This is a genomic window from Paracoccus sp. NBH48 (assembly GCF_015390265.1).
Classification (GTDB): domain Bacteria; phylum Pseudomonadota; class Alphaproteobacteria; order Rhodobacterales; family Rhodobacteraceae; genus Paracoccus; species Paracoccus marcusii.
Genome location: NZ_VUOJ01000002.1, coordinates 282,309 through 393,169 on the forward strand (window position 1 = coordinate 282,309; position 110,861 = coordinate 393,169).

121 protein-coding genes, 2 tRNA genes and 6 pseudogenes (2 of these 129 cut by a window edge) are annotated in these 110,861 nt (G+C 64.3%); 48 read left to right on the forward strand and 81 right to left on the reverse strand.

Annotated elements, in window-relative coordinates; all coding sequences use genetic code 11:
* The 7 genes from F1642_RS04865 to F1642_RS04890 all read right to left on the reverse strand — a co-directional run.
* Nucleotides 1-702: the 5' portion of an ABC transporter permease gene (locus tag F1642_RS04865; protein ID WP_045981665.1), read on the reverse strand. The gene continues 180 nt to the left of window position 1, outside the view; the window shows 702 of its 882 coding nt (coding positions 1-702); the start codon lies at nt 700-702; its stop codon lies beyond the left edge, outside the window.
* Entirely contained in the window at nt 695-1,759 is a 1,065-nt protein-coding gene (locus F1642_RS04870) for an ABC transporter ATP-binding protein (protein ID WP_127898758.1), read from the reverse strand. The genes F1642_RS04865 and F1642_RS04870 overlap by 8 nt, the downstream gene beginning before the upstream one ends.
* Nucleotides 1,760-1,809: 50 nt before the next feature.
* Nucleotides 1,810-2,400 carry an extracellular solute-binding protein gene (locus F1642_RS14960; protein WP_206692667.1) on the reverse strand — a complete coding sequence of 197 codons (591 nt, stop codon included), beginning with the start codon at nt 2,398-2,400 and terminating at the stop codon, nt 1,810-1,812.
* Complete coding sequence (locus F1642_RS14965) at nt 2,379-2,927, reverse strand: extracellular solute-binding protein (RefSeq protein WP_206692668.1); 549 nt, start codon at nt 2,925-2,927, stop codon at nt 2,379-2,381. Before F1642_RS14965 ends, F1642_RS14960 begins: the two co-directional genes overlap by 22 nt.
* Before the next feature lie 210 nt (nt 2,928-3,137).
* A complete protein-coding gene (locus tag F1642_RS04880) occupies nt 3,138-3,326 on the reverse strand; it encodes a hypothetical protein (protein WP_167550363.1) in 189 nt (62 codons plus the stop codon).
* A gap of 145 nt (nt 3,327-3,471) precedes the next feature.
* Entirely contained in the window at nt 3,472-3,930 is a 459-nt protein-coding gene (locus tag F1642_RS04885; RefSeq protein WP_194885618.1) for a hypothetical protein, read from the reverse strand.
* Nucleotides 3,915-4,139 (reverse strand): hypothetical protein, encoded by a 225-nt coding sequence (locus F1642_RS04890; protein WP_194885619.1) that lies wholly within the window; start codon nt 4,137-4,139, stop codon nt 3,915-3,917. Before F1642_RS04890 ends, F1642_RS04885 begins: the two co-directional genes overlap by 16 nt.
* Nucleotides 4,140-4,271: 132 nt before the next feature.
* Here F1642_RS04890 and F1642_RS04895 point away from each other — a divergent pair, with 132 nt between their 5' ends.
* The 7 genes and pseudogenes from F1642_RS04895 to preA all read left to right on the forward strand — a co-directional run bounded on the left by F1642_RS04895 (nt 4,272) and on the right by preA (nt 9,369).
* Nucleotides 4,272-4,640: a PepSY domain-containing protein gene (locus tag F1642_RS04895; RefSeq protein WP_194885620.1), complete on the forward strand. Its 369-nt coding sequence runs from the start codon at nt 4,272-4,274 to the stop codon at nt 4,638-4,640.
* Nucleotides 4,641-4,650: 10 nt separating this feature from the next.
* Nucleotides 4,651-5,310 carry a response regulator transcription factor gene (locus F1642_RS04900; protein WP_194885621.1) on the forward strand — a complete coding sequence of 220 codons (660 nt, stop codon included), beginning with the start codon at nt 4,651-4,653 and terminating at the stop codon, nt 5,308-5,310.
* Between the two features lie 999 nt (nt 5,311-6,309).
* A complete protein-coding gene (locus F1642_RS15425; protein WP_255522136.1) occupies nt 6,310-6,453 on the forward strand; it encodes an ATP-binding protein in 144 nt (47 codons plus the stop codon).
* Nucleotides 6,453-6,605, forward strand: a complete 153-nt coding sequence (locus F1642_RS15430; protein WP_255522180.1) for a hypothetical protein — start codon at nt 6,453-6,455, stop codon at nt 6,603-6,605. The genes F1642_RS15425 and F1642_RS15430 overlap by 1 nt, the downstream gene beginning before the upstream one ends.
* Nucleotides 6,606-6,702: 97 nt before the next feature.
* Entirely contained in the window at nt 6,703-7,551 is an 849-nt protein-coding gene (locus tag F1642_RS16105; RefSeq protein WP_194885622.1) for an FAD-dependent oxidoreductase, read from the forward strand.
* 277 nt (nt 7,552-7,828) lie between these two features.
* Nucleotides 7,829-8,062: an FAD-dependent oxidoreductase gene (locus F1642_RS04915; protein WP_194885623.1), complete on the forward strand. Its 234-nt coding sequence runs from the start codon at nt 7,829-7,831 to the stop codon at nt 8,060-8,062.
* 10 nt (nt 8,063-8,072) lie between these two features.
* A pseudogene (gene preA, locus F1642_RS04920) lies at nt 8,073-9,369 on the forward strand (NAD-dependent dihydropyrimidine dehydrogenase subunit PreA).
* Nucleotides 9,370-9,473: 104 nt separating this feature from the next.
* On the opposite strand, the pseudogene F1642_RS04925 reads toward preA, so the two are convergent.
* From F1642_RS04925 to F1642_RS04935, 3 genes and pseudogenes are all read right to left on the reverse strand, one after another.
* Nucleotides 9,474-10,944: pseudogene (locus tag F1642_RS04925) on the reverse strand (carboxypeptidase M32).
* A pseudogene (ctaA, locus tag F1642_RS04930) lies at nt 10,941-12,087 on the reverse strand (heme A synthase). Before ctaA ends, F1642_RS04925 begins: the two co-directional pseudogenes overlap by 4 nt.
* Before the next feature lie 35 nt (nt 12,088-12,122).
* Nucleotides 12,123-12,851, reverse strand: a complete 729-nt coding sequence (locus F1642_RS04935) for an RNA methyltransferase (RefSeq protein WP_045998933.1) — start codon at nt 12,849-12,851, stop codon at nt 12,123-12,125.
* A 68-nt stretch (nt 12,852-12,919) separates the two neighbouring features.
* Between F1642_RS04935 and F1642_RS04940 the strand changes: the two genes are divergently transcribed.
* Nucleotides 12,920-13,522: a thiamine phosphate synthase gene (locus F1642_RS04940; protein ID WP_194885624.1), complete on the forward strand. Its 603-nt coding sequence runs from the start codon at nt 12,920-12,922 to the stop codon at nt 13,520-13,522.
* Here F1642_RS04940 and purN read toward each other — a convergent pair.
* Together purN and purM are read right to left on the reverse strand one after the other, a co-directional pair.
* On the reverse strand, nt 13,519-14,106 hold the full coding sequence (gene purN, locus F1642_RS04945) for a phosphoribosylglycinamide formyltransferase (protein WP_194885625.1): 588 nt from the start codon (nt 14,104-14,106) through the stop codon (nt 13,519-13,521). The genes F1642_RS04940 and purN overlap by 4 nt on opposite strands.
* Nucleotides 14,103-15,144: pseudogene (purM, locus tag F1642_RS04950) on the reverse strand (phosphoribosylformylglycinamidine cyclo-ligase). Before purM ends, purN begins: the two are co-directional and overlap by 4 nt.
* A 106-nt stretch (nt 15,145-15,250) precedes the next feature.
* Here purM and F1642_RS04955 point away from each other — a divergent pair.
* From F1642_RS04955 to F1642_RS04965, 3 genes are all read left to right on the forward strand, one after another.
* Nucleotides 15,251-15,327 (forward strand) — tRNA-Ile (locus F1642_RS04955).
* 251 nt (nt 15,328-15,578) lie between these two features.
* Nucleotides 15,579-15,767: a type II toxin-antitoxin system HicA family toxin gene (locus F1642_RS04960; RefSeq protein WP_194885626.1), complete on the forward strand. Its 189-nt coding sequence runs from the start codon at nt 15,579-15,581 to the stop codon at nt 15,765-15,767.
* 106 nt (nt 15,768-15,873) lie between these two features.
* The gene (locus F1642_RS04965) at nt 15,874-16,269 is read left to right on the forward strand and encodes a type II toxin-antitoxin system HicB family antitoxin (RefSeq protein WP_194885627.1); all 396 of its coding nucleotides are present in this window, start codon (nt 15,874-15,876) and stop codon (nt 16,267-16,269) included.
* Between the two features lie 15 nt (nt 16,270-16,284).
* Here the strand turns inward: F1642_RS04965 and F1642_RS04970 are convergent, their stop codons facing one another.
* The 5 genes from F1642_RS04970 to F1642_RS04990 all read right to left on the reverse strand — a co-directional run bounded on the left by F1642_RS04970 (nt 16,285) and on the right by F1642_RS04990 (nt 18,401).
* Complete coding sequence (locus tag F1642_RS04970) at nt 16,285-16,554, reverse strand: hypothetical protein (protein ID WP_194885628.1); 270 nt, start codon at nt 16,552-16,554, stop codon at nt 16,285-16,287.
* Nucleotides 16,551-16,766 carry a hypothetical protein gene (locus F1642_RS04975; RefSeq protein ID WP_194885629.1) on the reverse strand — a complete coding sequence of 72 codons (216 nt, stop codon included), beginning with the start codon at nt 16,764-16,766 and terminating at the stop codon, nt 16,551-16,553. The genes F1642_RS04970 and F1642_RS04975 overlap by 4 nt, the downstream gene beginning before the upstream one ends.
* A 344-nt stretch (nt 16,767-17,110) precedes the next feature.
* Nucleotides 17,111-17,479, reverse strand: a complete 369-nt coding sequence (locus tag F1642_RS04980) for a hypothetical protein (protein ID WP_194885630.1) — start codon at nt 17,477-17,479, stop codon at nt 17,111-17,113.
* An 8-nt stretch (nt 17,480-17,487) separates the two neighbouring features.
* Entirely contained in the window at nt 17,488-17,832 is a 345-nt protein-coding gene (locus F1642_RS04985; protein WP_370582786.1) for a DUF6527 family protein, read from the reverse strand.
* A 2-nt stretch (nt 17,833-17,834) separates the two neighbouring features.
* Nucleotides 17,835-18,401 (reverse strand): N-acetylmuramoyl-L-alanine amidase, encoded by a 567-nt coding sequence (locus F1642_RS04990; protein WP_194885632.1) that lies wholly within the window; start codon nt 18,399-18,401, stop codon nt 17,835-17,837.
* 205 nt (nt 18,402-18,606) lie between these two features.
* Here F1642_RS04990 and F1642_RS04995 point away from each other — a divergent pair, with 205 nt between their 5' ends.
* On the forward strand, nt 18,607-19,398 hold the full coding sequence (locus F1642_RS04995; protein WP_194885633.1) for a hypothetical protein: 792 nt from the start codon (nt 18,607-18,609) through the stop codon (nt 19,396-19,398).
* A gap of 110 nt (nt 19,399-19,508) precedes the next feature.
* On the opposite strand, the gene F1642_RS05000 is transcribed toward F1642_RS04995, so the two are convergent.
* The 11 genes from F1642_RS05000 to F1642_RS05050 all read right to left on the reverse strand — a co-directional run bounded on the left by F1642_RS05000 (nt 19,509) and on the right by F1642_RS05050 (nt 32,894).
* Nucleotides 19,509-22,118 (reverse strand): hypothetical protein, encoded by a 2,610-nt coding sequence (locus tag F1642_RS05000; RefSeq protein ID WP_194885634.1) that lies wholly within the window; start codon nt 22,116-22,118, stop codon nt 19,509-19,511.
* Nucleotides 22,119-22,202: 84 nt separating this feature from the next.
* Nucleotides 22,203-22,685, reverse strand: a complete 483-nt coding sequence (locus F1642_RS05005) for a hypothetical protein (RefSeq protein ID WP_194885635.1) — start codon at nt 22,683-22,685, stop codon at nt 22,203-22,205.
* Complete coding sequence (locus tag F1642_RS14970) at nt 22,685-23,647, reverse strand: hypothetical protein (protein WP_206692669.1); 963 nt, start codon at nt 23,645-23,647, stop codon at nt 22,685-22,687. The genes F1642_RS05005 and F1642_RS14970 overlap by 1 nt, the downstream gene beginning before the upstream one ends.
* Nucleotides 23,647-23,958, reverse strand: coding sequence for a hypothetical protein (locus F1642_RS05015; RefSeq protein ID WP_194885636.1), 312 nt, complete (start codon nt 23,956-23,958; stop codon nt 23,647-23,649). The genes F1642_RS14970 and F1642_RS05015 overlap by 1 nt, the downstream gene beginning before the upstream one ends.
* A gap of 66 nt (nt 23,959-24,024) precedes the next feature.
* A complete protein-coding gene (locus F1642_RS05020; RefSeq protein ID WP_194885637.1) occupies nt 24,025-24,399 on the reverse strand; it encodes a hypothetical protein in 375 nt (124 codons plus the stop codon).
* A 79-nt stretch (nt 24,400-24,478) separates the two neighbouring features.
* Nucleotides 24,479-25,216 (reverse strand): hypothetical protein, encoded by a 738-nt coding sequence (locus F1642_RS05025; RefSeq protein ID WP_194885638.1) that lies wholly within the window; start codon nt 25,214-25,216, stop codon nt 24,479-24,481.
* A 9-nt stretch (nt 25,217-25,225) separates the two neighbouring features.
* Nucleotides 25,226-27,763, reverse strand: coding sequence for a hypothetical protein (locus F1642_RS05030; RefSeq protein ID WP_194885639.1), 2,538 nt, complete (start codon nt 27,761-27,763; stop codon nt 25,226-25,228).
* Nucleotides 27,764-27,853: 90 nt separating this feature from the next.
* Nucleotides 27,854-28,312 (reverse strand): tail fiber assembly protein, encoded by a 459-nt coding sequence (locus F1642_RS05035; protein ID WP_194885640.1) that lies wholly within the window; start codon nt 28,310-28,312, stop codon nt 27,854-27,856.
* The gene (locus F1642_RS05040) at nt 28,309-31,848 is read right to left on the reverse strand and encodes a phage tail protein (RefSeq protein WP_194885641.1); all 3,540 of its coding nucleotides are present in this window, start codon (nt 31,846-31,848) and stop codon (nt 28,309-28,311) included. The genes F1642_RS05035 and F1642_RS05040 overlap by 4 nt, the downstream gene beginning before the upstream one ends.
* A gap of 4 nt (nt 31,849-31,852) precedes the next feature.
* Nucleotides 31,853-32,278, reverse strand: a complete 426-nt coding sequence (locus F1642_RS05045) for a hypothetical protein (RefSeq protein WP_194885642.1) — start codon at nt 32,276-32,278, stop codon at nt 31,853-31,855.
* 1 nt (nt 32,279) lies between these two features.
* Nucleotides 32,280-32,894, reverse strand: a complete 615-nt coding sequence (locus F1642_RS05050; protein ID WP_194885643.1) for a hypothetical protein — start codon at nt 32,892-32,894, stop codon at nt 32,280-32,282.
* A gap of 89 nt (nt 32,895-32,983) precedes the next feature.
* Between F1642_RS05050 and F1642_RS05055 the strand changes: the two genes are divergently transcribed.
* Nucleotides 32,984-33,415, forward strand: a complete 432-nt coding sequence (locus tag F1642_RS05055; RefSeq protein ID WP_194885644.1) for a hypothetical protein — start codon at nt 32,984-32,986, stop codon at nt 33,413-33,415.
* Between the two features lie 37 nt (nt 33,416-33,452).
* Here the strand turns inward: F1642_RS05055 and F1642_RS05060 are convergent, their stop codons facing one another.
* From F1642_RS05060 to F1642_RS16355, 23 genes and pseudogenes are all read right to left on the reverse strand, one after another.
* Complete coding sequence (locus tag F1642_RS05060) at nt 33,453-34,103, reverse strand: hypothetical protein (protein ID WP_194885645.1); 651 nt, start codon at nt 34,101-34,103, stop codon at nt 33,453-33,455.
* On the reverse strand, nt 34,103-35,953 hold the full coding sequence (locus F1642_RS05065) for a hypothetical protein (protein WP_194885646.1): 1,851 nt from the start codon (nt 35,951-35,953) through the stop codon (nt 34,103-34,105). The genes F1642_RS05060 and F1642_RS05065 overlap by 1 nt, the downstream gene beginning before the upstream one ends.
* Before the next feature lie 25 nt (nt 35,954-35,978).
* Nucleotides 35,979-36,395 carry a hypothetical protein gene (locus tag F1642_RS05070; RefSeq protein WP_194885647.1) on the reverse strand — a complete coding sequence of 139 codons (417 nt, stop codon included), beginning with the start codon at nt 36,393-36,395 and terminating at the stop codon, nt 35,979-35,981.
* Between the two features lie 7 nt (nt 36,396-36,402).
* The gene (locus tag F1642_RS05075; protein ID WP_194885648.1) at nt 36,403-36,573 is read right to left on the reverse strand and encodes a hypothetical protein; all 171 of its coding nucleotides are present in this window, start codon (nt 36,571-36,573) and stop codon (nt 36,403-36,405) included.
* Between the two features lie 158 nt (nt 36,574-36,731).
* Complete coding sequence (locus F1642_RS05080; protein WP_194885649.1) at nt 36,732-37,142, reverse strand: hypothetical protein; 411 nt, start codon at nt 37,140-37,142, stop codon at nt 36,732-36,734.
* 3 nt (nt 37,143-37,145) lie between these two features.
* Nucleotides 37,146-37,574: a phage tail tube protein gene (locus tag F1642_RS05085; RefSeq protein WP_194885650.1), complete on the reverse strand. Its 429-nt coding sequence runs from the start codon at nt 37,572-37,574 to the stop codon at nt 37,146-37,148.
* Between the two features lie 21 nt (nt 37,575-37,595).
* The gene (locus F1642_RS05090) at nt 37,596-38,018 is read right to left on the reverse strand and encodes a hypothetical protein (RefSeq protein WP_194885651.1); all 423 of its coding nucleotides are present in this window, start codon (nt 38,016-38,018) and stop codon (nt 37,596-37,598) included.
* A gap of 3 nt (nt 38,019-38,021) precedes the next feature.
* On the reverse strand, nt 38,022-38,345 hold the full coding sequence (locus F1642_RS05095; protein WP_194885652.1) for a hypothetical protein: 324 nt from the start codon (nt 38,343-38,345) through the stop codon (nt 38,022-38,024).
* Nucleotides 38,345-38,695, reverse strand: a complete 351-nt coding sequence (locus F1642_RS05100; RefSeq protein WP_194885653.1) for a DUF2190 family protein — start codon at nt 38,693-38,695, stop codon at nt 38,345-38,347. Before F1642_RS05100 ends, F1642_RS05095 begins: the two co-directional genes overlap by 1 nt.
* 79 nt (nt 38,696-38,774) lie before the next feature.
* The gene (locus tag F1642_RS05105) at nt 38,775-40,895 is read right to left on the reverse strand and encodes a head maturation protease, ClpP-related (protein WP_194885654.1); all 2,121 of its coding nucleotides are present in this window, start codon (nt 40,893-40,895) and stop codon (nt 38,775-38,777) included.
* On the reverse strand, nt 40,888-42,381 hold the full coding sequence (locus tag F1642_RS05110; protein ID WP_194885655.1) for a phage portal protein: 1,494 nt from the start codon (nt 42,379-42,381) through the stop codon (nt 40,888-40,890). Before F1642_RS05110 ends, F1642_RS05105 begins: the two co-directional genes overlap by 8 nt.
* 1 nt (nt 42,382) lies before the next feature.
* The gene (locus F1642_RS05115; protein WP_194885656.1) at nt 42,383-42,577 is read right to left on the reverse strand and encodes a phage head-tail joining protein; all 195 of its coding nucleotides are present in this window, start codon (nt 42,575-42,577) and stop codon (nt 42,383-42,385) included.
* Nucleotides 42,577-43,617, reverse strand: coding sequence for a terminase gpA endonuclease subunit (locus F1642_RS15445; RefSeq protein ID WP_255522137.1), 1,041 nt, complete (start codon nt 43,615-43,617; stop codon nt 42,577-42,579). Before F1642_RS15445 ends, F1642_RS05115 begins: the two co-directional genes overlap by 1 nt.
* A 268-nt stretch (nt 43,618-43,885) precedes the next feature.
* Nucleotides 43,886-44,758, reverse strand: a pseudogene (locus F1642_RS15450) (phage terminase large subunit family protein); the annotation flags it as partial.
* A gap of 1 nt (nt 44,759) precedes the next feature.
* Entirely contained in the window at nt 44,760-45,434 is a 675-nt protein-coding gene (locus F1642_RS05125; protein ID WP_255522138.1) for a terminase small subunit, read from the reverse strand.
* Nucleotides 45,435-45,553: 119 nt separating this feature from the next.
* On the reverse strand, nt 45,554-46,276 hold the full coding sequence (locus F1642_RS05130) for a hypothetical protein (RefSeq protein ID WP_194885658.1): 723 nt from the start codon (nt 46,274-46,276) through the stop codon (nt 45,554-45,556).
* Between the two features lie 279 nt (nt 46,277-46,555).
* Nucleotides 46,556-47,308 (reverse strand): hypothetical protein, encoded by a 753-nt coding sequence (locus tag F1642_RS05135; protein WP_194885659.1) that lies wholly within the window; start codon nt 47,306-47,308, stop codon nt 46,556-46,558.
* Nucleotides 47,305-47,850 carry a hypothetical protein gene (locus F1642_RS05140; RefSeq protein ID WP_194885660.1) on the reverse strand — a complete coding sequence of 182 codons (546 nt, stop codon included), beginning with the start codon at nt 47,848-47,850 and terminating at the stop codon, nt 47,305-47,307. Before F1642_RS05140 ends, F1642_RS05135 begins: the two co-directional genes overlap by 4 nt.
* Before the next feature lie 254 nt (nt 47,851-48,104).
* Nucleotides 48,105-48,737: a DUF1376 domain-containing protein gene (locus F1642_RS05145; RefSeq protein ID WP_194885661.1), complete on the reverse strand. Its 633-nt coding sequence runs from the start codon at nt 48,735-48,737 to the stop codon at nt 48,105-48,107.
* On the reverse strand, nt 48,734-49,255 hold the full coding sequence (locus F1642_RS05150; RefSeq protein WP_194885662.1) for an NUMOD1 domain-containing DNA-binding protein: 522 nt from the start codon (nt 49,253-49,255) through the stop codon (nt 48,734-48,736). Before F1642_RS05150 ends, F1642_RS05145 begins: the two co-directional genes overlap by 4 nt.
* Complete coding sequence (locus F1642_RS05155) at nt 49,252-49,398, reverse strand: hypothetical protein (protein WP_157001411.1); 147 nt, start codon at nt 49,396-49,398, stop codon at nt 49,252-49,254. Before F1642_RS05155 ends, F1642_RS05150 begins: the two co-directional genes overlap by 4 nt.
* A gap of 11 nt (nt 49,399-49,409) precedes the next feature.
* The gene (locus F1642_RS05160; protein ID WP_045982194.1) at nt 49,410-49,658 is read right to left on the reverse strand and encodes a hypothetical protein; all 249 of its coding nucleotides are present in this window, start codon (nt 49,656-49,658) and stop codon (nt 49,410-49,412) included.
* Nucleotides 49,659-49,729: 71 nt separating this feature from the next.
* Entirely contained in the window at nt 49,730-49,957 is a 228-nt protein-coding gene (locus F1642_RS16355; RefSeq protein WP_194885663.1) for a helix-turn-helix transcriptional regulator, read from the reverse strand.
* Between the two features lie 95 nt (nt 49,958-50,052).
* Between F1642_RS16355 and F1642_RS05170 the strand changes: the two genes are divergently transcribed.
* The 15 genes from F1642_RS05170 (at nt 50,053) to F1642_RS05240 (ending at nt 58,758) form a co-directional block, all read left to right on the forward strand.
* Nucleotides 50,053-50,367 (forward strand): helix-turn-helix domain-containing protein, encoded by a 315-nt coding sequence (locus F1642_RS05170; RefSeq protein WP_045982196.1) that lies wholly within the window; start codon nt 50,053-50,055, stop codon nt 50,365-50,367.
* A gap of 329 nt (nt 50,368-50,696) precedes the next feature.
* Entirely contained in the window at nt 50,697-50,834 is a 138-nt protein-coding gene (locus tag F1642_RS05175) for a hypothetical protein (RefSeq protein WP_157001413.1), read from the forward strand.
* Nucleotides 50,835-50,960: 126 nt separating this feature from the next.
* Nucleotides 50,961-51,320: a hypothetical protein gene (locus F1642_RS05180; protein ID WP_194885664.1), complete on the forward strand. Its 360-nt coding sequence runs from the start codon at nt 50,961-50,963 to the stop codon at nt 51,318-51,320.
* 12 nt (nt 51,321-51,332) lie between these two features.
* On the forward strand, nt 51,333-52,316 hold the full coding sequence (locus F1642_RS05185; RefSeq protein WP_052714716.1) for a DUF2303 family protein: 984 nt from the start codon (nt 51,333-51,335) through the stop codon (nt 52,314-52,316).
* Between the two features lie 261 nt (nt 52,317-52,577).
* Nucleotides 52,578-52,763, forward strand: a complete 186-nt coding sequence (locus F1642_RS05190; protein WP_194885665.1) for a hypothetical protein — start codon at nt 52,578-52,580, stop codon at nt 52,761-52,763.
* A gap of 182 nt (nt 52,764-52,945) precedes the next feature.
* Nucleotides 52,946-53,779, forward strand: coding sequence for a ParB N-terminal domain-containing protein (locus F1642_RS05195; RefSeq protein ID WP_194885666.1), 834 nt, complete (start codon nt 52,946-52,948; stop codon nt 53,777-53,779).
* Nucleotides 53,780-54,029: 250 nt separating this feature from the next.
* On the forward strand, nt 54,030-54,674 hold the full coding sequence (locus F1642_RS05200; protein ID WP_255522169.1) for a hypothetical protein: 645 nt from the start codon (nt 54,030-54,032) through the stop codon (nt 54,672-54,674).
* Nucleotides 54,671-55,204 carry a hypothetical protein gene (locus F1642_RS05205; protein ID WP_194885668.1) on the forward strand — a complete coding sequence of 178 codons (534 nt, stop codon included), beginning with the start codon at nt 54,671-54,673 and terminating at the stop codon, nt 55,202-55,204. The genes F1642_RS05200 and F1642_RS05205 overlap by 4 nt, the downstream gene beginning before the upstream one ends.
* Before the next feature lie 193 nt (nt 55,205-55,397).
* A complete protein-coding gene (locus tag F1642_RS05210) occupies nt 55,398-55,589 on the forward strand; it encodes a hypothetical protein (RefSeq protein WP_194885669.1) in 192 nt (63 codons plus the stop codon).
* Nucleotides 55,590-55,645: 56 nt separating this feature from the next.
* Nucleotides 55,646-55,930, forward strand: a complete 285-nt coding sequence (locus tag F1642_RS05215; RefSeq protein ID WP_194885670.1) for a helix-turn-helix domain-containing protein — start codon at nt 55,646-55,648, stop codon at nt 55,928-55,930.
* Nucleotides 55,927-56,652 carry a hypothetical protein gene (locus F1642_RS05220; protein ID WP_194885671.1) on the forward strand — a complete coding sequence of 242 codons (726 nt, stop codon included), beginning with the start codon at nt 55,927-55,929 and terminating at the stop codon, nt 56,650-56,652. The genes F1642_RS05215 and F1642_RS05220 overlap by 4 nt, the downstream gene beginning before the upstream one ends.
* A gap of 32 nt (nt 56,653-56,684) precedes the next feature.
* Entirely contained in the window at nt 56,685-56,837 is a 153-nt protein-coding gene (locus tag F1642_RS05225; RefSeq protein ID WP_194885672.1) for a hypothetical protein, read from the forward strand.
* On the forward strand, nt 56,830-57,168 hold the full coding sequence (locus F1642_RS05230; protein WP_194885673.1) for a hypothetical protein: 339 nt from the start codon (nt 56,830-56,832) through the stop codon (nt 57,166-57,168). The genes F1642_RS05225 and F1642_RS05230 overlap by 8 nt, the downstream gene beginning before the upstream one ends.
* A 17-nt stretch (nt 57,169-57,185) precedes the next feature.
* The gene (gene xerC / locus F1642_RS05235; protein WP_194885674.1) at nt 57,186-57,899 is read left to right on the forward strand and encodes a tyrosine recombinase XerC; all 714 of its coding nucleotides are present in this window, start codon (nt 57,186-57,188) and stop codon (nt 57,897-57,899) included.
* 307 nt (nt 57,900-58,206) lie between these two features.
* Nucleotides 58,207-58,758 (forward strand): DNA topology modulation protein FlaR, encoded by a 552-nt coding sequence (locus F1642_RS05240; RefSeq protein ID WP_194885675.1) that lies wholly within the window; start codon nt 58,207-58,209, stop codon nt 58,756-58,758.
* Nucleotides 58,759-58,775: 17 nt separating this feature from the next.
* Here the strand turns inward: F1642_RS05240 and arsJ are convergent, their stop codons facing one another.
* From arsJ to F1642_RS05265, 5 genes are read right to left on the reverse strand one after another with little or no spacing between them, the layout of a single operon-like run.
* Entirely contained in the window at nt 58,776-60,041 is a 1,266-nt protein-coding gene (gene arsJ, locus F1642_RS05245; RefSeq protein WP_194885676.1) for an organoarsenical effux MFS transporter ArsJ, read from the reverse strand.
* On the reverse strand, nt 60,038-61,048 hold the full coding sequence (locus F1642_RS05250; protein WP_194885677.1) for an ArsJ-associated glyceraldehyde-3-phosphate dehydrogenase: 1,011 nt from the start codon (nt 61,046-61,048) through the stop codon (nt 60,038-60,040). The genes arsJ and F1642_RS05250 overlap by 4 nt, the downstream gene beginning before the upstream one ends.
* Nucleotides 61,049-61,052: 4 nt before the next feature.
* Nucleotides 61,053-61,889 carry a helix-turn-helix domain-containing protein gene (locus F1642_RS05255; RefSeq protein WP_194885678.1) on the reverse strand — a complete coding sequence of 279 codons (837 nt, stop codon included), beginning with the start codon at nt 61,887-61,889 and terminating at the stop codon, nt 61,053-61,055.
* Between the two features lie 60 nt (nt 61,890-61,949).
* Nucleotides 61,950-62,636: a response regulator transcription factor gene (locus tag F1642_RS05260; RefSeq protein ID WP_194885679.1), complete on the reverse strand. Its 687-nt coding sequence runs from the start codon at nt 62,634-62,636 to the stop codon at nt 61,950-61,952.
* Nucleotides 62,633-64,213 carry an ATP-binding protein gene (locus tag F1642_RS05265; protein WP_176695105.1) on the reverse strand — a complete coding sequence of 527 codons (1,581 nt, stop codon included), beginning with the start codon at nt 64,211-64,213 and terminating at the stop codon, nt 62,633-62,635. The genes F1642_RS05260 and F1642_RS05265 overlap by 4 nt, the downstream gene beginning before the upstream one ends.
* 216 nt (nt 64,214-64,429) lie before the next feature.
* Here F1642_RS05265 and F1642_RS05270 point away from each other — a divergent pair, with 216 nt between their 5' ends.
* The 8 genes and pseudogenes from F1642_RS05270 (at nt 64,430) to F1642_RS05305 (ending at nt 73,701) form a co-directional block, all read left to right on the forward strand.
* Nucleotides 64,430-65,683: a glycosyltransferase family protein gene (locus F1642_RS05270; protein WP_194885680.1), complete on the forward strand. Its 1,254-nt coding sequence runs from the start codon at nt 64,430-64,432 to the stop codon at nt 65,681-65,683.
* Between the two features lie 27 nt (nt 65,684-65,710).
* On the forward strand, nt 65,711-66,943 hold the full coding sequence (locus tag F1642_RS05275; RefSeq protein WP_194885681.1) for a glycosyltransferase family 4 protein: 1,233 nt from the start codon (nt 65,711-65,713) through the stop codon (nt 66,941-66,943).
* Between the two features lie 465 nt (nt 66,944-67,408).
* Nucleotides 67,409-68,104: a glycosyltransferase gene (locus F1642_RS05285; RefSeq protein WP_370582805.1), complete on the forward strand. Its 696-nt coding sequence runs from the start codon at nt 67,409-67,411 to the stop codon at nt 68,102-68,104.
* Nucleotides 68,104-69,051 (forward strand): annotated as a pseudogene (locus tag F1642_RS05290) (ABC transporter ATP-binding protein); the annotation flags it as partial. The gene F1642_RS05285 and the pseudogene F1642_RS05290, both read left to right, overlap by 1 nt.
* A gap of 124 nt (nt 69,052-69,175) precedes the next feature.
* Nucleotides 69,176-69,958, forward strand: coding sequence for an ABC transporter ATP-binding protein (locus tag F1642_RS14975; protein ID WP_370582787.1), 783 nt, complete (start codon nt 69,176-69,178; stop codon nt 69,956-69,958).
* A complete protein-coding gene (locus F1642_RS05295) occupies nt 69,942-72,098 on the forward strand; it encodes a phosphotransferase (protein ID WP_194885683.1) in 2,157 nt (718 codons plus the stop codon). The genes F1642_RS14975 and F1642_RS05295 overlap by 17 nt, the downstream gene beginning before the upstream one ends.
* A gap of 21 nt (nt 72,099-72,119) precedes the next feature.
* Nucleotides 72,120-73,304 (forward strand): alginate export family protein, encoded by a 1,185-nt coding sequence (locus F1642_RS05300; protein ID WP_194885684.1) that lies wholly within the window; start codon nt 72,120-72,122, stop codon nt 73,302-73,304.
* 148 nt (nt 73,305-73,452) lie between these two features.
* The gene (locus F1642_RS05305) at nt 73,453-73,701 is read left to right on the forward strand and encodes a DUF2188 domain-containing protein (protein ID WP_194885685.1); all 249 of its coding nucleotides are present in this window, start codon (nt 73,453-73,455) and stop codon (nt 73,699-73,701) included.
* Nucleotides 73,702-73,865: 164 nt separating this feature from the next.
* Here the strand turns inward: F1642_RS05305 and F1642_RS16360 are convergent, their stop codons facing one another.
* Nucleotides 73,866-74,510: a hypothetical protein gene (locus tag F1642_RS16360; RefSeq protein ID WP_370582788.1), complete on the reverse strand. Its 645-nt coding sequence runs from the start codon at nt 74,508-74,510 to the stop codon at nt 73,866-73,868.
* On the opposite strand from F1642_RS16360, the gene F1642_RS15465 reads away from it, so the two are divergent.
* From F1642_RS15465 to F1642_RS05330, 5 genes are all read left to right on the forward strand, one after another.
* Nucleotides 74,482-74,901 carry an ABC transporter substrate-binding protein gene (locus tag F1642_RS15465; RefSeq protein WP_370582789.1) on the forward strand — a complete coding sequence of 140 codons (420 nt, stop codon included), beginning with the start codon at nt 74,482-74,484 and terminating at the stop codon, nt 74,899-74,901. The two genes, F1642_RS16360 and F1642_RS15465, sit on opposite strands and share 29 nt — an antisense overlap.
* Nucleotides 74,898-75,932, forward strand: a complete 1,035-nt coding sequence (locus tag F1642_RS05315) for an iron ABC transporter permease (protein WP_194885686.1) — start codon at nt 74,898-74,900, stop codon at nt 75,930-75,932. The genes F1642_RS15465 and F1642_RS05315 overlap by 4 nt, the downstream gene beginning before the upstream one ends.
* Nucleotides 75,933-76,068: 136 nt before the next feature.
* Nucleotides 76,069-76,683 (forward strand): ABC transporter ATP-binding protein, encoded by a 615-nt coding sequence (locus F1642_RS05320; RefSeq protein WP_255522140.1) that lies wholly within the window; start codon nt 76,069-76,071, stop codon nt 76,681-76,683.
* Nucleotides 76,684-77,380: 697 nt separating this feature from the next.
* Nucleotides 77,381-77,647 carry a hypothetical protein gene (locus F1642_RS05325; protein WP_139598747.1) on the forward strand — a complete coding sequence of 89 codons (267 nt, stop codon included), beginning with the start codon at nt 77,381-77,383 and terminating at the stop codon, nt 77,645-77,647.
* Between the two features lie 904 nt (nt 77,648-78,551).
* Entirely contained in the window at nt 78,552-80,258 is a 1,707-nt protein-coding gene (locus F1642_RS05330; RefSeq protein WP_194885687.1) for an AAA family ATPase, read from the forward strand.
* Here the strand turns inward: F1642_RS05330 and F1642_RS05335 are convergent, their stop codons facing one another.
* The 4 genes from F1642_RS05335 to F1642_RS05350 all read right to left on the reverse strand — a co-directional run bounded on the left by F1642_RS05335 (nt 80,259) and on the right by F1642_RS05350 (nt 85,595).
* Entirely contained in the window at nt 80,259-81,311 is a 1,053-nt protein-coding gene (locus F1642_RS05335; RefSeq protein ID WP_194885688.1) for a TAXI family TRAP transporter solute-binding subunit, read from the reverse strand. It lies immediately after the preceding gene.
* Between the two features lie 26 nt (nt 81,312-81,337).
* A complete protein-coding gene (locus tag F1642_RS05340; protein WP_194885689.1) occupies nt 81,338-82,855 on the reverse strand; it encodes a hypothetical protein in 1,518 nt (505 codons plus the stop codon).
* Nucleotides 82,856-83,662: 807 nt separating this feature from the next.
* Nucleotides 83,663-84,454 carry a DNA repair protein RadC gene (radC, locus tag F1642_RS05345; protein WP_045999578.1) on the reverse strand — a complete coding sequence of 264 codons (792 nt, stop codon included), beginning with the start codon at nt 84,452-84,454 and terminating at the stop codon, nt 83,663-83,665.
* Between the two features lie 391 nt (nt 84,455-84,845).
* Nucleotides 84,846-85,595, reverse strand: a complete 750-nt coding sequence (locus tag F1642_RS05350) for an SDR family oxidoreductase (RefSeq protein ID WP_194885690.1) — start codon at nt 85,593-85,595, stop codon at nt 84,846-84,848.
* 589 nt (nt 85,596-86,184) lie between these two features.
* Between F1642_RS05350 and F1642_RS05355 the strand changes: the two genes are divergently transcribed.
* On the forward strand, nt 86,185-86,493 hold the full coding sequence (locus tag F1642_RS05355) for a DUF1153 domain-containing protein (protein ID WP_194885691.1): 309 nt from the start codon (nt 86,185-86,187) through the stop codon (nt 86,491-86,493).
* 828 nt (nt 86,494-87,321) lie between these two features.
* On the opposite strand, the gene F1642_RS05360 is transcribed toward F1642_RS05355, so the two are convergent.
* Nucleotides 87,322-88,647 carry a hypothetical protein gene (locus F1642_RS05360; RefSeq protein WP_194885692.1) on the reverse strand — a complete coding sequence of 442 codons (1,326 nt, stop codon included), beginning with the start codon at nt 88,645-88,647 and terminating at the stop codon, nt 87,322-87,324.
* A gap of 37 nt (nt 88,648-88,684) precedes the next feature.
* A complete protein-coding gene (locus F1642_RS05365) occupies nt 88,685-89,683 on the reverse strand; it encodes a hypothetical protein (RefSeq protein WP_194885693.1) in 999 nt (332 codons plus the stop codon).
* A 1,469-nt stretch (nt 89,684-91,152) separates the two neighbouring features.
* Between F1642_RS05365 and F1642_RS05370 the strand changes: the two genes are divergently transcribed.
* The 5 genes from F1642_RS05370 to F1642_RS05390 all read left to right on the forward strand — a co-directional run bounded on the left by F1642_RS05370 (nt 91,153) and on the right by F1642_RS05390 (nt 97,200).
* On the forward strand, nt 91,153-91,368 hold the full coding sequence (locus F1642_RS05370) for a hypothetical protein (RefSeq protein ID WP_194885694.1): 216 nt from the start codon (nt 91,153-91,155) through the stop codon (nt 91,366-91,368).
* Complete coding sequence (locus tag F1642_RS05375; protein ID WP_194885695.1) at nt 91,365-93,032, forward strand: N-6 DNA methylase; 1,668 nt, start codon at nt 91,365-91,367, stop codon at nt 93,030-93,032. The genes F1642_RS05370 and F1642_RS05375 overlap by 4 nt, the downstream gene beginning before the upstream one ends.
* A complete protein-coding gene (locus F1642_RS05380) occupies nt 93,029-94,018 on the forward strand; it encodes a hypothetical protein (RefSeq protein ID WP_194885696.1) in 990 nt (329 codons plus the stop codon). The genes F1642_RS05375 and F1642_RS05380 overlap by 4 nt, the downstream gene beginning before the upstream one ends.
* A gap of 1,566 nt (nt 94,019-95,584) precedes the next feature.
* Nucleotides 95,585-96,199, forward strand: a complete 615-nt coding sequence (locus F1642_RS05385) for a hypothetical protein (RefSeq protein WP_194885697.1) — start codon at nt 95,585-95,587, stop codon at nt 96,197-96,199.
* A gap of 68 nt (nt 96,200-96,267) precedes the next feature.
* Nucleotides 96,268-97,200 carry an IS5 family transposase gene (locus tag F1642_RS05390; RefSeq protein ID WP_045984280.1) on the forward strand — a complete coding sequence of 311 codons (933 nt, stop codon included), beginning with the start codon at nt 96,268-96,270 and terminating at the stop codon, nt 97,198-97,200.
* A gap of 265 nt (nt 97,201-97,465) precedes the next feature.
* Here the strand turns inward: F1642_RS05390 and F1642_RS05395 are convergent, their stop codons facing one another.
* From F1642_RS05395 to F1642_RS15470, 18 genes are all read right to left on the reverse strand, one after another.
* Entirely contained in the window at nt 97,466-98,020 is a 555-nt protein-coding gene (locus F1642_RS05395) for a tyrosine-type recombinase/integrase (protein ID WP_255522141.1), read from the reverse strand.
* A 147-nt stretch (nt 98,021-98,167) separates the two neighbouring features.
* A protein-coding gene (locus tag F1642_RS05400) for an IS3 family transposase (RefSeq protein WP_139599857.1) occupies nt 98,168-99,255 on the reverse strand; the annotation gives its coding sequence in 2 pieces (ribosomal slippage) (nt 98,168-99,006 and nt 99,006-99,255; 1,089 coding nt in all).
* A 65-nt stretch (nt 99,256-99,320) separates the two neighbouring features.
* Complete coding sequence (locus tag F1642_RS05405; RefSeq protein ID WP_139598322.1) at nt 99,321-99,845, reverse strand: DUF6538 domain-containing protein; 525 nt, start codon at nt 99,843-99,845, stop codon at nt 99,321-99,323.
* A gap of 61 nt (nt 99,846-99,906) precedes the next feature.
* A tRNA-Phe gene (locus tag F1642_RS05410) sits at nt 99,907-99,982 on the reverse strand.
* A 112-nt stretch (nt 99,983-100,094) separates the two neighbouring features.
* Entirely contained in the window at nt 100,095-100,256 is a 162-nt protein-coding gene (locus tag F1642_RS05415) for a DNA gyrase inhibitor YacG (RefSeq protein ID WP_045998908.1), read from the reverse strand.
* Nucleotides 100,256-101,311, reverse strand: a complete 1,056-nt coding sequence (locus tag F1642_RS05420; protein WP_045998907.1) for a ribonuclease E/G — start codon at nt 101,309-101,311, stop codon at nt 100,256-100,258. Before F1642_RS05420 ends, F1642_RS05415 begins: the two co-directional genes overlap by 1 nt.
* Nucleotides 101,308-101,907 carry a nucleoside triphosphate pyrophosphatase gene (locus tag F1642_RS05425; protein ID WP_194885698.1) on the reverse strand — a complete coding sequence of 200 codons (600 nt, stop codon included), beginning with the start codon at nt 101,905-101,907 and terminating at the stop codon, nt 101,308-101,310. The genes F1642_RS05420 and F1642_RS05425 overlap by 4 nt, the downstream gene beginning before the upstream one ends.
* 40 nt (nt 101,908-101,947) lie before the next feature.
* Complete coding sequence (infA, locus tag F1642_RS05430) at nt 101,948-102,166, reverse strand: translation initiation factor IF-1 (protein ID WP_010397442.1); 219 nt, start codon at nt 102,164-102,166, stop codon at nt 101,948-101,950.
* An 87-nt stretch (nt 102,167-102,253) separates the two neighbouring features.
* Nucleotides 102,254-103,363: a FliM/FliN family flagellar motor switch protein gene (locus F1642_RS05435; protein WP_194885699.1), complete on the reverse strand. Its 1,110-nt coding sequence runs from the start codon at nt 103,361-103,363 to the stop codon at nt 102,254-102,256.
* A 61-nt stretch (nt 103,364-103,424) separates the two neighbouring features.
* The gene (locus tag F1642_RS05440) at nt 103,425-106,070 is read right to left on the reverse strand and encodes a sensor histidine kinase (RefSeq protein WP_194885700.1); all 2,646 of its coding nucleotides are present in this window, start codon (nt 106,068-106,070) and stop codon (nt 103,425-103,427) included.
* Entirely contained in the window at nt 106,060-106,335 is a 276-nt protein-coding gene (locus tag F1642_RS05445; protein WP_194885701.1) for a hypothetical protein, read from the reverse strand. The genes F1642_RS05440 and F1642_RS05445 overlap by 11 nt, the downstream gene beginning before the upstream one ends.
* Nucleotides 106,335-106,694, reverse strand: a complete 360-nt coding sequence (locus F1642_RS05450; RefSeq protein WP_194885702.1) for a response regulator transcription factor — start codon at nt 106,692-106,694, stop codon at nt 106,335-106,337. Before F1642_RS05450 ends, F1642_RS05445 begins: the two co-directional genes overlap by 1 nt.
* Before the next feature lie 63 nt (nt 106,695-106,757).
* Complete coding sequence (locus tag F1642_RS05455) at nt 106,758-107,786, reverse strand: short-chain fatty acyl-CoA regulator family protein (RefSeq protein WP_370582791.1); 1,029 nt, start codon at nt 107,784-107,786, stop codon at nt 106,758-106,760.
* On the reverse strand, nt 107,708-107,986 hold the full coding sequence (locus F1642_RS16365; protein WP_370582806.1) for a helix-turn-helix domain-containing protein: 279 nt from the start codon (nt 107,984-107,986) through the stop codon (nt 107,708-107,710). The genes F1642_RS05455 and F1642_RS16365 overlap by 79 nt, the downstream gene beginning before the upstream one ends.
* 63 nt (nt 107,987-108,049) lie before the next feature.
* Nucleotides 108,050-108,889 carry an ATP-binding protein gene (locus F1642_RS05460; protein WP_194885703.1) on the reverse strand — a complete coding sequence of 280 codons (840 nt, stop codon included), beginning with the start codon at nt 108,887-108,889 and terminating at the stop codon, nt 108,050-108,052.
* Nucleotides 108,886-109,746, reverse strand: a complete 861-nt coding sequence (gene tatC, locus F1642_RS05465; protein WP_045998902.1) for a twin-arginine translocase subunit TatC — start codon at nt 109,744-109,746, stop codon at nt 108,886-108,888. Before tatC ends, F1642_RS05460 begins: the two co-directional genes overlap by 4 nt.
* Complete coding sequence (gene tatB / locus F1642_RS05470; RefSeq protein ID WP_045998901.1) at nt 109,747-110,238, reverse strand: Sec-independent protein translocase protein TatB; 492 nt, start codon at nt 110,236-110,238, stop codon at nt 109,747-109,749.
* 28 nt (nt 110,239-110,266) lie between these two features.
* The gene (locus F1642_RS15470; RefSeq protein WP_045998900.1) at nt 110,267-110,533 is read right to left on the reverse strand and encodes a twin-arginine translocase TatA/TatE family subunit; all 267 of its coding nucleotides are present in this window, start codon (nt 110,531-110,533) and stop codon (nt 110,267-110,269) included.
* Between the two features lie 195 nt (nt 110,534-110,728).
* Between F1642_RS15470 and F1642_RS05480 the strand changes: the two genes are divergently transcribed.
* A protein-coding gene (locus F1642_RS05480) for a MarC family protein (RefSeq protein ID WP_194885704.1) crosses the window boundary here: on the forward strand, nt 110,729-110,861 show its 5' end (the start). 488 nt of this gene lie beyond the right edge of the window; 133 of the gene's 621 nt are visible here — the first part of the coding sequence; the start codon lies at nt 110,729-110,731; its stop codon lies beyond the right edge, outside the window.

Genomic DNA, 110,861 nt, shown 5'->3' on the forward strand with positions numbered 1-110,861 from the left:
GGGCGCGACATAGCTGCCGGCGGCCAGCATGAAGGTGAACACGAAACCCGTCGCGATCCCGGCCTTGGCATGGGGGATCACCACGCGGGTATGGATGCGCCAGGGCGACGCGCCCAGGTCGCGGGCGGCCTCGATCTGGGCTTTGTCCAGCGATTCGATGGCGTTGTAGATCGGCAGCAGCATGAACAGGATATAGGCATAGACCATCGCTGCCAGCACGCCGCCGTCGCCCTGCCAGCGGATCGGTGCGTCGATCAGGCCGATATTCGTCAGCACCGCGTTCAGCGGCCCGCGATAGGCCAGGATGATGAACCAGGCCAGCGTCCGCAGCACCTCGTTGATGAAGAAGGGGATGATGATCAGCATCATCGCGATGGCCAACTGCCCCGTCGTGGCCCGCTGCGCCATCCAGAAGGCGATGGGATAGCAGACGGCAAAGGTCACCGCCGCCACCAGGCCGCTGGCCCAGATCGTCTTGAGGAAGATTGCGCGGTGCGTGGGCTCTCCGGCAAGATACAGGATGTTCGACAGCGTATAGGTGTCGTCCGGCCCCCCAAGCGCCGCGGGCGGCAGGTTCGGCCGCAGGGCATAGTCGATCATCATCAGGTTCGGGGCCAGGACCATCACGGCCAGCCAGAACAGGACCAGGATCAGGAAGATCGTCGAAAGCCCCGGCCCGAAACGGTTTTTCAGATCACCCATCGCCCAGCACCACCGCATGTCCCGCGTCGAACCCGAACCCCGCCCGGCTGCCCGGAACCGGCGCATCGGCCAGCCGCGTCGAGGGCACCGATGCCGTCAGCGCCGTCCCGCCGTCGAACCGGCCGTGGACCAGCGCAAAAGATCCTTCGAAATCGACGCGCTCGATCTGCGCCTGCAGGGGGTTTTGGCCGATACCGGGCACCAGCGCCTCGGGGCGGACATAGATCGTGCCCTGCACACCCGGCGCGGCACCCTGTCCCGCGCGACCGGTCAGCGGCCCCAGGTCGGTCTCGATCCGGGCGGTGCCGGCCTGCACGTCGGTGATGCGGCCGGGAATGGCGTTCGTCTCGCCCACGAAGCGGGCCACGAAGGGCGTGGCGGGGTTGTCGTACAGCTCTCGGGGCGTGGCGACCTGCTGCAAGAGACCCGCCGACATCACGGCGACGCGGTCGGACATGGCCAGCGCCTCGGACTGGTCGTGGGTAATATAAATGAAGGTGACGCCCGTGCGCTTCTGGAGCGCGCGCAGTTCGGCGCGCATGTGCTGGCGCAGCTTCAGGTCAAGGGCGGAAAGCGGTTCGTCCAGCAGCAGGACGCCCGGTTCCACGGCCAGGGCGCGGGCGATGGCAACGCGCTGACGCTGGCCGCCGGACAGTTCGCCCGGCATGCGGTCGCCGTATCCCTCCAGCGCGATCAGGCGCAGCAGGTCGTCGGCCTTGGCCCGGCGTTCGGCGCGGCCGACCCCGCGGGCCTCCAGGCCGAAGGCGATGTTGTCGCGCACCGACATCAGCGGGAACAGGGCCAGCGACTGAAAGATCATCGCGGTCGGGCGCTGGTTGGGGCCCAGCCCCTTCATGTCCCGGTCGCCGATCAGCACGCGCCCCTCGGTCGGCTCTATGAAGCCCGCGATCATGCGCAGTATCGTGGTCTTGCCGCAGCCCGACGGCCCCAGGATGGAGAAGAACTCTCCGGCCTCGACCTTGAAGCTGACATCGCTGACGGCGCGGGTGGTGCCAAAAGTCATGCCGATGCCGGCAAGTTCGACCGAATGGGACATTGTGTCTCCTGCAGGAATTGGGGGGCGGCGGAAACCGCCCCCGGTTGGGTTCAGGCCGACAGGAAGCGGTCCTGATACTCGTTGCGCTTGGTGATGTACCAGCTTTCCTGGATCGGCCACCACCACAGCTTCTCCAGCGCGTCGCCCGGATAGGCGGCGGCGAAGAAGGCCTTGGCCTCGTCCGAGGTCAGCTGATCGGAGCCCACCGCGGTCGAGTTGATCTTGGTCGCGTTGGTGTACATCGCGCCCGCCTCGGGGGTCAGGAACCAGTTGATGAAGGCATAGGCGCCGTCCAGGTTCGCGGCCCCCGTCGGGATCGACAGACCCTCCATCCAGGCCAGCGCGCCCTCCTTGGGCGCGATGAAGCCCACGGGCAGACCTTCGGACGCCAGGGCGGCCGCGGTCGAATCCCAGGTCTGGCCCACGGTGGCGCCGTTGACGCGGAACGCGCCCTGGGCCTCGTTCTCGTTGGTCCAGAACTGGATGATGTTGCCCTTGCGCGCGATGGCCTCGGCCAGGATCACGTCGAAGATCTCGACCTGCGCATCGGGATCGGTGAACGCATCCAGCAGCGGCCGCGGCAGCTTGCCCTCGGCCTCCAGCCACAGCCCCAGGCCGATCAGCGAGGAATGCCCGCGCACGGTCGCCTGCGCGCCGTCCTTCCACAGGTCGCCATAGGACGCGGTGCCGTATTCCAGCGGTTCTGTTCGGTGTCGAAGGCGATCGCCTCGGTGCCCCAGTCGGTCGGCACCTGGTAGCGCTTGCCGTCCACGACCGCGCCCAGGTTGACCGAATTCTCCCAGGCACTGGGCAGGACCTTGGCGACCTCGATGCGCGATTCGTCCAGCGGCTGGATCAGGCCGAACTCGACATAGTTCGGGACGCGGTCGACGGTCGGCCAGATCAGGTCGAACCCGGCGCCGTTGTTGGCACGCAGCTGGTTCAGCAGTTCGTCGTTGGTGCCATAGGGGGTGAAATTCGGGGTGATGCCCGTGGCCTCCTGAAAGGCGCCCAGGATCTCGTCGTTCAGATAGCCGGCCCAGGCAAAGATGTTCACCTGCCCCGCACCCTGTGCCATGGCGCCGCGCGCCAGGTAGGGAGAGGCCAGCGCCACGCCAGCCGTGGCCGCAGCCCCGCGCAGAAGGCCGCGTCGGTCGATCCGTGTCATAGAAAGATCCTCCATGTCGTTGTCACTCAGCCGTTTCCCGTTATCGGGCATGCGTGTCGATAAAATGACACGACGCCAAGGGCTTTGGCTTGGCCCGCAGCCTAGACCGGGGCCGCGCCAAGGCAAAGTGTCTTCTTGGTCAGCCCGCCGCGGCATGGAAAAAGGGCCGCCCCGGACGGGACGGCCCTTGCGGCGCAGCCGACGCCGCGATCAGCGGGCGGTTTCGCGCACCAGCTGGCCCTGCGGGTCCAGTTCCAGGGTGACGGTCTCCCCGTCGGGATTGGTCGCGTCCAGCAGGACGCGCGGCCCCTCCTGGCGCATCAGGCCGAACGCGCTGTAGCCCGCCTGCGTCAGGCGCTGGTTCGCCGCGACGGTGTCGAACTGCGGCGCGGGGGGCATGTCGCCACGCGGACCGTCACCCCGGGGGCCTTCGGCACGCGGGCCATCACCCCGGGGGCCTTCGGCGCGCGGACCGTCGCCGCGGGGACCATCGCCGTGGGGGCCGTCACCCCGCGGGCCGTGTCCGCGCGGGCCGCGATCATGGTCACGCCCGCCGCGGCGGTCGTCGTCGCGGGCCGAACCGCAAGACGGCCCCCGCCTCGTCAAAAGCCGCGCGCATGTCCTGGCCCCCGGTATCCTCGCCCTTGACCTCAAAGCGGCCGTATTCAGCCTTGATCTCCTCGATCATGCCGAACTGGGCCATGACCTCGTTGCCGCGCACGGCCTGCGGCAGGATCGCGTCGATGATCGGCCGCGGCAGGGCGGTGTCGTCGGTCTCGATCTCGATCAGGGTATTGTCGGGGGCGAACTTGACCTCGACCTCGGCGCCGTTCTCCTGCCAACCCTTGACCTCCAGGTGGCGCGGGGTCTGCTTGATCTCCTCGAAGCGGGCGAACAGCGCCATCGCGGGCGTGCCGCGCACGGCACCGGGCAATGCGGCATCGATCAGCGGCGCGGGCAGGCTGCCGTCGTCGGCCTCGATCTTGATCAGATTGCCGGCCATGTCGAACTCGGCCTCGATCTGGGTGCCGTCCGCAGATAGCCCTCATATTCGCGCTGGCCGTCGCGCTTGGTCTCGAAGCTGATGCGGTCCAGGTCCAGCCCCTGCAGCATGGAGGGCAGCTCGACGCCGGGGGTCTGGGCGATGGCGGGGACGGTCCCGGCCATGACGGCGATCAGGGCGGCGGTGGATGCAAGATGCTTGCGGGTCATGTGACACTCCTTTGGGTCGATGTCGGCCGGCGGGTCCGGCCTTCTGCGAATCGCTTCTAGCCCAACGCACCCGAACGGATCGCCAATGCGCCGTTTGGTTTCCATTTCCCCCGGACAGGGCATAGTGGCCCCATGACACGTGCCCCGAATCCTCTGATCCTGGTCCTGGCCCTGATGGCGCCGTTGGCGGCCCTGCCCCAGCCTGCGCCCCCGGCGCCCCCCCCGCCCGACCCCTGGGCCACCAGCTTTCAGCCGCAACCGTTCCACCGCATGGCCGAGGCGGTCACCGCGCGCTATGACGGCCGCCTGGTCGCGGCCGAGACGCGCCCGCCCCGCCCCGCCGAACGCGCCGCGGGGATCGAGCTGGTCTATGAGTTCCGCCTGCTGACCACGCAGCGCAACATCCTCAATATCCGCGTGGACGCCCGCACCGGGCGTTTTTTGGAAGTGGCCGGACGCGGCCAGCTGGAGGCGCGCCGCGCGCCCCGCACCCAAGACTGAAGGACCTGACATGCGCGCCCTGATCGTCGAGGACGACCCCCTGCTGGCCGACCAGCTGTCCCAGGCCATGATCCAGGCCGGCTTCGTGACCGATATCGCCTCTGACGGCACCCAGGGAGAGTTCCTGGGTGCCACGGAAAGCTATGACGTGGCCGTGCTGGACCTGGGCCTGCCCGGCCTGCCCGGCATCGAGGTCCTGACCCGCTGGCGCGACCAGGGCATCGCCATGCCGGTCCTGATCCTGACCGCGCGCGGCGACTGGACCGACAAGGTGGCGGGCTTTCGCGCGGGCGCCGACGATTACGCCGTCAAGCCCTTTCGCCTGGAGGAGGTCGTGCTGCGCGCCCAGACCCTGATCCGCCGTGCCGCGGGTCATGCGCGCCCGCAGATCGCGGCCGGGCGGCTGCAGCTGGACGGCCAGCTGGGCATCATCACCCTGGACGGGATGGCGCTGCGGCTGACGGCGTTTGAACAACGCATCATGACCTATCTGATCACCCATCAGGACCGCGTCATCAGCCGGACCGAACTGTCCGAACACCTCTACGAAGCCGAGACGGACCGCGACTTCAAGTCGATCGAGGTCGTCATCGGCCGCCTGCGCAAGAAGGTCGGCGACGGGATCATCGAGACCCGCCGCGGCGAGGGCTATGTCCTGAGGTCGGCGTGACGCGGTCGATCCGTGGCCGGCTACTGCTGCTGGCGGCGGTCTGGCTGACGGCGGCGCTGCTGGGGGCATTCCTGCTGATCGCGCAGCTGCTGGAGGATTTCGTCACCGACCGGTTCGACGCCGAGACGCTGGCCATCGCCGACAGCCTGATCGGCCAGCTGGAGGTCGACGACGACCGGGTCGAACTGGACGACACGCCGCTGGACGTGCGCTTCACCCTGCCGCTGTCGGGCTGGTACTGGCAGGTCATGGCGGGGGATGCGACGGTGGCGCGCTCTCCGTCGCTGCTGGACGGGCAGCTGACCGGGCCCGCCGGCGATCTGACCGGCGCGACGGGCCGCGACGCCGATGCGGCGGGCCTGCGCATCCTGCGCCGAGAGCTGACCATTCCCGACAGCGACGCCCTGATCGCGGTCACCGTGACCGCCCCCCTGGCCGAGATCGAGGGAAGCCTGGCGCAGATCGTGCGCCCGCTGGCGGTCGCGCTGGTGGTGCTGGGGCTGGGCCTGGCCGCCGCCAGCGTGATCCAGGTGACGCTCGGCCTGCGCAGCCTGGACCGCCTGCGGGCCGATCTGGCCCGCGTGCGCGCGGGCGACAGCGACCGGCTGGCCCGCCCCGATGTGTCCGAACTGCGCCCCTTGGCGTCGGAGATCAACGCCGCGCTGGACCAGAACGCGGCCCTTCTGACCCGGTCGCGCCAGCATCTGGGGAACCTGGCCCATTCGCTGAAGACGCCGCTGGCGGCTCTGTCGAACGAGCTGCCGCCCGATCATCAGGGCCAGGCCCTGATCACGCGGATGGATCGCCTAATCGGCTGGCACCTGCGCCGCGCGCGTCAGGCCGGGCCGCGCCTGCTGGGGCAACGGACCCCGGTTGCGCCGGTCGTCCGACGACATCCTGCTGGTGCTGCGCTGGCCCCTGGCCGACCGCGGCATGACCGCCGATGTCGATTGCCCCCCGGACGCGGCCTTTCCCGGCGAACGCCAGGACCTGGAGGAGATGATCGGCAACCTGTCCGAGAATGCCGCCAAATGGGGGCGCACGCGCCTGCGGATCACCGTGCGCACCCCGCCGGACCGCCTGGTCCTGCGGATCGAGGATGACGGTCCCGGCCTGTCCCCCGACCAGGCCCCCTGGCCCTGATGCGCGGCGCGCGGCTAGACGAACTGGGCGCCCCCGGCGCGGGGCTGGGCTTGGCCATCGTGGCCGATCTGGCGGCGCTGCATGGCGGCGAATTGCGGCTGGAACGGTCCGATCTGGGCGGTCTGGCCGCCGTCCTGGACCTGCCTGCCTGAAATTTCCGCAAAGCTTTACGGCCCATATTTTACCATTTGATAAAAAAATGGACCTGTGTCAGCCTGATTTCACCAACAGGTGAGCCAGGAGACGAAAATGTCCCAAGCGAGATTAAGCCCCGGCGTGGTGCCGGGACGACTGACCCCCAACCAGCTGGCGGCGAACTTCGTCGATGTCGCCCCGCGCTGGACCGCCACGAGGCGCATGTGGCCGCCGACCGCTGCTATTTCCTGCCATGACGCGCCCTGCATCACGGCCTGCCCGACCAGCATCGACATCCCGCTGTTCATCCGCCAGATCGCGACCGACACCCCGGACGCGGCGGCAATGACGATCTTTCACGCCAACATCCTGGGCGGCATGGTGCGCCCGTGTCTGTCCCACGGAACAGCTGTGCGAGGCGCCTGCGTGCGCATGGAGGCCGAGGGCAAGCCGGTCGAGATCGGTGCGCTGCAGCGTTACGCGACCGATGGGCTGATGGCCCAAGGCTCGCACCCTTTCAGGCGCGCCGCCCCCACGGGCAAGCGCGTGGCCGTGGTCGGCGCGGGCCCCGCGGGCCTGGCCTGCGCGCACCGCCTGGCCGCCAAGGGCCATGACGTGGTGATCTTCGAGGCGCGGCCCAAGCCCGGCGGGCTGAACGAATACGGCATCGCCAGCTACAAGGCCGTGGACGGTTTCGCGCAGGCCGAGGTCGATTGGCTGATGGGCATCGGCGGGATTGAGCTGCGCCACGATCAAGGCGATTGGCCGCGACATCACCATGGCCGCGCTGCAGTCCGAATACGACTGCGGTGTTTCCTGGGCATGGGCCTGGGCGGCGTGAACGCGCTGCGCGCAAGACGGCGAGGACCGCACGCATGTGCTGGACGCCGTCAGCTTCATCCGCGACCTGCGCCAGGCCAGCGATCTGGGTACCCTGCCCGTCGGCCCGCGACGTGGTGGTGATCGGCGGCGGCATGACCGCAGTGGATGCTGCCGTGCAGGCCCGCCTGCTGGGCGCCGAGAACTCAGCATCGTCTATCGCCGCGGTCAGGACCGCATGGGCGCCAGCCGCCATGAACAGGACCACGCGACCGCCAGCGGCGTGCGGATCATCTGCAATGCGGCGCCCCTGGCGTCCATGGCAACGGCGCGGTGACCGAGGTCGAGTTCGCCTATACCCAGGATGGCCCCGACGGGCTGCACGTGACCGAGGACCGGTTCCCGCCTCCGGGCCGACCAGGTGTTCCGCGCCATCGGCCAGCGCCTGGACGGTGCGCCCGAGGGGCTGGAGCTGGCCGGCGGCAAGATCCTGGTGACCGGGCCGGGCCGCACGACGCTGGACGGGGTCTGGGCCGGGGGCGATTGCGCATCCGGCGGCGACGACCTGACCGTGACCGCGGTGGCCGAAGGCCGCGACGCGGCAGAAGACATCGACGCCCGGCTGACCGGACGTCCCGTCGAAATCCCCGGCTGAGGACGAACCCATGGCAGACCTGCGCAGCAATTTCATCGGGATCAAGTCCCCGAACCCCTTCTGGCTGGCCTCGGCTCCGCCGACCGACAAGGAATACAACGTCCGCCGCGCCTTCCAGGCCGGTTGGGGCGGCGTGGTGTGGAAGACGCTCGGGTCCGAAGGCCCGCCCGTCGCCAACGTGAACGGCCCGCGATACGGCGTGATCCACGGTGCCGACCGCCGCGTCCTGGGCATCAACAACATCGAGCTGATCACCGACCGACCCCTTGAGGTGAACCTGCGCGAGATCAAGTCGGTCAGCGCGACTATCCCGACCGGGCGCTGATCATCAGCCTGATGGTGCCCTGCGACGAGGACAGCTGGCGCGACATCCTGGCCAGATCGAGGATACCGGCGCCGACGGGGTCGAGCTGAACTTCGGCTGCCCGCACGGCATGGCCGAGCGCGGCATGGGATCGGCCGTGGGCCAGGTGCCGGAATACATCGAGATGGTGACCCGGTGGGTCAAGCAGTATTCCCGCATGCCCTGCATCGTGAAGCTGACGCCCAACATCACCGATGTCACCAAGCCCGCCGAGGCCGCCAGGCGCGGCGGCGCCGATGCGGTCAGCCTGATCAACACGATCAACTCGATCACCTCGGTCGATCTGGACCTGTTCGCGCCCCAGCCCACCATCGACGGCAAGGGCAGCCATGGCGGCTATTGCGGCCCGGCGGTCAGCCCATCGCCCTGAACATGGTGGCCGAGATCGCGCGCAATCCGGCAACCGCGGGCCTGCCCATCAGCGGCATCGGCGGCGTCACCACTTGGCGCGACGCGGCCGAGTTCATGGCGCTTGGCGCGGGCAATGTGCAGGTCTGCACGGCGGCGATGACCTATGGCTTCAAGGTGGTCCAGGAGATGATTACCGGCCTGCACGATTATCTGGACCGCCATGAGATGGGCCCTGTCTGACCTGATCGGCCGCGCGGTGCCCAACGTGCGCGACTGGCAGCAGCTGAACCTGAACTATGTCACCAAGGCGGTGATCGACCAAGATGCCTGCATCAGCTGCGGCCGCTGCTATGCCGCGTGCGAGGATACCAGCCACCAGGCCATTGCCATGAAGCCGGGCCGCGTGTTCGAGGTGATCGAGGAGGAATGCGTCGCCTGCAACCTGTGTGTTGATGTCTGCCCGGTTGAGGACTGCATCACCATGCGTGAGCTGGAGATCGGCGAGATCGACAAGCGCACCGGCATTCCGCGCGGCGAATACGCGAACTGGACCAGCCATCCGAACAACCCGATGGCCCGCGCCGCCGAGTGATCCGATGGTCCAGGGGGCCTCGCGCCCCCCGGGCCATCCGCAGGGTATATGGCCAACGAAAAAGCCCCGCGGCGCCGGCCGCGGGGCTTTGTCATGCGGGACGATCAGAGACCGTAGATGCGGCCGAACTTCTGTTCCAGATAGTCCAGCAGCGGGTCGGGGCCGATGGGCCGGCCCGCGGCGGTCTCGATCACCTCGGTCGGGGTCATCAAGCCGCCGTGGCGCTGAACGTTCTCGCGCAGCCATTCGGTGGCGGGGGTTGCGTCGCCCTGGGCCAGGGACGCGTCCAGATCGGGCACCGCGCCGCGCAAGGCCTGGTTCAGGCAGCCCGCATAGACATTGCCCAAGGCGTAGGTCGGGAAATAGCCGAAAAGGCCCACCGACCAATGGACGTCCTGAAGGACGCCATTCGCGGGACGATCGACCGCGACGCCGAAATCCTTGAGGAAGCGCGCGTTCCACGCCGCCTCCAGGTCCTGCGTATCCAGCCGCCCCGAGATCAGGTCACGCTCCAGATCAAAGCGCAGCATGACGTGCAGGTTGTACTGCACCTCGTCCGATTCGGTGCGGATATAGCCGGGCGTCACGCGGTTGACCGTCGCGTAGAAGGCGTCGGGATCGGTGATGTTCAACCCGTCGAAGGCCTCGGACATGCGTTCGAACAGCCATCCGGTGAAGGCGCGACCGCGGCCCAGCTGGTTCTCATAGATGCGGCTCTGGCTTTCGTGGACGCCCATGGACACGCCGCGCCCCAGGGGGGTGAAGGCGTAATCGGGGTCTATACCCAGCTCATAGCTGGAATGGCCGACCTCGTGGATGGTGGAGTAGAGACAGTTGAACGGATCCGTCTCGACCACCCGGGTGGTGATGCGGCTGTCCTGCCAGCGCCCAGAGCTGAAGGGATGCACGGCCAGATCCATCCGCCCCCGCGTCCAGTCGTAACCGAAGGCCGTGGCGCAGGCGCGGGCCAGGCGCAGCTGGGTCTCCTGCGGGAAATGGCCCTTCAGCGCCTGCGGTTGATCGGCACCTAGGACGTCGTCGCGCAGCGCGACCAGGCGCGGGCGCATCGCGTCGAACAGCGTCGCCAGACGCGCCCCGCTCATGCCGGGTTCGTAATCCTCCAGCAGGGCGTCATAAAGATCGCCGCCATCGGCCAGGCAGGCGGCCTCCTCGCGCTTCAGCATCAGGACCTGATCCAGGGTCGGCAGGAAATCCGCGGGCGCGTCCTTGGCGCGGGCCCTCGGCCCAGATGCCCTGGGCCAGCGAGGTCAGACGCGCCAACTCGGAGGCCAGCCGCGCGGGAATGCGGCTGCTGCGGGCATAGTCCCGCGCGATCAGGGCGACGGCGCGGCGGTCGGCGGGGCTTTGCGGATCGGCCGCGTCCAGCCATTCGCCGATGCGCGGATCGGTGCGGCGGTCATGCAGCACCTCCTCCATCGCGCCCATCTCCTCGGCGCGTTGTTCGGCGGCGCCGCGGGGCATCACGGTCTCCTGGTCCCAGCCCAACCGTTCGGCGACGGAGGACAGGGCTTCGGTCTGGCGCTGGAAGGCCAGCAGGTCGGTCAGCGCGGTCATCGGATCGCCCCCCGGATCGAGGTTTCAAAGGGATAGCGCGCATGGTGGCGCGCCCGCAGGATCATCGCGAACAGCACGACGGCGCCGAACTGGTGCGTCAGGGCCAGGTGCAGGGGCGATGCGTGGATCACGTTCAGGATGCCCAGCCCGATCTGCGCGGCCATCGCCACGATCATGACGCTGAAGGCGCCGCGCGTCACCGGATGGGGCGAGCGGCGCGCCCGCAGCCACACGACGACGGCGAAGATCGCCAGCAGATAGCCGGTCATGCGGTGAATGAACTGGACCAGGGCCGGGTTCTCGAAGAAGTTCCGCCAGCCCAGGGTGCCGTCCCAGATCGCCGCCGGGATCCATTCGCCGCCCATGGTGGGCCAGCCGGTATAGGTGCGGCCGGCATCGATGCCCGCGACCAGCGCGCCCAGCAGGATCTGCACGAAGGTCAGGTGCATCAGCCCCGTGGACATGCGGAACAGCTTGGCCTCTCCGGCGCGGCGCGCGCGCATCAGCTCGGCCTCGGACCGCGACAATTGCAGGACGTACCAGGTGATCAGGCCCAGGATCAGGAAGGCGATGCCCAGATGCGTGGCCAGGCGATAGGACGCGACACGCAGCATCCCCTCGTTCAGGCCCGAGCTGACCATCCACCAGCCGATCGCGCCCTGCAGGCCGCCAAGCGCCCCCAGGGACAGCAGGCGGGGCGTCCAGCCCGTGGGAATGCGCGATGTGGCCCAGAAGAAGACGAAGCCCAAAGCCCAGACCAGACCGACCACGCGGCCCAGCAGGCGGTGCCCCCATTCCCACCAGTAGATGTACTGGAACTCCCGACAGCGACATGCCGCGGTTCAGCTCCTGGTACTGCGGGATCTGGCGATAAAGGTCGAATTCGCTCTGCCAGTCGGCGGCGTTCATGGGCGGGATGGCCCCGGTCACGGGTTTCCATTCGGTGATCGACAGGCCCGACCCGGTCAGGCGCGTGGCGCCACCCACGACGATCATCGCCAGGACCAGCACGAACAGCACGGCAAGCCAGGCGCGGATCGCGCGCCGCGCGCCGCGGGGGCGGGCGTCGATCATGCCGGTGGTCTGGACGGGTCGGGCTGCGGTCGGGTCCGAGACTTCCTGGAAGACAGGTCGCTTGGCCATCGCAAGGCTCCTTTCGGGCGGAGGTTAGGGGCGGGTCAGCGCCGGGTCAACTGACGCAGGACGCCGTGCAGGATCCGCACGTCGCCCTTGGTCAGGGTCAGACGCGACCACATGTTGCGCATGTTCAGACGCATCGACGCGGCCTTGGTTTCCGGGAAGAAGAACCCGGCCTGGGTCAGCTGGTCGTCGTAATGGTCGCCCAACCGCTCGATCTCGATGCGGTCGGCGGGGGCTTCGGCCTCGGACCGGCGCAGATGGGGCGCGGGTTCGGGCGGCAGGATGTCGCGGCCGAATTCGTATCCCATCAGCAGGACGGCCTGGGCCAGGTTCAGCGACGGGAAATCGGGGTTGACCGGGACCGTCACGATGGCGTTGGCCCGCGCGATGTCGTCATTCTCCAGCCCCGTGCGTTCGGGGCCGAAGATGATTGCGGAGCGGCCATCATGGGCGCGGGCCTGGGCCATCGCGGTGGCGGGCGTGAAGACGGGCTTGGTCAGTTCGCGCCCGCGCGCGGTGGTGGCATAGGCATAGTCGATGCCCTCCATCGCCAGGGCCAGCGTGGGATAGACGCGGGCCGTGTCCAGCACGCGGCCCGCCGCCCCCGAGGCCATGGCGACGGCCTTGGGGTTGGGCCAGCCGTCGCGCGGATCGACGATGCGCATGTCGGTCAGGCCGAAATTCAGCATGGCGCGGGCGGCCGCGCCGATGTTCTCGCCCATCTGCGGGCGCACGAGGATGATGACGGGTTGGCGTTCGATCTGCATGGTCCGGCAGATAGTCCGTCTGGCGGCGGCGGGCAAGCTGCGCTATCTGCGACACAAAGGAGATCGCCATGACCGACGCCCCTCAACTGTACCTGATGACCCCTGCCGGCGCCCAGGCATCCAGCCTGGCGCCGATGCTGGCCGAGGTGATGGACCGCGTGGCCCCCGCCTGCCTGCGCATCCGCGGCGGCGCCGAGGAGGACGAGCTGGGCCGCCTGGCCGACATGGCACGCGAGATCGCCCATGCCCGCGACGTGGCCGTGGTGATCGACGATCACGTCAAGCTGGCGCTGCGCCACGGGCTGGACGGGGTGCACCTGAACGACGGGGCCAAGGCCGTGCGCTATGCCCGCAAGGAGTTGGGCGACGACGCGATCGTCGGCGCGTTCTGCGGCGCGTCGCGCCACGAGGGCATGAACGCGGCCGAGGCGGGTGCGGATTACGTGGCCTTTGGTCCGGTCAGCGACAGCGCGCTCTATCGTGGCGATCCGGTCGAGCTGGAGCTGTTCCAGTGGTGGTCCGAGATGATCGAGGTGCCGGTCGTGGCCGAAGGCGCCATCACGCGAGAGCTGATCACCCAACTGACGCCGATCACCGACTTCATCGCCCTGGGCCCCGAGATATGGACCCAGGAAGACCCGGCCGCGACGCTGGCCCTGCTGTGGGGCTAAAGGATCAGGGCCGTTCGGTCGCCTGACGCGAACCGCCGCAGCACCGCCGGATAAAGGCGGTGTTCCTGCACCAGCACACGCGTGGCCAGGGTCGCGGCGTCATCGCCCGGCATGATCGGCACGCGCGCCTGACCCAGGGCAGGCCCTGCATCCAGTTCCGGCGTGACCAGGTGCACGGTGCAGCCGGCCTCGGCGTCACCGGCGGCGATGGCGCGGGCATGGGTGTCGAGACCGGGGTATTTGGGCAAAAGAGAAGGATGGATGTTCAGCATCCGCCCCTGAAACCGCTGCACGAAATCGGGCGTCAGGATGCGCATGAAGCCGGCTAGGCAGATGATGTCGGGCCGGGCCGCCAGCAGCGGCTGCAGCAGTGCCTGTTCGAACCCCGCCCGGTCGCGCGGAAAGTCGCGGTGATCGACGGACGCGGTCGGCACGCCCAGTTCGGCGGCACGGGCCAGTCCGCCCGCCTGCGGATCGTTCGACGCGACCAGTACGGGACGCGCCGGGTGATCGCCGGTCATGTCCTGCAGCAGGCGGATCATGTTCGACCCGCCCCCCGAGATCAGGATCGCGACCCGTTTCACGCAAGCGTGCCGGAATAGCGTACGCCCGCGCCCGCCGTGACGGTGCCAAGGCGGTGCACCGTCTCTCCCTGCTGGGACAGCAGGTCGGTCAGCGCATCGGCGCGGTCGGCGGCCACGACCAGGATCATGCCGATGCCGCTGTTGAAGGTCTTGAGCATTTCGGACGTCTCGATCCCTCCGGCCTGGGCCAGCCAGGCGAAGACGGGGGGCAGCGGCCAGCTGCCCAGGTCGATGTCCGCGCCCAAGTCCTTGGGCAGGACGCGGGGCAGGTTCTCGGTCAGTCCGCCGCCGGTGATATGGGCCAGCGCATGCACGCCGCTTGCGCGGATCGCGGCCAGGGCGGGCTTGACGTAGAGCCGCGTGGGCGTCAGCAGCGCCTCTCCCAGGGTGGTGTCGGCAAAAGGGGGCGGCGTCGGACCACGCCAGACCCGCGCGTTCCGCGACCTTGCGGACCAGCGAATAGCCGTTGGAATGCACGCCGTCCGAGGCCAGGCCCAGCAGCACGTCCCCCTGCCCCACGCCCGCGGGAAGCGCCGCGCCGCGGTTCATCGCGCCCACCGCAAAGCCCGCAAGGTCGAAATCGCCGTCGTGATACATGCCGGGCATCTCGGCGGTCTCTCCGCCGATCAGGGCGCAGCCGGCGGCCTTGCAGCCGCGCGCGATCCCCTCGACCACGCGGGCACCCTCGTCGACGGACAGCTTGCCGGTGGCGAAATAGTCAAGGAAGAACAGCGGCTCGGCACCCTGGCAGACGAGGTCGTTCACGCACATCGCGACCAGGTCCTGACCCAGACCGTCCAGATGCCCGGTGTCGATACCGATGCGCAGCTTGGTGCCCACGCCATCGGTGGCGGCGACTAGGATCGGGTCGTCATAGCCCGCAGCCTTGAGGTCGAACAGCGCGCCGAACCCGCCAAGCGCATCCATGACGCCCGGCCGCTGTGTGGCGGCGGCGGCGGGCTTGATCCGTTCGACCAGCGCGTTCCCCGCGTCGATGTCGACGCCTGCGTCGCGATAGCTGATCCCGTTCTGTGTCATGTCGGCCCCCGGCTGATGTCGGCCCCCCGATAGCGGAACCGCACCCATTGGGCAACGCCCAAGCTTGACCTGACCGCCATGCGGCACTAGGCAATGCGTGCTGCGGGGGCCTGTAGCTCAATTGGTTAGAGCAGGGCGCTCATAACGCCTTGGTTGCGGGTTCAAGTCCTGCCGGGCCTACCAGCAGCATGAAATTCTCCCATAAAATCAGAATAGGTGTCCCACGCGTGAAGAGCGCGTGGGACACTTTCGTTGAGGCATACGCTTCAGAAAGAGCATCCACTTCCCCAATTGTACCGCGTCACTCCGTGCGCATTGGGGCCAACAGTTCTGTAGTCCTCAAAATGATTCCACTGTAAAAGTGTATTTATATGCTCATTGGCAGTTGACGCCGCTGCTTTATGGTGTATATTTATACACAGAGAGGAGGGGCAATGGAGCTAGAGACGAACTCAAGAAAGCTCCTGAAATTGTTGAAAGCGGCGGGCTTCGAAGAGATCCAGAAACGAGGATCCCACTTAAAACTTCGAAAGGGCGAAAGGACTGTAATCCTACCTCACCCGAAGAAAGACCTACCGCTAGGAACTGTCAGGAGCATCTACGAACAGGCCGGGCTCATATAGCCCGGTCTACCCACCACGGCCCCTGCTTACCAAGTCGCTCTACCGAACCGTAACTAACTGCACCGCACCATCTTACCGCGTTGCCTATAACGTATAGGAGCCACAAATGCGTTACTATATCGCCATCGTTCACCAGGACGGTGATAGTGCCTTTGGCTTAACTTTTCCTGATCTACCGGGATGCTTCGCAGCAGCCGATAGTTGGGACGCCATTCCAGCCGCAGCTACCGAGGCTCTTGATCTATGGTTTGAGGATCAGCCGGATGTTACCCCGTCGTCACTCGATACAGTTAAAAAACATCTCGCTGTAATCAATGCGGCCGCTACAGGAGGGGTCCTCCTACCGGTGCCCTACATTCCGGCTGATACTGCGGTTGAACGCGTCAACATCACAATGGAGCGCAGTCTTCTGCGAGCAATTGATGAGACTGCGAAGGCACGAAAGATGACTAGATCATCGTTCCTGGCATCTGCTGCTAGACATGAGCTGATAGGCGCTTAAGGCAAGGACAACCGCCTAATGGCGGTCGTCCGGCCAACCATGGGGCTTGTGACCCCACTTGTCAGAAGCGCGCGCACGGACCTCCTCCAGCGCCTCAGGCATCGAATCCGAATAGCCATTCTTTGAGGGCATCGTGATGACCGACCACGCCCATTGATCGCAACCGAGGCGGCTGCTCTGCTGGTCGTCCAGCATGACACGGCCGACCACTAGGCCATCCCGCAGAACAACCCAATCGTTGGCATCGGCCTCGAAGGTGATCTTGCGGGTCCAGTGGGCAGTCATTCCGGTTCTCTCGATCGAAGCACCCGGCTGCCGAACTGGAGGAAAAGCCTGTCCCGCGGTGAGTAGTCAGCCATCGCGTCCCAAGCCGCCAGCATGGCAGTCAGGTGCCCTGCCGCCAGTGAGTACCGATCACCCTGCCACTCCTCGCACCAGATGATGTAGAGGGCCCGGTTCTCCGGGAAGATCGGCTCGTGGATTCGATGGCGGGGCATGGCTGTCTCCTTCCGCCTAATTAGAACGGAAGAAGAACATAGGGCAAGCCAATCACTTAATCTCAGTTCAGCCGGTGAGCCGACCTGTCGTAAAACCTGAGGACACGATCAGCGTGATCGACCTTCTTATCGATCATCTCGTCCAGAAAGCTCTCTCGCATGTAGGGGTAATTCAGCCCGCTCACTTTTGGTTCTCTGCTCCTTTTCATCAAAACAGCAGCAGATGTCGGCTGTAGCTTTTTCGGTGTCACGCGTTTGGCCACAATGCTCCCCTCTCTCAGCAGTACACGACCTCAGTGTAACACTAAACTGACGGGTTTGTTTCTGACGCTCCGACCAATCGGTCAGCGTCGTGGCATCTCTGCCTGCAGGCCGGGCACCCTGTTTAAGGCGCCAGTTAGCGCGTCGGCCTCGATCATAGCCTCAACGGCCTGCTTCTTGTTCCAGACCGCCCGCGTCTTGCCGAGCATGCGTTCAATGCCGGCCCACAGCAGGCCTGCGACGGTGATCACAGCATAGACCGTCTCCGCCGTCACATCGATCGGCACAGGGAACGGCAGGCCGATCATTAGAGCGGCCGCGGCGACGAAGGCCACACAGGCGACGATGAACGAACGGTTAGTAAAGGCGAGCGACCAGCGCTTGTCCGGACCTGCCAGGCGGTTCGCCTGCTCGATCAGTGCCGACAAGTCACGCAGGGTCTTGAAGATCATAAGCGGGTTCATTCGGAAACTCCAAAATCGGGCAGCGGCACCGTTTGGCCGGCCAGTTGATGTGAGCAGTCGGTAAGAAATTGGATCTGCCCGTCGCTTACGAAGCTGTGGCAGGTGCGCGGTTCTGGCTCGATGGTTTCGCCAGCCATGATACGGGTACGCTCATCGTCAGTTATGCGACGGTAACCGCGCACGAGAACTGACGGACTAAATGTCGGGGCATCGGCATCGCCGTTCCATGTCCATCTGGGCGAGCCCTCGACAGTAACGGCGTGCATTTCGTTGCAGCCTGGACACATGAAGGCCATGCGGCCCCCCTCCAAGCTTCGGAGCTTATTTCCGATCTGGGCCACGATCATTTCACTCCGAGATAGGCCAGCGCGGCAGCAGCCAGCGCAGCAAGGATGTAGATGGCGCCCTTGGCGGGGCCGGTTGCAACGGGGGTGGATGGAGACGGCAGTGGCTTCACAGGGATGCTGTCGATGACAGGCGGCCGGGCATTGGCCGCGGCCCACCAGCTTCGCACGTCGAAACCGGGGCACTGGGTGGCGCCCAGATCCCGGTGGCCGACGACCTGGGCGCCGGGATGCTTGGCCAGCAGCTCTTGGACCAGCTTCACCGTCGCGGCCTTCTGCGCCTCGGTCCGGTTGTCGACACCGACGTTGGGGCCAGTGGCCCGCTCGATGCCGCCGATGCAGCAGATGCCCAGGCTGCCGGTATTGTGGCCTGAGACGTGCGCGCCGACGGTGGTGTCCACCCTGCCCTTCTCGACAGCACCGTTGCGCCGGATCACATAGTGATAGCCGACGTCGTTGAAGCCGCGGGCGAGGTGCATCTTGCGGATGTCGGCCACGCCGTAATCCTGGTCGGGATAGGTCGCGCTGTAGTGCAGCACGATGTACTTGATGGGGAAGTGCGGCATGGCTGCCTCCTCGTGGGTATGGACATGAAAAAGCCCCGCACGGTGGCGGGGCGGGGTAGCGAGCAAATAGGTGTCAAAATTCAGAAGGAATGGAACGATGATTTGAGCTAGACAAAGCTGATTTGTAAAATATATCGCCCTACTCTATCGAATAATCCCTAATGCTTGGAAACGATTAATCTGCGCTTAGAAGGCACATTAAAAAATGGCATCAAAAACCGATTGCAGGCTAACCATTGACGTCAATAGTGTACCTAGGAAACTAATTACCATACTTGAGACGAAAGAGCGCGGCGTAATAATCAGACTTTGGAACGCAAATCATATCACCCATCTTGAGTATGAACGCGATAATACTGAAAAGATAAAGTATCAACGCTACAACATCCATTCCAGCCCCAACTCTCCAGACAAGAACGTCATAAAGCATATCCTAGAGCTTGAGAGTGGAAGGCAAGTAATCACGTATCACCATACGAAAGCGCTTAAGCGGACAAAAAGGTTTGCCCCGCTTTTTTTTAGAATGTGCCCGGACCTCGCGGATATACGATACACCGATACAAAAATCCGTAAGCGCATTTCGATCGGCCAATACAGACCGGACGCATTCACTTTACTATACGGTGTCTTTGTCGGGCCGAGGGACTTAAAGATTTCTCTTAAAGAACCGCATTCTGACATGGGGAAGGTTACTAATATTGTTGTAGGTGATTTTTGCGTTTCAATAATTTACACTTTCATAAACTTGTTTTCTACAAATGAAGGTGAGTTGACACATGTTACTTCTTCACCTCCAAACACTATGGGTTTTGCGGAGACAAATATCTTTACGACAATATTAGAAGATGGCTCAGATCCAGACGATTGCGCCGCAATAGCGTTTAATCACTTTTTAAAAATTTGCCCTTGGAAGACACCAAGGGGCGATAAATCACAGCGAGGCAACCGAGGAAATCAGAAACGCTTTGAGAAACTGGCCTATTGCGTTTTTTCCTGACGGCGTAACGTTTAGCCCTCAATACTTAAGCTTTCTTCTAAATCGTCGCTAATAAGGAACCCCGTGATTGAAACGGGGCGCCTCGCATTACGCGGTCCAAGTAGATCCTTCTATGGCATCGAGGGCAGCAGGAAGCTGTGGACGGTCATCCGGCTTTCGCGTGCATAGTCAGCCGCGCTCCAGCCCGCCCAAGCCGCGTGGCGCTCGATCGTGGCGAAAGTCGCCATGCCGGTGGTCACGTCCCAGATGAAGCCAGCGGCCATGTCGACCGGGCGGACCGTCTCGAAGATCTTGCCATCGATCGAGAATTCGCAGCGATCGGCGAACAGCTCGAACTCCAGGCGCTGCCGAACGCCCGGCTTGAACGCGCCCAGGGCCAGCTTGCGACGGTCCGAGGAGGCCCGGCCGCCACCCGTGCGCGGCATGTGCACCGCCGGGGCCCAACCGACCACGCCGTCACGCTTGACCAGCTCGAAGTCCAGCTCCTTGCCGTTGGCCGCGTGGCCATAGAACGCTTTGACCGCGGTCTGGGTATGGCTGGTGACAATGGCACCGCACTTGCCGCGCGCGACGGTCGGCCGGTTCAGCTGCAGCGCACCATTCACCCACTTGCCAGCTTCCATGCCAGCGCTGATCGTGACGGCCTTATCGCCTTCGTAGCGGACGCGGGCAGGCGTGCCGAGACTGCCGCCCACACCGTTGCCCCGGTCACCACCGGCCCAGTTCGGCAGGAAGATGTTGATGCCGCCTTTGCTCGACCAGTCGTAGGAGAGGCTGCGGTCGATCTTGAAGTCCTGCACGGCGCGATAGCCGGCCGGGACCGTGGGTGCAGGTTCGGGCGTCGGCTGCGGCGCAGGGACAGGCTCCGGTTCGGGTTCGGGCGCAGGAGCAGGGGCCGGTTCCGGATCGGGCGTCGGGGCCGGTGTTGCCGGTCCGGCGGACAGGTGGGCTTCCAGCAGGCTCACGCCCTCCTTCAGCAGGCTTAGAAGGGCAATCAGCAGTTGGCGTTCGGCCATGTCAAGTTCCTCGGGGGTAGGTTCCGGAGCGGGGTCCGGGGTGGGTGTCGGGGTCGGAGTGGGTTCCGGCTCGGGGTCCGGCGTAGGCGTCGGCACCGGAACAGGCTGCGGGACCGGCACAGGCGTCGGCTCAGGCACCGTGACGGGTGCATCCTCGATCATTGCCCGCACCGCGGCCCATGCCGGGTTATGGTCACCCAGCCAGCGCTGCAGTCCGTGGCAGATGTTCTGGTCGGGCATCCGGCATTCGACCGACATGGCCAGCGGCCCGTCGAAGCCCGCGGCATCGAGGGCGGCGAAGGTCGCGGCATAGACCTCGCCCATCTGCGGACTGACCGAGAAGGCATGGATGAACGATCGCAGGGCCGTGCTGCCGCCGACGCCGTTCATGTGGTTGCCGACCTCGTAGGCGCCCAGCTCCATGCCGTACTTCGACGCCTCGGTGCGGTAGTGCCGCCACTTGGGCACCAAGCTGCGGACCGTGCGGTCTGCGCCCCATGCGCTCCCTGTCAGCAGCTGGTCGCGGATCCGGTCGAAGGCCGCGCCCTGCGACAGGGAGTTGCGCCAGCCCTCCAGCTGCGAGGCCCGGCCGCCATAGGCCATGCCGCCGTCGATCTGCGCATGCACGGTCAGCATGTCGATCACCGAGTGCGGTGCGACGTAGACCGGAAGACCCCGCGTCCCGCTGCGGTCCCGCCACAGCGGCGCCAGCAGGATGTCGTCCTCGCCGCCGACCCAGTCCGCCTGGTGCTGGACCACGGTGTGCAGCCGCTCGTCCCCGCCCCAGACACGGCGCCAGATCTGCGCCATCTGCACCGACCGCATGCCGTACCAGTTCCGGAACTCGGACCCGGTGCTGGTGCCGAAGGCCTCGCGGCCGCGGGCGGCGCAGTAGTGGGCCTGCGGGGTGCCTGAGAAGTCCCAGGTCTTGGTGCTGTACTCGACATAGACCTGCCGCGGCGCGGGCATCAGGTCGTGGATCAGGGCCGCGCACTGGCGCATGTGATCGTCGGTGGCCGCAGTCGGCAGGCACAGCCACATCGCGGCATCGACCTCACGGCACAGCGCCGCCATCCATTCGTAGGGCACGAAGCGGTGGAAGATCTCGTCGGTCGGCAGCGCCCGGCTGGCCCAGTCCGTGATCCGCAGCCCGCCCTGGTTCTCCGAGGTCAGGATGCCGATCCATTCGTCGAACCGCAGGGCGTGATAGGGCGCGACCTCGGTCAGGTACTGCCGGCGGAAGATCTTGCCCTGATCGGCGTCGGCCCAGTCATCCCGATGCACCAGCGCGATGTTCTCGATCGGGCCACCTGCAGGATCGATCGTCCGGACGATCAGGTCGATCCAGGACGAACCGTTGGCGGTGAAGTCGAACTGGATCTCGTTCGGCGACACGCGCGTGATATTGCGGGCCCCGTGCAGATCGATGGTGCAGGTCCCGTCCCACCGCAGACGCTGGCGACCGGAGCCGCCCGCCTCCGCCGGCATGTTGTGGAACAGGCGGGTGCGGAACCCGCCCGACCCCGGCGGGATCGAGATCAGCTGGCCGCCGGGGGTCATGTGACCGGCCGCGACCAGCTGGTCCCATTGCGCGCCGCCCCGGTCGGCCTGCCAGGACCACGCCTGCTTGAAGGCGTTGATGAAGGGGCGCGCGGACTCGCCATTGATGACGCCGAGGCGCGCCGCGATTTCAGCGGTGGGCATGAAGTGTCCTTTCTGGACGAATAATGGGAGGGTACTGCTCGATCTGGCGGCGGTGCTGATGCCGCCAAATGGGGTGTTTGGACCTTAAGGTAGGTTCACAATGAGCTGGTCGATCGTGTAGGTCGTGAGGTCAGCAGGTTGAGTGCTGGCCGTTAAAAAGCCCCAGTACGGGCGCGTATTCAAAACAACGTCGACGCTTGTCGGGTTTGACTGGTTAAAGATTTCCCGAGCGACGTTCAGGCCAGATGTGTCTGTCGTGGTTCTTGCCCAAAGCAGCGCCGGACCGGTCTTGCTGTATCGGAACCGCAGGCGAGTTCCGGTCGGCATGCCCCAATCGAAAATAAGGTGACTTCTTGAAGTTGTTGCTCGGCTGAAGACGATAGTGTCTGCGGTACGACTGTTGATGGTGTAATCCGAAAGCCCCGCAATATTGTTCAGGAACGACCATGAAGCTGCGGGGGCAGACGACGGCTTGGCCCAGACCTTTGCCCCATCTTGCCAAAGCCCGGTCTGCTCCACGCCGGCAAGAAAGCTCTTTTGTTGCTCTCTTAGGTTGATGACCGGCATCAGGTCACCTGCCGCGAGAACACAACCACCCCAGGGTTGGCGGTAGAGTAGGCCAGTGCCTCGGCATCGGTGGCAAAGGACTGCGCGGTGACGATGTTTCCAGTCCCGGTCACGGCCTGCCCGTTCACGGTCTTGAACGTGGTCGTAGGCTGCTTTCCGTCCAGCGCCGCTTGCAGGCCCGAAACGTCGGCAACGGCATGCCCGTGTCCGGTGCCAGACTTGCCGTCCAGCGCGGCCTGCAGGCCGGACACTGACGCAATCGGCTGTGTGCCGGTGTGGGTCGACCGCTCGCGCAGCTGCGCGTCTGTGGCGTTTGCTGTGGCCCCTGCTGCAATGGCTGCCAGCTTGTTCCTTTCGGCCGTGGTGAAGCTCTCGCCGGCAAGCGCAATGGTCAGCACGTTCCCGGCGTCGTCATAGACAACCGAAATGCCCGTGCCTTCCGTGACCAGTCCGCCGACGAAGTCTTCAATCTCCTCCTGTCCCAGCACTGGGCCGGTGGAGCCGCTGGCCGTGATGCTGAGGGCACCTGTTAACTCATCATAGGCCACCGAGGCGTTCGCGTGCGTGCCGCCTTGGAACATGGCAGCCACGAGGTCACGCATCTGCGCTGTCGACAGCACGGCGGCTGCATCGGCTTTCTCTGCAAGTGCGGTCGAAAGCCCAGCAACATCCGCGATCTGGTGGCCATGGTCGACCGGCTGGAACTGGATGGGCTTATCTCGGACCTGGTCCCATGTCGGCGCGGGCGTGCCCTCCAACGCGATAACGCGTGCTGTCAGCAGGGCGTCATCGTATGGCGATCCACCGGCTGGAGCATCGATCGCCACCAGCGCCCCGTTCACTCCATAGCCGATGAACTGTCCCTCTAATCCTTGCGGCAGGGACCCGGCATCATTTGGCACCAGGATCGGCCCGAGATCGGTTGTCTCGGGGTTCTGGCCTGTCAGATAGGTGACGCGCATCAGATGACCTCCGTCGCAGGCGGCAGGATGTTCACGCGGAAATAGCTGGCGGGAGGCAGGAAGAAGCCGTGCCCATCGCGCGCGATCAGCAGGTCGATGTCGACAATCCCCTCCGGCCAATCCGCGGAATCCCCCGACAGGAGGATTGTCCGGACATCAGGGTTCACCGTGACGGAAAGCGGTCTCGCGACGTCCATTTGGCGTGCCTCACAGCGCGCGCTGGTCCAAGGATGGATCGCGGACCATTCCTCATCGGTAAACTGATCAAGCAGGATCTGCACGACGGCGCCGCGCTTCCAGATAGGTGTCATGGGAGGCCCTATGAAAAAGCCCGCCGGTTAGGGCGGGTATGGGTCAGTTCGTGTCGAGAACAGGGTTCAGTTATTGCCAGCATCCCGCTGGCTGGTGATCTGTCTCAGCAGATCGTTCGTCTCACGCTGCGCCGCCTTCAGCTCATCCATTGATCGTGCCAGCGCCTCGTAGCGCTCACTGTTCCGAGCGTCAGAGATCTCCAGCTGCTGGATCGAGCGCCGGTGCGTCACCAGGTCAGCCCGGATGTCGGTCAATTGCTTTTCGTGGGTCAGGCGTAGCTCCGAGGTCGCCTGCGTGCCCTGAAGCTCAATGCGCTTCATCTCGCGCTGGCCTTCCAGCAGTCCGGCCTGCAGGGTCGTGAAAGACACTGTCACGGCGACGATCGTTGCGCCGATCGACCAGATATTGCCCCAGGTGATGCCACCTTCAATCTTCGCCATGAGGTATCCCTTCAGTACAGGCGGATATGAAAAAGCCCCGCACCGTGGCGGGGCTGTCGTCGTCAAAACGCGTTTCAGATCAGGCGACCCATTGCAGCAGCATGTTGCGCTCGGATTCAGTGACGGCACGGGTCCAGATGCCGAAGGGACCGAGGTATCCCCGCAGGTTGCCCGCTTGCGCCGCCACAGCGTTGCCAACAGAAAGGCCCTGCATGTTGAACGGCACCGTCAGCGCTCGCGTGTTGCTGCTGCCGTTGCTCAGATACATCGTCAACGTCAGCCCGGAGATCACAACCACCACGCCGATCGAGCCTGACCATTCCGCCGGAAGGGGAACGTCCATGCTGAACGAGTTATCGTTGGTCTGATAGCGCATGTACCGCGTGCCATTGGTGAAGCGGTACGCGATCCTCGACATGGCGCCGGCGACGGAGCTGCCCCAGAAATACTGGTTGTCCACGCCAAGCTGTTCAGCATGGATGCGAGCCTTTACTGCGATGGTGATCGCAGACCGTTCACCGATGGCCGCCCCCGTCAAATCCAGCTGTGCCGCGGCGGCCTGCACCGGGGACGAGAAGCGCAGCTGGCCACCTTCTGGAATTGGGCGACGGGCGGCGACGGTCTGCCCGAGAATGCGGTTATTGATCCGGCCCCGCCATTCCGCCACACGACCATCGACAAGCCCGTAGTTCTGGGCATTGTCCTCGGGCAGCCACACGTCGATTGGGTTGGGGAGTGCCAGCACCTGGTCTACCAGAGGCAGAACAACGCCGAATGCCTTGCTAGCCGGGGCCACAAATCCAAATTTCAGACGCATCGTGCTACCTCACAAAGCCATTTTGAAGCTGTTGACCCAACGATGCAGGGTCTGGCCCGGCAAGAGAAGCGACGGCTTGGTCAGCGACGTGCGTAGCAAGCCACGGTGCGCGTTGAAACGGTTCCCGGCGCCACGAACATCCTGAGACTGATAGGCATACCGAACGCTGGTGGGCGCACTGCTGCATGTCAGAACGACCTGACGGCCGCGAATGTCGATGCCGGTGATCGTGCCGCCGCCGATCTGCAAGCCCAGATAGGCATCGATCCCCACACCGCTGTACTTGGCCGGGTCGTGAGACATCAGATACTCGTCCTCACGCAGGCTGTCGAAGGTCAAGACCAGCGTGTTGCCGATGACTGAGGGGACAGGACGGCGGATGGTCCAGCGATTCCCGGCCTGCACTTCCGCTGCGCACCAGGCGCGCGTTTCAGAGTACAGGATCGTGGCGTGGGCATCCGGGTGGACGTTATCGTCGGCAATCTCGAAGGGGTACTGCGGGACGGCCAAAACGCCACCCCCTGCCTCGCAGAACTGAAGCTGCTCGTCGACGACCTCCCATGCCGGCGTCAGGGTATTCGAGTTGCCCCCTGCCTGATCGATCAGCATGACTGCGGCACCTTCGATGCCTTTGGCGCGAACCGCGGCCTGATAGTCGCGGCTGTATTTCCACATGAAGGCCAGGTAGCGGCCAGCCGCCCAGGACTGGGCATGCGTGCCGTGATCGATCGAGTGGAAAGGAACCCGCAGCAGCTTGTTCGCTGCCTGCGCCTGCAGCTTTGCCTGATCCAAGACGAACATGGCGTTGTTCCAGATCGTCAGGGATCCTGTTCCGGTGGCAGGATCATTATCCATGTCATCGGCCGAGACGCCGCTGATGCCATGGCACTGCGTGATGACCGGAACCATCTGCAGCCCCAGTGCGAGGCGATACTCATTGATCGCGGCGGCCATCGGCCAAGCCGAGGTGACGACCGTAGAACCCGGCATTGCCGGACCAAGGCCGGTCGCCTGGACGCCCGTGTTGTAACCCTGGGATCGCGGCATATCGACTGTCGAGATAGGGATGGGGTTGCCGTTTGCATCATTATCCCCCCGGGCCGTGCCTTGCAGCATCAGCGCAGCGCCAACCCGGGCACGAGCGATAAGCTGTGCCCGGTTCACAGCGGGCAGCGAGGTGGGGATGTCTCCCCCGACGGAGAGGGACTGACCGTTGACCGTGATCAGATCCAAGGCAGTCGTCGAGAGCAGGGCGCTGCCGGTACCGCCGCCGCCCCCGCTGCTCCCAAGGTACGGGGCACCGCGTTGCCAGAACGTCCTGGACATGTGAGCATCAAGCCCGCTATCGGCTTCATCGGCCTCCGTGCGCCAGACGATCAGCGCCTTATCTTCCCCATCAGTGGCAAGGGCGATGACGGATCCACCAGCCAAGGCTTGGAACGGTGCCGCGATTTCTGTCTGGACGTTGGCAACCGAACTGGCGACAGCGGCAAGGTTGGCCTGAAATGAGCCGATCAGGGAGTTGACCAGCGCGGTGGCATCAGCGCGACCGAAGGGCTCGGCAACCATCTGCCAGGCATTGATCGCGGCCATCCGTTCGAACTGATAGACCCGCCCGGGCATCAGCGCGCCTTCCGTCAGGACAACACCATTCATGTCGCGCAGCTGCACGCCGTTCAATGTTGCTGGGCCCGTGTTCGCCGCGATCGGGATGATCGAGAGACGAGTGCCAACCGAGTTCGTGAGGGCCGGCGGAAAGGTGGCGGTGATCGCGTTGGCTGTGCCGCCCACGGCAGAGACCGGAATGAACATGTCGTTCATGTTGAGGCGGAGCGTGGTGCCCCAGCCATCCCCGGTCGAGAACAGCGGGTCTGTTCCGGCCGTGTTCACATTGCGCTGTCGGACTTCGAGAGCCGTCATGTTCCGGATCATCAGGTTCGGAACGTTCGTGTTAAGCAGCGGCGCCCCATTGATGGCAGCCGCCCGGGTCGAGAAGACCTGGATACCGTCGACGCCTGCAGGGCCAACGATGGGCCCGGCATTCGTCCAGCCCGTGCCGTTGAAGATCTGGACCGACCCGTTGACCAGGTACGTGTCGCCAATGAGGCGGTTTTCGGTCGGCAGCTGGCCGATGTTCGAGAATGAGCCCAGGATGCGCAGTCCGACCGAGGTCAGCGACGACAGTCCAAGGATCGTTCGCATGGCCTGCGTTGTCGGCTGCGACAGCAGCTCGCGCGCCAAGGCCGTGATGGCAGTGGTCACTGCCGAGTTCGGGCCATTAAAATACGGCAGCTGGTCGCTTGCCGAATCCAAGTTGGCCAAGGCAGGCAGGTTGCCGCTTTCCAGTATCTGCTGCACTGTTCGGGCGGACGCCATGACCCTGACGGCATCTGACGTGAACCGGACCTCATACTGCGCCCCTGCAACGGGCAGTGGGCCCGCCCAGGGCCGCACCAGCGTCAGCTGGATGTTGCTGTCGACACTCTCGATCGAGGCCGTCAGCCCTCCCAGCTCAAAGACATCGCCGGGCCGGATCTGGCTGGACATGAACAAGGTGCCGATCCCTGCCACAATCCGGCTGCCAGGAGTGACGCTGACAGTCCCGGTTCTGTACGCAGTTGTCGGCATAGGTCCACCTTACTTTGAGGGCTCTTCGGGCCACGCAGGATTGGCAGGATCTGCCATGATGGTCTCAAGGTCACGGAGGGCCGCTCGATAGTCGGCCCACAGCTTTCGTCTTTCGGGAGTGATGGGGAAGTCCGCAACCATGTATTTGTCGGATTGATCAAGAAGTTCGTCCCGCTTAGCCCGGGCCAGCGCCCAGGCTATGATGTTCTCGGACTCCTCGATGGCTTCCCATTCTTCAACGGTGGGGTCGTCCCACCTCTCAAGGTCCAGGTTCCACGATGCCCCATCCCAAGGCCGAGGCCCCGGGAAAGGTTTGATCTGCCCGTCCTTGACGTAGGCTTCTCCGGGGTCGGCCATTCCCTCGACCGCCCCCTCAGTGAGATAAAGGATCTGATCCTTCGGATCCGAACAGACGCCTGACCGAAGAACCTCTCCTGTAGTCTTGTCGTAAACAGCGAAATGTTTCATCGCATAACCCCCAGGATGGACATGGACCCCCGGGCGCCAAGTTCGGTAGCGCCCCAGCCTTGCCAATCGAGCGTCACGACGTTGGTCCCTTCCACCCCCAGACCGAAAGCGTTGCCGCTTGGGAAGTCGGCAGGAAGTCCGTTGGTGTCCTTGTCCTCGATGTTGACCCCGTTTAGCTGAACGCGCAGGCCGTAGGCACCAAATCCACCTGGGCTGTAGTAGTGCTTGATAGCCCAGTTGACGGCAAGACGCCCGACTTGGTTGAGGGGGACGTTCAAGGTCAAAAGGTTCCTCCAGACCCCTTCACCCGCCTGCTGCACGATCGGTCCCCGCCCCCCCACCGGCACCACTACCTGGTCAGGCCCGATCGACAGCGTCCGGACCAGTAGGTTCGACGCGTAGACGTTGTCGCCATCGACCACGAAAGGAACCTTTCGTGCGTTCGCAGGACCACTTCCAGTCGCAATCGCGAAACGGTTCGCTGTTGCGATGATCTGGTTGGTCCCGTCCCCCCGAGCTTCGAGAAAGAACGCCGCCAGGGACTCGTTGACCCCATCCGAGGCTTCGGCTGCCAGCGCAATGCGAGAGATGATCCCATCAGGCGCCGTGACCGCAGTGGCGCGAAGTAGGCCAGAGGCAGTCCCGCGATTGGTTCTCGCCCTCACCTGCGTGATGGCGTCGGACGTCACCGCCTGTTCGATGATCAGACGCGGCACGCTCGATGCTGCAATCGCGACCCAAGCGCCATTGACGCGCTCGAACCAGTTCTGGTTGCCGGTGTTTTGCCAATAGTCTCCATTGGCCACCTGCGCGCCTGTCGGCCCTGGAAACGGCTGACGCCACACCTGGTTGGTGGAACCCGCCACCCGCTCGATCTGCGTCACCCTGACGTTCAGGGCATCAGTTGCCCCACCCACAGCACCGTCGATCGAGGCGGCCACTTGGTCGATCCGATCGCTCAGGATCTCGGTCGACAACAGCAACGGGGGAATGGTACTGGCTGCCACCGCGACCCAAGCCCCGGAATTGCGCGAGTACCACTGCCGTGGCGAAGCATCGAGATCGAGCCAGTAGTCGCCGTTACGCACCGCGGCCCCGATTGGCGCAGCGTTCTGCCGCCAGACCCGGTTATCGGTCCCCGCAACGCGCTCAACCTGCGTGATCCGCGAGAGCAGAGAACTCGACCCGTCAGCTGCAGCCCCGTTCAGGACAGCCTCGACCTCATCGATCGACGCCGCCAGCGCCTGCGTCTGGCTTGCCAAGGCAATCTGCTGCTCACGCACCACGGCAGCACTGGTCAGGAACTCCGCCCGCATGGTCTGCGTCCGGATCGACGCCGACAGCTGCTCAGTGATGATGACGTCCATCTCCTCTCGGAAGCTGGACTTGGCTGTCTCTGTTTCGACCAGCAGATCTGTCCGGAGCTGCTGGCGGGCAAGGAGCTCCCCGAAGGCCCCGTCTGCGACGCCATCGCTGAGTTGCTGGATCAGGTCCTGTGCTTCTCGGATTCGGCCGTTCATACCTTCAAGAACGACGTCGGTGCCCTCGATATACTCGAAGAACTCGCCGAGATCCTCGCGGACCTCATCGATGATCTCATCGTAGCGCACGTCATTAGGGCCGAGGCGGACATCGGGCGTCGTTACCGTCAGCCACGAAGACCATGCCGACCGCGGGGTCAGGTCGGACAGCAGTCGCGCCCGGACCTCGTAGTCTGTCATTGGCAAGACGTTCTGCAGGTACCACGAGAATGGCGCAGAGAACCTCCGAAGAGTGTCGATTACCGCCACGGTAGTTCCTACGCGGCGGGCCTCGATCTGGATCTCGGTCACACCGACTTCATCACCGTTGCAGGCGACCAGGATCGCCGGGCGACGGGCAGCACCGCCTGCATCCTGTATGCTGGTACCTATAGCGGTCAGGCCCCTGATCGGCTGCACGAACGGACGCGGGTTCACCGGGGGTGTGATGATAATCGGACGCTCGAAATCGCTCGACCAGTCGTAGTCACCCGGATCGACCTCACGCAGGTTCACCAGCACGTTCATGCCCGGCGTCTTGTCGACGATCTCAGGGATGAAACGCTTGTTCACATATCCATTGCGGGCGCTGGTCCAGGTGACCATGTCCAGCTTCGGTTCCAGACCATAAGCATCCGGCGGCAAATAGAACTGGTGCCGACGCTGGCGGCGGAAATCCCGCATCTGCGATCGCAGCAGGCGCTGCACCTGGCGGCCATACGGCACGGCGCCATAGGTCATCGAGGTCGGCAGATGCCGCCCGTCATCCTCCTCTCTCGCGTCAGCATCGACATATTCCGGCGCGTCCTTGCTGGCCCATTTTTCCCCAGGTTCCGGATAGGTGGCGCTGACGGCGTTAAACGTATCGCTGGCGGGGTAGAAAGGATTGAAGCTCTGCCCTTCGGTGATGAGGATGTCGCCGTCAGTGAACGAAAACACCGAGGATCCTGGCAGGTCCACGATGACCTTCAAGCGGCCACCCGTTTCCACAAAGCTCATGTTCGCAGACTTGCTGATCTCGTCGAGGACAGAGGCGGGCTCCATGTCGACACCGATCTCGAACCCGCACCGATAGCGTGGCTCGGTACCGCCGCCAGCCACCGTGACAGGCTGATCGCAGGCATTGGCGGCGGCTGTCCACTCCGCAATCGGAAGGCGCCAGGCGGGAAGGTTCTTGCCGCCATAGACCCACTCGTCGCCGTAATAGATGCCGCGCACGATGTTGTATCCGATCACGGCGGGGTTCCGCGTCGGCTGATAGGTCGATCGGACGCCCCAACGCTGCGCACCGCTGCCGCCATTCGTGCTGTCGAACCGCCAGTCGTAGAGCGGCAGCGGCGATGGCTCCAACAGGAAGGTCGGATAGCTTGTCAGGATCTCGTCGTCGAACAGCGAGGTGATGATCGCGTATGACTTGCCGCGACCGATATGCTGCGCCGTCCAGGGATAGCTCGGATCGTTCCCGAACAAGTTGATCAGTGTCTGGTCAGCCGCGAGTTGGGTGCCATCAAGCCACCGCACCCAGATCCGGGTAGCACCGTCACGATTGAAGTTCGTCAGGCGATAGCCGACATTCGCGATCCCGCCGAGGGTTTCCTCACCCTGATCCAGCAGGATGTTGCCCCGCTCATCGTTGATCCAGATGCCCTCCAATCCCTGCGGAAGCGCCGAGTACTCGACCACCTCGGTGATGAAGCGAGTGTTGTCGCCCCAGCTGCCGATGTACTTACGTTTGCCAGCAGTCGCGAACCTGCCGGCCACGAAGGATAGGGGAAGGTTGTCCCCCATCTTGACGTCGAAGCTGACATCGGCGCCGGGCTGCTTCGGCTTGTAGAGTGCACTGGAGATAGCCGTGAGCGCTGTGCTGACCGCAAAGTTCACGATGAAGGTCGCAGTCGCTGCGGTAACTGCGAACGTCGACCCAGCCCATGCGACAGCCGCGCTGATCGGATCGGCATGCGCCGGACCAGCGAAAACGACCGCCAGGGCGGTGATAATCAGAAGCAGCTTTTTCATGCGTTCAGCCGACCTTGAATGCTCGGATCAGATCCGCCCGAGGGCGATGTCCGTGGCCTTGTTCCGTCATCACCACCAGGCTGGAGGCGTCGATCATGCACAGGGCCTCGCCCAGAGGGCCGTCAGAGGCCACAATGCCGATGTCGCCCACGTTCGCGAAGGCGGGGTGAACACTTGGCAGGCGCAGCGCCACGAAAGCGCTAAGGCCATCGGCACCGGCACTGCGCAGAAGCTTGAGCGCGCCGCGGGGGCTGGCGTACTTGCCGCGATAGCCCCGCGCCATATCCACCCCTGTCAGGGCTTCCACGATGCCTGCAGCAAAGCCGATGGCGCAGTCATGCTTTCCCCACGTGAACGGGTCGCGGCGCTGGCGGTCCATCTCAGCGGCCAGACGTGCGCGCCAGTCGTCAAGGCGGTGCAGTTCCTGCATGTCAGTCCTTTCTCCACTGGACTTTCCGGGCCTGCATGGTGCCGGAGTATTCGCTGAACCGATCACCGGCCTGGCGGCGCTTCTGGTGGCTGTCTGATGACTTGGCCGGGTTTGGGGCCAGCAGCTGCGTCATCAGCTCCGACCGAATGATCAGCCCGATGCTGCCCTGCCCGCCGACTTCGGGCGTGCCGATCTGAACGTCGTCCACGATGCCGATGAACTGCAGCTGCGGATCGCTCGAAAATTCGCCCCCGACCCAGCTGGTCGCGTGGATCTCGCAATAGGCAAGGCGCACGTCATAGCCGCGCACAAGCTGCTGCGTCGCCGCAGCGATCTGGCTCATGCTGACAGTTACCGGCTCATCCGTGAGATCGGCGACCAGTTTCAAGTTGGCGACTGAGAGGTTCGTGCCGCCGAGGTATTCCCGCGTGGTCAGGCCGCCGGTGGGGGTCTCGACGTTCCGGGTGATGTTCTCGTCGCCGGCCCACAAACCCAAGGTTTCGGGCGCGCCGGTATCCCGGTTCTTCGCTTCGATCCAGAAAAATAAGACAGGCGCGATGCCCCTGTCACGCGATGCCTGGAGGGATGCCACGAAGGCGGGGTCAAGGTTCTGCATCGGATGCCCTCGGATATTAAAACGCCGGGACTCGACATGAGACCCGGCGCGCCATCACCATCGGAGTGCGAAAACCAATGGAGAATCAAATGAACGAGCGAGTTGGTAGTAAAATCATTGCCATCCACGGAATTGGCACGGATCTGGATGATCAGAATGCATTCGTAGACGTGACCATTCAGGATGGCTCAAGGCATTCACTGGTCTTCGACGAAGATCTGGCCAATCAGCTTGCTATGAGCTTCCTCGCGGCAGGAAACCATCTACTGGGCAAGATTGCAGCACGTGAAGCTGGCCCAACGACAACAAGGATCCCAGGCCAGCCCATTCCCCTATCCAGCGGTAGCGCATCTATTGTGCAGTATGGCCCAGATAAGGTCGTGGCACTTAATCTTACAACAGATCAAGGGTTCACGATGACCTTCACGATGTCCCCTAGAGCCGCTGATATGTTTGCGAAGAGGCTGAGCAATAGGAGAATGGCAGAGCAACTGCAGGATAAAAAACGAACGTTGAACTAGGCAACGGCACGTATGCATTTTCACTTGTCATGTCATGTCACGGCTTCTGGATAATGCGAAGTTCGGCACCGCTGGCGATTTCACCTGCAGGCAGCTCGTAGTTGAAAGGCGTCCATCCGCCAGGCTCGATCGCGGCCTTGAAGTACGGGTCGACCAGCCTGATCGTGGCACCGACCGTCACACCGAACGGCAGATAGGGTCTGATCTCGCGCCCATCGGCGATGTTGCCCAGGCTGCCGGCGGTACCGCCCTCCAGGAAGGTCCCGTAGTACACCCGCCCTGAGGAATAGGTGATGCAGAACCTGTCCGTGGGCGTCAGAACGAACCCTTCCGGAAGACCCGAAAGGCTGATCGCGCCCCGATCGGTTCGAATCCCTGAGATGGTCACTGCCCCCAAGCCCGCGCGGATCGCTGATGCGGGCCCCTTGTAGGCGGGATCGGCAAACAGAAAGGTCCCCCTCGACCCGTCAAGGCCGTCAACCTTCGCTTCGAACGCACGCGCGACAACAGCGGGCATCGTCTGCAGCGTGATGGCTCCCGTCCACAGTGGCTGGGCAAGCTCGCTGGTCCAGTGACGTCCGTCGCCAGCGCCAGATGCCTCATCGAACCTCCGGGGTGTCACGGTAGAACGGAGAACGCGCATCGTGTTGGCGAAGTAGGCCAGGGAATAGGGGAAAACGAGAGCCATCAGCGCCGCCTCGGCTTTGCATTGGTGCGCTGGACTTGCGCAGGGATCGACTTGGAAATCTGGACACCCATGTTCGCTGCCGCGTCTGCAGACACTTCCCGCATCTGGACCTTGAACATTTCACTCGGCAGGACCTCAAGCTTGACCGTTCCACCAGACGGCGCGGCTTTGTCTGCCATGCGCTTTGACAGCTGATGCGGGATGATCTGGGTGCCGCGAGGGAGGTTGACGATCTCCGCGCCCCGCTCGTTCAGTTCCGTCCAGCCGCCCCGCCAGTTGTTCGTCCCGTTGGCATTCGAGCCGATACCCATTTTTGAGAACCAGCCCCCGACCTGCTTGCCGAGACCTCCACTCCAGAGCGCGTCAAAGCCTCGCGACCAAACCATGTCGGCAAGCTTCGACACGAGGCCGGACAGGACCTCACTGAAGGATGCACCACGCTTGGTCAGCTCCCGAAAGCCGTCTGAAAGGCTCGTCTTCCATTCCTCGGTCGCGGACTTAAGGTCCCTCATTCCCTCGGCTGCCCGGGTCAGGCTTTCGATCTCACGCCCCTCGGCAGAGTCCGCGCTGACCCCCGCCGCGGTCAGGTTCTCCCAGACCTTGGCATCGGTTGCCGACATCCACATCGTGGCCTTGAGTTTCGCGGCCTCCTCGCGCAGCGATTTCATCATCTTCTGCAGCTCGGACAGCTTCTCCTTGGCCTTGGAGGCCGAACCGCCAGCCTTGTCAGCCGCACCGGCAAGCCCCGCGCCACCGGATCCACCAGACCCCGCAAGCGCCGCCTCAGCCTCGGCCGAGCTTTGCGTGATCATGTCGTTCATGTTCTGCCAAGCCTGGGCGGCGGGCGCGAAGGCATCGGTGATAATCTGGCCAGCAGCCGCAGAGTTGATGGAATAGTCCTGGAACGCGTCGGCTGCCTTCAAGCGGACCTTGTCCATCTCGCCAAGCGTCTGTTCTGCAGCGGTGACCAGCGTAGAGGCCGCACCGTCCATCCCGGCGCTTGCGAAGCCCTGGCTCATGCCGACGAGGAAGCTCGCCCATCCGCTCTGAAGGTTAGCAACGAACAGGAAGAACTCCTGCTTGATCTTTGACCAGGTCGCGCTGAGGCCGATGGGGATCGCTTTCGAGCTGTCGACGATGCCCTGCCACACAAGCCCCGCGAGGTCGCCAAGCAGGTCGAGCGCATCGCCAAAGCCACCGGCGGCCTTCATGAGGTCCGCAAAGCCCGTGACCATGCGGTACATGAGGCCGATTGGCGAGTTGGCAATCATCATCCGCAGCGCGTCGCTGACGCCGGTGAACTCGTCGGCTGCGCGAAGCCCCGCCGCGCCCAGCTCCCATAGCGCCGAGACCGCGCCGGACAGGATGGTCACCAACGATGCGAAGAACCGGGCCAGCACGCCGACAACGGATGCCAGGCCGTCAAAGATCAGCCGCAGCCCACTGCCCCGCGTCATCAGCGATACGAAGGTCTCCGCCAGCGAGGTCAGCGCCGGCGCGAAGGCCGCGCCGATGGTATCGCGAACGCCGCGCATCACCGTGCCGACCTCGCCGAGCGTGAGCTTCATGGCCGCCAGCGAGCGGACGGTCTTGTCGCTCATGACCGCGCCTAGATCCTCGGCGCGCCGCGCCAGATCGCCCATGGCCTTGCCGCCATCGCGCAGGAGCGGCAGCAGCAACGTGCTGTCGGAGGCGATGGCCTCCATGTAGAAGGTCATGTCCTGCTGGTTCAGGTTCGCCTTCTGAAGGCTGTCCACATAGAGCTGCAGCGCCTGCGGGCCGGACAGCTTGCGGAACATGTCGGCGGTTACCCCGACCTTCGGCCCGATGACCTCAAAGAAGTCGGCCATCGGTCCCCCGCCGGTGGAGATGAAGTCACCGACCCCGATCGTTCATGTCCTTCAGGATGTCGGCCAGCTTGTCCTGCTCGATGCCGACTGTGCGCGCGCCCGCCGCCCAGCCCTGGAACTCCGAAGGCAAGGCGTTCGACATCCGCGACAGGTTCTGGATCTCGGTGGCCGCGTTGATGGTGGCGGTCGAGATGCCGCCAAGGGCCACGACCGCCGCGCCCGCGGCAGCCGCCACCGCGGTGCCGACATTCGTGCCGAGTGAGCCGAGGGCATTCTGGAGCGAGCTGACGCCGGGCAGGTTGCCGAGGGCACCGAGCCGGCGGTTCACCTCGCCGCTGAAGCGCTGCAGGCCGGTCCGGGCCTGCGCCATCCCGCGCTGGAACTGCGCCTGATCGACGGACAGCCCGACGCGCAGGCGGCCCACCATTTGCCCTGATGCCATCGGTCCCTCACTCTTCGATTGCGGCTTCTTCGGGTGGCGCCATGCGGCGGCGCCACTCCTCCATGGTGATGGCGGGCAACCCTGCCTTCAGGCCATCCAGGTACATCCGGACGTCCTTCTTCCCCCCGCGGGCCAACAGCTTGTCCAGCTTGGGGATCTTCTTCTGGCGGGACAGCACGGCGGTCAGCCAGGCGGTGGTGATCGACAGGTCCTCGCTGCGACGCTGCCGCTCGGTGGCAGCGTCGATCTCGATCAGAGCAAGGCGAGGCGTGATGTCCCAGAACCGTTCCGGGCACAGCCCCAGGATCAGCCAGCCCTTGTGCAGCCTGCCGAGGTCTAGCGCCTCGCCTTGCTCTTTCCCGCCGGTGCCGCCTTCCCGCGCCGGGGGGAGGTCCCGGAGGGGGCGGGATCTTCACTGGCCTGCGGGATGGCTGCGAAGATCAGTCGCGGCGCGAGACCGATGTCTGCCTGCAGGAGGTCGCCCGCCAGGTAGTCGTCGGCCTCGTCGGAGTGGAAGCGCGCCAGCGACACCTCGACCACCCGTATCAGCGCCTGCAGGTCCGGCAGCGAGGCAGCCTCTGCCTGGTCGCCATCTCCAGCGTCAGGCATCCCGCCAGCTGCTTCCATGATCGGCGCGAGGTCCTTGCCGAACTCCTGCTGCAGCTGGCCGATGCCGCGCATGCCGAGATAGAGCCGGTAGGTCTTGCCGCCCAGCTTTGCGGTGACCTCGCCCGTGATGTCCGACATGGATCATGCCCCCTCTTCAGGAAGGATGAAGCTGGACAGCCGGAACGTCGCCTCGGCAGTCATCTTGTCATCGATCGGGGCGGTCCGGCCATAGCCCTTCAGGAACCCGGTGAATCGCTCTTCCTCAGTGCCGCCCTCGGACAGGGTGATGCCGATGATCACCTCTTCGCCGCTGGCCTTCAGTTCCTTGCACAGCGTGTCGGTCGGAGATCCGGGGATCAGGTTCATCGGCACGGTGAGTTCGCCGCTGTCGATCAAGCCCGCGATGAACTGGCGGCGGCGGCCGGGAGATTTCTGGTGGGTCACCTCCACCTCGTCAACTGTCTCGTCGGGCATGTCGATGTCGCCGACCAGAGCAAGGGTCGTCCAGGTGGGGGTGGCGCCGCGTCCAATGCGGACGCCGGAGCCGTAGCCAATCATACCATCGGGCATGGGGTATTCCTTTCGGGGTTGTCAGGCGAGGGTCGGTTCCGATCGCCAGGATTGGATGCGGAAGCTCATCACCAGCGTGCCGACGTTCGCGCTGCCTCCGCCGTTGCTGGTGACGCTGGTGTCTTCGAGTGCGCAGCGGATCTCGCCGCTGCGCAGGGTGGCGAGAATGACGGCCTCGATCACCGCGCTGTCCTCATCGAGCTGGTCCTCGATCTCGTCGCCGCCGATCCGGCGCAGGGCGACCTGCATCAGCGTGCGCTTGGTACTGCTGGACTGGGTATCGCGCGCACTAGGTTCCTGTGGCGTCAGGACGCCCAGGACGGGCAGATCCTCGTCACTGACGCTGCCCGGCCAGACGGCGCGGACATCGACCCCGGCGAAGCGGGGATGCGCGGCCAGCGCGACGCGTGCCAGCCGGCGGTATTCACTGCGGTAATGGGGCATGGCTCAGGTCACCAGATGAAGTTCGCACAGCACGAAGGCATCGCCCGAGGGCGCGCCCGTGGTATGGGTCGTCTCGACCTTGAACGTCCGTCCATCGGGCACAACGATCCGGTCGCCGCGCGCGAGGTTTGGGACAAGGTGGCGCTCGACGCGCCAGGTCGGCGCGTCGATCAGGATCTCCTGTCCATCGGCGCCGGTGACCTCGATCGGGCTCTCACGGAACACGGACTGGAGGTCGCGGACCGGACCGGTGCGCGGGGCATAGGTGATCGTTGTCCCGAACGCCCCGGCGAGGATCCCCGAAAGGCCGTTGAACAGGCTGGTCATCAGGTGGCGGCGGCAGCCGGGGTGGCACCATTCAGGCGAACGGCACCCGTGGCCGACGGGTTGGCCGCGGCCTCGATCGAGACGCCGATCAGGATGGCGCCCGCCACGGGGACGTTGGTCACCAGGCGGCTGGTGGCGTTGACGTAGATCGGCTGACCCACGGTCCAGGCCTGCGCCGAGACCTTCGACAGGGCGTAGCAGCCCTGCAGGTGCGCCTCGACCAGCGCGCCTTGCGCGGCGTCGTGACCGGCCACGCCCGCCAGCAGGCCGGACACGACCATGCCGCCCGAGGCGACCGCGTGGGGGGCGGCGATCGTGACCGACTCGCCCTTCTGCAGATAGTTCTTCATCGGGATCTCTCCTCTGGGGGTTCAACGACAAAAGCCGCCTCGCGGGCAGCTCTTGTCAGGTCAGTCAGGCAGGCGGGGATCAGGCGGGAGCGGCGCCGGGGTTGCGCCAGCCGCCGCGGAAGTCGGCATTGCCGGTTCCGAAGTCGTGCTCGACGGTCATCGAGAAGCCCTGGGTGCCGAAAGGCTCCTCGGTGCGGACGCGCGGGGCCTCCTGGCCTTCCAAGAACCCATAGATCCAGCACGGCGCGCGGCTGGACAGCAGGTACCAGGAGTTGTCGGTGATCTCGGTGGTGACGATCACCTGCAGCTTGCCCGAGAACGGGTTGACCGAGCCGCTCTCGGTGGCGGTGATCTGGGCCACGATCATTTCGGCGGCGGTTTCCTGTTCCGGGCCGACCAGCAGGATGGCGGGGGCCAGGTTCAGCGGCGCACCGTCGATGCTCTTCTGCTTGCGGATCGCAGCGCGACCGGCCGAGAGGGCGGCGGCGGTGATCTGCGTCCCCGAGGCCGCGACGTTGTTGCGGCTGGTGTGGAACATCAGCTGGCCGTCGGCCATCCGTGCGCCCAGCAGGTTGCGGTAGAAGGTCTGTTCCTCGAAGAAGGCCACCGTCTCACCGTAGCTGGACAGCATGTCGTCGATCGCGCCCAGGTCGTCGTTGATCATCATCTGGCGGCTGATGGTCAGCCCGCGGCCATAGGGGACCAGCACAGCGGTCTCGCCGCTCTCGCCGAAGGTGCCCCACTTGATCTCGCCGGTCTCCTGGATCGGCAGCAGCATCGGGAAGTCGCCCGTGCGGATCAGCGGCGTGGGCCGGAAATCGCGGAAGTTGCGCTTCTTGGCGATGGCGCGATAGGTCGGCGTGAAGGCACTGTAGCGTTCCAGCAGGACCTTGCTCAGGGCGTTGTTGAAGATCGCCGGGAAGTCCGACGTCGAGTGCGACGCGGCCATGAAGACGCTGATCTTGTCACCCGCCGAGCGGATCTTGCCGCGGTGACCGCAGGAGGCGGCAGCCATCTCGACCAGCGACATGTCCATATATTGCCGCGCGGCGGCCATGGACGGCTCACGCCCGGCGATCTGGGCGTGCAACGCATGGGCCATCGCGGCGCGCGTGGTGCTGCGCTCGTCGCGCATGATCGAGGCACGCGGCAGGCCGTTGCGCGGGGCCGTGCCACCCTTGGCGTGGTTCATGGTGTACTCCTTGGTCGCCTGCTTGATCGTCAGGCCCTTCTTGATCCAGCTCATGGCCACATCGGCGCCGATCCTGCGCGAGGCCGCGAAGTTCATGATCGCCGTCGCGTGGGCGTTCGGCGTCCCCTGGGCGGTGGCCGGGTCGTCGCCCTCGGCCTCTGCATCGTCATCGTCCGAGGCCTCTGCATCGTCCTCGTCGGACATGTCGGTCTCGTCCTCGTCGGCCATCTGCGACGTGGTCTCGTCGTCCTGCGACGCGGCGGTCTCGTCGTCGGTCTCCATGTTCGGATCATCCTGATCGGACATGGTGGTCTGCGTGTTAGGAGGAGTGCGCTTGCCCATCTGGGTGCCTTTCTGCTTGGGTTTGCCCGATCCGGCCATCATGGCCGTGATCATGTTGCCGGTGGCCTGCCGCGCCAGCCCGTCGCCGATCTGGCGCAGGCCCTTGGGTGCCTTGGGATAGAGGCGATAGTCGAAGGTCGCCGCCGCGGCAGCGTCGGTCTCCTCGTCGGTCTCCGTAGCGAAGCCCGCCTCGACCGCGCCGGCGCCGTCGAAATAGGTCTCGGCCTTCATGATCTCGCGGGCCTCGTCCGCCGAGATGCCGGCGCGCGCGGCGTAGATCCCGGCATAGGCGTTGGCGAGGACCGCCAGGGACTTGGCGATGTGCAGGTGATCATCCTCGGTACCGCGCCCCTGGGTGTACCAGTTGGCCGGGTCGTGGATCATCATGATGGCGCCGAGAGGCATGACGATCTTGTCGCCCGCCATCGCGATCAGCGAGGCCGCCGAGGCGGCGATCCCCTCGATGATCACGGTGACCTCGCCGGGGTGGTTCTTCAGCACCGTGTAGATAGCCTGCCCCTCGGTGGCGATGCCGCCGCCGGAGTTGAGGCGGACGGTCAGCGGGCCGGTCATCCCGGCGATGGCCTCGCGGACGCTCTTGGCGGTGAAGCTGTCCTCGTCCCAGAACGAGGAGCCCACCGTGCCGGTCAGGAGAAGTTCATTCATCAGGCTTGTCCTTGTCGGGAAGGGTCAGGGTCTTGCGGGCCGGGTCGGCGCGCGGGTCGCTGTCGAAGAGGAGGCCCATCCTGTCGGCCTCGTCCTTGTCCTGCAGCTGTTCCTGCAGCAGGCGTTCGGGATCGACGCCCAGCTGGCGCACGACACCCTGGCGGGACTGGAAGCCGGACCGGACGGCGTCGCTCAGCGCGCCGAACTCGCGGGCAGGGTCGACCAGGATGCGATGCGGCGGCACCCAGGTCATCTTCACCGTCCTGGGGTTCTCCCAGATCAGGCGCTGGAACTCCTCGTCGCCCTCGGCCTCGGCCCAGGCCTCGACGAACCAGCCGCCGAAACGCTGCAGGAACATCGGCACCATCATCAGCCACTGCCAACGCGAGATGTTGCGGTCCATCTCCAGCCGCCCGATCCGGGCCGAACTGAAGTTGACCCCGGTCAGATCGCCGGTCAGCGCCTCGTACGTGATGCCGACGCCCATCGCGGATGACCGCAGGACGGACCGCCCGAACTCGTCGAAGCCGCCGACCTCGGGTGGATCGGCAAAGACCATATCCTCATCGGCGCCGATCTCCATGATCACGCCCGGCTGCAGCGTGCCGCCCAGCTCGCCCCGTGCTCTGCCATTCTCGCCCATCCGGTGGAACGCCGCGAAGCATGCGGCGATCTTCTGGCGCATCAGGTGCGCATCCTCCGAATCGTCGAGGTTCAGCAGCTTCTCGGCGATGGGCGTGTACCAGCTGATGCCGCGCGTCTGGCCGGGGCGGTCGACCCGGAACACGTGAATGATGTCCTCGGCGGGCACCCGTTCCGACGCGGACGGAAAGCTGCCCGGCCGCAACTCACCGCCGGGGTGCTGGGTGTAGAGCCAGTAGGCCACCCGGTCGCCGTTGCCGTCGTACTCGATGCCCTCGCGGATCTCGTTTCCGTCGAGCGACTGCCCCCACCGGCTGTCATCGATGTAGTCAGGCTCCAGCACCTCGATCTGCAACGGCATGTCCAGGCCCCGGTTCGCCGGGCGGTGGCGGCGGATCAGCACCTCGCCCGCGTCAATGATGGTGTTCATGGCCGTGGTCTGCAGGCCGTAGAAGTTCTGCAGCCCGGCGCGGTCGATGGCGGTGGTGTCGAGGTGATCCTCGATCAGCTCCAGCCCCCGGTCGCGCATGCGCTTCTGGACAGCCTCTGGCAGCCCCTTGGAGACCTGCACCTTGGGGATGATCCCGTCGCCCACCACGTTGCCGGAGATGACCTGCTGCACCCGTGCCGCGAAGGGCGAGTTGCGGATCATGTCGCGGGCATAGAAGGCCACCATGCGGCGGCTGCGGCCCGCCATGTCGGCGTCCGCGCTGGTGGCGCGGATGCCCTCGTTGCGATGGCCGAGGCGCGAGGCGCGGTAGTGCATGGCCACGGTGCGGGCCTTCTCGCGGGCAGCCCCCCGTGCTGGCGAGATCGCCATGATCACCCTGTCGATGATGTTCATGTCAGCCCCGCGAGAACGTCGGCAGCAGCAGGCGCGAGACCGGGAGCGGGTCCAGCTCGCGCTCGATCATGGCGACAATGCGCTGCATCTCGTCGAGGCTGCGGAAGGTCACCTTCTCGCCGTTCAGTTCGAGCGAGGTGACACCCCGGGCGATGTTCGCCTTCAGCTCTGCAAGATGCTGCGCGGTATAGGCCATCAGAGCCACTTCCCTCTTTGCTGGATCCATCCCCCGCGACCGGGGGCGGAGATCGGCGCGCGCGGCGGGGCCACGGGGCGCTTCGGTTCGTCTGTCGTGTGTTCCTCGGACACCTCCGCGGCTTCCCTGTCGGCATCTTCCTCTCGCTCGTCCGGAACCTCGGGCTGCAGAAGGTGCGGGTTCTCCGCGGACCAGCTGGCCCAGAAGGCAGGGGCGGACCAGTCGATCCGCTCCGCCCCCTTGATGATGTGCACGGCGCGGGCCTGGACAAGGTGGTCGAGGCTTTCGTTGCGCACGATGCCGGGCCGCTTCTCCCATCCACCCGGCGTGCGCCGTTCGGCGGTGAACTCGGCCAGCTCCTCCGGCGTCATCCATTCCGGGATCAGGCAGGCGTTGACCATGTCGTCCTCGGCCCTGAGCGAGGCCGCGACCGCATCCTTCAGCCGGTCGACCGCCATGAACAGGATCTGGATGTCCTTGGCGACGCGGCGGCGGCGGTTCTTCTGGCTGGCGGCCTCCGGGGCCTTAAGCCAGACGCGGTCGGCCTTCTTCAGCCCGCCTTCGCCGCGCGTCAGGTACCACAGGCCCGCCTGACCCTCGCGGCGGCGGCCCCGGTAGAAGCGATAGGCGTTGTCAGTAGTGGCGCCGCCGCCGTGGAGGTCGATGGCCAGCGCCACCGCGGTCAGCCGCGCGTCCGATCCGACGACCGGCCAGCTGCGCCCGGCCAGTGGCGCAAGTACCTCCCAATCCTCGGCGACCTCGAAGGGCTTCAAACGGCGACCTTCGCCCGCACCCGGCAGGGTGACGATGTCGAAGCGGTCGATCGGCATATGCCGGCCGTTCTCGCCCCAGGCCGTGACCCCGACCGAGAAGTAGGTGCCCTGGACGTCCACCGAGACGGTCAGGTAGCGCGCCCACCGGGGCGCGGTGCCCTTCGGCAGATCGAGGCCACGGGCCTTGTCGCGCAGACCCTGCACCGTCACCTCCAGGTCGGACACTGCAGAGCGCGGGAAGTAGGGCTGGGCCTGCCCGGTGTTCATCGCCGTCTTCAGCTTCTCCTCGTCGCCGGTGGCCTCGAAGGTTTTTTACTGCCTGGCAGTAGCTCGTGACGAGATCGCGCCACGAGGCGAAGGACGCTGCCGCCCCGTCCAGCCAGTAGCTGAGCATGTCGGTCTTGCGCACCGCGCCGCTGTCGATCGCCACTAGCTTCGGCTGGCCGTTGGCATCCATCTCGCGACCCTCGTGCAGCCACCGGCCCGCGCCGTTCAGTTCGCGCTTCAGCTGGTGGCCAAAGCCGTGGCCGCAATGCGGGCAAATCATCTGCGCCGCCTCTCCAGCCTCCATCGGGTCGGCGCTATCCGGGTAGCGCAGGCGTCTGAAGGTCGGCTCGAACTCGGCCTCGCAGTTCGGGCAGGGCCAGTACCAGCGGCCCCGCGTGCCGTGCGGATAGAGTGACAGCACCCCGTATTCCACTGGCGGGCAGTCATGCGGCGTGGACGGGCGCCAGGACTCGTCCTTCAGCGGCGCGCCGGGGCTGCTTTCGACCACGACCATGCCACGCGAGAGATAGGTCCGCGCCCGCGCCCGCATCAGCGAATAGGCATCGCCCTCGCCATCGATGCTTTCCGGGAAGTGATCGTAATCCGTGCCCAGGACCAGCCTCATGGTCGCCGAGCTGAGCTTGGTGATCGTCGGCCAGTCGATCGTCAGCTGCGTGCCGCCCGTGTAGAGCTTGTGGTAGATGTTGTCCGAGCCGCGCCCGCTGCCCTGCCGCGTCCGCAATTCCGGGCTGTTGCGCACCATCGGCGAGATCTTGTTGCGCTCGAACTCGGCTGCCGCCTCGCGGGTCATCTGGAACAGCGCCACCCGGCCCGGATCGGCGGTGATCGTGTAGGCGATGGCCGATTGCAGCATCTGCGTCTTGCCCGACTGCGACGGTCCGCAGAAGGACAGCCCGCGATAGCTCCGCGAGGCGATCATGTCGGTCGGCTCGACCATGTAGGGCGTCACGTCGCGCCGGAACGGCTGCCACTGCCCCGACACGTTCACGCGCATGTACCGCTCGGCGGCCTCGGTGACCGAGATCTTCTGCGCCGGCCGCCAAGCGGGCAGCGCCATCTTCAAGGCCACCCGCGGATCGGCGTAGGGTGGCAGGGGTTCGAATTGGTCCAGGCTGCGCATGTCAGATCAGGATCCTGGCGTTGTAATCGACATCGGGCACGTCGCGCTCGCGCAGCTCGGCCTCCTCGATCCGGTCCGCGATGGTGGTCAGGATGTCGGCCCCGATATTGCCGACCGTGGCCACCTGGACGGCGGTCAGGTCCAGTTCGCGCTCCAGCCGGTCGGGCATGGATTCAAGGCCGTCGCGGACGATCTTGCCGATGCTCTCCAGAAGTTCGAGGACATCGTCGAGCGGTACCAGCCGCCGGCGGTTCAGCTGCGCCGCCGACCACCGGATGTCGGCCTCAGCCAGCTCGCGCCGTTCCTTGCCCGACAGGGTCGCGGCCTGGCTGTCGACCTCCACACCCAGGAACTCGGCCCGAAGCATGCTGATCTGGTTCTCGTTGTGGCGGTTGCGGTGCGCGGCGTCCGCCTCGCGCCCCTTCCGCCACGACCAGCAGTGCGAAAGGCGCAGAACGTAGGCCCGACCATTGCCGCCGACCTGCGCCACCGGCATCCCGTCGCGGATCCACTTCGCCACGGTGTTGACCGTGGTCCCGAAGGCCTGCGCGATCTCCTCCTGGTTCATGTCCGCGTCGAGGATGGTGTCGGGGAGCGGGAACCGGTGCAGCAGCTGCGCCAGCTCGTCGTCGATCTCAACCGGCAGCAGCTTGGGCAGTTCATCCTGTTCCGACATGCCAAACCCCAACAACAACCCCATCCCGTGCGGCTGAAAACTCCAGAAAAAGTTGCGAATAGCGGGGTGCGAATTACCCCCGTGCGATCTGTGCCCAGGAAGGACCCGCGGGGGTCCGGTCAGGCCCGCGCGGCGGCCTTGCGGGCCATCCGCTCGAAAGTCCGGGCCAGATGGCCGGGCAGCTGCGCCCGATAGACCTCCTCGGCCCCATCCTGAAAGCCGAGCCGTTCGGTATAGGCAGGCGCGACGGCGCTGAAGTGCAGAATCTTGCTGATGGTCCCATCTGCCGCGCGCTTCCAGATCCCCGGCGACAGGCCCGACCCCTCGCGCGGCACGAAGAAGCCAGCCCGCTTGCGCTTGCGCTTCCGCGCATCTGCTGTCGTGTTCGTGCTGGCATCGCGCTGCGATTGGATTGCCGACAGCGCTTGGTTGCGTTCCGCGTTCGACCAGTTGCCATAAGCATCGAGGCGCGCGCCGCCCGCCGGCATTACCGACTGGATGATCCCTGCATAGGACAGACGCGACGACAGCAGCGCCTCCAGCCCGGTCTGCCCACGCCGCCCGCCCAGTTCCTGCGTCTTAAGGTAATGCCGCTTTCCGACCGATGGACGCTCAAGCACCGAGGCTTCCAAGTCGCTTGGCTTCGCACGCCAGACCATGAACGCGTTCTTGGTGAACCGCGTCGGGCGGTCGAAGACCTGATCCATGCGCTCCTGCACATGCTTCAGGACATCGTCAGCAGTATCATTCAGCGCCCAAACCACGGCCTGCTTTGCGTCCTTGTCACCCAGCTGGCGCAGGTTCCGCTGCAACGCCTCGTCGTCGATGCTGATCTTCAGCATGTCGCGTCAGTACCAGAAGCGAATGCCCCGGTACCGCATTGGGCGGAGACCGAGGCGCGCCCGTACGACGATCTGATTGCTCAGGCTCATGACAGGCTCCGTTGCTGAGGGATTAAGCCGTGCCTGATGGGTCGGTCACCATTGCCGATCGAACGGCTGGCACGGGAAGCTCACCCCTACGGATAACCGACAAGCACTCCGGAACGACGAACGCCCGCGAGGGGATGATCCCTGCGGGCGCACGTCTGGATAATAGTGAAATGTATGCCCGCGTGCGTCCTAAGAAATCAAGGAAGAATTTTTCCGCGATCCGCTTTTCTTGCCCAGCATCCGATCGAGGCTGAGCTTCAGAGCATCGACGAGAAGCGCTATGTTCCGAGACGTTCCGGTCCATCCGTGCCCGTCCAACACCTCTCGAAAGCTTTTCCCATGCAGACAGACGGCATCGATCAGGTCACGATCGCGGATGATCGACGCTGTAGCTTTCCCCCGCGCCGAGGGGCGAACCCGGCGAACCACCATCGCGGCCCCTGCCCCGACACGCTGGCGCAGCTGCTGGATCTCGATGCCCGTGGCGAGATACGCGTCAATGAACTCGCCCCCCGATGATCCGCCGCCACTGCCCCGTGCCTCCAGACTAGCGCACCGCATTCCTCCAGCATCATGCCGTTCGACCAGGTCGCGGTAATGCCGCGCGATGGTGACCTGCGCCTTGGAGAATGGTGGTACAGGATCACGGCCTTCCTTGCGTGCCCGGACCGCCTCGCGCTGGTCGAGAGTATCGAACACGTCAATCGCCCGCGCCGCCCGGAACCCACGCCAGCCGGTGGCTTCGACCTTGTATCCCGTTTCCGACTTTTCGTCCGGCATGACAACGTTCGGTGTTACGGCCACCGATGGCCCGCGGGCGGGGGCAATGGGAATGGCAGGCCCGCACCCTTCCGCAGGCATGGCGCGAGCGATGATCCCCGCCACCCGCTCGCGTTCTTGGGCTCGGCGCAATGCCCCCATCTCGCCGTTGTAGATCGTCATGCTGCTGTTCCCTCTTCCGTCACGGCGGTCTGGATGGCCTCGATCTCCGCAAGGTCCTCATGCCAGACCGACAGCCATTGCTTTTCGGCCAGGGTGGCGCGCCCGGCCTCGATGTTCTCGCGGATCACCTTGCGCTTGTGCCGATTGCTGTCCGCATCCTGCTTGAGCCGGGTGATGATGTACTTGCCCGGCGGGGGGCCAAGCTTCTTGGCGATCTGGAACAGTTCGACCGCCCAGCCCTCGGCCATTGCCTGTCGGCCCATCGCCGACTTGATCAGGCTTTGCGCATAGGCGCTGTCGCGCGGCGGCGGGCACTGGATGGTCATTGCCCAAGCGCGGATCAGACCCTCTTCCGGCCAGACGCCCTTGACCGCGTGCCGCGCGATCAGGTCGACCATAGCCCGCAGGTTGTCGTCCGACATGTAGGTCAGCCAGTCCCGCAGCCGGGCCAGCGCCTTGTCGTGTGCCTCACCACTTGTCCCGCGCCTCCGCGCCAGGCCCGCAAGGGGCTGCATCAACAGCATGTCGACGCGCGCCCTCATCTCTGCATTGCAACCCGACATCCGGACCTTCCCCTTTCACCAGCAATTCGACTTATCCACAGGCACGACCTCTCGGAGGCGCCCATAAGGTTTCATGTCCTTGTCTGTGTCCGTGTATTGTCCTGTAGGGCAGCTAACAGTTGCGGACCTGTTAAAGCGCTGCGATCCTAACTGTTGCTAACTGTTATGCGTAACAGCGACTAACAGTGAATTGCAGCGCGATAACAGCGGCCTGCAGGACGATCACACGATCATCAGACCTCCCGTCCCGCCATGTGCACGACCCGCAGGCTGCCCATGATTTCCTCTGCCGCAACGCGGACGTTGTCGGCGGTGATGTAGAGATCGTTTTCCCGCAGCCATTCGGCGATCTGATCGACCGCCTGGCTATTATCGGCCATCTTGGCGTGCTTGATCTCGCGCAGCTTGGCGCGGATGCGGGATTTTTGCATGCCTTGCTGGGCGACCTCGCGGCTGCGTTCGCGCCCGCGCTTGCGACGGAACTGTGCCTCGGCAATTTCCGAGAGCAGAGGGTGGCCTAACCGAGCAACCGCGCCGACAGGGGCCTCGTCGATATGCGTCGACCTCCAGCCGTACAGCGCAAGCCCGCCGCGGGCCTCAATCCAACCCTCAAGATCCGCGCCGAACCCGGCCAGACGCGCGAGCTCGACATCATCGTCGGGCAGCGTGCCGGCGGGATTCTGCTTCATGGCTGCGCACCACAAAAGCAGCGCAGTGCCGATGTCCTGTCGCCGGTTCGCTTGGATGGCCTTGGCGACGAAGCGGGACGACAGCAGCTGCTCTCCGTAGAGCGGCATCCAGTCAAAGTTGGGCAGGCGATCGCCGTGCTGCAGTGGATAAGCCCAGAACTCTACGACGTCCGTCATGCCGACCGCCCCGGCTGCAGCTTGTCAGCTTGCATCAGCTTGCTCAGCAGATATTGCCAGTAGTCCGCTGATGGGCCCGCCTTGAACTCCCGCGCCATGTGCGAATAGCTGACATTCAAGGCGCGGGCTGCCGCTGCGATCGACGGAAACTCGCGTCCGTGTATCAAGCAACGCTTGGCACCGGATTTACCCCTGGGACGCGGGGAGCGGCTGCCCAGCCCTGCACCATCCGCCGAGCCTCTCAGACGAAGCTGCCCAGTGATCGACGTCGGGCAGATCTTCAAGGTCGCGGCCGCCACGGAGATTGAGGGATAGATCACGCCACGGACACGCACTGGCACACAGTTAGGATGGTTGGGGCGATGTTTGACCAGCCCCGCCCGGTTCCGGGCGCGCCATTCCTTCTGTCGCCGCAACTCCGCCTGGCGGCAAACATCGCAACGGCACCGCAGGCGGTTGTATGCATAGGAATTCCCGTGATTGATCGGCCGCAGCTGATCTTGTGCGGCCTCCATCATGCTTCATCCTCCTCCGGCGCACCCTCGCGCGTCGTCCGCGGAACGCGACGGAAGAATTTTTCCGAAATGGATTTGAGACGCTGGTAGCGGCCGAGGGCGCGCATGGCGCGCGCCTCGTAGAACCGCCCCAGGACGTGGTTCATTAGCCGATGCATCATTGTCCCTCGATCCGGCTGAAGACGATTTCGGCGCCAGCGATGGCGAGGACCGCCATGATGTAGCGCAGCTTGGGGTCATGCTCCTCGCGCAGCCAGTTGATGACCTGCCGATGGCTGACATCCAGCACCGCTGAGGCCTTCTCGGCCAGCTCACGCTCGGACTGTGCGGGGAAGGCCCGCCACAGAAGGTCGCGGAACCAGCGCCGGTTGGCGCGGGGGTCTGTCGAATATGCAGGATTTTTCACGGGCAGCGCTCCATATTGGTCCTGTGAAGAGTGACCAGTCGAGCAATGAAAAGAGGACGCGGCATGTTGGTTCATGCTGCGTCCTCGGGCTTTCTAGCATTTGTGAACATCTGAGCGAGGTCGGGTCGGACGCTTGCGATGGGCAATCCAAGTGCAGCAGCAAAGGCTTCTGCCTTCTCAACACCTATGCGCCGATGACCACTTTCGATAAGGCTCAACATACCGCGGGATATGCCAGCGGCTGCGCAAATCTGCGCGCGAGACAGGCCTCTGGCCGTGATATGTTCTCTGATCTCCATGCCGGATTGTTTACACACAGAAAACAAAACCGCAAGTGGGCCTGTTTACTTAGTGTAAGTTTTGCAGGATCGCGGAAGCTGGCATTGTTTGCCGTATGAAATACCGCATCAAAGAGCATCGCCAAGCGCGAGGTTGGACCCAGGAACAGCTGGCCGAGATGGCCAATGCGTCTAAGGGCTACATCTCACTGCTCGAAAGCGGAAGGCGAGATCCTAGCGCGGAAACCCTTCGCTCACTGGCCGCAGCGTTTGGCGTAGACGTGACCGCATTGATCGAACCATCAACAGATGCCGCTCGGTCGATCATCGATCACCTGGAGATTTTTCAGAAGCTCTCCGAGGCAGATCAGGCAGTAGTTGCGAGGATTGCTTTGTCGATGGCGCCGAAGGACGAGACCGGATCGCAGTGAATAATTGAAGCCTATCAGCTTCAGAAATTGCCACCAACACCGCCGCAATATCAAACTCATCTGGCACATCTACCTCCAACAACGATGAGAACATTAGGCGAACAAAAGCAGCCACGACAACCATAAAGATTTGTTGCATCTGCCCTTACACGTCTGTTTTCACCCGAATCACCAATATTTATGCACTGCACGGTCTGGGCACCGCGCCACTTGTCGGCGGGCAACCGACTATCGCCAGTGTTTACACACAGAAACTTTTTTCTTGCTGTCTAAGTTTACTGTGTGTAAATCTCACAGCAACCGGCACTGTGCCGGGCTGGAGTGAAGCTATGCACCTCATCCCCATCATCACGCTGCGCCTGGCACAGGCTGCGCTGGTCGTAACCTTCTATCTGACCGCGCCGACTTTGGTCGCGGCAGCCATTGCCTACGGCGGAACAGCACTCGGCCAGGCAACGAACTGGTAGGCGCATCGCGCCACCAGACGAGGTGCAGCCCTCCCTGCTTCGCCGCACCTCGTACTCGCCCGCAGCCGCCTCTCCTCCCTCAGCGGCTGCGGGCATTTTTCCATCCACATCCACAAGGACCGATCCATGTCCAAGCCACCGGAACTGCGCAGCCTCGATCAGCTGCTGTCACTCGCCGACAATGGCGACTACCTGCCCGACCTGCTGTCGCGGATCGAGGCCAACAACGTCGAGATGCGCCAGTTCGCGCAGGACTTCGCATCCAGCGCAAAGGGCAAGATCACCCTGACGATCGACATGAAGACCGACCGCTTCGGCCAGGTCGAGCTGGTGATCGAGGACAAGATCGTCGGCCCCAAGCCACCCAAGCACAAGGCAGTCGGATGGCTGACCGGCGATGGTGCGCTGACCACCCACAACCCCGCCCAGTCCCGCATGGAGGTCCGCGACGTCGGCGGACACCGCGAACTGCGCACAGCCGAGTAAGGACACCGGCCCATGACACAAGAACCCGCCAAGAACTTCGCCGAGACAATCATCGAGGAGACGCGCCCGGTCTGCGATTTTCGGTATATCAGTTTCCCCACAAACGATGATCCGCAGCAGCCGACCATCATTGCCGCACCCTCGGACATGCGCCTGCACGATCTGACCGAACAGCACCGCAAGGCGATCGAGGCGCTTAAACCGATGCAGCGCACCGGCAAGGCCGTCGTGTCCGACCTGCCCAGCCTGATCGAGTGGACGAACCGCTTCAAGGGTGACGACACCGTCCTGTTTGCACAGATCCAGCCCAAGCCGCAGCTGCTGTCGATCATCGACTATCATGGCGCAGGTGCACCGACGATCGACCCTGCTGCGGGCGATCCCACCGCCAGCTATGGTCGCCACACCGCGCTCTACACGTTCCCGGTGTCCGAGGAATGGAAGCGTTGGACGGCGATCAGCGGGCAGGCGCTGACAAAGGACCAGTTCGGCGAGTTCATCGAAGAGAACGCCAATGATCTGCTAGACCCGACCCCCGCCCTCCTGGCCAACCGCGCCGATGGTGCCGAGGCTTGGGAACAGCGGATGGTCGAGGTTGCGCAGAAGCTGCAGGGCCGTTTTGGGCAGTACGCTACGCTAGTCCAGCTGTCGCGCAGCTTTGCTGTCCATGAGGTCGGCCACCTCCAGGTGACGACTAACCGCGATACCGGCGAGACGCAGGTTCAGTTCCTGGACGAGCATCGCGATCCGGACGGGCAGCCCCTCCGCCTGCCCAATCTGTTCATGATCGCCATCCCGGTCTTCGAGGAGGGTGCGCTGTACCGGCTGGCGGTCCGCTTCCGCTACCGGAAGGCAGGGTCGGAAGTAAAATTCTTCGCCACCCTCTACAACCCGGACGCCGCGCTGCGCGATGCTGCTCGCGAGGCTCTTGCATGGGCGCACGAACAGACCGCCGTGCCGCTGCTGATGGGCACCCCGGAGATCGGCGCCCGCTGATCAAGCGCCTGGCTGGCGCACAACAGCGCCAGTTCCCCCTTCCCAGCAATCGAATGGAGCCATGGCCATGCGCCCTGCACCAAGTGCCCCGTACCACCCCGCGAACACCGCCGACGCGGAGCGCATTGCCCACTTGCGTGCAACGCGCTTTGGCATTGAATCTACAGATGACCCACTGCCCTCGATGGCGATCGTTGCATACCTCGCTGTCGCTATGATCGGCGGGACCGTTGGCGGCGTTCTTGCCTGGTGGTTCTTTGCATGACCGCCCCCGCACCACCCGCCCGTAACTTGGTGATTTCGTGCCTGCGCGAAGGTCTGGGCGTCGAGGACATTGCAGTGATCTGCGAATGCCATGCTGACCAGGTCCGCGCCATTGCCGCCGAGCTGCGGAGCGCCGGCATCATGCAAGCCATCCGCTTCGACCCGCCAAGGTGCGCGGCCTGACCGTCAAGCGGTCAATCCGCCAGCGCAACCACGATAAATCCATCACCCCTTCAGACGGAGGCCTCGGCCATGACGATCATCGGAAACCTCCCCGTTCGCCCCGAAATCCTCGGCAAGCTGATCGAGGAACATCTGACGCTGGCGATGGCCGCTCAGGTCCAGCTCGGAAAGCGGGTGCTGAAATGAACGCCGCAACCCACTTTCGCACGATCGACATTTCAACCATGCAGCCCGCTGTGCTGGCACCCCAGCCCGCGCCGCAAATGCTGTGGGTTGAGTTGGAGCAGCTGGTGATCGATGACCGGTACCAGCGCCCAATAAATGATGGGAACCGCAGGGCGATCAAGCGGATCGCCAGTGGCTTCCGCTGGTCGCGGTTTTCGCCGGTTATCGTCGCCCCGATCGAGGGCGGACGTTATGCCCTGATCGACGGCCAGCACCGCGCTCATGCCGCGGCGCTGTGCGGGATCAAGAGCATTCCGGCTATGGTGGCTCTTGTCGCGCCTGAGGAACAGGCGCAGGCCTTCATCGACATCAACACACGGCAAATCCGGGTTGGCTCTGAACAGGTATATCGCGCCGCTTTGACCGCTAATGAGCCTTGGGCAATTGCCTGCCGCAATGCTGTCGAGGCCGCAGGTTGCCGCTTGATGACATCCAAGTACAGCACCGCCGCCAAGAAGCCTGGGCAGGTATTTTGCGTCGATCTGATCAGGCGGATGGTGGAGGCAGGGAAAGCCGACGCCGTGACGATTGGCCTGAAATCGATGCTGGAATACGACCCCAGTGCGACGGCCAACTTCTCTAATGCGATGCTGGTCCCTTGGCTTGGAGCAGTCGCAGAAACTGGCGCCAATGCCGTGCAGCTGGTCGCCAGCTTGAATGCCCGCCGGCCATGGCTGGTCATCGAAACTGCCGACCGCCTGGCCAAGGCAGAGGGCAAACCGCTGGCCGTGACGCGTCGGGGCTTTTTCGTGGCTGCGATCCACCAGGTTCAGCGGGAGAGCGAGGCATGAGCCAGCAGCTTTCCCTGTTTGCTCCCCCAGCACCCAAAGCGCCGCCATACCGCCTTGGCTGGCTCAGGGCACCTTGCGACATGGTATTTTGGGAGTGGAACGAGGCGGTGCCCAATCTTCAGCCTTTCCGGTACTGGACCTGCTGGCGCGGCATGAAGCGTGCGACCCCGACCCGCTTCAACGTCTTTGCCGGCGCATACAGTCAGTGTGCACTATGCGTGTCCTGATCGCCTGTGAGACATCCGGCGTGATGCGCCGCGCCTTTGCCACCCGCGGCCACGACGTATGGTCCTGCGACCTCCTTGCGGCCGAGGACGGCAGCAACCGCCACATCCGGGGCGACGTGCGCGACATCCTGGACGATGGCTGGGACCTGATGGCGGTCATGCACCCGCCCTGCACCCGCCTGTGCCGGTCCGGTCGCCGATGGATGTCTGGGCCGGGCAAGTGGACGCCGCCCAAGCAGCTGCCCAAAGGCCGCACCTGGTCGAGCATGCGCGAGGAGTTCGAGGCGGGCGTGGATCTGTTCACCGCGTGCTGGCGCGCGCCGATCGAGCGGGTCGCGATCGAGAACCCCGAGATGAACGACCTCGCCAAGGACCGAATGCCGGCTGACCTCCCTGCCCCGCAGATTGTCCAGCCGTTTTGGTTTGGCGAACCTGCCTACAAGGCCACGGGCTTCTACCTGCGCGGCCTGCCGCAGCTGGTGGCGACGAACATGTTGGCCGAGCCGGAACGCGGCAGCGCCGAGTGGAGGGCATGGAGCGCGATCCACCGTGCCCCGCCGGGACCGGACCGATGGAAGATCCGCAGCAGAACATTCGCGGGCGTGGCCGACGCCAGCGCTGATCAATGGGGCGGCTACGCCGTCCAAGCACAGGAGATGACGGGATGAACGCCCATAAGAAACTGACGATATTGGCGTCGTGCCCGTTCTGCGGGTGTGCGGCAGCCTACTATGGGGCGGCCGTCCGCTGCACCAGCTTCAAATGTAACGCTGGCCTCAGTCCAAACTGGGCCACCAAGGCGGTTAGATCTGTCCAGGGCAATCCTGATGAACGCCTGCGCCATGCGCAGGTAGAGACTGCCGAACGCTGGAACCGCCGCGCGCCGCAGGCTGCCCCCGCCCCGTATGATGGGACTATTGATCGAGCAGCGATCATGGCCGCCATCAAGGCCATACCGCGCCGAAAGGAGGCTTTGGGAGGGCAGACCCTTAGCTATGTGCAGCTATCAGAGGTTCTCGACACAATCGAGACTGCTGCCCCCGCCCCGTCTGATGCGCTGCGGGAGGAGAACGAGAGGCTGCGATACGTTCTAGATGGTGTGCGTGGTGCTATATCCACTGGTCGCAATGAGCCTCTGATGGTGTGGCTTGACCAGATCAACATAGCCCTGTCCACCCCCACGGAGGTAGAGGCATGAGCGCAGAACCCTGTCACTGGATCAAAGACGCCGATGTGCCGGGTGGGAAGTTCCTAGTCCCTGGTTGCGCAAACCGGGCGATCTATGGAGATGACGCGGAATGCCAATGCGAGACCATCAGCTACAATGACGACGCTGATGGCGTGGAACGCTGCCCTCACTGTGGGCAGATCGTCGGACAGGAGGGAGAGGCATGAGCCATACCCGAGCTGAATACCTCGCCAGCCAGATCGAAGCCTGCATGACCGGCGGCAAGCTGTTTACCCGCAAGATGATGGAGCAGACGCGCGACGAGCTGCGCCGCCTGGACGCCGAAAACGAGCCGCTCCGGCAGGCGCGAACGGCTGCGAAGGTGTCGAAGCCGCGCGCACGAGGAAGGGATTGACGCACATGGTCAGGGGAACAAGCCACTGCGTGCACAAGTCGGTCAGCGAGCCCTTCATGGACCAGGTCGACTTGGCAACGATCGGGACCCTGACCGCGCCCCGCGTGACAGTTCGTCAGATTGCCGTCGAGGTCTGCTCACACACCGGAAACAGCGTGCACGCCGTCTTCGGGCGCAGCCGGGCCGCGCATGTCTGCAGGGTTCGGGAACTGGTGTGTTACATCGCGCATCGGCGCGGGCTTACCCTGTCACAGATCGGCAGGGCACTGCGTCGCGATCACAGCACCATCAAGCATGCGATTGATAACGAGGTCCGGCGCCGGGCGCAGGAGAGTGCATGAGCAATACAACCCGACCGCCATCCGCCAAGCCACTTTTCAAGGCGATCTCCGGCAAGGGCCGCGCGAAGTCCTCACCGGCCATCGCCATGTTCAGCGACCTTCCCGATCAGGCAAAGCCATTGCCAGAGCATGAGCGCAGAGCCGAGGACTTCTATCCGACCGGACAGCCAGAGGCGATCCGCAGCCTGTTCGGCTATGATGGCCCACGGATTCGCGACAGCTGGTCGGTCTGGGAACCTGCCTGTGGCGATGGCGCACTGGTTCGCGAGATCCGCGCAATGGGCATGACTTGCATTGCGTCGGATCTGGTTGATCGGGGATGCCCGGACAGCACGATCGCGAATTTCTATTCTGCGACTAGAAGCCCCGCCCGAGCGATCATCACCAACCCGCCGTTCTGCGAGATCAGCTCGAAAGGCGGTGGTCGTTGGCTGCGCCATACGCTGGCCATGCCTGGATGGGATTATCTCGCTCTTCTGCTTTCGTGGGACTGGCCCGCCGGGCGCATCAATGGCCTTGGGCAGCTTCTGGACGAACAGCCGTGCAGCTGGTCCTATCTGATGAGGTGGAAGCTGGACTTCACCGGCGAAGGCAACCCTGCGCAGCGCAACGGCTGGTTTGTCTGGGACAGACGGGATCCCCGCGGGCCGACACACCCAAAGCTGTATGGCGATTTCAGAATGATGGATCGGATTGATCCGCGACAGGAGGTATTGATCTGATGGGAAGACCCCGTGCCGTATCGTCTGCAGACATGGCCCGCACGCTGGATTGCCTGACCCGCGCCGGCATCTCCGTAGGCGAGATCATCGTCGAACCTGGACGCGTGCGCATCCTTCCAAAGGCTCTTGCACCAGAGGCGCTGCCCGTTGATCTTGTGGCCCCGAAGGAATGGCCCAGTGAGTGATGAAATGCGCCTGCAATACCCCGGCCTGCTGCGCGAGGTTTTGCCGTCAGGCACCGTGCGCTGGCGCGTCCGGAAGGCAGGCGACAAAAAGGTTCGCGTCCTGCTGAATGCAGGGCCTGATCATCCGCGATTTGGCGAACACTACCACGCGGCGCGCGCGGGCATTCAGCTGCCGCCGGAGGATGACGCACCGAGCGCAATCAAAGGTTCGATTGGCTGGCTGGTTGACCTGTACCGCACCGCAATGAAAGACATGCAGGAGCAAGGCCACCTGCACAAGGCCACTGCCATCAGCGTGGCCAGTTCCTGCTATGGCTTGCCTCAGAGGTAGGAGAGTACAGCGCCGCCATGCCACAGTCGCAGCTAATCCTGCTGCGCGACAAGAAGTCCGCGACGCCAGGTGCTGCAGACAACTTCATCAAAGCTGTCCGCGCCATGTATGCATGGGGTACTGATCGAGGTCACTGTAAGGCGAACCCGGCCGCGGGCATCGGCAAAATAAACCGCGGCACCGGGGCGACGGCATGGACAACCGACGACCTGCTGAAATACCGGGAACGGCACCCAAAGGGCACCATGGCGCATCTGGCGCTGTCGCTGCTGATGTTCACGGCATGCCGCCTCGGAGACGTCTATCGCCTTGGCCGCACCCACGAGATGCAACGCAACGGCGTCACCTGGTTGGATTGGCAACCCGAAAAGCGGGGCAGTTCGCGCGTCCGGATACCGATGCTGCCGCCGCTCCAGGCCGCCATCCGGGCGCAAACCATCATCGGGCCGACGTATCTGCTCACAGAGCATGGCAAGCCTTTTGCCAGCAAGAACGCCTTTGGCAACAAGTTTGCAGACTGGACCCGCCAAGCCGGGCTTGCAGGATTATCCGCGCATGGCATCCGGAAATCCGCCGGCGAATTGTTGGCGATGAATGGGGCCAGCCAGTACGAGGTCATGAGCGTACACGGCCACTCGAATGCGAAGACGAGCGAGATCTACACCGCCGGCGCGGATCGCGATCGACTGGCGGATCTGGCCATGCAGCGCATGACCGGAATTGACTGGTAAAACGTGGGACACCGGCAACCCTAACCGATTGATTCTTATAGAGCGCCATGTCGGGCGGCGTGGGACACTGCCGCGTTGATTTAGCTCATTTTTCGGTGTTTTGGATAGTCCTGCCGGGCCTACCATCCCCACACCGCCGACCGGTCCCACGCATGGACGTCCTCCGCGCTGCGAGGTTGCGGAACCAGCGTCTCGCAAGGATCGGCGTGAATCGTCCCAAGCTGAAATTATCCTGCCAATTCCGAACCAATCCGCGTAGAGCGTGTTGATCGCGCGTTCGTGAGCGGTTGGGGGATGGATGAGTTTGGTGACACGGGTGATGGTTCTGGGCGGGTCAGGGACGGGAAAGTCCTGGCTGGCGATGCGGCTGGCCGCGTTGGCCGGCCTGCCCGCGTACCACATGGATCAGCTGAGCTGGATGCCGGGCTTTGTCCATCGCAGCACCGGCGAGCTTGATGCCCTGACGCGCGAGATCCATGCACAGGAGCACTGGATCATCGAGGGCGGTCATTACGAGACGATGCATGAGCGCGCCGCCCGCGCCCATCTTCTGATCTGGGTCGATCCGTCCAGGCCGGTGCAGGTCGCCCGCGTCGCGTGGCGGTCGCTGCGTTATCACAATCGCACGCGGCCGGGCATGGGAGAGGGGTGCCGCGAGACGTTCGGCTGGCACACGCTGGATGCCATCGCCTATGCCCGCACCTCGCGGCAGTTTCATCGCGACCGCGCGACCGAGGTCATCGCCGCCGCAGGACCCCGACTGGCGCTTGCGCATATCCGGTCAGGGTGGCAGGCACGGCGGTTCCTGCGCCACTGCGCGCCCGTGCCGCGCACACGGGGTTTTCTGCTGCAACGGTAAAGGATGCAGGACGGCCTTCAGCGGGCCGGCCCCGCGCTTTCCGGGATGTCGATCAGCAGGCGGCGTGCCGCCCACCAGCTGGCAGCCGCCATCGCGCCGGCTGTGGCCAGGCACAGCGGCAGCCCGCCGACCTGATAGGACAGGCCCGACAGCAGCGTCCCGATCAGGCGGCCCGCCGCGTTCGCCATGTAGTAGAACCCGACATCCCGCGTGATCCGCTGTGCCTGACCAAAGGCCAGGATCAAATATGAATGAACGGACGAATTGACCGCAAAGACGAAGCCGAAGACCAGCAGGCCCAGAACCAGCAGCATCGTCAGCCATGGCGCAGGATCGCCCGCGATCACGACCGCCGCCGCCATCACGAAGGGGATTGGCACCAGCCGACCTGCCCACCGGACCGCGTCCCGGGTGATCTGCGCCTCGGGTCGGCCGGCGCCGCCCAGGATGCGCGGGACGGCAGCCTGAACCGCGCCATAAAGGATGATCCACAGCGCCATGAAACCGCCGACCAGAAAGAAGGCCTCGCGCCGCCCTTCGGCGGTGCCATCGGACAGGACGGCCTGAAAATAGATCGGGATGCCCACCACGAACCACACGTCGCGCGCGCCGAACAGGAACATGCGCGCCAGGGACAGCCGGTTCACGCGGCTGTCCCGCGACCGCCAGCCTGACCATCCTTCGGCCGCCTTCACCCGACCGGGCAGGCCCGCGGGCAGGAACAGGACCACCGCCACAAGAATCGCGGCCAGCACCGCGGCCATGCCCCAGACCGCCGCCTGGAACCCAGCAAAGGCCAGCAGTGCGGCGCCAAGGAAAAAGCCCATGCCCTTGACGGCGTTCTTGGACCCGGTCAGCGCAGCCACCCATCGGAACAGCCCGCCATCGGCGGCGGGGGCAAGGACCTTGACCGCCGATTTCGACGACATCTTGGACAGATCCTTGGCGACACCCGACGCGCCCTGCACCGCCATCACGAACATCACCGATGCCGTGACGCTCCATGCCGGGTCCAGCTGCGCCAGCGTCGCCAAGGCCGCGATCTGGATTCCCAGGCCCGCGTACAGGGTCGCCGCCAGCCCGAACCGGGCCGCCAGCCAGCCCGCGGCTAGGTTCGTGACGATCCCCGCAGCCTCGTACAGCAGGAACAGCCATGCCAGCTGGACCGGGGAAAAGCCCAGTCCGTTGAAGTGCAGCAGCACCAGCATGCGCAACGCGCCGTCCGACAGCATGAACGCCCAATAGGCCGCCGTCACCGCGGCATAGGCGCGGACCGGGTTCATGCCATCCGCCCCGCGACCATGCGCGCGACATCGACCAGCCGGCAGGCATAGCCCCATTCGTTGTCGTACCAGGCATAGATTTTGACCTGCGTCCCGTTCACGACCATCGTCGATCCCGCGTCGATGATCGCGCTGCGCGGATCGTTGACATAGTCGGTGGATACCAGCGGCCGCGTCTCATAGCCCAGGATGCCGTCCAGCGGTCCCGCCGCGGCGGCGGCGAACAGGGCGTTGACCTCCTCCACGCTTGTCGGACGCTCGACCTCGAACACGCAGTCGGTCAACGAGGCGTTCAGCAGCGGCACCCGGACCGCGTGGCCGTTCAGCCGACCCTTCAGCTCGGGATAGATCAGCGTGATCGCCGTGGCGCTGCCGGTCGTCGTAGGAATGAGGTTCATCAGCGCCGAGCGCGCGCGGCGCATGTCCTTGGCCGGTCGGTCGACGATGGTCTGCGTGTTGGTGACGTCATGGATCGTGGTGATCGACCCGTGGCGGATGCCCAGGGCCTCGTGGACGACCTTGACCACCGGGGCCAGGCAGTTCGTCGTGCAGCTGGCCGCCGTCACGATTCGCTGCCTGCCGTCATAGAGGTGATGGTTTACGCCATAGACCAGGTTCAACGCCCCGCCATCCTTGACTGGTGCGCTGACCACAACACGCGCCACGCCCATATCGAAATAGGGCGCGATCCGGTCCGCGGTCTTGAACACGCCCGTCGCGTCGATCACCAGGTCGACCCCCAGGTCACGCAGCTGCAGGGCGTCGATGGTCCGGTGATGCGTCAGCGGGATGCGGTGGCCATCCAGGACCAACGCCGCGCCGTCTGCCGCGACGGGCTTGGACCAGCGGCCGTGAACGCTGTCGAATTCCATCAGCAGGGCGTGCTGATCGGCATCGCCCGCCGCGTCGTTCAGCAGGACGATCCGGTCCCCCAGGCCCAGGTCGATCATCCGGCGCAGGGCCAGTTTTCCGATGCGGCCCAGGCCATTCAGTGCGATTCGGGTCATAGGGTCAGTCCTTGGCAAGTTCGTGGGCATCGATCTGATCGACCCGGTTCTGAAGCGAGATTCGGTCCAGGCTGGCCACCGGCAGGGCGGCAAAGGCTTCGATCCGGCGGCGCAGGGCGGCATAGGTCCGAGCAAAGACCAGCGCCCGTTCGGCGTCCGTCCCCTGCGCCTTGACCGGGTCGGGCAGTCCCCAATGCCCGGTGATCGGCTGGCCGGGCCAAGGGGGGCATTCCTCGGCCGCGGAGGTGTCGCAGACGGTGAAGACGAAATCCATCCTGGGGGCGTCTGGCGACTGGAACTCGGACAGATGCTTGGACCGCAGGGTGGTCGTGTCGTGGCCGTTGCGGTCCAGGACCTGCAGCGCAAGGGGGTTCGGATGCGTCCCCGCCCGGGTGCCTGCCGAATGGGCGATGAACCGATCGCCGCCCAGATCGCGCAGCAGCGCCTCGGCATAAAGCGATCGTGCGGAATTGCCTGAACAGATGAACAGGACATGGAAACCGGTATGCGTCACGGTCGGCTCCTTGGATTGTGGGATGCTGGTCAGAACGTCCGGGCGCGCGCGGCCAAGGTCCATTGCCAGATAGCCCAGCAGGCGGCCCGTCGCATCGACATCGATCGAATAGAGCAGCGACCGCCCCTGTCGCCGCACGGCGACAAGCCCGCATCCCGTCAGGTCGGACAGGTAATGCGACAGGGTGTTCGGCTTCAGCCCCAGCGCCTGCGCGATCTCGGTCGGGCGGACGGCGCGGGGGGCAAAGCGCATCAGAAGCCGGGCAACGGCAAGGCGACCGGGGTGGCCAAGGGTGGCAAAGGCGTGAGCGGCGCGGTCATGTTCCATGATTCCCGAATAATGGAATAATGACCCCGGCGCCAGTGAAGCTTTCATGACAGGACCGCGTCACCGGGCCGACAGCAAATACCCGAAGCCGCGCTGGTTGTGGATCAGCCGCGCATCGCCGTCCTGATCCAGCTTCTTGCGCAGATAGGCGATATAGACCTCGACGATGTTGGTCTGTGGGTCGAAGTTGTATCCCCAGACACCCTTCAGGATATCCACGCGCGACTGAACCTTGTCGGGACGCTCTGCCAGAAACCGCAGCAGCGAGAACTCGGTCGCCGTCAGGTCCAGGTCGCGGTCGCGTCGCGTCGCGGTCTTGGTGTCCAGGTCCAGGCACAGATCGCCGATGACGATGCGGGACGGGCGGTCCTCGCGCGCAGGCGCACGGCGCAGCAGGACAGCGATGCGGGCCAGCAGTTCCTCGAAGGCGAAGGGCTTGGTCATGTAGTCGTCGGCCCCTGCCCCCAGCCCCTCCAACTTCTCGGCCAGCGCGTCCTTGGCGGTCAGCATCAGGATCATCACGTCATGGCCCGCTGCGCGGATCTCCTGGCACAGGTCGGCGCCGTCGCCGTCAGGCAGCATCCGGTCCAGTACGACCAGGTCATAGCCCCCGTCCCGCAACCGCTGGTCCAGCCCCGCCGCGCAGTCGGCCAGATCGACGTGATAGCCCTCGGCCGTCAGGCCACCGGCCAGCAGGGCGGCGATCTCGGTGTCGTCCTCGACCACCAGGACGCGATCGGGGCTCATGCAACGGCCCTGCGTGCCAACGGCATGGTAATCTCGACCACGGCGCCGCGGCCGGGCGCGCTGTCGATGCGGATGGCGCCGTCATGCTGGTCGACGATCCATTTCGCGATGGACAGCCCAAGGCCCAACCCGCGACCCGACCGCGGTCGCGACGGGCGCGCGCTATAGAAGCGGGTGAAGGCGCTGCCCAGTTCGTCGCCCGTAAAGCCCGGTCCCTGGTCGCGCACGCGGATATGGGCGTGATCCTGTGACTGCGCCAGCTCCAGGCTGACGGTGGTGTCGGCGGGCGCCAGGCGGATCGCGTTATCCAGCGCGATCAGCACGGCCTGACGCAGGCGGTCGGGGTCGCCGCGCACCTCGACCGGTTCGCTGGGTTGGCTGGGACGGATGCGCACGCCGGGGCGCATCGCCATGTTCTGGCCGTCCAGCAACACGTCACCCACGATGTCCTGCAGCACAACACGCGTGCGGTTGACCATGATCGACCCCGATTCCGACCGTGCCAGGAACAGCAGGTCATCGATCAGCCGCCCGATCTGGTCGGTCTTGCGGACGATCTCGGACAGCACCTGCTGCAGGGTGGCGGCATCGGCGTCGGGGGTGCGGATCGCCATCTCGGCCTGGCCGCGCAGGATCGTCAGCGGCGTGCGCAGCTCGTGGCTGATATCGGCGAAGAAGTTCGCGCGGCTGGCATCGACCGACCGCAGTCGATCGTTGCTGGCCACCAGCGCCTCCGACCGTTCGCGCAGTTCGCGGGTGCGCTCCTCGACCTGCTGGGACAGTGTGGACTGCGCCTGCAGCAGGCTGTCGCGCTGGTCGCGGATCTGTCCGGTCATCTGGTTGAAGCGGCGCGACAGGTTGCCCAGCTCGTCGGGCGACGGATTGTCGATCACATGCGTCAGATCGCCCCGCCCGACCGCCTCGGCCCCCGCGTAGAGCGCCGAGACGGGGCGCAGGATCGCGCGGTTCATCATGACGATGTTCGCGACGCCCAAGACCGCCACGACCACGATCAGCCCGATGGCCAGATCGACGGCGCGTTCCGACAGGCGGGACGAACTGGCCAGCGCCTCGGCAACCTCGGCGCGTTCGCGCACGGTCGCCTCCTCGACCAACTCCAGCAGCACCTGCCCCAGCTGGTGATAGATGCGCGTGTTGAACACCTCCAGCGCCTCCGCGCGCCGGCCCGCCTGCAGGTGATCCTGGATCAGCAGGCGCGACTGGTCGATCTCCTGCACCTTGATCTCCATCTGGGCGACGCGGTCCAGTCCGCCCCAGGTCGCATCGGGCTCTCCGGCCAGCGCATGCTCCTCGCGGATCAGGTCGCGCTGGCGCTGCAGCCCGGACAGCAGCGAATCGCGCGCCTCGCGGATCTCGGCGTCCTGGTCCCCGGCGACGAACAGTTCGGCGATCTGGGCGGACAGCTTGTTGGCGTCGACCGCCACCAGATTGATGTTGCGCAGCTGCGCATAGGAGGTCTGAAGCTGCCGCCGGTCCTCGCGTGTCAGGCCCAGCCCGATGATGATCGCCAGACACACAAGCGTGACCGTGACCAGGCCGGTCAAATGACTGAGCATGATTTTCGTGCGGATTCTCATGGCATTGCGTTCCCGGCCGGTGGCGGCACGGTGCCGCCTGAGACAGCAGACTAGCGCAACTTCGCGGCCGTAAAAACGCCGATGCGCGGCTCTAATGATCTTCTAATTTGCAGCTTTGGATCGCACGCCAATATTTTGGAAGCACGAAGACGCCGCCGTCCAAGCACCTTCGCACACCCAGATCCCGAGGGCCCGATGACCAAGATGAACCCCGCCGATCCGCTGCATTACGCCGCCGCGCTGCGCCGTCAGCGGACCCGCGCGCCGCGGGTGGTCCTGTATTCGCACGACACCCTGGGCTTTGGTCATCTGCGGCGCAACATGCTGCTGGCGCAGGCGATCCGCGAATGCGGTCACGACCCCGAAGTGCTGCTGGTGGCCGGCATGCGCGAGGCCGGGGCATTCGCCCTGCCCGCGGGCGTCGACTGCCTGACGCTGCCGGCCTATGCCAAGGCCTCGGACGGCACCTATCATGCCCGCGACCTGGGCATCGGGGTCGACGCGCTGTGCGACATCCGCGCGGCGACGATCCGCGCCGCCGTCAAGAACTTTCAGCCCGACCTGATGATCGTCGACAACGTCCCCCGCGGTGCCCAGTACGAACTGGGCCCGACCCTGCGCGCACTGAAGCGGTCGGGCCGCACGCGGATCGTGCTGGGGCTGCGCGACATCATCGACCGGCCGTCCGTCATGCGCCAGCAATGGCTGCGCCAGCGCAATTTCGAGGCGCTGCAGGATCATTACGACGACATCTGGGTCTATGGCGACCCGGCGTTCTTTCCCACGGCCGACGAATACGGGCTGGGCCCCGAACTGTCCGCCCGCGTGACCTATACCGGCTATCTGGACCAGCGGGCGCGCCTGTCGCCCGATGCGCAGGGGGCCGACCCGCTGCAGGTGACGGGAGGCGATGCGCGCCCGTTCGTTTTGTGCCAGGTGGGCGGCGGGCGCGACGGGGTGGCCCTGTGCACGGCCTTCGCCGCGGCGCCCATGCCCGCGGGCCATCAGGGCATCCTGATCACCGGCACGCAGATGCCGCCCGAGGCACAGGCCCGCGTGGCGGCGCTGGCGCAGGGCCGGACCGACCTGACCATGGTCGATTTCGTGGCCGAACCGGTAGGGCTGGCCGCGCGCGCGGCGGCGCTTGTGGCGATGTGCGGCTACAACACCGCCTGCGAGATGATGTCGTTCGGCCTGCCGTCGCTGGTGGTCCCGCGGGTCCGGCCGCGCACCGAACAGCTGATCCGCGCGCAGCGCATGCAGGATCGCGGCATCGCCGACATGATCCATCCCGATGCGCTGTCGCCCACCGCCATCGGCGACTGGCTGGGCCGCGCGGTGACCCGGCAGGCCGGACCACGCGGCGTGGACCTGGACGGGCTGTCGCGCGTCACCGCGATGGCCACGCGGATGCTGGCCCCCCGCAAATCCCTGCGCCGCCTGGCCTGAAGACCCGACACAAGGAACCGTCCTCCCATGTCCGCACCCAAGATCGGCTATGTCCTGAAGCGCTATCCCCGCTATTCCGAGACGTTCATCGTCAACGAGATCCTGGCGCATGAGGCCGCGGGCCAGCCGATCGAGATCTTCTCGCTGCGCCCGGTCGAGGAGACGCACTTTCAGGACAACCTGGGCAAGGTCCGCGCGCCCGTCACCCGACTGACCGAACGGCTGAAGAACCCCGACGCGTTCTGGCGGCTGATGATGCGCGCCCGGGCCGGGCTGCCCGCGGCGTCATGGACCCTGCTGGGACAGATGAAGAACAGCAGCGGCCAGGATGTTGCGCAGGCGCTGGAGCTGGCGCTGGCCTGCCGCGAACGCGGGGTGGCGCATCTGCACGCGCATTTCGGCACCGTGTCCACGACGGTGGCGCGGCTGGCGGCACAGCTGGCGGGGATCGGCTATACCTTCACGGCGCATGCCAAGGACATCTATTTCGACTACGAGGAGAACATCCGCCTGGACGAGAAGCTGCGCGACGCGGCCCATGTCGTCACCGTGTCGGATTACAATGTCGGCTATTTGGAACAGCGGTTCGGCCAGGACGCGACCAATGTCAGCCGCATCTACAACGGCCTGGACCTGGACCGTTTCGCCCATCAGAACCCCGCACCCGATGCGACCGACATCCTGGCGGTCGGACGCCTGGTCGAGAAGAAGGGGTTCCACATCCTGATCGAGGCCGTGCGCCTGATGCGCGACCAGGGCCGCAGCGTGCGCTGCACCATCGTGGGCGGCGGGGACGAGGCGTCCTATCTGGCGGCCCAGATCGCCGCCGCCGACCTGGCCGATGCGGTCACCCTGGCAGGCCCGCGTCCGCAATCCGAGGTGATCGCGATGATGCGTCGGGCTGCCGTCTTCGCCTGCCCCTGCGTGGTGGGCCACGACGGCAACCGCGACGGCCTGCCCACCGTCCTGCTGGAGGCGATGGCCCTGGGAACGCCCTGCGTCTCGACCGCCGTCACAGGCATCCCGGAACTGGTCCGCGACGGGCAGACCGGGTTCTGCGTCCCGGAAGGCGACCCCCAGGCGCTGGCCACGGCGCTTGCGCGGATGCTGGACGATGCGGACCTGCGGCAGCGGTTCTCGACCGCGGGACGCGCGTTGATCGCGCAGGAATTCGACCAGCACGTCAACGCCGCGCGGCTTCGCGCCATCTGGCACGACGCCATCGCGGGCACCGACCTTCCCCAGCAGAGGTCCGCGTGATGCACGTCGCCTATGTCACCACCGATCCTGGCATTCCGCCCTTCGGCACCAAGGGCGCATCGATCCATGTGCAATCCGTGCTGCGGGTGCTGCTGGCGATGGGCCACCGGGTGACGCTGTTCTCTCCGTGCCTGGCGGTGGCGCCGGCGGCGGAGTTCGCGACTGTCGCGCTGCACCCCCTGCCCGGGGCGCCGCGTGGCGACGACGCGGAAGCGCGTGCCGCTTGGGCGTTGGCGCTGAACGAGACGGTCGCCGCGGCGCTGACGCAGGCGGGGCCGTTCGACCTGGTCTATGAACGCCATGCGCTGTTCGCGCATGGGGCGATGGAATGGGCCGGTCGCGGCGGTGTGCCGTCGGCGCTGGAGCTGAACGCCCCCCTGATCGCCGAGCAGACCCGTCACCGCCACATGGTCCGCCAGTCGGACGCCCCAAGCCAGCGCCCGCCGGGCTTTCGGGGCCGCCCGTCTGGTCGCGGCGGTGTCGGCGGTGGCGGCGGATTACGCCCGCGACCTGGGGGCCCTGCCCGACCGGGTGGCGGTCATCCCCAACGGCGTCGATGCGGCACGTTTCGACGGCAGCCCTGCGCCGGATGGGCCGTTCACCGTGGGCTTCGTCGGCACGCTGAAGCCTTGGCACGACACCGCGACCCTGGTCGAGGCTTTTGCCCTGTTGCGACGCGGCCCCGTTCCCGATGCGCGCCTGCTGATCGTGGGTGACGGGCCGCAACGGGCGGCGATCCTGGACCGGTTGGACCAGTTGTCCCTGTCGGACGCGGCCCACCTGACGGGGGCGGTCCAGCCCGACCAGATCCCCGGCTGGCTGGCGCGGATGCATGTCGCCACGGCCCCCTATCGGGCCGATCAGCCGTTCTATTTCTCTCCGCTGAAGCTCTACGAATACATGGCTGCGGGGCTGCCCGTGGTGGCCAGCGACGTGGGCGATCTGGCCCAGGTGCTGGACCGGGGCCGGCTTGGCGCCACCGTGGTACCGGATGATCCGGGCGCTTTGTCCGCGGCCCTTGCGGGTCTGGCCCGCGATCCCGCGGCGGCCACCGCGATGGGCGTACGCGCCCGCGCCGAGGTTCTGGCCCATCACGGGTGGGACCGCATCGTGTCCCGCATCATCGCCCGTGCCGGCGCCGCAGGACAGGAGGCCGCGTGATGTCGCGATCGCGTCCCGAGACGCTGACGGAATCGCTGCCCGGACTGCGCCGCGTGCTGCATCGGTTTGCCCCCTATCTGCGCCCGCATCGGGCGGTGCTGGCGGGGGCGACCACCGCGCTGGTCAGCGCCACGCTGATGCGGCTGCTGGAACCCTGGCCGCTGAAATTCGTCATCGACCGCGTGGTGCCGTCCGGCACGGCGGGAACAGGCGGATCGGGTGTCGCGGCGGTGGATACGCTGGACCCCATGACGCTTCTGGCGCTGTGCGCAGTTGGCTTGGTGGGCATCATCGGGCTGCGCGCGCTGTTCCAGTACCTGGCGACCATCGGCTTTGCGATCGTCGGCAACCGGGTGCTGACCCAGGTCCGCGGCGACCTGTTCCGGCACCTGCAGGGACTGTCGCTTGGCTTTCACACCCGGTCCAAGGCGGGCGATTTGACCATGCGCCTGATCGGTGACGTGGCCATGCTCAAGGAGACCGCCGTCACTGCCGCCCTGCCGCTGGCCGCGAACGTGTTGGTCCTGCTGGGCATGGTCGCCGTGATGATGGTGCTGGACTGGCAGCTGGCGTTGATCGCGCTGATTCCGCTGCCGGTTCTGTGGTTCGCATCCATCCGCGCAGGAAAGAAGATCCAGGCCGCCAGCCGCAAGCAGCGCAAGGTCGAGGGCCAGATGGCCGCCACCGCGGCCGAGGCGATGTCCTCCATGCGCACGGTTCAGGCCCTGTCGATCGAGGATCGCGCGGCCGACACCTTCTCCGGCGCGAACGGCACCAGCATGGCGGGCGACGTGCGGGCCAAGCGCATCGCGGCGGCGCTGGAACGGCTGGTCGACCTGCTGGTCGCCTGCGCCATCGCGCTGGTTCTTTATTTCGGCACGTTGCAGGTGCTGCGCGGGCGGCTGACGCCGGGCGACCTGCTGGTCTTCATCACCTATCTCAAGGCGACGTTCCGGCCCATCCGGGGGCTATGCCAAATACGCGTCCCGTCTGGCCAAGGCCAGCGCCGCGGGCGAACGGGTCGTCCAGCTGCTGGACGAGGTGCCCGAGATCCGCGACCGCGCCGGTGCCGTGGCCGCCCCCGCCTATGCCGGGCGGATCACGTTCGACGGCCTGACCTTCGGCTATGGCGGGGGTCGGCCCACGCTGGACGGGCTGACGCTGGACATTCCGGCGGGCACGAATGTTGCGCTGACCGGGCCGTCCGGGGCGGGCAAGTCCACGTTGGCCGGACTGCTTCTGCGCCTTTACGATCCGTCGGGCGGGCGCATCCTGATCGACGGGCAGGACATCCGCGACGTGACGATGACCAGCCTGCGCCGCCAGATCGGCTTTGTCCCACAGGAGACGGTCCTGTTCAGCGGCACGTTGGCCGACAACATCGCCTTGGGCGCGGGCCGCGACGTCACCCGGGACGAGATCGAGGCCGCCGCCCGCCTGGCCAACGCGCATGATTTCATCGCGGCCCTGCCCGACGGCTATGACTCCCAGGTCGCGGAGCGCGGCGCCACCCTGTCGGCAGGTCAGCGCCAGCGCATCGCCATCGCCCGCGCCGCCCTGCGCCGCTGTCCGGTGCTGGTCCTGGACGAGCCCACGACCGGCTTGGACAGCAGCAACGAGGCCACCGTGTCCGAGGCGATCTGGCGCCTGGCCAAGGGCCGCACCAGCCTGCTGATCACCCACGACCTGTCGCAGGCCGCCCGCGCGGACCGCATCGTGTTCCTGGAGGCGGGCCGGGTGGCCGAACAGGGCAACCATGCCGACCTGCTGGCGCGCGGCGGACGCTATGCCCGTCTGTGGGCGCTGCAGGGTCGTGGTCAGGATGGGGGGGCGCTGCGTGCTGTCGCCGGCTGATCGCGCGATCTGCGACCGTGATCCGGCGCTGGCCGGTCTGCCGCTGATGCTGGACGCGCAGGCGATGGCGGCGGCCTTGGGGTGTGACGCCTTGCAGCCGGCCTATCTGCGCTACAAACCCGGGGTCAGCTGCGTCGCGTCGTTCCTGTCCACGGATGGAGAGGCGCTGGCCGCCTATGCTTATGCCCCCGACCGGTATGCCGAGGAAAGCCGCCGGTCCCGTTGGCGCGACAACCCCGATGTCGTGATGCTGCCCGACCGCGGCGTGATCGTCATCCCGGCGCGGCTGGACCGTCATCTGCGCAGCCTTGCGCGGTTCCTGGACCCTGCACGGCGACAGGACGCCCTGCGGCGCGTGACCGGCGTGCAGCCGCATCTGGCTGCGGGCGACCTGATCCTGCTGCGTTACAAGCCGGGGCGACGGCTGGTGGCCCGCCTCGACCTTGACGGCCAGCCGCAAGGGGTTCTGAAGATCATGGCCGGGGCGGGCTTCGACCAGGCGCTTGTCGGCGCGACAGCGGCCATGGCGCATGGGCAGGCCGCCCTGCTGGGGGCCGACAGCGGCTTGCGCGCGATGATGACCGCTTGGGTGCCGGGCCGCCCGGTCTGCCCGCAGATGACCGGTCACGCGCCCGACGCGGACACCTGCACGCGGATCGGCGCGGCCTTGGCCGCGCTGCATGCCGATCCGTTCCGACCCGCCGCCGCATGGACCGCCCCGGCCGATGCAAGGTCGGTCCTGACCGCCGCCGCCGATCTTGCGCCGCTGGATGCCGAGCTGAGCGTCCTGGCCCATGAGATCGCGACCGATCTGGCCGACCGGCTGGCCCAGGCCACGTTCGATCCGGTGATGGTGCACGGCGATTTCAGCGCGGATCAGGTGGTGATGGGGGCCGATGGTCCGGTCATCCTGGACTGGGACAACGCCGGCTGCGGCGATCCGGCCCGCGATCTGGGCAGCTTCCTGGGCCGGATCGATGCGCAGGTGGTGGACGGCATCCTGTCGCGCGTCGAGGCCGATGACATAGCGGGCGCGGTCCTGCGCGGCTATGGCGGCGGGCCCGTCACGCTGCCCCTCCACCATGCCCGCGCCCTGATGTTGCTGGTGACCGAGGGGTTTCGTGCCCGCCATCCCGACTGGCCTGCGCGCGCGCGGACCCTCTTGGACCGTGCGGCCCAGGTCATGCGCGGCGCATCCGCGGACCCTGCCATGCCACAGCTGGACGCCGCCCTGGACCCCGACCAAGCGCGGCCCGCGCTGCAGACGGCGACGGGGCTTGATCTCACGGGCCGGCCCCAGCTCCTCCGCCACAAGCCGGGCCGCAGGGCACTGGTCCGCTATCCGACTGGCGGGGCGACCACGGCCATCCTGGGCAAGCTGCGTGCGAAGGGAACGGATGTCCGCATGCCCGCCGTCCACGATGCCTTGCGCGATGCCGGTCTGGACGGTCGGGCACCGCACGGGGCGGGTGTCCCGCGCGCCCGCGGCATCGTCGACACGATGCGGATGTGGTTGCAGGACGAGGTGCCCGGCCGACCCCTGACCCCGACCGATGTCGCGGCGATGGCGCAGACCGGCGTGGCGCTGGCCCACCTGCATGGGGTTCCCCCTGTCACCGACCGCCGCTGGACCCACGCGGACGAGCTGTCGGTCCTGGATCGCGCCCTGACCCAGGCGGCAGAGCTGTTGCCCGCGCGAAAGGCGGAACTGCGGCGCATCCTGCACGCCGCCAGGGATCGGATGGGCCGGCTTCGCGACGACCAGCATTGCGGCATCCACCGCGATTTCTATTTCGACCAGGTGCTGATCGCCGATGCGCAGGTCTGGCTGGTCGATCTGGACCTGTATGCGGTGGGCGACCCGGCGGTGGACCTGGGCAATTTCCTGGCGCATCTGGACGAATACGCCCTGCGGACCACGGGCGACGTCGGCGCGCTGAGCGCATCGGCCCGGGCCTTCCTGGACGGCTATGCCGGCATCCGCCCCCTGCCCTGCCCCCGGCGCATCGCAACCATGCGCACGCTGTCGCTGGCCCGCCACATCCGCATCAGCCTTCGTTTCGATGATCGCAGGCACACCACGGACGCGCTGATCGAGCAGTCCCTCAGAGCCTGCGCCACCTGCCACCAGCAAACCTGATTACCAAGAAAGAACCTGCGCATGGACCGTATCGGCCCCCTGCTGATTGCCGCGACCCTGTCCCTTCCCGTCCCGGCCCTGGCCGACCCGCCCGCGATCGAGTTCCGTCGGTCGCTGCAGCTGGACCTGGCCTATGAACGGCAGACGGATGATGGCGACCGGGACCGCGAGGGGGCCGTCAGCCCGCTGTTCCGCCTGATCGGCGAGGTCGCGTCAGAGGAAACATGGTCCGGCTTCTTCGAATTCGACGTCTTCTCCGAACGGGTCTGGGAACGCGGAGAGCCGCGCAGCACGACCAACACCGCGCGCGTCAATCAGGCCTATCTGCAGTATGACGACGGCTTTCTCATTCGCGCCGGGCGGTGGCTGTACCGCGACGAACGCGAATGGCTGATCGACGAGAACATCGACGGTGTCATGGCCCGCTTCGACGCGGGCCCGGTACGCATCGACGCGCTGGCAGGCCGCGTGGGCTGGCTGCCCCGCACCCTGTTCGAGCCGGGGTCGCGCGGCGACCGCATCGCCTATTACGGCCTGCTTGCGCAGATGGAACCCGTTGATGACCGCTTAGTCGAGGCATTCGCCATCCTTGGCGACGACCGCGAGAGGGGTGCCGGAGAGCAGCTGTCCCTGGGCCTGCGGTCCTGGGGAGAGTTGGGCGACGGCCTGACCTATTGGGCGGATGCGGGGCTGTCGCGCGGATCGGACGACGACCGCCGTTTGAAGGGATACGGGTTCGACATCGGCGCGACCCGCCTGTGGGAGGATCACGACCTGCAGCCGCGCCTGACGGTGGCCTTTGCCCAAGGCAGCGGCGACGGCGATCCCGGCGACGGCACCGACCGCGCCTATCGCCAGACAGGGCTGCAGTCGAACGAGGCGCGTCTGGGCGGGTTCGCCAAGCTGAAATACTATGGCGAGGCGCTTGATCCCGATCTGAGCGACATCCGCATCGCGACCGCCGGCGTCGGCCTGACCGCAAACGACGCAGTATCGGTCGATCTGCTGTACCACCACTATCGCCGTGTGTCGGTGACACAGGGACAGGACCGCCACCTGGGCGACGCGCTGGACCTGGTCCTGGGCCTTCGCCCGACCGATGCACTGGAAATCGACGCGGCGATCGGCTGGTTCGCCGGGGGGTCCGACGCGGCCGACCCCGACCGCGGCATGGCTGCCCGGATCGAGATGGAATACGCGTTCTGACGCGCCTGCCAGCGGGCATGCAGGGCCAGGAAAGTTTTCGCGGAACGGAGCGAGCGGGCGGGCCGTTGATGCGGGAGCTGCGAAAACAGGCAATCGCGCGGACCGGACGACCCGTGACCGTGCGCCTGCCCAAGCAAGGACAAAGCGAATGACCAAGATCGTGTACGAGATCGTCGAGCATGACGGTGGCTGGGCCTACAAGCTGGACGACGTGTTCTCGGAAACCTATCCCACAAAGGAACAGGCAACCGCCGCCGCCAACGACGTCGCCGCGCGGCAGCAGTTGAGCGGCGAGTCGGAGGTCGTCCAGTACCAGGACGAAAAGGGCAACTGGCGCGAGGAGGACGTGTCGGGCGACGACCGCCCCGAGGTCGACGTTCGCGACGGCGCGAAATAAGCGGGATAAGCCTTAAAGTTGACGGCGTCGGCGCAACCCCCTGTGCCGACGCTGATATTTCCGTCGCCGCAAGACCGCCACCCTGCGACGCCATCGTTGAGGGGCCCTAAAGTTGACTATTTTCGTTGCCGACCTGATCCGGCGGTGCTATCGGCCCCGCAACGTCATACAAGATCAGGCAGCAGACCATGCACCAGCCCCCCCGATTCATCCTTGCGGCCTTGGCCTGTCTTGCAGCGCCCGCGACGCTCTGGGCCGAACCGACGCAGTATCCGCTGACGCTGGAGAACTGCGGCGTTGAGATCACCATCGAGCAGGCGCCGCAGAATGCCGTGGCCTTGGGACAGAACAGCGCCGAGATCCTGCTGATGCTGGGGCTGCAGGACAGGTTGGCCGCGTCGGCCTTCTGGCCCACCAAGGTGCTGCCAGAGCTGGAAGAGGCGAATGCCGCCGTCGAGATCCTGACCGTCGAACAGCCCACGCTGGAGGGGATTTTGACCAAGGAGCCGGACTTCGTGGCGGCACAGCTGCCGCTGCTGCTGGGCGATGACAGCAAGGTCGCCAAGCGACAGGACTTTGCCGATCTGGGCATTCCCAGCTATCTGTCGCCCGGCATCTGCAACACCCGCGACGATGCCGGCGACATCTATGGCAGCCGCGATCAACTGTGGAACATGGACCTTCTGTACCAGGAGATCGACGAGCTGTCGCGCATCTTCGACGTGGCCGATCGCGGGCAGGCGCTGATCGCAGACTTCCGCAAGCGCGAGGCCGACCTGCGTGCGCGGTTTCGACCGCGACGACGACATGACCTTCCTGTTCTGGTTCTCCAGCCCCTCGGCCGGAGAGGACGCCTATCTGGGCGGCAAGAACGGCGCGTCGGGCTTCATCGCCGACCTGCTGGGCGGCCGCAACGCGATCACGACCGAGGCGGAATGGCCGACTGTCGGGTGGGAGGGCATCATCGCCGCCGATCCGACCTATATCGTCGCTGCATCGCTGGACCGCGACCGGTGGGACCTGGACCGCGCCGACAACAAGATCGCGTTCCTGGAAAGCGACCCCTCGGTCAGCCAGATGCCCGCGGTGCAGCAGGGCCACATCCTGACCATGAATGGCGCGGCGATGAACCCGACGATCCGCACCATCTATGGCGCCGAGGAGCTGGCCCGTCAGCTGGACGCGCTGCAGGGGAAATGAGCGTTTCGGCCCATCGCGGCAGGGGCGGTTTCGCCGCCCTGCTGATGATCGCGACCGCGGCCGTGACGGTCGCGGTGGCCTTGGCCGTCAGCATTGGAGAGATGCGAATCCCGCTGGCGACCGTCGGCCTGTCGGCCACCAACCACCTGGGCTGGACCGATGCCCAGATCAGCCGCATCCAGGATAGCGTGATCTGGGACCTGCGTCTCAGCCGGGCGCTGGTCGCGGCGCTGTGCGGGGCGGGATTGGCGATCTGCGGTGCGATCCTGCAATCGCTGCTGCGCAATACCTTGGCCGAACCCTATGTGCTGGGCGTGTCCGCGGGCGCGTCGACGGGGGCCGTGGCGGTGATCATCCTGGGCGTCGGCGCGGGCACCGTGTCGCTGTCGGCCGGCGCCTTTGCCGGGGCGCTGGCGGCCTTTGCCTTCGTGGCGCTGCTGTCGGACGGCGGGCGCGGCGGGCCGGACCGCACGATCCTGGCCGGGGTCGCGGCCGCACAGCTGTTCAACGCGCTGACCGCCTATGTCGTCACCACATCGGGCAACGCGCAGCAGGCGCGCGACGTGATGTTCTGGCTGCTGGGCAGCTTTGGCGGCGTGCGCTGGCCGGAATTCCAGCTGCTGGCCGTGGTGATGCTGATCGGGCTTGTCGTCTGCATCTGGTATGCACACGCGCTGGATGCCTTCACCTTCGGCGACGACGCGGCCGCGTCCATGGGGATCGCGGTGGGCCGGGTGCGGATCGTCCTGTTCGCGACGACGGCGTTGATCACCGCGACCATCGTCAGCATGGTCGGATCCATCGGCTTTGTCGGGCTAGTCGTCCCCCACGCGGTGCGGTTCCTGATCGGGCCGGGACATATGCGTCTGCTGCCCGCCTGCGCGGTGGTCGGCGCGGTCTTCATGGTCTTGGCCGACATCGTCTCGCGCAGCGTGATGACTCAGCAGACCCTGCCCATCGGCATCGTCACTGCGCTGGTGGGCGTCCCGTGCTTTTCACTGATCCTGTACCGCGCGAGGGCCACGGCATGAGCATTGCAGCCACCAACCTGTCCTGGGGCGTCGGGCGCAAGGCGATCCTGCATGACGTGTCGCTGCGCGTTCAACCGGGCACGATCCTGGGGCTGTTGGGGCCGAACGGTCGGGCAAGTCCTCTCTGCTGCGGCTGTTGGCGGGGCTGCGGCGGCCGGACCGGGGCCAGGTCACGCTGGATGGACAGGACATTGCCGGAATGCGCCGGCGCGACCTGGCACGGCGCGTGGCTCTGGTCCAGCAGCACGCGCAGACCGAGATGAACGTGACCGTCCAGGAGGTCGTGATGCTGGGACGGACACCCCACCGCGCGCCTCTGGCGGGATGTTCGACGGCCGACATGATCGCGGTCCAACGGGCGCTGGAACAGGTCGACATGACCGCGTTCCGCCATGAAAGCTGGCAGGGCCTGTCGGGCGGCGAGCGTCAGCGCGTCCAGATCGCCCGTGCCTTGGCCCAGCAGCCCCGAGAGCTGTTCCTGGACGAGCCGACCAATCATCTGGACATCCAGCATCAGCTGGACCTGCTGCGGCTGGTTTCCAGACTTGGGCTGACCAGCATCGTGGCGCTGCACGATCTGAACCACGCGGCCATGTTCTGCGACCGCCTGCTGGTGCTTGACCAAGGCCGCGTCGTGGCGGATGGTCCCCCGGCCGAGGTGCTGACGCAGGACCTGTTGGCCGACGTGTTTCGGGTGACATGTGATTTCCATCACGCGCGCGACGGACGGCGTCACATCCTGTTCCAGTAAGACCTGTGGTCAGGACCGACAACCTGGACGGAACAGCATGGCGTCTTTCGCAATTAAGCGTTGAAATTAAGCGATTTTTTGCCGTTCAGCGGGGATAACCGGAACTTGACGTGACACGCGGGCGGGGTCCGTTATGCATCCCACAACGCAAGCAACGCCCTGGTGGCTGATCAAGGTGCCAGGACGCACGCATCACAGCAAAGGCCCGTGACATGACCCAACGCCGCAGCCAGCTGACAGCCCGCCTTGGGGCGCTGACCATGACCGCCTGCCTGATCGCCGCGCAGGCGGGGGCACAGGGCAACACGGGGGGCATTCCACGGCGCAGGACATCTGGCGGCACCTGCCGCCCCTGCCCGGCCAGGCTGCCGCGCCCGAACCGCAGCCGGCGCCCGAAGCACCCCCGGCGCCCCGACCCGAGCGGGCGGCTCCGGCGGAACCCGCTCCCCGCACGCCGGTCGCCGTCGCGCCACCCAGCCCGCCTGTCGCGGCGCCGGTACCCGTGCCCGTCGCGCCATCACCGGCGCCCGTGCCGGTTCCTGTGCCTGTGCCCGTTGCGCCATCGCCGGTGCCCGTCTCACCTCCCGGTGCACCCGTGTTCACGCAACCCCCCGCCACGACGGCCCCCGTGCCGTGGAATGGCATCCCCGCGGCGACACCGTCCTTCGGATCGCGGACATTGGCGCAGGCGCGGGTCGTGATCCACTATCCCGAACGCGGCGGGTTCGAGCGTTCGCAGGAAATCAGCCGCCTTCTGCGCGCCCTTGGCACGGCCGAGGTCGAGACCCGTCCCGTCCGCTACGCAGTCGACCGCCAGAGCATCCGTTATTTTCAGGACGCCGACCGCGAGGTTTCCGGGACCATCGCCGACTTGATCGGCGGGGGTGGCCGGGAGACGGTGGCAGACTTCACCTTCTTCCGCCCCACCCCGCGGGACGGCACGATCGAAATTTGGCTGCCGTGATTGGGGGCGTCTGTATTGGCGCCTCCGGAGAGCGGAGTACTCTGGCGTGAAGCCAAGGCGATCGTGACTTGCCTTTCCGGGTAGGCTGGCCTTTCCCCTATAAAACAGGCCATGAAAACGCCAGCGCATAGTACTAGGCGTCTCGATTGCGCTGGCCTGCCGATCATTTAAAAGCTCAGTATACTTGCAGTTTTTCTGAACGCTCCGGTGGTGCCAAAAGCGAAAAACTTTTCTCCAATATTCGCTACATGGTTGATAGATTATTTTCGTATCAACCTTTTGGAGAATAAGGCTCAATCATCCATGTCGGTAAAAGAAGTGGAATATGCTGTTCTATACTTAAAAGTCCGGGCAGGACTTTCTATTATGCGCATGCGCCACGGAATCAACAGATGCAAAGCCGTCTGCGCCAATAACGCCCAGAAGGACATTTTAAGATACCAAAAGGATTAACGTGGAGACGTACACTATTTAGTAGATGTTGCTCGCTAAACCCCAAGGCTATTATCTTACATGAATTTGATTTATAATGAAAATTCTAGAAAAAATCCTTGCGGATATTCTAGCCTAACCCTAAACGCATCTGTCTGTCATGCCATAAAAACTAGCCAATACTGATATCATTTAAAAATTTCGGCATTTTAGGCGATCATACTAAAGACCCCTAAATAATATATATGCCACATATTTTCTCGGAGCGTCTGTAAAGGTTTCAACAGAGGCGTTCATCATGGCACCGTCATACCGCCGGACAATACCAACAATTGACATGCACTTTTCAGGGACCTGAGCAGGTGGCCGATGGACCCTCGCGCCATTCTTGTTTACCTTGGTTAACAGAGCATATCGATTGTGTGGCATCCGTTTCGGTATGCCTGGACCCCGTGCCTTGGTGGAGAGAGCAGTGGACAACGCCTTTGATACACTGTCCTGTCCCTGCTTCGCGTCGGCACCGGGCCGGCATCAACTGTATCTGACCGAAGCGCATCGCGATCATCTGGCGATGATCAAGGCCTGGACCAAGTTCGACCGTGGGCTGCTGGTCCTGTCGGGGCCGGCCCGGATCGGGAAGACGGTCCTGACGTCGGAGTTCATCGCGCAATCCTCCGGTGACATGAAGATCGGACGGGTCACGCTGAATCGTCCGGGCATGGATCTGTCGCAGGAAGCGCCCAAGGCGTTCGGCATCAGTTCCCCTGACCCGTTGACGGAACTGACACGGCTTCTGGAGAAAGGGCGCTCGACCTACCGGAAATGTGTCCTGATCGTCGACAATGCGCATCTGTTGTCCGAACCCTCCAAGGAATTTCTGGAGGAGATCACGGCCGCCTCGGGCTTGCCGCAGCCGTTGTATGTCCTGCTGGTCGGACGTGGAGAGGCCGCAGCCCTGCTCGACCCCCCAATTCATGACGAGTTGCGGCGCAGGATCGGGGGGCATCTGCGGATGCAGCCCCTCACGCAGGCAGAGACCGCCGACTATATCGCACATCGCTTCCGCGTCCGGAAATGCCCTTGTCACGGAGGACGCCAGCCTTTCGATGCCGGCGGGCTTTGGCTGATCCATGAGGCCTCAGGCGGCAATCCCGGCCAGATCGACCGCCTGGTGCGGCACTGCTTGTCCCGCGAGCGCATGGCTCCAGGCGGCCGGATGGACGAGGTTTACGTCCATGCCTGTCTGTCCGAATTGGCGCAGGCCGGGACCCTGCCCCGCCCGTTGCCCGATTTGCCTGCAGGCGGGTACCGCGATGAAGCGGCATCCATCGGAGAACCCGCTGAACCGCCGTCTTTTCCGGAACCCTATGTCGGGACAGCGCCCGCGGGGCATGTGCCCTTGCTATTGGAGGAGCCGCCCGCGCGTCGGTGGCAGACGCCCGCCCTGGCCGGCGCGGCCGTGATCGGTCTTGTCGCAGTCGGCGGCTATCTGCTGACCCCGGACCGGGCGCCCGTCGATCAGGCCGCGGGAACTCCGGCGGTGGCTGTCCAAGCACCCGAAGCGGCGACCCCTGCACCCGCGCCCATCGCACCGGAACCCGTGGCCGAACCCGCCCCGCGGCAGGCCGCGATCGTGACAGAGGTCGAGGAGAACGCTCCGGACGCGCAGATTCTCCTGACGCAGGCGCTCGAGGCGGATATCGTCGATCAGGCGGCGGCGCTGGCGCTGTACAAGCGTGCTGCGCTGTGGGGCAACGAACGGGCCGCGTACTATCTGGGTCAGCTGTACGAGACCGGCATCGGGGTCGAGGCCGATCCGAACAGCGCCCGCGCATGGTATCGCAAGGCACCCGATATCTCGGGCGCGGTTGCACGGCTTCGCGAGCTTGACGTCGCCGATGCGTCCCCCGCAGAGATTCCCGGCATGCCCACCCCGAACCGCCAGACCATCCTGACGGCAGGTCAGTCCGAACTGTACTGGTCCGCACCCGATGGGCCGGACCCTGTGCAGTATCGCGTGGAATTCAACGTCGAAGGATCGGAGCAGATCGAACAGATCGACACCGACCTGACGGCTGCCCTGATTGAACAGCCCGTCGCACGGTGGCGGGTCGCGGCCCTGCGCGCCGACGGTACGCCCGGCCCGGCATCGGACTGGGCGGTGCCGACGGCGCCCTGATCAGCAGCCTAGAACGGCGCAGATGTTGCGGCGATAGGCGGCGTTGGCCTCGCTGTCGGTCGGCGTCTCGGCCTCTGGCGCGACGGGGGTGCAGCTGGGCACGTATTCCGGGTCGATCCCCCGGTTCACGCAGGTCGAGATGTCCCAGCCCGGCGGAATGTCGGTCAGGTCGACCGACTGCCATTTTGCATGACCGTCGGAGCGCAGGGTGTCGATGTTGGACAGGATCAGCGACGACAGGTCCGACACGCCGCGGCAGCTGGCCTGATGATAGCGGTTGCCACGCGGATCGTATTCATAGGTCATCAGCACCGCCTTGACGGCGACCAGGTCCACCGGGTCCGGCTGAAAGGCATAGGTCCCGCCCGCCAGCGTCGCCGGGGTATAGACCGCCTGCAGCGTGTCATCCTGGATCGGCAGCAGGTGAAACTGCTCTCCGTCGATCTCGTTTTCGGCATACAGCGCGGCCGGCGCCCCCGCGACATAGAAGAAGGCATCGATGTCGCCCGCTTCCAGCTGCGGCAGCGCATCGCCGGGTGCGATGGGCAATACCTCGGCCGGTTCGATGCCGGCCAGAGAGATCATCAGCGATGCGGTCAGATAGGTGCCGCTGTCTTCGACCCCGATGGCGACCCGCTTGCCATTCAGCCCGCCGAAGTCGGCGATGTCGCGGCGCGCCAGGATGTGGACTTCCTCCTCATACAGGGGAAAGGCGATCCGAACGCCGGCAATGGCCCGCGCCACGGCAGGATCATCGCTCGCGAATGTCTGCATGTACTCCAGCACGTCGTTCTGGACGATGCCGAACTGAGTGTTGGGGCGCTGACGCACGGCCAGGAAATTCTCCAGCGAGCCAGCCGATTCGACGACCTCCAGGTTCTGGCCGCATTGCTGCATCAGGCCGCTCAGGTCGCGACCGATCTGGATATAAGTGCCGGTCGGCGATCCGGTCATGATCGTCATGTCGGCGTTCTGGGCATGGCCTGCGACGGACATGCCGGACGCCACGCAGATCCCGAAGGCAAGGCGTCGCAGAAGCTTGGAAATTGGCATCGTCGTCTCTTTCCGCTTGAGGAATGTCAGCATCCGTCCAGCCCAGCCAGAAGGACAAGCAACGCTTGGCGGTTGATGGGGTTCTGGACCTCGCGCAGCGCGTCGATGGTGCATTGGCCTTCGACCAGCAGGTCGCGCAGCCGATCGCGCGACGCCTGTGATTGCGGAAGACCGGGCGTGGTGGCCAGGATGGCGCTGACCTGATCCGCGTCCCGCGCTTGCAGAGCCGAGCCGTCGTCACCGGTGACCGCCAGTTGCGCGTCTGCCGCAGGTTCCTGCGTTGCCACGGGGGCCGGTTCGGCGGGCGCATCCGTCGGCGGCTCGGGGGCGGCTGCCTGCTCCGGCTCAGCCTGCTGTGCGGCCAGGTCGGTGCTCAGCGTCTCGATCTGCGTCTGCAACGCTGCGGCACGCTCCTCCTGCACGGCGATCTGTGCGGCAAGGCTCTCGGACCGGTTCAGGTCGGCCTGCATCGCGTCACGACGCGTGGTCAGCTCTGCCAGTTCCGATTGCACTGCATTCAACTCGGCCTCGGCCGCGGACGCCTGTTCCTCCTGCTCCGCGATTTGCACGGAGAGGTTTTCGGACTGCTCCAACTCAGCCTGCATCGCATCGCGACGCGTGATCAGCTCTGCCAGTTCCGTCCGGAGGGCATTCAGCTGCGCCTCCGCAGCGGCAGCCTGCTCCTCTCGCTCCGCAACCTGCGTGGAGAGGCCTTCCGCCTGCTCAAGCTCCGTCTGCATCGCATCGCGACGCGCGGTCAACTCCGTCAGTTCCGTCTGAACTTCGTCCAACTGGGCCTGAGCGGCGGCCATCTGATCCTCCCGCTCTGCAACCTGTGCAGAGAGGCCTTCGGATTGCTCCAGTTCCGCTCGCACCGCGTCGCGACGTGTGGTCAGCTCAGCCAGTTCAGCCTGCGCGGCAGCCAATTGCGCCTCGACGGCAGCCGCCTGTTCCTGTCTCTCTGCAACCTCTGCAGAAAGGCTTTCGGACCGCTCCAATTCCGCCTGCATCGCATCGCGACGCGTTGTCAGATCCGCCAGCTCCGCACGCATCGCGTCAAGCTGCGGTTCAATCTCCTGCCGCGCAGAGGTCATCTCGTCACGGCTGGCGGTGGCGGCTGCTATCTCCTCCTCCAGCACGGCAAGTCTCTGTGCCTGCTCCTGCTCGGTCGTGCGAAGATCTTCCGTCCGTTGAGCCAGTTCCTCCGCCTCGGCGCGCCGCGCTTCGAGGGTGGTGTTCGAGTCCTCAAGTTCCGCCTCAGCCGCCGCGATCCGGGTTCTCAGATCAGCTTCCTGCGCCTCTGCACTCTCGGTGCCGCTTTGAACCGTGCCCTGGTTCTCTTGCGCGCCCGCAAGGCTTTCCTGCTCCTGCGCAAGCTGGCTGGTCGCCGCCTCGATCCTGGCCGTCAGCTCGCTCAGCTCCGTACGCGCCGCCTCGACCTGAGGCTCCAGCTCGGCAGCCTCAAGCTCCATTTGCGCGATGATCTGACGCAAGGCCTGCGCCTGCGCGGCCAGGTCATCCGGCGTCGCCTGCGCCGATGCCAAGGGAGCTGTCCCCAGAAAGCCGACCGCTGCCAGAGCGGCTATCGGAACACGAGAAAACACGAACACAATTAAAATCCTCCGTAGTTTCATAATGAAGCCACATGACGGATTGTCAAGTTTGGCCAGCCCAGACGCGGGGATTCATCTGTAGAGAAATCCCCGCAAACGCTCCTGATAGCGCGTAGCGCATCTGAACCACCACCGTGCAAATCCGGCGCGCTATCGCCTGATCGGAACGCCAAATTTGCGGACGTACATGTCGCCGCAACACGAGAAAACCTACGCTGTCAAGGACGGGCAGCACGCGAGCTTCTGCATGCATTGAAACTTCAGCTCTGCGAGATGCCTATTTCGGGATAGAGAGATCTGTCCGCGAACTTGGCGGCAGAGTCGCAGGTTCTATTGAGCCTAGGTACCATGCTACAGACGCACAGACAGTCATGTCCCTCCTCGGTATTTGTACATTCAATCGCGGAGCAACAAGGTAATTAGGGCCGGCTGTGATGTTACGAACGTGTCCTGTTCCCTGCGCGATGAAATGATAGCAACGAGCGTCAGTTCTGAGACTGATCCAGTCGCTACCTGACATAAGGATTTACCAACAAGCCGGCACGCCGTGGCCATGCCGACCAGACCAGAACCGATCCCAATCACAGGAACCGCGTCCGATTCGGACGGGTCCTTTTCGTTACTCGACCAATATCAAGTCGATCCGATTATGCCCTCGCTCGGTTCCACCGTGGGCATCATATCGATTGGATACGGCACAGTATGACTGGTCTCGGCGGCAGCCGAAACCCGAATGGACTACAACAGCCCCTGCTCCCGGAATGACGCCTCCGCATCCTTGCCGATGATGACGTGGTCGTGGACCGAGACATCGATCGCCTCACAGGCCGCAGCGACGCGGGCGGTCATGGTGATGTCCTCGTCACTGGGCGTCGGGTCGCCGGAAGGATGGTTGTGGACCAGGATCACGGCGCTTGCATTCAGTTCCAGAGCCCGCTTGGCCACCTCGCGGGGATAGACCGGCACGTGCCCGACGGTACCGCTGCCCAAGGCTTCATCGGCGATGATCGTGTTCTTGCGATCCAGGAACAGCACCCGAAACTGCTCGGTCTCGCGATAGGCCATGCAGGTGCGGCAATAAGAGATCAGCGCCTGCCAGGACGACAGCACCTCGCGCTGCAGAACCTTGGCCTGGGCCATCCGCTGCGCGAACGCGTCCACCAGCCGCAATTGCAGATAGACCCAACGGTCCGCGCCCTCGACCTGCCGGATGCGGTGTTCGGATGCGGCGACGACGCCGTTCAGGTCCCCGAATGTGGCAAGCAGGCGCTTGGCCAAGGGCTTGACGTCGATCTTGGGCACAGCATTGAACAGCAAAAGCTCCAGCATCTCGTAATCCGGCATCGGCGCATGACCGCCCTCAAGAAAGCGGGTCCGCAGCCGTTCACGATGACCCCAGTAATGCGGCCGGGCGGTCCCGTCCGTCCCTGTCACCAGCCCACCGCCCGCTGCGGCATCGGGCTTTAGCCGGTCTGTCATGCGGAAGGACCTGGTGAACGCGGGCTCGGTCACCGCCTCGGGGGGCGGCATGCGGGCCTCGAGGTCGGCCAGACCTTTGAGCGCCTCTTCGGAAAACCCGCCCGGCGACCGGACCGGAAGCTCGACCGTATCTCGCGCCTCCTCCGTCTGCGACGCCTGCACCTTGCCGCTTCGACCCCAGATCATGATGCGCCCCCGTCATACCGAAATACGATGCCGGGCAATCGTCTTGCGCATTCCCGGCCCTCAGCGGGACACATTGCGCAAATAAGGTAAATCAATCCTTAACGGGCAACACGGCAGGCACTGAAAATGCGGGCTTGCTGCAGGAAACTCGTTGCCGGTTGTCCAAGCGACGACGTGTGTTTCATTGCCGCGGTTGGTGCTGCCGCAGGGGGCCAATATCTCTTTCACAAGCGTGCATGGTCCCTTTCTCGGCCGCTCAGGAGATCAGGCCCACACGCCGCCGAATGGCCTCATCGCGCAGCGAGATCTCGGCACCCAGAAACGCATCCGCATCCGGCCCGCACATCCACAGCAGTGCACGTGCGGGCCATTCCGGCGGGATATGCACCGTCCAGTCCAACTGGCTGATCGGATTGACGCCGCTGTCGCGGATTGCCGCCTGCATGTCTGTTGCCACGGTACCCGGCGACAGGCTGATCGCCCGAACGCCGTCCGCCCGCGCCTCCTGATCCACCGCGCGCGTCAGCATCAATGCGCCTGCCTTGCTTGCACAATATGCGCTCCACCCCTCCTGAGGAGCATGGGCGGCGCCCGACCCCACCGTCAGGATGGTCCCGCCGCCGGCCGACCGCATGACCGGCAGTGCGGCACGGATCCCGTGAAAGACGCCCTTCAGGTTGATGTCGATGGCCTGCCCCCAGGCATCCGGATCGGCATCGGCCATGCCGGCGATCGCTCCGATGACACCGGCATTGTTGATCAGGACGTCCAACCGGCCCGCGCGATCACAGAAGGACGCGACCGCCCGCTCCATGTCGGCGGCACGTGCGACATCGCCTTCCAAAACCATGCCGCCAAGTTCGTCGGCCAGCGGTGAGATCGCGCGTGCATCACGGGACATGAGGCCGACGAGCGCCCCGGCCTCGGCAAGCACCCGCGCCGTCGCCGCACCGATGCCCCGGCTTGCCCCGGTCACCAGAACCCCCTTGCCCCTCAGATCGACCATTCCTCACTCCTGCCTTGCCATCAGTTTCACGGACACGGCCAGCAAGCCGGTCCACCAGACTACGACATTACGGCACCGCTGCGTGCATCCCAAGCCGCCTGCGCCATGCAATCGCAGGAATTTCTCCAAATATGCGCCACAACCTGTGCGAAAAGGCAGGTTCTCAGGACAGTAAGTGTCGGCTAATTAAATTTGTATAGTTTATTGAGTTGGATTTTTCCTATGCACCAGAACCAGACCGATCTGCGTCCCGTCGTTTCGGCGAAAGACCTGGCGATGATCCTTTCTGCCATCGGCGCCTATTCCCACAACGCAGAGTTCCGCGACCTTCGCGACAGGCTGCAGCATCAGGCCGTCACCTGGGGCGTGTTCCGCGCAGGCTGAGCCCGATAGTTGGCTCAATTAACGCCACTGACATGCCTTCGGAATATAGACGATAAGTCACATCTCGCGGCATGCTAGCTCCGTGTGGCGTCATATTCGTGATCCAATCGCAGCCTGTCCACAATCCAGACAATGCGTGGGCCCGCCAACCTCCCTTCCTGCCCACTGCACACCTGTCCATCTATTGTCGCGTAAAAGGTTCACCATGTTCATTCGAAAGTCATCCCGCCTCCGCACCGTCACGATCGATGACGGCAGCATCCTCAGCGTCGCCGATCTGCCCGATGCCGACACGCGTTGGGTTGCCTCGCGCAAGCAGACAGTGGTGCTCGCCGTGCTGCATGGACTGATCGACAGGGATGATGCATTGCGGCGCTATGGCCTCTCGGACGACGAGTTCAACTCGTGGTGCCGTGCCAGCGCGGCCCGTGGAAAGACAGCCCTGACGGTGACCGCACTGCTGCAGTACCGTCAGCCACAATCTGATCAATCGACTGATACTTCTGCGGACTAGCTACAAAGGTCAGCATCGGCTTGAGCATCGGTCTTGCGATTGTTTCATCGACGATTACGTTTTGCCAAATAGCACAGCATGTGCTCGACAAGTCATCTCAGCTACTTAGGGGTCGTCGTGTAGTTTGACACCGACCGCGTGATGTGGCAAAGGAGCGCCTTTCGTTTCCAAAGGACATGCATTCGTCGCGGCTTTAATTTGCAGATTACTTACGGTGCTCCTAGTATAACCCTAGGTAATCACACTCACATTAAAGCGCAAAATGCCTACAGCCGATATGAGTTAATTGGCTGAGAATAGTGAGATTATTGGTGCCCGGAGACGGTGTCCTTGACCTTGCCGGTCTTGGTTAGGCTCCCGTTGCAGGCACCTTGGCAGCTATTTACCTCAACAAATCAATGGCTACTGGTCGTCCGAGGCTGTGTCAACGGGCACATATTGTACTACGGTATGTTCTACGGCTAGGGCCTGCTGAATAATGCTTCGGCAGTCGTTCAGATGTCCCCGGGGGGCGAGTGCCACCCCCACCCCTACCCGATACCGTATACATCCCCGACCGTTGTTGGGCGAAATAGCTAGTCAACCTGCGTTCATGGCTTAGCGGGCTGTTCAGTCGATGCACCGTGCGTTTTTCGTAATGTGACAGATCTTGAAATCAGGCGGGGTGGCCTTGGCTGTGGGTGATTTGCTGTACCGAATTGGGCGATGGTGATCAGAAGCGTCTAGTGACATGGCCGGATTGTTCCGTCGTCCGGCAGTCCAACACGGGGGCTCACGGACCTGCTATGGGGACAAGGTCTAATTAGATATCTATAGGACCTTGTCCCCTTAAGCCCAAAGCAGCCGTGGCTGATGAACCCCCGACCAACCCGAACCGGGGATCTCCGGATCGCCATTCTCGAGGTAAGCAACCCAATCAGCGAAGGGGATATGCCCAGCTGAGAGGTTGATGGATGACGCGGCAGGAAGCCGTTCTGCTTGCTGGTTAAGGAGTATGAACAGGTGCTGATGAGTGGCAGTACGGCCCGCATTCGTAGCTTTGAACTCGATGACAAGCAGGCCTGTCTGAGAAAGAATTGGTAATGCCCTCAGCCGGCTGGGGTCCTTGACCCGACTCCGCTGCAACATTTTCTTGGCTTGGGGGGCATTCGTGGCCAAGTCCGGACGCATCCGAAGAAGCCCCGCGGCAGACAGCGGGACATTACCCTTGCGGATCAATTCAATCTCCAGCCGATCAGGCATCAACTCGTCAAAGCGGACAAACTGATCCACCGGCATTTCGACTGGCAGATTGCCGAGCAGAATGACATTTTTGACGAATGGTGCATGAACCAGACGAAGCCGGGCGATGGCCTGGATAGTTTCTGCTTCTCGACTCTGCCGGTGCAAGGCCTCGATGCGTTCATCTGTGAACGATCTGACCTCTACACCGGATTGCGGATGAGGGTTTGCGCCACTTTGCAGATAGCCCCTCAACACCGTGGGCAATCGCGGTAGTGCCGTTCCCGTCGCAGGTAAGAAGCTTGCCTCATCGTGGCATAGGGGCTGATCAGCGGCCCAGAATACAGCCCTAGCCTTTATATCGATGGTCCAAGCTGGTGGAGAATTCCGCCCTGTGATGAATACGGCAGAAGCGTGCTCCGCAGCATTGCTGCCCCGAACGTTCTGGAAGTGATTGACCATAACGCTCTCGTCCAGATCACTGCGTTCCCGAAGCTGGTCTGCGAGTTTCTTGTGGCTGATTAACAGCGGATGCTCGCCCAGTCGCGCCCAGACATTTAGGATACTTACGAGATCAGCTACCGGGGCTGTGTCTCCATTCCAAAACGAGTTGCTGCCGGTGCGGTCGTAGACCTGCGTGGTGAAAGCGCGCTGCTCGATATCGATCGTACGAAATTCAACAGGGCCTACGATCTCTTCAAGCAGGTCCTGATCGCCAGTGGCATCTAAGATTAACAGAGGCACGTTGTCTGGGATCTCGGGACTGTGCAGTCGTACTATGACGGCTTCGTCAGTGCGTGGGTCATAGATAACACGCTCCACCTGCGTGCGGTTCTTGAGGCTAAGTTCCTCACGCAGGACCTCCAGAAGCACGGACAAGCTCCTGTGCAGCGTCGCGCTCGGCAGGGTGACCGGCTTGTTACCGGCGGCCATGAAAGGTGCCGGCGGCCGAAGATGGTTCAGTTCCACATCACCTAAATCCGTCGGCACTACACCCGCCGTCTGTAGAGACTGTAGGAGCGGCTGTCCCGTAACCAAGGCATCCGCGAATAGGGCACCAATATTGGGGTGACGAGGCGTCTTGATATGCCTTACGGATGTCAGTTAGCCGAACAAGTTCTTCCTTGATCAGGTCATTGAGGAAGGCCTCGTCTATGATAACTAGGTCTGGATCGTTCTGGATGGGGTTCCTCGGCAGGCCCAAGTAGCTGTGGACCCCAATACGGACCACATTGCCTTGTGCCGTAGCTAGACTGGGGTCACGAAATTGTTCAATGTAGCCACAGGCGTCGTAGAATTCACAGTGTTGGCCATCAGCCGAACGGCAAGCTTTATGGAATATCCCAACGCCAGACTTCCTCAAGCTTTTCACATAGTCCGCACGACGACACAGGATCGGCAGGTTTCCTGAACTTCCGCCATCGCGCGGAACAACGTGAACGACCTTTGCAGCTACAGGTACGCCTGCCTTAAGCTTCTCAACATATTCGGCAGCAAGGTCGTGACGGGGCACGTAGATTTCGATACGCATACCGAAACGACCGGCAAGAAATGCCTTTAGGTGCTCAATAACCTGCCGGGTCTTTCCGGCACCCATGGTCACCCGCAAAGCAAGCCGTGGTTCCCGCTCGGATAGGTTGGAAAAGAAGCGGGTCAAGGCTTCACCAAGCGCCTTCATCCCAGTTTCTCGGTCAACGAAGGCAGGTGCAATAGACGGTGCATGAGTGGGATAAAGAGTGGTCGCGTCTTGTCGGCTGGTAAAGTCGTAGGTCCCTGTCCGCAGCTTCTCCAGTCGTTGCTCAGCTTCGACCATAGCATCCAAAACGGACCACTTGCCATCTGAGATATCGGCGCCTTTGCTGAACACGGCCCATGTCATCTGAGCTAGTTCTTCGACGGCGATCTTCTCGGCTTGCCCTGCCTTCACAACAGCCGTGGTGGCCTTGTTGCTGGCCTGCAGCAAGAACATGCGCCGTCCATCAACGACTAAATTCGTATTAGGGTCACGTACAATCCTGGTGCCGCTAAAGCCTGCCGGTCGCCCAGCCCGTCCGCGTCTCGTCGCAGATGCCGAGGTAGGCGCAACCTCAAATTCATCAGGTACAGTCACGGTAGTGACTTGCCGGCCTGCACGGTAAAATCCAGAGCGGTCAGGCATGGGATCACATACGCCGTCTGCAAGCACTGGGGCAGCCGTATAGTGCGGTTGAACTGGATTGTAGACTGCCAGATCCACTGGGTATCCCTGCAGCCAAGCCTTTAGCTCGTTGTCCCTGACAGGACGATCTAGCCAAAACCATAAGTGGAGCCGGATGCGATTCGTCTTGACGCCCCATTGAGCCAGAAAATTGGTACCAGCAGTCGACCGTGGCGAATTCCGGGGGCAAGTGAGCTATGGCTATGGAGACAAGGCGCTCTTTATTAGCTCGAAAGTCGTCGACGTCGGAAGGAAGCGGCAATTCATCGATATCGATCATACACCATTCGCGTGGGCAGGCCTCGAACGTCGCCGGCACACCGCCTTGAGGCTTTAATAGGCGGCGCACGCCGCTACACGAACGACCACAAATTAGCTGACCACGGATCACAAACTTCGATGGATTACCTTCTAGATTTCCCAACGCTTCGCCAAGACTTTGGAGATCGGTCACGTCCAGCCTTGCGACGTCATGACGGAAAGAACGTGGTACTCTTTCAATCACCAGCGTCCCCAGATCGTTCCTAGTAATGAATTTTGCTGCAGGTCGCCCGTCCTCAGTGGTCAGAACGGTCACTGTCTCTGTCGCACGTTCACTCACACGGTCGTTCCTGCTTGCATCCAGCGGAGCACCACTAGGCCTTGCCACATGATGACACCCGCAAAATCGCGGCGCTCGCCATACTGCACAAAGCGGTAGACGTAATCCTGGACTCGGCTTTTCCGCGCTCGGGTCTCGCCATCGTTCATCAGGTCTCTCTCTCGCAACTTCGTTGAAATCCCATCTAGCACACATCAGGTTTGATTCGTAACTTATTGTTAATAATAAATAAGATTACCCTAACTGAGGTAACTACAACGGTCGCTTTTGGGGACCAGTTAAGGGAACTTACGGTGAGGATCGCTATCGGCTGTTTTTGTATGACCTGACCCACCGGTCGAAGCGCAGCCCTCTCGCCATAGCCGGTTAGTCATGATGCCAAACGATTTCGGAAAAACGGGGGGCGCGAGGCATACAGGGCTGCCAGAGTGGCATGTGTGCGGATGATTTCCTTAGGAAAATAGTGGAACCAACTGGGAAGAATGTTGCTGGCCCCAACCCTACCAAACACCACCCGGACATCAGGAGCACAGCGCGCTAGTCTTTATCCGGTTGCCACCCCCTAGCGGCTCCTGCATCTAGGTCTAACGCTTCGGTTGGAGTTGATCGGCGGCATAAGGCATGGGGAAACATGACATCAATGAGCAAAGAAGAGCCCAACGGCGTCGAATATGAAGAGGCGGCAGTGACCGTCGTCGACCCGTCTGAAAATAGCCCCATGACGATTGGTGGGAAGCCCGCACCTATTACGATCACTGATTACATTTCGGGCAAAGAAGTTCGTGCGACACCCGAAGAGGTAGACGCGGTGCAGGTCTTTGCGCGTAGACTTGTTGATGAACTAGGGAACCCATGACCCATATTCAGACGCGCCCTCAGTTTCGGGTCCGCTCGACGCCTTCCGCTACGAGGGCGAAGAGCTACCCTGTTGATATAGTCGTATTCTCATCGGGCAACAGGCTCGAATCCGATGCTCAAATTGTTGTGGAGTGCAAGAAAAAAACGCGCAAAGACGGCGAGGAGCAGCTCAAGATCTACATGACGATGTCGTCGGCGCAAATCGGTGTTTGGTTCAATGGACTGGACCACCTTTACCTTTTGAAAGAGTACCGTGAGGGCGGGGAAATCCACTGGTCAACTCTTCCGACCTTGCCCAAGTTCGGGCAGACGGTTGCGGAAATTGGCACGCTTCACCGGCGAGACCTTATCGCACCTACTAACCTTAAGTCGGTACTTAGGGACATCCGCAATCATCTCGCCGGAAACACCACCGGAATTACTCGTGATCAGGGTCTTGCCATCGAGATCACGTCAGTACTATTTTGTAAAATCTACGATGAACTCAATACTGCGCCCGACGACCTGCCGCAGTTCCGCACGGTGCACCGGGAACCTTCCGATCGCATAAAAGCGCGCATTGACCAGCTATTCGATGCGGTGCAGCAGGAATACCCGGACGTCTTCCGCGAAAACGAGGAAATCGGCCTTGATCCCGAGAGCCTCCGTTATGTGGTAGGCGAACTGCAAAACTACTGCATACTCGAAGCCTCACGTGATGCCATTGGCGACGCGTTTGAGGTGTTCATAGGACCCGCTGTGCGTGGGGAGGAAGGCCAGTTCTTCACCCCCCGAAACGTGGTACAGATGATGATAGACGTTATCGACCCGAAGCCCACAGAGACCGTTATTGATCCAGCTTGCGGGTCAGGCGGGTTCCTTATCGTTGCGCTGGAGCATGTTTGGAAGACGCTTGAAAATGAAGCGGCGGATAAGGGATGGAGCGAGGCTATTCTTGAACGCCGAAAGCGCGAAACGGCGCAACGGGGTTTTCGAGGACTTGATAAAGATTCGTTCCTTACGAAAATTACAAAGGCCTACATGGCTATAATTGGTGATGGACGTGGCGGCATCTTCTGTGAGGATTCCTTAGCGCCTCCCGCGGTATGGCATGAAGATGCGCGGCTTAAAGCAAAAATGGGTAGCTTTGATGTTGTGCTTAGCAATCCACCATTTGGTTCGAAAATAAAGGTGACGGGTGCCCAAAAACTTGGGCAATATGAGCTAGCGAAACTTTGGACGAAGCCGTCCAAAGGTCAGACAGATTGGACCGCTGGAGGAAAGCGTCGTACTGAGCAATCGCCACAGATATTGTTCATCGAGCGCTGCGTGCAACTCCTAAAGCCTAACGGGCGGCTCGGGATTGTCCTGCCGGAGAGTATTTTCGGCATGCCTGTTTATGGCTATGTGGTGCAATACTTGATGGATAACTTCTCGCTGCGCGGGTTTGTCAGTTTACCAGAGGAAGTGTTTCAGCCCTACACCCATGCGAAGACATGTGTACTGTTTCTGCAGAAACGTCAGCCCGATCAAGCTGAGAATATTGAAATGGCGATAGCGGATTGGTGCGGTCATGATAGCCGCGGCAACCCTACTGTGCGTTTGACAGCGCAAGGCATGGAGCTGCTTGACGATCTCCCTGAAATTGCAACGCGTATGGCGGCTAAAGGAATCTGGGCATGACCTCCGACAGCGATAGCCATCTGTCCTTCACAGTTGCTCGGTCTGAGCTGCGCGATCGAATTCTGATACCGAAATACTATGACCCGGAACTCGAGGTAGCAGCTCGATGTGCGGAAGAAGACTTCGTGCTTCCTAGGCTAGGTGACCTTCTTCTCCCCGGTGCAGAAGGGTCACGACTTGGATCATGGATTCGGCGCGAGCACTACGGCACTGGCCAGATCCCCTATGTCCGCACCAGTGATTTAAACGGATGGAAGATCCGGTCAGACTACAAAAAGGGGGTGTCATCCACGGTGTATGCTGGCGTCGCCGAACGACAGAACGTGCAAGCGGGGGACATCCTATTTGTGGCCCATGGCACCTACCTTGTGGGAACGGTGGCAATGGTGACCAAGGACGATCTTCCTTTAGTGCTACAGGATCACGTTTTTCGCTTACGTCTCGATCCTGAGCTTGATTTGCCTGGTGTTGGCACTATCGACAGCTGGCTTGTGTTAGCTGCACTTTCCACGCAATTCGTCCGGCGGCAAGTTCGGGTCCGTCAGTTCTCCGCGAACATCATCGATAAGGTGGGTGAGCGTCACCTTGAACTCCGGCTGCCTGTGCCTCGTGATGAAAATAAACGCGAAGCTATATCGAAGGATGTACGTAAGGTCGTTGAGGAACAAGGGCGCGTTCGCAGCAAGATATCTTCTTTGTTAGGGTCGAAATTGCGGATGACCCGCGAGCGTGCGGCTACGAGACACGGCTTCCCAATCAGTCGAGAAAAGCTGACGCATCGGGTATTAATTCCGAAATACTATGACCCGGATCTATATGCCCGGGTGGCAGCAGAGGAAGAAAGGTCTGGAACTCAATGGCTAAGCCTGGGCGATTTGGTCAATACAGGTGCACTCTCCGCAGATACGGGGATCGAAGTTGGAAAAAATGGCCTACGGCACTGGATCTATCCCATTTCTAAGGACTTCAGATCTCGCAGACCTTGAAATCCGAGCCAACCCGCGCCAAGGGGTTTCACAAGCGATTTACGACGAATACGCAACACGTGCTTCTGTCGCTGCCGGCGATGTTTTGGTTGTAAGGGATGGAACCTACCTTGTCGGCTCCTCGGCGCTTGTCGGAACTGACGATCTTCCTGGATTGATTTGCGGGGGACTTTATCGCCTTCGATCCAGAGACATGGAAGCCTTGCCGCCTACCACCCTACTTGCGCTCTTAAATATGCCTCTTTCGCGACAACAGATGCGGGCAAAGCAATTCACCCGCGATGTCATCGACACACTAGGGTATCGTTTGCTTGAGGTAAGAATTCCGGATCCCGCTTCTCCTTACGCAGCTAGAATAGGCGAAGAAATGTCGAAACTCATGAGCACAAAAACCGATCTTAGAAGAATGCACAGCGACGCCGTTTTCTAGCTTAGAGCCAGTGCTTCCTAGATTGTCACAGGGGCGCCCTGGCTGGTCTATGCGCGGTTGACGGTCTTTACCCTATCGTGCGCCCATGAATAAACGAGCTTCCCTAATGTTGTCCGTCTGAGAGTTAGTTCCTCAATCAGAAAGCGCAGGCACAATTTGATCCGCGGACAGTCCATCCATCAACCTCTCAGCTGGGCATATCCCCTTCGCTGATTGGGTTGCTTACCTCGAGAATGGCGATCCGGAGATCCCCGGTTCGGGTTGGTCGGGGGTTCATCAGCCACGGCTGCTTTGGGCTTAAGGGGACAAGGTCCTATAGATATCTAATTAGACCTTGTCCCCATAGCAGGTCCGTGAGCCCCCGTGTTGGACTGCCGGACGACGGAACAATCCGGCCATGTCACTAGACGCTTCTGATCACCATCGCCCAATTCGGTACAGCAAATCACCCACAGCCAAGGCCACCCCGCCTGATTTCAAGATCTGTCACATTACGAAAAACGCACGGTGCATCGACTGAACAGCCCGCTAAGCCATGAACGCAGGTTGACTAGCTATTTCGCCCAACAACGGTCGGGGATGTATACGGTATCGGGTAGGGGTGGGGGTGGCACTCGCCCCCCGGGGACATCTGAACGACTGCCGAAGCATTATTCAGCAGGCCCTAGCCGTAGAACATACCGTAGTACAATATGTGCCCGTTGACACAGCCTCGGACGACCAGTAGCCATTGATTTGTTGAGGTAAATAGCTGCCAAGGTGCCTGCAACGGGAGCCTAACCAAGACCGGCAAGGTCAAGGACACCGTCTCCGGGCACCACTTGCTTATTCAAGCTATTGAAAAGCCTCAGCTAAGTCCGATCTTGGCAAAGGCGTAGAACATGGCGGTAGATCTTAGCGCATTGATGCTTAGCGGTGATCAGTGCGTTTGACCTAAAACAGCAACAAGTCATTCAACTGCAGGTCCTCAGTAGACCAAAGTTTAGCCTGAATAATCTAAACAACAAGATGAACGTACAATCCAGTGCATCAGGCGATGCACATCCCTGTCGATCATGCTGTGGCAGGTTCCAAGCCCCAATGTGGCCAAACTTAATCTAGCACGTTTCAACATGCTTTAATTCAGAGGGCAGAAAATGGCAGATACAGCACTCCAAGACGAACTCCTTCCCGGACAGTTTGCATTCCAATTCACCGGCACATCTAGAGTCGACGCTAAACACCTCGGAAAGTTTCTCGAACGTGCAGCATCTGTTGCGAATCAAAAAGGTGTAAGCCTCTACGTTGATGCGACACGAGAAGGCAGCCTGGTTGTTGTTTTGTCCGCGGCGAAGAAGGAGTTCCTGGATAAGCCGGTTGCGACAACCTCGGCAGTTGTAGCTGCAATGTCTATCGTGGTGCCAGCTTTAGTGTTTGCCATGTCAATAGAGAGTGGAACCAAAACCCCCCTTACGAAAGCGGGCATCGAGCTTCTTGAAACTCGTACCGTAGAGACTATTGAAGTGGTAACTCGAGAAGATCGATTCTTGGTAATGGACCGCGAGATTTCCGCAAGCTTTCAGGAAATAGAAACAAGGACTATGAAGAAATTTCAATTTCAGCGGCCCGCGTTGGTGGAAATGCAGGCTCCTGCTGAGATGATGGAGATGATAGCTGATGGAAGCCTAACCGGCCGAGTCGCAGACTTGGAAGGCGATCTTTATTTTTTCGCCGGACGGTTACCGATTCTTTATTCCGATCAAAGTAGCTGATAGCGACCTTGTTGCACATCTCAGTGATGGGGATTCACTGAGCGCGTCCTGAGGGTTAGGTCGAGGGCATGCCGAAGCCTTCCCCGATCCGCTACCGCACGACGAACTGGTCAGACTACAATGCGGCGCTGCGCAAGCGCGGCTCGCTGTCGGTCTGGTTCGATCCCGAGACGGTCTGGCACGCCGACAAGACCGGCAAGCGCGGGCGACCCGAGACCTTCTCGGACGCTGCCATCCAGACCTGCTTGACCCTGAAAGTGCTCTTCGGGCTTCCGCTCCGGCAGACGGTCGGGCTGGTTGAAAGCCTGATCCAGATGGCGGGGCTTGATTGGCCGGTTCCGGACTATTCGACGCTGTGCCGCCGGCAGGCGCGGATCGCGGTGCAGGTCCCGTATCGCGCGTCCGGGCAGCCCCTGAACCTGTTGATCGACAGCACCGGTATCAAGTTCCGCGGGGACGGCGAGTGGCAGGCCCGCAAACATGGCCCGTCACGCCGGAGGCAATGGAGAAAGGTCCACCTCGCCATGGACGCGGGCACCGGGGATGTGCGCGCGGTCGAGTTGACCTCGAGCCGCCAAGGCGACAGCCCGCTGCTGCCGGAGCTTCTGGCGCAGATCCCGCCGGAAGAGACGATCGGCACGGTCACCGCAGATGGTGCTTACGATACACGACGATGCCATGGCGCGATCATCGACCGAGGAGCGGATGCCGTCATACCGATCCGGCGCAATGGCCGCGCCTGGAAAGAAGACTGTCCCGCTGCTGCCGCGCGAAATGAGATCCTGCGGGCAACCAGGCGCTTGGGCCGGGCGCTCTGGAAGAAGTGGACCGGCTATCACGTCCGAAGTCGGGTCGAAGCTCTGATGAACTGCCTGAAGCTCTTCGGCGAGAGGATCATGTCACGAGACCCCGCCCGCCAGACCGCCGAAATCCAGATCCGCATCGCCATCATGAACCGCTTCTCGGCCCTTGGCAGGGCCGAGATCGAAGCCGTCCGCTGAAGAATGGCGGGAAAGGGGGCAGTCATGCTCGGGGCTGATTTGCGCAACATCGCCGCTGATAGCGCAAAAGTTTCAGGGCTGGTTGCCGGTGCGAGGATAAGTATCTCTGGTAGCATGATATTAAAGCGGGGGCGGCCTGATTCTATCGTAGTTAATGCCGCAAAAGTTGAGAGCCGCTGAAAGACTAATTTCCTTACTGCCGTTTAATATATCAACTACTCGCCATCGCGATCTGTTTAAGCGGTACAAAAGGACTTTTCTTTGATTAGACCAATGAATTTAACCAGCGCCGCATTACCTTGAGCGGATACCCGCGACCGTAACTGTGTCCGACGCCTTCAGTTTGCCAGCCGCCAATCTGATCTACAATATCAGCTGGACATTCTACAGCACGGAGCCGGTCTCGCATTGAGTGCCGGAACCCGTGCATCGTGGCATTCTCGTAAGCATGCGCCTTCAGCCACTTGTTGAGCGCCGCACTAGTTGCATTCGCGGTAGTCTGGTCGGTCTTGTTGTAGCGTGGAAAAGCAAAGCGTGATGTGCGGCCGTCCTGCAGTAGTCGCTGTGCCGCCCAAGCAGACGAACCGACCAGCGGTATAGTTCGAGCGCTGCTGGAAGTCTTTAGTCTACGCCACGGGTGGGCCTTCACCTGAACGTAGTAGCCATCGTCGTCGTGGCCAAAGTCTTCACAGAGCAAGCCTGCAGCCTCGGCCAGGCGCATCCCTGTATCCGCGAGTAGGGCCACCAGCCAGCGCATCTCATCGTCGATCCGATAGCATTGGGCCTGAATCTTCCGGATGCTGTCCACAGGGATCGGCAAGCGGTCAACGACTCCTGCATTGCGGTCGTAGTAAACACCACCGAACGGGTTAGTCAGCGTCAGCCCCTCCTCGCTGGCTGCGAAGTTCGTGACAGCCCTTAATGTACCGGTAATCCTCCCCGTTTTAACGGGGTTTGGTCGTAGAACTCACGCAGCCATTTTCAGTTTCTGTGCGGGTGTTATGCCGCCGATGCCCATGTTGGGTCGCTCGTTGTTGTAAGTCCAGAGCCAGTCGGTTGCGATACTCTGTGCCTCCGCGATGGTTTCAAAAATGTAGAGGTCGAGCCATTCATGGCGGACGGTGCGGTTGTAGCGCTCGACGTAAGCGTTCTGCTGCGGTTTGCCGGGCTGGATGTGGGTCAGGACAATGCCCTGCTTTGCGGCCCAGATTGCCAAGGTTGCGCTGATGTATTCCGGGCCGTTGTCGACCCTGATGGCCATGGGCTTGCCGCGCCACTCGATGATCTGGTTCAGCGCCCGAACCACGCGCTCGGCCGGAAGCGAAAAGTCGACCTCAATGCCCAGACCCTCGCGGTTGAAGTCGTCGAGCACGTTCAGCAGCCGGAATTGGCGACCATCGGCCAGACGGTCGGCCATGAAGTCCATGGACCACACGAGGTTCGGCGCGTCTGGAACCGAGAGCACGTCCGGCTTGTGCCGCTTGATGCGCCGCCTTGGCTTGATCCGCAGGTTCAGTTCCAGTTCGCAGTAGATCCGGCGAACGCGCTTGTGGTTCCAGGCATGGCCACGGACATTGCGCAGATACAGGAAGCATAGGCCGAAGCCCCAGGTTCTGTGCGCCTTGGTCAGGCCCTCAAGAAGATCCGCGATGGTCTCGTTCTCGGCACAGCGCTTCGGGCTGTAACGAAAGCACGTCTCGCTGACCCCAAATGTGCGGCAGGCCAGCGCAATGCTGACCCCCTTCGTTGCCACCGCCCTCGCGGCCAACTCGCGGCGTTGAGCTGGCCGCGTCACTTTTTTCCCAAAGCTTCCTTGAGCAGGTCGGCCTGCATGCTCAGGTCCGCGAACATGCGCTTCAGCCGCCGGTTTTCATCCTCCAGCGCCTTCATCTGGCTCATCATGGACGCATCCATACCGCCATACTTCGCCCGCCATTTGTAAAAGCTCGCGCTGCTGATCCCATGCTCTCGGCACAGCTCCGGCACCGCAACACCGCCTTCGGCCTGGCGCAGCACAGCCATGATCTGCGGCTCGGTAAATCGGGTCTTTCTCATTCGAATCTCCTCAGCTCACGCTACGAGAAAATTCTACGAATAAACCCCCTTAACGATGGGGAGGATTACCTACCGAATATGCGGGTGATACTGCTCCCGGCCATTCCTCGTGCGACCAATGCATCCCGAAACGCGTTTGCATCTTTTCGCGTATAGTCGCTCAAGCCTTTGTCGCCGCAGACATCAATGACATAGCCGCAGGAACGTTCAGCTGCCCGCCGGAAAGTTTCTGGTTTCCCGCACCCCTTGAGGCGAATGTACGTTGCCACACATTCAGAGAGCTTAAGCTGATTATTGGTGAGGGAAGGCTCATCTGGTTGTGGAGAAGCTGCCTGCTTGCTCATGTTCAATCGTAACATATGCTTGCCCGGTAGCTCGCTATCCTGTGCTCTAAGATGAAACCAGTATTCATCGAGTTGGCTGGCTGCACGAACCGCTCGTGCCGCCGCAACAGCAACCGATCTAGTTCGCAGCGAGTACGCAATCTTGTTTGAGGTGTAGTGCTTCTGCAGTTCCACAGGAATGCGCCGCACGAAGTAGAACACCCCCTCCTTGATAAAAGTATGAGGTGCTAATTTGTATACCGCCATGTTCTACGCCTTTGCCAAGATCGGACTTAGCTGAGGCTTTTCAATAGCTTGAATAAGCAAGTGGTGCCCGGAGACGGATTTGAACCGCCGACACGCGGATTTTCAATCCGCTGCTCTACCAACTGAGCTATCCGGGCCCCGGTGGACCCTGGCGGGTCTTGGGTAGGCGGTGTTTACGAAGCGACGGCAGAACTGTCCAGACCGAATCTGCGGTTTTTCGACGACCTGCGGCGCTTTTCGGCGCGCTGCTTAGTCGTCACCGGCATCATCGTGCGGCAGGTCCTCCAGCGGCGGGCCGGGGATGACATAGGCTCCCCGCAGCCACTTGGCCAAGTCGACATCCGCACACCGCTTGGAACAGAAGGGACGATACTGCGGCTGGCTGTCCTTTTTGCAGATCGGGCAGGCCATCACGCGTCCCCGCTTGCGGAGGCCAGTCGTGCCAGCGGCACGCGGTCACGCTTGCGCGTCAATTCGTAGAGACCCATCGCGGTCCAGCCGACCAAGGTCGTTTCCGACCCAGCCCACCGGAAGGCCCCCTGCAGGACCTGATCCAGCGTCGCGCGGTCTCGCTTTGGCATAGGCGCAAAATCGACCACGATCTGTCCGCCCAGACCGCGCAGCGCCAGTTGCCGGGGCAGTTCGCGAGCCAGCGCGATATTTGCCTTCAGTCCCGCAGCCAGCGAGGTGTCGTTGCCGGTGTTCACATCGACCGCGACCAGCGCACGGGTTGCCTCGATATGCGCGTCGCTGCCGCCCGGCAGGGGCACGCGGGACGACAGCAGAGCATCGACGGCGTCGAGCACGCCGCAGCGATCAAAGCTGTCTTCGCCTTCCTCGACGGCGTCGGGGGCGGGCTCGGCCCAGTCCATCCATGCCTGCTCCCACGGCGTGGGCGCGTCCAGCAGCAGTTCCGGCGCGCCCACGATTTCGGCGCAGACGCGATCCGCCAGTTCGATCAGGTCGTCCAACTCGGCGCGGATGTCGTCGTCTTCCGCGTCCAGGCAGACGCTGCGGAGGATCAGGCCATGATCGCGATCGCCCAAGGACGCCCGGCCGATCGCCTCCAGCTCATCCCGGCGATCCTCGTCGCGGATGCTGCGCGACACGTTGACCCCCGGCGCGCCCGGCGTGACCAGCGCGTGACGGCCGCGAAACAGCAGCCGCGTGGACAGGGGCACGGCTTTGCCGTCCTCGGCCACGCCCGCGACCTGGACCAGCAGCGGCTTGCCCTCGGACACGCCCTTGCGATCGCGCAGATAGCCTGTCTGGCCATCCGGCAGGCGCAGGAACACGCCGCCCTGCCCCTTCATGAAGCGGTCGGTCGAGGCACGACAGATCGCACCGGGCGCCAGCGCGGTCAGCGGATCGCTGGCGACCAGCAGGTCGATCAGCTGACCGTCCTGCATCAGGGCTGCGGCTTCGAGGCCAAACAGATGCCCCAGAACGACTTGGCGACCCTTCATCGGGCGTCTTCCTTGATCTTGGGATGGATGCCGATCGCGGCCAGCATGGCGGCGGTTTCCGACAGAGGCAGGCCGACGACGGCCGAGAACGACCCCTCCAGCCACGGGATGAAGGCGGCCGCCGCCCCCTGGATGGCATAGCCGCCCGCCTTGCCCTGCCAGTCGCCCGCATCCAGGTACCGCTCCAGCGCGGCCGGATCGATCGATCGCATGCGGACCTTGGTCTCGACCAGGCGCAGGGCGGTGCGGGATCCGTGGCGCAGCGCGATGGCGGTCAGCACGACGTGCCGGCGCCCCGACATCAGCCGCATGAAGGCCGCAGCCTCGTCCCGATCGGCGGGCTTGCCCAGGATGCGGCGGCCCACGGCAACCGTGGTGTCGGCGGTCAGCAGTGCCTCGCCCTCGGCCAGATCCAGCGCGGCGGCCTTTTCGGCGGCCATGCGGCGGACATAATCACGGGGCGGTTCGGCCTTGCGGGGAGTCTCGTCGATATCGGCGGGGCGCAGCGCGTCGGGAACGATCCCGATCTGGGCCAGCAGTTCCAGCCGCCGCGGGCTGGCTGATCCCAGGAGCAGCCTGGGGGGCGTATCGGCCATCATGCGGCCTCCGGTGGTGTCGGCCGTCCCGGGGGACGGCTTACTTGAAGCGGTAATTGATCCGCCCCTTGGTCAGGTCATAGGTGTTCATTTCCACCTGAACCTTGTCGCCTGCCAGAACACGGATGCGGTTCTTGCGCATCTTGCCTGCCATATGCGCGATGATCTCATGGCCGTTTTCAAGCTCGACCCGGAATGTCGCATTGGGCAGGAGTTCCTTCACGACGCCGGGGAATTCGAGCATTTCTTCCTTGGCCATGGTCACTCCGTTCTTGTCATCCCGTCAGATTCGGGACCGACGTTACATGCGACCAGAATGCGGGGAATTCAAGGAAAAAGCGCCCGGTCAGCCGCGCAGCGCCGTCAGGTCGGTGCCCGTGGCAAGCCCCAGGTCGTCAATCGACAGGCCCTGGGCGCGAAACGGGTCGGGCTGGGACAGGTCGCCCGGGGCATGCGCGGCCATCATCGCGGCTGCCTGGCCCATCACCGGGACCATGCCGTCATCGGTCGCAGCCAACGCGGGGTCGCGCAGACGGATCGCGTGGCATCCCTCGGCCTCGCCGAACTTTCCGGTGGCCAGGACCTGGCCGTCCTGCGTCTCCAGCGTTGCCTGTGTCAGGCAGGTGCGCGGCAGGCTCAGCAGCCGCCCGTCCAGAAAACCCCGCAGCTCGGCCAGCGACACGCGCTTGCGGCACAGCACGCCGGTCACCGAGACGGGGGCGTCCTGCATCGCCGCGGCCAGGCTGACCCGAACGGGGGCGGCGACCGGCGGCGCCGGGGCCGCGACAGGTGCGGCATCGGGGCGTGGACGCGCCTGGTTCGCGGGCTGCGGCAAGGCCAGCAGCACGCGTCCCTCGCGCATGTCGGGCGCCCCCATCGCCAGGTGGAACGACAGGCTGCGCAGCGGCCGATCCTCCAGCATCAGAGACAGGGGGCGGGGATCGTCCAGATGGGTCAGGAACTGATAGCCGCCGACGGCCTCGAACCCCTCGACCCCCTCCATCTCGGCAGTCAGCTCTGTCAGCAGGGCGTTAATGAAGTCGGAACACAGCAGCGCGTCGCTGCGGGTGGGTCGGCGCCGCTCCAGCCCGCGCGACGTCACGCGGCCAAGGGCCTGCCATTCCACCAGCGCCGCCACCGCCTGCGGGCACAGCGCGATCGCCCCCAGCAGATCGCCCGGACCCTGCAGCACGACGACCAGCGGCAGTTCCGGCACCAGCTCCGGCAGCTCTGCCAGCGTCAGCGCGCCGGGCTGGACGGACAGTGCCCGGACGGGCAGCTGGTACAGCCGGTCGGCGGCGCGTCCGATCGCGGTGGCGGCGGCGCGGGCCGGGGTCGGCGCGGGAGATGCGGGCAGCTGCGGGGCCCCGCCTTGGCCCAGCCTGACCTGCGCACGCGCCTGCAGCATGCGGCGCAAGACGCCAGGGGCTTGGGTGGCGGGGTCTGCATGGGTCATGTCACGTCCGAATCAGGCTGTCGCTGCCTGTTCAAAATGGACCGTCAGGATTGAGAAAGGGTTAACCGGACGGCACCGGCGGCCGCGCCGGCAGCTGGATGCGGAACGCCGCACCCCCCTGGCCCGGCAGATAGCTGATGTCGCCGCCCAGGGTCAGCATGATCTCGCGGCAGATGGCCAACCCCAGGCCTGCGCCACCCGCGCGGGCGGGGTCGTTCAGGCGCGCGAACTTCTCGAAGATCAGCGTCTGGCGCCCGCTGTCGATGCCGTTGCCGTTGTCGACGATGTCGATGACCGCGCCGCCGCCTTCCGGATGGCGGACGCGGATGATCAGCACCGGATGCGCCGCGTCGCAATACTTGCGCGCGTTGCTGATGACGTTGATCAGCACCTGCAGCAGCCGGTCCGCATCGGTGATCAGGCCCAGATGCTCCGACGGCAGGTCGCGGTCGATCAGAAAGCCGCGTTCGGGCCGCGTGGCCGACGCCGCGGCCAGCGCACGCGTGATCAGGTCGTGCAGGTTCGCGACCGAGATCGTCAGCTGCGCCCGCCCGCTTTCCAGCACGGACAGATCCAGAAGGTCGTCCAAGAGCCGCGTCAGGCGGCCGGCCTCGTCATGGATGATGCCTGCGAACTTGCCGCGCTCCTCGGCGGTCAGGTCAGGCTCCTTGAGGATCTCCGAGAACGCCCGGACCGAGGTCATGGGCGTGCGCAGCTCGTGGCTGATCTGGCCCAGGAACGCGTCCTTCTGGACCGACAGGGCGGTCAGCTTGTCATTGGCCTCGCGCAGCTGGCGGGCGGTGCGGGTCAGTTCGGCCTGCGCGGCCTCAAGGCGCTGCGTCTCCTCCTTGGCACGCTGCGCCTCGTCCGCGACCTGCAGAAGGTCTGCCACCGTCAGCGCGACGCCCCCCGCCACGCGGTCGATCATCGCATGCGCCGTGGCCGACCCGATCGACCCCGCCAGCCGCCGCTCCAGTCGGGTCAGGAACCGGGGCGTCAGGTCGGGCAGATAGCCGGTCTTGCCCTGCGCCCGCGCCTCGGCCTGGAAATAGCGCAGCGCGGCGTCCGGGCCCCAGACCCGCCGCGCCATGGCCAACAGCGGCTCGGCCCGGTCGTCGGCGCGCAGCATGCGGCTGTGGCGGATCGGCTCGACCGCGGACACGAAGGACAGGCCCTGCAGGCGTTCCACCGGGTCCGGGAACCCGAAGATCGACACTCCAATGAAGGCTAGCGTGTTCAGCGTCAGGGACAGCGCCACGGCGGCCGTCCAGGGATCGACCCCCGGCGGCACCGGCAGATCGCCCCCCACCCCCACCGACGGCAGGAAGATCAGCGCCATCCACAGGACCGACCCCGTGCCGATGCCCGCATAGGCGCCCTTGCGGTTTGCGCCGCGCCACAATAGCCCACCCAGCATCGCGGGCAGCACCTGCGCCATGCCGGTGAAGGCCACAAGCCCCATCGCGGCCAGTGCCGCCGTGCCCCCCGACGCCTGGTGATAGACCCAGCCCGCCGCGACCACCGCTAGGATCGCGACCCGCCGCGCGTTCAGCACGAAGCCGCGCAGATCGTCGGTCTCGTCCGGGGCGGGAATGCGGCGCAGCGCCAGCCAGGCGGGGACCAGCCAGTGGTTCGACACCATCGTGGCGACCGCGATCGCACACATGACGACCATCGACGTCGCCGCAGAAAACCCGCCCAGGAACACCAGCAGCGCCAGCATGTTCTGGCCCGCCGCCGCGGGCAGGGTCAGCACATAGAGGTCCGGGTCCGACCCCGCGGGCAGCAGTTCGCGCCCCATCACCGCGATGGGCAGCACGAACAGCGACATCACGAACAGGTAGGCCGGAAAGGCCCAGCCCGCGACATGCAGGCGTTCCTCGTCCGCGGCTTCGACCACCATGACCTGGAACATGCGCGGCAGGGTCAGGATGGCGGCGGCGGACACCAGGATCAGCGCGGTCCAGCGGTCGGGCTTGAGCAGCCAGCCCTGCGCCACGTCGGGATCGGCCGCGGCACGGGCGATGCGCCCCAGCATGTCCGCAGGCCCGTCGGCCAGCCCCCAGACCACGAACAGTCCAAGCGCCACGAAGGCCGCCAGCTTCACGACCGCCTCCAGCGCGATCGCCGTGACGACGCCGTGGTGGCGTTCATCCGCCGCAAGGTTGCGGGTGCCGAACAGGATGGTGAACAGCGCAAGCCCCGCCGCGACCCACAGGGCCGTTCCCCCCATCGCGCCCGCATCGGCGCCGTTGGGGACGTCGGTGGCGAAGATGTCGAAGGACAGCCGCACCGATTGCAGCTGCAGCGCGATATAGGGGGTCGACGCGATGACCGCGATCAGCGTCACGATGGCCGCCAGCCGGTTCGATTTCCCGAACCGGGCCGAGATCAGGTCCGCGACCGAGGTGACGTGATGCATCCGCGCAACGCGCACCAGCCGCCTCAGCCCCCACCACGCCCCGGTGAAGACCAGCGTCGGTCCCAGATAGATCGTCGCGAATTCCAGCCCGGACCGGGACGCATAGCCCACCGCGCCATAGAACGTCCATGCCGAACAATAGACCGACAGCGACAGCGTATAGACCAGCGGATGGTCCAGCCAGCGTACATGCCCGCGCGCCGCCGCCCGGTCGGCGGCATAGGCGACCCCGAACATCAGCGCGACATAGGCAAGGCAGGCGCCGACCAGCGCCTCAAAGGGCATCGGGGTCCCCCGTCGGTGCCTCGGCGCGCATGGTCGCGGCCTCGGCCCGCAGCAGGGCGCGGTGCAGCGCGCGGATGACCACGATCAGCACCGCCCACAGGCCGAACAGCCAGACCGCGCCCCCGGCATAGGATAGGCTGCCCGGCATCCACCAGACCGGCACCAGCAGCAGCAGCATCGTCATCACCGGCAGCACCCGCGCCGCATCGCCAAGGCGGCGGCGATGGAACGAGGCGCGTTCCAGAAACAGCGGCCGGTCGGGCATCAGGCCAGCATCCGGCGCACCGTCGCGCGCAGTTCGTGGTTGTCGAAAGGCTTGGCCAGCACCGCATCCGCCCGCGCGCCGTCATCGCCGGTCTGCCCCCGCGCAGTCAGCATCAGCACCGGCGTCGCGGCCAGGTCGGCGTCATCGGCGGCGCGCAGATCCTGCAGGATCTCGGTCCCCGACCGGTTGGGCAGCATCAGGTCCAGGATCACCAGGCGTGGGCGTGCGGCCAGGATCGCCTCGATGCCGCCGGCGCCGTCGGGATGCAGATCGACCGACCACCCCTCGCGCGACAGGATGAAGCGCACCGCCTCGGCGATGTTGGGCTCGTCCTCGATCATCAGGATGTCCGGCTGCATCCGCCCTCCCCGCGTGCGGCCCGGCGGGCCGGGGCGGATCATGGGCCGGATCACGGCCCCGTGTCAAAGGGACCTTTGCGCCTGCCCGCCCTGCGGCACCAGGATCGAGGGTTCGCGGCGCGCCGGACAGTCGGCACGCGGGCAGATCCGGCAGGCGGGCCCGATGGGCAGCGCATCGTCGGGGGGTGGTCCGTCGAATGGCAGAATCAGCATCAGCGCCTGGGTCAGCAGCGGGCCGTCCAGGCCCAGGGGCTGACTGCGCTGCGCAAAGGACAGGGTGCGGAACGCGCGCCCGTCCGGCGTGACGACGATCCGTGCCAGTGCCAACTGCGGCACCGCCAGGGCATGATACAGCGGCCACAGCGCACAGCTGTCCCCAGGCCGTGGCAGCGCAAAACCCTGCGCGGCGCGACGCAGGGTCAGGACGCCCGATCCGTCGCAGACCAGCAGGCCCGCGCCCTGGAACCCCTCGGGGCGCAGATCGGCCAGCCGCCGGATCACCAGGTCCAGGGGCTGGCCAAGCCGCGCGGCCAGCCGCACCGGGTCGGGCGGCGTTCCCGCCGCGGGGATCGCCTCGGTCAGCGCGCGGTCCGACAGCGCGTCCCGGTCGTCCAGCATCCCGGCCAACAGATCCGCGGCCATCGCCCGCGCCGCATCCGATGTCAGATCGCCCGGATCGGGGTCCGCATCGCCGGGTTCGGCCAGCCAGGCCTCGACCTCCTCCTGGGGGGTGGTGGCCTGACCCTCGGCCTCGAAGCTGTCCAGATAGGCGACCAGGGCCTGTGCGGTCAGCGACAGGCGCTGGCTGTCCTGGTGCAGGTTCGCATGGAACCGCTGGCGCCATTCGGCGGAAATCTCGCCCTCCTCGACCAGGATCGCCGCGGTGGAGCGGACCGAGGTCACCGCCGACAGCACCTCGTGCAGGGTGGTCAGCAGATAGGGATCGCGGGTCATGCGGTCGGACAGGTCGACCAGTTGCCGTTCCAATCCGGCGCCCCGCCGCGCATGGGCGATCAAAAGGCCCGACCAGCCCGGAAAGCGGGCCAGGAATTCGGTGATCTGGTCCAGTTCTGGCACGGTGCCCACGGCCACGGGATGGGCCGCGGCCTCGCGCAGGGCCGCGATGCGGACCTCCTCGCGGCCTTCGGCCAGCTCGTCGGGGGAACCTCCAGAACCTCGGCCAGGCGGGCGATCAGGTCGGCGCCGACGGGGCGGCGGTTGTGTTCGATCAGGTTCAGATAGGCGGGAGAAATGCCCACGGCGCGCGCGATGTCGGCCTGGCGCCGGGCCATCGCCAGGCGGCGTTCCCGGATCCGCGTCCCCGTCAGGACGGTGGCTGCGCGCGAGGGCACGGCCTAGACCGCCAGACCGTGGCGCCCGGCAAGATCGGTGAAGAACTGCCACGCGACGCGTCCCGATCGCGCACCGCGCGTGGCCTGCCATTCGATCGCCTGCGCCCGCAGATCATCGGGGTCGACCGAAAGCCCATAGGCCGCGCAATACCCGTCGATCATCGCCAGGAACTGATCTTGGTCGCAGGGATGGAAGCCCAGCCACAGACCAAAGCGGTCGGACAGGGACACCTTCTCCTCGACCGCCTCTCCGGGGTGGATGGCGCTGGCGCGTTCGTTGTCGATCATCTCGCGCGGCATCAGGTGGCGGCGGTTCGAGGTCGCATAAAGGATCACGTTCGAGGGCCGCCCGCTGATCCCGCCATCCAGCACCGCCTTCAGCGACTTGTACTGGGTGTCGTCGTTGCTGAAGGACAGATCGTCCGCGAACAGCACGAAGCGCCGCTCGGGTGCCGCGCCCAGGATCGCTAGCAGCCGTCCGACCGAATGCAGGTCGTCGCGGGCGATCTCGACCAGGACCAGCGGCAGGCCTTGGGCCACGGCCTCGGCATGGACCGCCTTGACCAGCGACGACTTGCCCATGCCGCGCGCGCCCCACAGCAGGGCGTTGTTAGCCCCAAGGCCACGCGCGAACTGCAGCGTGTTGTCCAGAAGCGTGCGCCGCGACCGGTCGATGCCGATCAGCTGGTCCAGCGGCACCCCGGCGACATGCGCCACGGGCACCAGCCGGTCGGGGTCGGCCTGCCACACGAATGCCGTGGCCTCGTCGAACCGGGGCACCGGAACGGCCGGCGGGGCCAGCCGTTCAAGCGCATCGGCGATGCGCGTCAGCGCAGCCGTCATTCGTCATCCTCGATCCACAGGCCCTGGGCCCGCAGGTCACGCTCGCGCACCACCTCGATGCGGCGGACGATCTGGATCGAGATCTCGTAAAGGCCATAGACGACCGAGAACAGCACCAGCTGGCTGCCGACATCGGGCGGCGTCAGGCAGGCGGCCAGCGTCAGGATGATCACCACGGCATAGCGGCGCGTGTTGGCCAGCGATTGCGACGACACCAGCCCCGCCCGGCCCAGCAGCGCCAGCGCGACGGGCAGCTGGAACGACAGGCCAAAGGCTAGGATGAACCGCGTGGTCAGGGTCAGATACTCGCTGACAGAACCCTGGAACACGATGCCGGCCAGCCGGCTTCCCTCGCCCGCCACGGCCGCCGGATCGTCCGGCAGGGCCAGCGGACCCTGCTGAAAGCCCAGGAAGAACGCGAAGACCATCGGCAGGATGATGTAATAGGCGAAGGCGGCGCCCAGCACGAACATGATGGGCGATGCCAGAAGGAAGGGCAGAAAGGCGCGGCGTTCACTTTTGTACAGGCCCGGCGCAACAAAGCGCCACAGCTGGTACCCGATCACCGGAAACGACAGGATGAACCCGCCGAAGAAGGCGATGCGGATCGCGACCGAGAAGCCCTCCTGCAGCTTCAGCAGGATCAGGCCGCATTCCTGGCCCCGCTCCTCAAGCGCGGCGCAGATGGGCCGGGTCAGGAAGTTGTAGATCGGGTTCCAGACCAGGTAGGCCAGGATCATCGCCACAACCAGGGCCAGCACGGACCAGATGATCCGCGTGCGCAGTTCCTTGAGATGTTCGATCAGGGGGGCCGAGCTGCCGTCGAGATCGTCGTCGATCGGGGTATGCGCTGACACTTACAGGTCCTTCGTGTCCGTCCGCCGCACGCCTGAGATGCGGCGGCGCGAATCGGGATTGGGCGCCACGTCGGCGGCAGGCTGGGTGGCCGTGTTCGCAGGCTGGACCGTCGGCACGGCGGGCGCCGCGGGGATGGCCGCATCTGCGCCCTTGTCCGTGACCGGGGCCGCGGGGTCTGGCTGGATGCGCTGGCCCATGTTGGTCTTGGGGTCCCACTTCTCGAACTTGGTGACCGCGCGGTCCAGCGCGTCCAAGCCACGGCTGTTCTTCGAGGTCATCGAGGACAGGTTCTTCATCCCCTTGGCCGCGTCGTCCAGGCCGCTGGCCTTGGCCGCATCCTCCATCGCGCTGGTGAACTCGCGGGCCATCGACCGGGCGCGCGAGGTCAGCCGCCCAAGCGTATGGAACAGCTTGGGCAGGTCCTCGGGGCCGATGACGACAAGCGCGACAACCCCGATCAGCAGCAACTCGCTCCAGCCGATATCAAGCATTCGGGCACTCGACCTTGGGGCGCACGATTCAGGTGCGGGTGTCGGTATGCGGCGTCACGTCGCGTGCATCGGTGCCCGGGACGGTGTGGACCGGTGCGACGGGCTGGGTCGGGGTGTCCAGGCTTGCCGCAGGCTTGTCGGCGGTCTGTTCGGCGGAAGGATCGTTCAGGCCCTTCTTGAAGGCGGTGATTCCCTTGCCGAATTCGCCCATCAGGGACGAAACCTTGCCGCGTCCGAACAGGACGAGGACGACGATGGCGATGACCAGAAGGGCCATGGGGGACGGTGCGTGCATTTCAGTTCTCCGTACCGGTGTCAGGCCGTTGACCTGATTTCAAGGACTGCAACCAACTATAGGCCCAGTCCGCAGCCGTTGAAAGCCCACCCGGCGCGATAAAGCCCCACCCCCCTCCGCCGCAGCCTGCGATGACGCGATTTTGACGGCGCGTCCCGGCTTGGCAGGGGCGGCGCGGCACGCGATAAGGGCCGCATGGACCTGCAGCTGTACCTGACCGCCTTCGTCACCCTGTTCGTGGTCATCGACCCGATCGGCCTGGCCCCGATCTTCATCGCGCTGACCCCCGGCCAGTCGGGGGCGGAACGTCGCCGCATCGGCGCGCGGT

Bases quoted from the DNA above. Each gene is read 5' to 3' on its own strand.
- F1642_RS05060 (WP_194885645.1), bottom strand. From the start codon at position 34,103: ATGGCTCTCGTTTTCCCCTATTCCCTGGCCTACTTCGCCAACACGATG.
- F1642_RS04995 (WP_194885633.1), top strand. From the start codon at position 18,607: ATGGCATCAAAAACCGATTGCAGGCTAACCATTGACGTCAATAGTGTA.
- F1642_RS15425 (WP_255522136.1), top strand. From the start codon at position 6,310: ATGATCGGCAACCTGTCCGAGAATGCCGCCAAATGGGGGCGCACGCGC.
- F1642_RS04960 (WP_194885626.1), top strand. From the start codon at position 15,579: ATGGAGCTAGAGACGAACTCAAGAAAGCTCCTGAAATTGTTGAAAGCG.
- F1642_RS05055 (WP_194885644.1), top strand. From the start codon at position 32,984: ATGAACGAGCGAGTTGGTAGTAAAATCATTGCCATCCACGGAATTGGC.
- F1642_RS05315 (WP_194885686.1), top strand. From the start codon at position 74,898: ATGAGCGTTTCGGCCCATCGCGGCAGGGGCGGTTTCGCCGCCCTGCTG.
- arsJ (WP_194885676.1), bottom strand. From the start codon at position 60,041: ATGAACCCGGTCCGCGCCTATGCCGCGGTGACGGCGGCCTATTGGGCG.
- F1642_RS16355 (WP_194885663.1), bottom strand. From the start codon at position 49,957: ATGGAGATCAGAGAACATATCACGGCCAGAGGCCTGTCTCGCGCGCAG.
- F1642_RS05050 (WP_194885643.1), bottom strand. From the start codon at position 32,894: ATGCAGAACCTTGACCCCGCCTTCGTGGCATCCCTCCAGGCATCGCGT.
- F1642_RS05460 (WP_194885703.1), bottom strand. From the start codon at position 108,889: ATGACGGCTGCGCTGACGCGCATCGCCGATGCGCTTGAACGGCTGGCC.
- F1642_RS16105 (WP_194885622.1), top strand. From the start codon at position 6,703: ATGTCCCAAGCGAGATTAAGCCCCGGCGTGGTGCCGGGACGACTGACC.
- F1642_RS05270 (WP_194885680.1), top strand. From the start codon at position 64,430: ATGACCAAGATGAACCCCGCCGATCCGCTGCATTACGCCGCCGCGCTG.
- F1642_RS15445 (WP_255522137.1), bottom strand. From the start codon at position 43,617: ATGAACACCGGGCAGGCCCAGCCCTACTTCCCGCGCTCTGCAGTGTCC.
- F1642_RS05200 (WP_255522169.1), top strand. From the start codon at position 54,030: ATGCGCCGCGCCTTTGCCACCCGCGGCCACGACGTATGGTCCTGCGAC.
- F1642_RS05355 (WP_194885691.1), top strand. From the start codon at position 86,185: ATGTTCATTCGAAAGTCATCCCGCCTCCGCACCGTCACGATCGATGAC.
- F1642_RS05020 (WP_194885637.1), bottom strand. From the start codon at position 24,399: ATGGCGAAGATTGAAGGTGGCATCACCTGGGGCAATATCTGGTCGATC.
- F1642_RS05380 (WP_194885696.1), top strand. From the start codon at position 93,029: ATGACCTCCGACAGCGATAGCCATCTGTCCTTCACAGTTGCTCGGTCT.
- F1642_RS05110 (WP_194885655.1), bottom strand. From the start codon at position 42,381: ATGAACATCATCGACAGGGTGATCATGGCGATCTCGCCAGCACGGGGG.
- F1642_RS05000 (WP_194885634.1), bottom strand. From the start codon at position 22,118: ATGCCCACCGCTGAAATCGCGGCGCGCCTCGGCGTCATCAATGGCGAG.
- F1642_RS05045 (WP_194885642.1), bottom strand. From the start codon at position 32,278: ATGCAGGAACTGCACCGCCTTGACGACTGGCGCGCACGTCTGGCCGCT.
- F1642_RS04970 (WP_194885628.1), bottom strand. From the start codon at position 16,554: ATGACTGCCCACTGGACCCGCAAGATCACCTTCGAGGCCGATGCCAAC.
- F1642_RS05445 (WP_194885701.1), bottom strand. From the start codon at position 106,335: ATGCCCGACCGGCCGCTGTTTCTGGAACGCGCCTCGTTCCATCGCCGC.
- F1642_RS05450 (WP_194885702.1), bottom strand. From the start codon at position 106,694: ATGCAGCCGGACATCCTGATGATCGAGGACGAGCCCAACATCGCCGAG.
- F1642_RS05375 (WP_194885695.1), top strand. From the start codon at position 91,365: ATGACCCATATTCAGACGCGCCCTCAGTTTCGGGTCCGCTCGACGCCT.
- F1642_RS05030 (WP_194885639.1), bottom strand. From the start codon at position 27,763: ATGTCCAGCCAGATCCGGCCCGGCGATGTCTTTGAGCTGGGAGGGCTG.
- F1642_RS05145 (WP_194885661.1), bottom strand. From the start codon at position 48,737: ATGACGGACGTCGTAGAGTTCTGGGCTTATCCACTGCAGCACGGCGAT.
- F1642_RS05135 (WP_194885659.1), bottom strand. From the start codon at position 47,308: ATGACGATCTACAACGGCGAGATGGGGGCATTGCGCCGAGCCCAAGAA.
- F1642_RS05125 (WP_255522138.1), bottom strand. From the start codon at position 45,434: ATGTCGGAACAGGATGAACTGCCCAAGCTGCTGCCGGTTGAGATCGAC.
- F1642_RS05090 (WP_194885651.1), bottom strand. From the start codon at position 38,018: ATGCCCCATTACCGCAGTGAATACCGCCGGCTGGCACGCGTCGCGCTG.
- F1642_RS05255 (WP_194885678.1), bottom strand. From the start codon at position 61,889: ATGGAACATGACCGCGCCGCTCACGCCTTTGCCACCCTTGGCCACCCC.
- F1642_RS05350 (WP_194885690.1), bottom strand. From the start codon at position 85,595: ATGGTCGATCTGAGGGGCAAGGGGGTTCTGGTGACCGGGGCAAGCCGG.
- F1642_RS05080 (WP_194885649.1), bottom strand. From the start codon at position 37,142: ATGTCGGACATCACGGGCGAGGTCACCGCAAAGCTGGGCGGCAAGACC.
- F1642_RS04940 (WP_194885624.1), top strand. From the start codon at position 12,920: ATGACCGACGCCCCTCAACTGTACCTGATGACCCCTGCCGGCGCCCAG.
- F1642_RS05435 (WP_194885699.1), bottom strand. From the start codon at position 103,363: ATGACCCATGCAGACCCCGCCACCCAAGCCCCTGGCGTCTTGCGCCGC.
- F1642_RS05305 (WP_194885685.1), top strand. From the start codon at position 73,453: ATGACCAAGATCGTGTACGAGATCGTCGAGCATGACGGTGGCTGGGCC.
- tatB (WP_045998901.1), bottom strand. From the start codon at position 110,238: ATGCTTGATATCGGCTGGAGCGAGTTGCTGCTGATCGGGGTTGTCGCG.
- F1642_RS05370 (WP_194885694.1), top strand. From the start codon at position 91,153: ATGAGCAAAGAAGAGCCCAACGGCGTCGAATATGAAGAGGCGGCAGTG.
- F1642_RS05100 (WP_194885653.1), bottom strand. From the start codon at position 38,695: ATGAAGAACTATCTGCAGAAGGGCGAGTCGGTCACGATCGCCGCCCCC.
- F1642_RS15430 (WP_255522180.1), top strand. From the start codon at position 6,453: ATGCGCGGCGCGCGGCTAGACGAACTGGGCGCCCCCGGCGCGGGGCTG.
- F1642_RS05115 (WP_194885656.1), bottom strand. From the start codon at position 42,577: ATGGCCTATACCGCGCAGCATCTTGCAGAGCTGAAGGCGAACATCGCC.
- F1642_RS05440 (WP_194885700.1), bottom strand. From the start codon at position 106,070: ATGCCCTTTGAGGCGCTGGTCGGCGCCTGCCTTGCCTATGTCGCGCTG.
- xerC (WP_194885674.1), top strand. From the start codon at position 57,186: ATGCCACAGTCGCAGCTAATCCTGCTGCGCGACAAGAAGTCCGCGACG.
- F1642_RS05190 (WP_194885665.1), top strand. From the start codon at position 52,578: ATGACCGCCCCCGCACCACCCGCCCGTAACTTGGTGATTTCGTGCCTG.
- F1642_RS05195 (WP_194885666.1), top strand. From the start codon at position 52,946: ATGAACGCCGCAACCCACTTTCGCACGATCGACATTTCAACCATGCAG.
- F1642_RS04870 (WP_127898758.1), bottom strand. From the start codon at position 1,759: ATGTCCCATTCGGTCGAACTTGCCGGCATCGGCATGACTTTTGGCACC.
- F1642_RS05205 (WP_194885668.1), top strand. From the start codon at position 54,671: ATGAACGCCCATAAGAAACTGACGATATTGGCGTCGTGCCCGTTCTGC.
- infA (WP_010397442.1), bottom strand. From the start codon at position 102,166: ATGGCCAAGGAAGAAATGCTCGAATTCCCCGGCGTCGTGAAGGAACTC.
- F1642_RS05155 (WP_157001411.1), bottom strand. From the start codon at position 49,398: ATGAACCACGTCCTGGGGCGGTTCTACGAGGCGCGCGCCATGCGCGCC.
- F1642_RS05425 (WP_194885698.1), bottom strand. From the start codon at position 101,907: ATGGCCGATACGCCCCCCAGGCTGCTCCTGGGATCAGCCAGCCCGCGG.
- F1642_RS14965 (WP_206692668.1), bottom strand. From the start codon at position 2,927: ATGACACGGATCGACCGACGCGGCCTTCTGCGCGGGGCTGCGGCCACG.
- F1642_RS15470 (WP_045998900.1), bottom strand. From the start codon at position 110,533: ATGCACGCACCGTCCCCCATGGCCCTTCTGGTCATCGCCATCGTCGTC.
- radC (WP_045999578.1), bottom strand. From the start codon at position 84,454: ATGCCGCCCCCCGAGGCGGTGACCGAGCCCGCGTTCACCAGGTCCTTC.
- F1642_RS04965 (WP_194885627.1), top strand. From the start codon at position 15,874: ATGCGTTACTATATCGCCATCGTTCACCAGGACGGTGATAGTGCCTTT.
- F1642_RS05415 (WP_045998908.1), bottom strand. From the start codon at position 100,256: ATGGCCTGCCCGATCTGCAAAAAGGACAGCCAGCCGCAGTATCGTCCC.
- F1642_RS05265 (WP_176695105.1), bottom strand. From the start codon at position 64,213: ATGCTCAGTCATTTGACCGGCCTGGTCACGGTCACGCTTGTGTGTCTG.
- F1642_RS05360 (WP_194885692.1), bottom strand. From the start codon at position 88,647: ATGGCCGCCGGTAACAAGCCGGTCACCCTGCCGAGCGCGACGCTGCAC.
- F1642_RS16360 (WP_370582788.1), bottom strand. From the start codon at position 74,510: ATGTCGTCGTCGCGGTCGAAACCGCGCACGCAGGTCGGCCTCGCGCTT.
- F1642_RS05005 (WP_194885635.1), bottom strand. From the start codon at position 22,685: ATGCCGGTCATCAACCTAAGAGAGCAACAAAAGAGCTTTCTTGCCGGC.
- F1642_RS05385 (WP_194885697.1), top strand. From the start codon at position 95,585: ATGGCAGATACAGCACTCCAAGACGAACTCCTTCCCGGACAGTTTGCA.
- F1642_RS05065 (WP_194885646.1), bottom strand. From the start codon at position 35,953: ATGGCCGACTTCTTTGAGGTCATCGGGCCGAAGGTCGGGGTAACCGCC.
- F1642_RS05215 (WP_194885670.1), top strand. From the start codon at position 55,646: ATGGACCAGGTCGACTTGGCAACGATCGGGACCCTGACCGCGCCCCGC.
- F1642_RS05250 (WP_194885677.1), bottom strand. From the start codon at position 61,048: ATGACCCGAATCGCACTGAATGGCCTGGGCCGCATCGGAAAACTGGCC.
- F1642_RS05095 (WP_194885652.1), bottom strand. From the start codon at position 38,345: ATGACCAGCCTGTTCAACGGCCTTTCGGGGATCCTCGCCGGGGCGTTC.
- F1642_RS04900 (WP_194885621.1), top strand. From the start codon at position 4,651: ATGCGCGCCCTGATCGTCGAGGACGACCCCCTGCTGGCCGACCAGCTG.
- F1642_RS05260 (WP_194885679.1), bottom strand. From the start codon at position 62,636: ATGAGCCCCGATCGCGTCCTGGTGGTCGAGGACGACACCGAGATCGCC.
- F1642_RS05390 (WP_045984280.1), top strand. From the start codon at position 96,268: ATGCCGAAGCCTTCCCCGATCCGCTACCGCACGACGAACTGGTCAGAC.
- F1642_RS05130 (WP_194885658.1), bottom strand. From the start codon at position 46,276: ATGCTGAAGATCAGCATCGACGACGAGGCGTTGCAGCGGAACCTGCGC.
- F1642_RS05405 (WP_139598322.1), bottom strand. From the start codon at position 99,845: ATGGCGGTATACAAATTAGCACCTCATACTTTTATCAAGGAGGGGGTG.
- F1642_RS05220 (WP_194885671.1), top strand. From the start codon at position 55,927: ATGAGCAATACAACCCGACCGCCATCCGCCAAGCCACTTTTCAAGGCG.
- F1642_RS04990 (WP_194885632.1), bottom strand. From the start codon at position 18,401: ATGCCGCACTTCCCCATCAAGTACATCGTGCTGCACTACAGCGCGACC.
- F1642_RS05085 (WP_194885650.1), bottom strand. From the start codon at position 37,574: ATGCCCGATGGTATGATTGGCTACGGCTCCGGCGTCCGCATTGGACGC.
- F1642_RS05150 (WP_194885662.1), bottom strand. From the start codon at position 49,255: ATGATGGAGGCCGCACAAGATCAGCTGCGGCCGATCAATCACGGGAAT.
- F1642_RS05070 (WP_194885647.1), bottom strand. From the start codon at position 36,395: ATGGCATCAGGGCAAATGGTGGGCCGCCTGCGCGTCGGGCTGTCCGTC.
- F1642_RS05335 (WP_194885688.1), bottom strand. From the start codon at position 81,311: ATGCCAATTTCCAAGCTTCTGCGACGCCTTGCCTTCGGGATCTGCGTG.
- F1642_RS05105 (WP_194885654.1), bottom strand. From the start codon at position 40,895: ATGAATGAACTTCTCCTGACCGGCACGGTGGGCTCCTCGTTCTGGGAC.
- F1642_RS05185 (WP_052714716.1), top strand. From the start codon at position 51,333: ATGACACAAGAACCCGCCAAGAACTTCGCCGAGACAATCATCGAGGAG.
- F1642_RS05300 (WP_194885684.1), top strand. From the start codon at position 72,120: ATGGACCGTATCGGCCCCCTGCTGATTGCCGCGACCCTGTCCCTTCCC.
- F1642_RS14970 (WP_206692669.1), bottom strand. From the start codon at position 23,647: ATGCGCGTCACCTATCTGACAGGCCAGAACCCCGAGACAACCGATCTC.
- F1642_RS04980 (WP_194885630.1), bottom strand. From the start codon at position 17,479: ATGATCTTCAAGACCCTGCGTGACTTGTCGGCACTGATCGAGCAGGCG.
- F1642_RS05225 (WP_194885672.1), top strand. From the start codon at position 56,685: ATGGCCCGCACGCTGGATTGCCTGACCCGCGCCGGCATCTCCGTAGGC.
- F1642_RS04935 (WP_045998933.1), bottom strand. From the start codon at position 12,851: ATGCAGATCGAACGCCAACCCGTCATCATCCTCGTGCGCCCGCAGATG.
- F1642_RS05015 (WP_194885636.1), bottom strand. From the start codon at position 23,958: ATGACACCTATCTGGAAGCGCGGCGCCGTCGTGCAGATCCTGCTTGAT.
- F1642_RS05040 (WP_194885641.1), bottom strand. From the start codon at position 31,848: ATGAAAAAGCTGCTTCTGATTATCACCGCCCTGGCGGTCGTTTTCGCT.
- F1642_RS04975 (WP_194885629.1), bottom strand. From the start codon at position 16,766: ATGCCCCGCCATCGAATCCACGAGCCGATCTTCCCGGAGAACCGGGCC.
- F1642_RS05210 (WP_194885669.1), top strand. From the start codon at position 55,398: ATGAGCCATACCCGAGCTGAATACCTCGCCAGCCAGATCGAAGCCTGC.
- F1642_RS04890 (WP_194885619.1), bottom strand. From the start codon at position 4,139: ATGACCCGCAAGCATCTTGCATCCACCGCCGCCCTGATCGCCGTCATG.
- F1642_RS16365 (WP_370582806.1), bottom strand. From the start codon at position 107,986: ATGGCCCGGCGCCAGGCCGACATCGCGCGCGCCGTGGGCATTTCTCCC.
- F1642_RS05275 (WP_194885681.1), top strand. From the start codon at position 65,711: ATGTCCGCACCCAAGATCGGCTATGTCCTGAAGCGCTATCCCCGCTAT.
- F1642_RS05035 (WP_194885640.1), bottom strand. From the start codon at position 28,312: ATGAAACATTTCGCTGTTTACGACAAGACTACAGGAGAGGTTCTTCGG.
- F1642_RS05175 (WP_157001413.1), top strand. From the start codon at position 50,697: ATGCACCTCATCCCCATCATCACGCTGCGCCTGGCACAGGCTGCGCTG.
- F1642_RS04885 (WP_194885618.1), bottom strand. From the start codon at position 3,930: ATGGCCGGCAATCTGATCAAGATCGAGGCCGACGACGGCAGCCTGCCC.
- F1642_RS05025 (WP_194885638.1), bottom strand. From the start codon at position 25,216: ATGCGTCTGAAATTTGGATTTGTGGCCCCGGCTAGCAAGGCATTCGGC.
- F1642_RS05140 (WP_194885660.1), bottom strand. From the start codon at position 47,850: ATGAGGGCGCGCGTCGACATGCTGTTGATGCAGCCCCTTGCGGGCCTG.
- F1642_RS05420 (WP_045998907.1), bottom strand. From the start codon at position 101,311: ATGAAGGGTCGCCAAGTCGTTCTGGGGCATCTGTTTGGCCTCGAAGCC.
- F1642_RS04895 (WP_194885620.1), top strand. From the start codon at position 4,272: ATGACACGTGCCCCGAATCCTCTGATCCTGGTCCTGGCCCTGATGGCG.
- F1642_RS05170 (WP_045982196.1), top strand. From the start codon at position 50,053: ATGAAATACCGCATCAAAGAGCATCGCCAAGCGCGAGGTTGGACCCAG.
- F1642_RS05365 (WP_194885693.1), bottom strand. From the start codon at position 89,683: ATGTTCTTGCTGCAGGCCAGCAACAAGGCCACCACGGCTGTTGTGAAG.
- F1642_RS04880 (WP_167550363.1), bottom strand. From the start codon at position 3,326: ATGCCCCCCGCGCCGCAGTTCGACACCGTCGCGGCGAACCAGCGCCTG.
- F1642_RS05180 (WP_194885664.1), top strand. From the start codon at position 50,961: ATGTCCAAGCCACCGGAACTGCGCAGCCTCGATCAGCTGCTGTCACTC.